The 113,342-nt window shown below is 58.7% G+C and carries 105 protein-coding genes, 1 tRNA gene and 3 pseudogenes (1 of these 109 only partly in view); 64 read left to right on the top strand and 45 right to left on the bottom strand.

From position 1 onward, the window contains the following. On the bottom strand, window positions 1–679 hold the 5' portion of the coding sequence (locus ACP7E0_RS01950; RefSeq protein WP_426122609.1) for an alpha/beta hydrolase. The gene continues 239 nt to the left of window position 1, outside the view; the window shows 679 of its 918 coding nt (coding positions 1–679); the start codon lies at window positions 677–679; the stop codon falls past the left edge of the window. 131 nt (window positions 680–810) lie between these two features. On the opposite strand from ACP7E0_RS01950, the gene ACP7E0_RS01945 reads away from it, so the two are divergent. From ACP7E0_RS01945 to ACP7E0_RS01900, 10 genes are all read left to right on the top strand, one after another. Beyond that, complete coding sequence (locus tag ACP7E0_RS01945; RefSeq protein WP_426122608.1) at window positions 811–1,065, top strand: type II toxin-antitoxin system ParD family antitoxin; 255 nt, start codon at window positions 811–813, stop codon at window positions 1,063–1,065. A 2-nt stretch (window positions 1,066–1,067) separates the two neighbouring features. Continuing rightward, a complete protein-coding gene (locus tag ACP7E0_RS01940) occupies window positions 1,068–1,373 on the top strand; it encodes a type II toxin-antitoxin system RelE/ParE family toxin (protein WP_426122606.1) in 306 nt (101 codons plus the stop codon). Window positions 1,374–1,439: 66 nt separating this feature from the next. Continuing rightward, complete coding sequence (locus ACP7E0_RS01935; protein ID WP_426122605.1) at window positions 1,440–2,351, top strand: LysR family transcriptional regulator; 912 nt, start codon at window positions 1,440–1,442, stop codon at window positions 2,349–2,351. A gap of 129 nt (window positions 2,352–2,480) precedes the next feature. Continuing rightward, on the top strand, window positions 2,481–3,641 hold the full coding sequence (locus ACP7E0_RS01930; protein WP_426122603.1) for an ABC transporter substrate-binding protein: 1,161 nt from the start codon (window positions 2,481–2,483) through the stop codon (window positions 3,639–3,641). Window positions 3,642–3,811: 170 nt separating this feature from the next. Beyond that, the gene (locus tag ACP7E0_RS01925) at window positions 3,812–4,810 is read left to right on the top strand and encodes an ABC transporter ATP-binding protein (protein ID WP_426122602.1); all 999 of its coding nucleotides are present in this window, start codon (window positions 3,812–3,814) and stop codon (window positions 4,808–4,810) included. Continuing rightward, window positions 4,807–5,760, top strand: a complete 954-nt coding sequence (locus ACP7E0_RS01920) for an ABC transporter permease (RefSeq protein ID WP_426122600.1) — start codon at window positions 4,807–4,809, stop codon at window positions 5,758–5,760. The genes ACP7E0_RS01925 and ACP7E0_RS01920 overlap by 4 nt, the downstream gene beginning before the upstream one ends. After that, entirely contained in the window at window positions 5,750–6,565 is an 816-nt protein-coding gene (locus ACP7E0_RS01915; RefSeq protein ID WP_426122598.1) for an ABC transporter permease, read from the top strand. Before ACP7E0_RS01920 ends, ACP7E0_RS01915 begins: the two co-directional genes overlap by 11 nt. Window positions 6,566–6,683: 118 nt before the next feature. Further along, the gene (locus tag ACP7E0_RS01910) at window positions 6,684–8,111 is read left to right on the top strand and encodes a gamma-aminobutyraldehyde dehydrogenase (RefSeq protein ID WP_426122596.1); all 1,428 of its coding nucleotides are present in this window, start codon (window positions 6,684–6,686) and stop codon (window positions 8,109–8,111) included. A gap of 374 nt (window positions 8,112–8,485) precedes the next feature. Further along, entirely contained in the window at window positions 8,486–9,169 is a 684-nt protein-coding gene (fhuF, locus tag ACP7E0_RS01905) for a siderophore-iron reductase FhuF (RefSeq protein ID WP_426123018.1), read from the top strand. Then, entirely contained in the window at window positions 9,151–10,278 is a 1,128-nt protein-coding gene (locus ACP7E0_RS01900) for an ABC transporter substrate-binding protein (RefSeq protein WP_426122595.1), read from the top strand. The genes fhuF and ACP7E0_RS01900 overlap by 19 nt, the downstream gene beginning before the upstream one ends. A gap of 43 nt (window positions 10,279–10,321) precedes the next feature. Here ACP7E0_RS01900 and ACP7E0_RS01895 read toward each other — a convergent pair whose 3' ends face one another. Then, the gene (locus ACP7E0_RS01895; protein ID WP_426122594.1) at window positions 10,322–10,822 is read right to left on the bottom strand and encodes a ferritin-like domain-containing protein; all 501 of its coding nucleotides are present in this window, start codon (window positions 10,820–10,822) and stop codon (window positions 10,322–10,324) included. A gap of 159 nt (window positions 10,823–10,981) precedes the next feature. Here ACP7E0_RS01895 and ACP7E0_RS01890 point away from each other — a divergent pair, with 159 nt between their 5' ends. Next, window positions 10,982–11,509, top strand: a complete 528-nt coding sequence (locus tag ACP7E0_RS01890) for a hypothetical protein (protein ID WP_426122592.1) — start codon at window positions 10,982–10,984, stop codon at window positions 11,507–11,509. A gap of 15 nt (window positions 11,510–11,524) precedes the next feature. Here ACP7E0_RS01890 and ACP7E0_RS01885 read toward each other — a convergent pair whose 3' ends face one another. The 3 genes from ACP7E0_RS01885 to ACP7E0_RS01875 form a co-directional block, all read right to left on the bottom strand. Further along, a complete protein-coding gene (locus tag ACP7E0_RS01885; RefSeq protein ID WP_426122591.1) occupies window positions 11,525–12,754 on the bottom strand; it encodes an aromatic ring-hydroxylating oxygenase subunit alpha in 1,230 nt (409 codons plus the stop codon). A 208-nt stretch (window positions 12,755–12,962) separates the two neighbouring features. Beyond that, a complete protein-coding gene (locus ACP7E0_RS01880) occupies window positions 12,963–15,410 on the bottom strand; it encodes a GcvT family protein (RefSeq protein ID WP_426122589.1) in 2,448 nt (815 codons plus the stop codon). Continuing rightward, complete coding sequence (locus ACP7E0_RS01875; protein WP_426122588.1) at window positions 15,407–17,854, bottom strand: GcvT family protein; 2,448 nt, start codon at window positions 17,852–17,854, stop codon at window positions 15,407–15,409. Before ACP7E0_RS01875 ends, ACP7E0_RS01880 begins: the two co-directional genes overlap by 4 nt. Window positions 17,855–18,137: 283 nt before the next feature. On the opposite strand from ACP7E0_RS01875, the gene ACP7E0_RS01870 reads away from it, so the two are divergent. Next, a complete protein-coding gene (locus ACP7E0_RS01870) occupies window positions 18,138–18,986 on the top strand; it encodes a LysR family transcriptional regulator (RefSeq protein WP_426122586.1) in 849 nt (282 codons plus the stop codon). Between the two features lie 22 nt (window positions 18,987–19,008). Here the strand turns inward: ACP7E0_RS01870 and ACP7E0_RS01865 are convergent, their stop codons facing one another. The 3 genes from ACP7E0_RS01865 to ACP7E0_RS01855 all read right to left on the bottom strand — a co-directional run bounded on the left by ACP7E0_RS01865 (window position 19,009) and on the right by ACP7E0_RS01855 (window position 22,414). Beyond that, window positions 19,009–20,775 carry a putative bifunctional diguanylate cyclase/phosphodiesterase gene (locus ACP7E0_RS01865; RefSeq protein ID WP_426122584.1) on the bottom strand — a complete coding sequence of 589 codons (1,767 nt, stop codon included), beginning with the start codon at window positions 20,773–20,775 and terminating at the stop codon, window positions 19,009–19,011. Window positions 20,776–20,871: 96 nt separating this feature from the next. Continuing rightward, the gene (locus tag ACP7E0_RS01860) at window positions 20,872–21,153 is read right to left on the bottom strand and encodes a hypothetical protein (RefSeq protein ID WP_426122583.1); all 282 of its coding nucleotides are present in this window, start codon (window positions 21,151–21,153) and stop codon (window positions 20,872–20,874) included. Further along, complete coding sequence (locus tag ACP7E0_RS01855; protein WP_426122582.1) at window positions 21,119–22,414, bottom strand: glucoamylase family protein; 1,296 nt, start codon at window positions 22,412–22,414, stop codon at window positions 21,119–21,121. Before ACP7E0_RS01855 ends, ACP7E0_RS01860 begins: the two co-directional genes overlap by 35 nt. Window positions 22,415–22,571: 157 nt before the next feature. Between ACP7E0_RS01855 and ACP7E0_RS01850 the strand changes: the two genes are divergently transcribed. After that, the gene (locus ACP7E0_RS01850; RefSeq protein ID WP_426122581.1) at window positions 22,572–23,369 is read left to right on the top strand and encodes a DUF1194 domain-containing protein; all 798 of its coding nucleotides are present in this window, start codon (window positions 22,572–22,574) and stop codon (window positions 23,367–23,369) included. Window positions 23,370–23,574: 205 nt separating this feature from the next. After that, window positions 23,575–24,777, top strand: a complete 1,203-nt coding sequence (locus tag ACP7E0_RS01845) for an aromatic ring-hydroxylating oxygenase subunit alpha (RefSeq protein WP_426122580.1) — start codon at window positions 23,575–23,577, stop codon at window positions 24,775–24,777. 89 nt (window positions 24,778–24,866) lie between these two features. On the opposite strand, the gene ACP7E0_RS01840 is transcribed toward ACP7E0_RS01845, so the two are convergent. Next, the gene (locus ACP7E0_RS01840; RefSeq protein ID WP_426122579.1) at window positions 24,867–26,279 is read right to left on the bottom strand and encodes an aminotransferase; all 1,413 of its coding nucleotides are present in this window, start codon (window positions 26,277–26,279) and stop codon (window positions 24,867–24,869) included. A 258-nt stretch (window positions 26,280–26,537) separates the two neighbouring features. On the opposite strand from ACP7E0_RS01840, the gene ACP7E0_RS01835 reads away from it, so the two are divergent. Genes ACP7E0_RS01835 through ACP7E0_RS01825 form a run of 3 tightly spaced genes read left to right on the top strand, consistent with a single transcriptional unit; the run spans window position 26,538 to window position 29,351 of the window. Beyond that, on the top strand, window positions 26,538–27,449 hold the full coding sequence (locus ACP7E0_RS01835) for an ABC transporter permease (protein ID WP_426123016.1): 912 nt from the start codon (window positions 26,538–26,540) through the stop codon (window positions 27,447–27,449). Then, window positions 27,446–28,270 carry an ABC transporter permease gene (locus ACP7E0_RS01830; protein ID WP_426122578.1) on the top strand — a complete coding sequence of 275 codons (825 nt, stop codon included), beginning with the start codon at window positions 27,446–27,448 and terminating at the stop codon, window positions 28,268–28,270. The genes ACP7E0_RS01835 and ACP7E0_RS01830 overlap by 4 nt, the downstream gene beginning before the upstream one ends. Window positions 28,271–28,277: 7 nt before the next feature. After that, window positions 28,278–29,351 carry an ABC transporter ATP-binding protein gene (locus tag ACP7E0_RS01825; RefSeq protein WP_426123014.1) on the top strand — a complete coding sequence of 358 codons (1,074 nt, stop codon included), beginning with the start codon at window positions 28,278–28,280 and terminating at the stop codon, window positions 29,349–29,351. On the opposite strand, the gene ACP7E0_RS01820 is transcribed toward ACP7E0_RS01825, so the two are convergent. The 3 genes from ACP7E0_RS01820 to betI are packed head-to-tail and all read right to left on the bottom strand — an operon-like array spanning window position 29,315 to window position 32,385. Further along, window positions 29,315–30,616, bottom strand: a complete 1,302-nt coding sequence (locus ACP7E0_RS01820; RefSeq protein WP_426122577.1) for a flavin monoamine oxidase family protein — start codon at window positions 30,614–30,616, stop codon at window positions 29,315–29,317. The genes ACP7E0_RS01825 and ACP7E0_RS01820 overlap by 37 nt on opposite strands. Then, the gene (locus ACP7E0_RS01815) at window positions 30,613–31,686 is read right to left on the bottom strand and encodes an extracellular solute-binding protein (protein ID WP_426123013.1); all 1,074 of its coding nucleotides are present in this window, start codon (window positions 31,684–31,686) and stop codon (window positions 30,613–30,615) included. The genes ACP7E0_RS01820 and ACP7E0_RS01815 overlap by 4 nt, the downstream gene beginning before the upstream one ends. A gap of 39 nt (window positions 31,687–31,725) precedes the next feature. Continuing rightward, entirely contained in the window at window positions 31,726–32,385 is a 660-nt protein-coding gene (gene betI, locus ACP7E0_RS01810; protein ID WP_426123012.1) for a transcriptional regulator BetI, read from the bottom strand. A 229-nt stretch (window positions 32,386–32,614) separates the two neighbouring features. Here betI and ACP7E0_RS01805 point away from each other — a divergent pair, with 229 nt between their 5' ends. The 13 genes from ACP7E0_RS01805 (at window position 32,615) to ACP7E0_RS01745 (ending at window position 44,597) form a co-directional block, all read left to right on the top strand. Then, window positions 32,615–34,234: a phytoene desaturase family protein gene (locus ACP7E0_RS01805; protein ID WP_426122576.1), complete on the top strand. Its 1,620-nt coding sequence runs from the start codon at window positions 32,615–32,617 to the stop codon at window positions 34,232–34,234. Continuing rightward, window positions 34,221–35,801 carry a phytoene desaturase family protein gene (locus tag ACP7E0_RS01800; protein ID WP_426122574.1) on the top strand — a complete coding sequence of 527 codons (1,581 nt, stop codon included), beginning with the start codon at window positions 34,221–34,223 and terminating at the stop codon, window positions 35,799–35,801. Before ACP7E0_RS01805 ends, ACP7E0_RS01800 begins: the two co-directional genes overlap by 14 nt. After that, on the top strand, window positions 35,798–37,018 hold the full coding sequence (locus tag ACP7E0_RS01795) for an aminomethyltransferase family protein (protein ID WP_426122572.1): 1,221 nt from the start codon (window positions 35,798–35,800) through the stop codon (window positions 37,016–37,018). Before ACP7E0_RS01800 ends, ACP7E0_RS01795 begins: the two co-directional genes overlap by 4 nt. 10 nt (window positions 37,019–37,028) lie before the next feature. Continuing rightward, the gene (locus ACP7E0_RS01790) at window positions 37,029–37,265 is read left to right on the top strand and encodes a hypothetical protein (RefSeq protein WP_426122571.1); all 237 of its coding nucleotides are present in this window, start codon (window positions 37,029–37,031) and stop codon (window positions 37,263–37,265) included. A 141-nt stretch (window positions 37,266–37,406) separates the two neighbouring features. Further along, the gene (locus ACP7E0_RS01785; RefSeq protein WP_426122570.1) at window positions 37,407–37,643 is read left to right on the top strand and encodes a DUF982 domain-containing protein; all 237 of its coding nucleotides are present in this window, start codon (window positions 37,407–37,409) and stop codon (window positions 37,641–37,643) included. Between the two features lie 277 nt (window positions 37,644–37,920). Beyond that, entirely contained in the window at window positions 37,921–39,054 is a 1,134-nt protein-coding gene (locus tag ACP7E0_RS01780) for an aminomethyltransferase family protein (RefSeq protein WP_426122569.1), read from the top strand. Window positions 39,055–39,064: 10 nt separating this feature from the next. Continuing rightward, a complete protein-coding gene (locus ACP7E0_RS01775) occupies window positions 39,065–39,670 on the top strand; it encodes a dimethylamine monooxygenase subunit DmmA family protein (RefSeq protein ID WP_426122568.1) in 606 nt (201 codons plus the stop codon). Beyond that, the gene (locus ACP7E0_RS01770; RefSeq protein WP_426122567.1) at window positions 39,667–40,632 is read left to right on the top strand and encodes a PDR/VanB family oxidoreductase; all 966 of its coding nucleotides are present in this window, start codon (window positions 39,667–39,669) and stop codon (window positions 40,630–40,632) included. The genes ACP7E0_RS01775 and ACP7E0_RS01770 overlap by 4 nt, the downstream gene beginning before the upstream one ends. Before the next feature lie 18 nt (window positions 40,633–40,650). Next, window positions 40,651–41,691: a heme-dependent oxidative N-demethylase family protein gene (locus ACP7E0_RS01765; protein WP_426122566.1), complete on the top strand. Its 1,041-nt coding sequence runs from the start codon at window positions 40,651–40,653 to the stop codon at window positions 41,689–41,691. 222 nt (window positions 41,692–41,913) lie between these two features. Then, window positions 41,914–43,251, top strand: coding sequence for an NAD(P)-binding domain-containing protein (locus tag ACP7E0_RS01760; protein WP_426122565.1), 1,338 nt, complete (start codon window positions 41,914–41,916; stop codon window positions 43,249–43,251). A 126-nt stretch (window positions 43,252–43,377) separates the two neighbouring features. Beyond that, window positions 43,378–43,977: a PAS domain-containing protein gene (locus ACP7E0_RS01755; protein ID WP_426122563.1), complete on the top strand. Its 600-nt coding sequence runs from the start codon at window positions 43,378–43,380 to the stop codon at window positions 43,975–43,977. Between the two features lie 76 nt (window positions 43,978–44,053). After that, window positions 44,054–44,320 carry a type II toxin-antitoxin system ParD family antitoxin gene (locus tag ACP7E0_RS01750; RefSeq protein WP_426122562.1) on the top strand — a complete coding sequence of 89 codons (267 nt, stop codon included), beginning with the start codon at window positions 44,054–44,056 and terminating at the stop codon, window positions 44,318–44,320. After that, on the top strand, window positions 44,313–44,597 hold the full coding sequence (locus ACP7E0_RS01745; RefSeq protein WP_426122560.1) for a type II toxin-antitoxin system RelE/ParE family toxin: 285 nt from the start codon (window positions 44,313–44,315) through the stop codon (window positions 44,595–44,597). Before ACP7E0_RS01750 ends, ACP7E0_RS01745 begins: the two co-directional genes overlap by 8 nt. A 27-nt stretch (window positions 44,598–44,624) precedes the next feature. On the opposite strand, the gene ACP7E0_RS01740 is transcribed toward ACP7E0_RS01745, so the two are convergent. Further along, a complete protein-coding gene (locus tag ACP7E0_RS01740; protein WP_426122558.1) occupies window positions 44,625–46,994 on the bottom strand; it encodes a DUF1989 domain-containing protein in 2,370 nt (789 codons plus the stop codon). A 292-nt stretch (window positions 46,995–47,286) separates the two neighbouring features. Here ACP7E0_RS01740 and ACP7E0_RS01735 point away from each other — a divergent pair, with 292 nt between their 5' ends. Next, window positions 47,287–49,074, top strand: coding sequence for an APC family permease (locus ACP7E0_RS01735; RefSeq protein ID WP_426122556.1), 1,788 nt, complete (start codon window positions 47,287–47,289; stop codon window positions 49,072–49,074). A 181-nt stretch (window positions 49,075–49,255) separates the two neighbouring features. Then, the gene (locus ACP7E0_RS01730; protein WP_426122555.1) at window positions 49,256–49,912 is read left to right on the top strand and encodes a sulfite oxidase-like oxidoreductase; all 657 of its coding nucleotides are present in this window, start codon (window positions 49,256–49,258) and stop codon (window positions 49,910–49,912) included. 3 nt (window positions 49,913–49,915) lie between these two features. Here ACP7E0_RS01730 and ACP7E0_RS01725 read toward each other — a convergent pair whose 3' ends face one another. Both ACP7E0_RS01725 and pcaQ read right to left on the bottom strand, forming a co-directional pair. Beyond that, window positions 49,916–51,892, bottom strand: coding sequence for an adenylate/guanylate cyclase domain-containing protein (locus tag ACP7E0_RS01725; RefSeq protein WP_426122554.1), 1,977 nt, complete (start codon window positions 51,890–51,892; stop codon window positions 49,916–49,918). Window positions 51,893–52,005: 113 nt separating this feature from the next. After that, on the bottom strand, window positions 52,006–52,959 hold the full coding sequence (gene pcaQ, locus ACP7E0_RS01720; RefSeq protein ID WP_426122552.1) for a pca operon transcription factor PcaQ: 954 nt from the start codon (window positions 52,957–52,959) through the stop codon (window positions 52,006–52,008). Between the two features lie 94 nt (window positions 52,960–53,053). Between pcaQ and pcaD the strand changes: the two genes are divergently transcribed. The 5 genes from pcaD (at window position 53,054) to ACP7E0_RS01695 (ending at window position 56,976) form a co-directional block, all read left to right on the top strand. Then, window positions 53,054–53,866 (top strand): 3-oxoadipate enol-lactonase, encoded by an 813-nt coding sequence (gene pcaD / locus ACP7E0_RS01715; protein ID WP_426122551.1) that lies wholly within the window; start codon window positions 53,054–53,056, stop codon window positions 53,864–53,866. After that, entirely contained in the window at window positions 53,859–54,263 is a 405-nt protein-coding gene (pcaC, locus tag ACP7E0_RS01710; RefSeq protein WP_113317429.1) for a 4-carboxymuconolactone decarboxylase, read from the top strand. Before pcaD ends, pcaC begins: the two co-directional genes overlap by 8 nt. Before the next feature lie 11 nt (window positions 54,264–54,274). Continuing rightward, window positions 54,275–55,024, top strand: a complete 750-nt coding sequence (gene pcaH, locus ACP7E0_RS01705; protein ID WP_426122550.1) for a protocatechuate 3,4-dioxygenase subunit beta — start codon at window positions 54,275–54,277, stop codon at window positions 55,022–55,024. After that, on the top strand, window positions 55,024–55,638 hold the full coding sequence (gene pcaG / locus ACP7E0_RS01700; protein WP_426122549.1) for a protocatechuate 3,4-dioxygenase subunit alpha: 615 nt from the start codon (window positions 55,024–55,026) through the stop codon (window positions 55,636–55,638). Before pcaH ends, pcaG begins: the two co-directional genes overlap by 1 nt. Window positions 55,639–55,923: 285 nt before the next feature. Next, window positions 55,924–56,976 (top strand): 3-carboxy-cis,cis-muconate cycloisomerase, encoded by a 1,053-nt coding sequence (locus tag ACP7E0_RS01695; RefSeq protein WP_426122548.1) that lies wholly within the window; start codon window positions 55,924–55,926, stop codon window positions 56,974–56,976. A gap of 156 nt (window positions 56,977–57,132) precedes the next feature. Here ACP7E0_RS01695 and ACP7E0_RS01690 read toward each other — a convergent pair whose 3' ends face one another. The 3 genes from ACP7E0_RS01690 to ACP7E0_RS01680 form a co-directional block, all read right to left on the bottom strand. After that, window positions 57,133–59,064, bottom strand: coding sequence for a DEAD/DEAH box helicase (locus ACP7E0_RS01690; protein ID WP_426122547.1), 1,932 nt, complete (start codon window positions 59,062–59,064; stop codon window positions 57,133–57,135). Between the two features lie 244 nt (window positions 59,065–59,308). Further along, complete coding sequence (locus ACP7E0_RS01685) at window positions 59,309–60,682, bottom strand: TadE/TadG family type IV pilus assembly protein (protein WP_426122546.1); 1,374 nt, start codon at window positions 60,680–60,682, stop codon at window positions 59,309–59,311. Between the two features lie 463 nt (window positions 60,683–61,145). Then, a tRNA-Ile gene (locus tag ACP7E0_RS01680) sits at window positions 61,146–61,221 on the bottom strand. Between the two features lie 158 nt (window positions 61,222–61,379). Between ACP7E0_RS01680 and ACP7E0_RS01675 the strand changes: the two genes are divergently transcribed. After that, entirely contained in the window at window positions 61,380–62,123 is a 744-nt protein-coding gene (locus ACP7E0_RS01675) for an SIMPL domain-containing protein (RefSeq protein WP_426122545.1), read from the top strand. 195 nt (window positions 62,124–62,318) lie between these two features. On the opposite strand, the gene ACP7E0_RS01670 is transcribed toward ACP7E0_RS01675, so the two are convergent. The 5 genes from ACP7E0_RS01670 to ACP7E0_RS01650 all read right to left on the bottom strand — a co-directional run bounded on the left by ACP7E0_RS01670 (window position 62,319) and on the right by ACP7E0_RS01650 (window position 64,834). Beyond that, window positions 62,319–62,711, bottom strand: a complete 393-nt coding sequence (locus ACP7E0_RS01670; protein WP_426122544.1) for a hypothetical protein — start codon at window positions 62,709–62,711, stop codon at window positions 62,319–62,321. 172 nt (window positions 62,712–62,883) lie between these two features. Further along, the gene (locus tag ACP7E0_RS01665) at window positions 62,884–63,288 is read right to left on the bottom strand and encodes a nuclear transport factor 2 family protein (protein WP_426122542.1); all 405 of its coding nucleotides are present in this window, start codon (window positions 63,286–63,288) and stop codon (window positions 62,884–62,886) included. A gap of 225 nt (window positions 63,289–63,513) precedes the next feature. Beyond that, a complete protein-coding gene (locus ACP7E0_RS01660) occupies window positions 63,514–63,936 on the bottom strand; it encodes a secondary thiamine-phosphate synthase enzyme YjbQ (RefSeq protein WP_426122541.1) in 423 nt (140 codons plus the stop codon). Window positions 63,937–63,984: 48 nt separating this feature from the next. Beyond that, on the bottom strand, window positions 63,985–64,338 hold the full coding sequence (locus ACP7E0_RS01655; RefSeq protein WP_426122540.1) for a DUF1428 domain-containing protein: 354 nt from the start codon (window positions 64,336–64,338) through the stop codon (window positions 63,985–63,987). A 1-nt stretch (window position 64,339) separates the two neighbouring features. Continuing rightward, complete coding sequence (locus tag ACP7E0_RS01650; protein ID WP_426122538.1) at window positions 64,340–64,834, bottom strand: hypothetical protein; 495 nt, start codon at window positions 64,832–64,834, stop codon at window positions 64,340–64,342. A 714-nt stretch (window positions 64,835–65,548) separates the two neighbouring features. Here ACP7E0_RS01650 and ACP7E0_RS01645 point away from each other — a divergent pair. Beyond that, a complete protein-coding gene (locus ACP7E0_RS01645; protein ID WP_426122537.1) occupies window positions 65,549–67,165 on the top strand; it encodes an arylsulfatase in 1,617 nt (538 codons plus the stop codon). A 231-nt stretch (window positions 67,166–67,396) separates the two neighbouring features. Here ACP7E0_RS01645 and ACP7E0_RS01640 read toward each other — a convergent pair whose 3' ends face one another. The 5 genes from ACP7E0_RS01640 to ACP7E0_RS01620 all read right to left on the bottom strand — a co-directional run bounded on the left by ACP7E0_RS01640 (window position 67,397) and on the right by ACP7E0_RS01620 (window position 72,341). Continuing rightward, window positions 67,397–67,582, bottom strand: a complete 186-nt coding sequence (locus tag ACP7E0_RS01640) for a hypothetical protein (protein WP_426122535.1) — start codon at window positions 67,580–67,582, stop codon at window positions 67,397–67,399. Further along, window positions 67,579–69,162 (bottom strand): methionine--tRNA ligase, encoded by a 1,584-nt coding sequence (metG, locus tag ACP7E0_RS01635; protein ID WP_426122534.1) that lies wholly within the window; start codon window positions 69,160–69,162, stop codon window positions 67,579–67,581. The genes ACP7E0_RS01640 and metG overlap by 4 nt, the downstream gene beginning before the upstream one ends. A gap of 240 nt (window positions 69,163–69,402) precedes the next feature. After that, window positions 69,403–70,650: a diguanylate cyclase gene (locus ACP7E0_RS01630; protein WP_426122533.1), complete on the bottom strand. Its 1,248-nt coding sequence runs from the start codon at window positions 70,648–70,650 to the stop codon at window positions 69,403–69,405. A 214-nt stretch (window positions 70,651–70,864) separates the two neighbouring features. Further along, window positions 70,865–71,677: a siderophore-interacting protein gene (locus ACP7E0_RS01625; protein WP_426122532.1), complete on the bottom strand. Its 813-nt coding sequence runs from the start codon at window positions 71,675–71,677 to the stop codon at window positions 70,865–70,867. 25 nt (window positions 71,678–71,702) lie between these two features. Next, window positions 71,703–72,341, bottom strand: coding sequence for a PadR family transcriptional regulator (locus ACP7E0_RS01620; protein ID WP_426122531.1), 639 nt, complete (start codon window positions 72,339–72,341; stop codon window positions 71,703–71,705). A 229-nt stretch (window positions 72,342–72,570) separates the two neighbouring features. On the opposite strand from ACP7E0_RS01620, the gene ACP7E0_RS01615 reads away from it, so the two are divergent. Beyond that, complete coding sequence (locus ACP7E0_RS01615) at window positions 72,571–73,023, top strand: VOC family protein (protein ID WP_426122530.1); 453 nt, start codon at window positions 72,571–72,573, stop codon at window positions 73,021–73,023. A 6-nt stretch (window positions 73,024–73,029) separates the two neighbouring features. On the opposite strand, the gene ACP7E0_RS01610 is transcribed toward ACP7E0_RS01615, so the two are convergent. After that, a complete protein-coding gene (locus ACP7E0_RS01610) occupies window positions 73,030–73,353 on the bottom strand; it encodes an ArsR/SmtB family transcription factor (RefSeq protein ID WP_426122528.1) in 324 nt (107 codons plus the stop codon). 59 nt (window positions 73,354–73,412) lie between these two features. Between ACP7E0_RS01610 and ACP7E0_RS01605 the strand changes: the two genes are divergently transcribed. Next, window positions 73,413–73,874: an SRPBCC family protein gene (locus ACP7E0_RS01605; protein ID WP_426122526.1), complete on the top strand. Its 462-nt coding sequence runs from the start codon at window positions 73,413–73,415 to the stop codon at window positions 73,872–73,874. Window positions 73,875–73,895: 21 nt separating this feature from the next. On the opposite strand, the gene ACP7E0_RS01600 is transcribed toward ACP7E0_RS01605, so the two are convergent. The 6 genes and pseudogenes from ACP7E0_RS01600 to ACP7E0_RS01575 all read right to left on the bottom strand — a co-directional run bounded on the left by ACP7E0_RS01600 (window position 73,896) and on the right by ACP7E0_RS01575 (window position 80,306). Next, window positions 73,896–75,188: a DUF930 domain-containing protein gene (locus ACP7E0_RS01600; RefSeq protein WP_426122525.1), complete on the bottom strand. Its 1,293-nt coding sequence runs from the start codon at window positions 75,186–75,188 to the stop codon at window positions 73,896–73,898. Window positions 75,189–75,555: 367 nt separating this feature from the next. Next, window positions 75,556–75,927, bottom strand: a complete 372-nt coding sequence (locus ACP7E0_RS01595) for a DUF427 domain-containing protein (protein ID WP_426122523.1) — start codon at window positions 75,925–75,927, stop codon at window positions 75,556–75,558. 137 nt (window positions 75,928–76,064) lie between these two features. Then, complete coding sequence (locus ACP7E0_RS01590; RefSeq protein WP_426122521.1) at window positions 76,065–76,358, bottom strand: GYD domain-containing protein; 294 nt, start codon at window positions 76,356–76,358, stop codon at window positions 76,065–76,067. Window positions 76,359–76,653: 295 nt separating this feature from the next. Further along, window positions 76,654–78,705, bottom strand: a complete 2,052-nt coding sequence (rpoD, locus tag ACP7E0_RS01585) for an RNA polymerase sigma factor RpoD (protein WP_426122520.1) — start codon at window positions 78,703–78,705, stop codon at window positions 76,654–76,656. Window positions 78,706–79,155: 450 nt separating this feature from the next. Then, window positions 79,156–79,499, bottom strand: a pseudogene (locus ACP7E0_RS01580) (GFA family protein). A gap of 108 nt (window positions 79,500–79,607) precedes the next feature. Next, window positions 79,608–80,306, bottom strand: coding sequence for a L,D-transpeptidase family protein (locus tag ACP7E0_RS01575; protein ID WP_426122518.1), 699 nt, complete (start codon window positions 80,304–80,306; stop codon window positions 79,608–79,610). A 282-nt stretch (window positions 80,307–80,588) separates the two neighbouring features. Between ACP7E0_RS01575 and ACP7E0_RS01570 the strand changes: the two genes are divergently transcribed. Together ACP7E0_RS01570 and ACP7E0_RS01565 are read left to right on the top strand one after the other, a co-directional pair. Then, entirely contained in the window at window positions 80,589–81,083 is a 495-nt protein-coding gene (locus ACP7E0_RS01570) for an invasion associated locus B family protein (protein WP_426122517.1), read from the top strand. A gap of 46 nt (window positions 81,084–81,129) precedes the next feature. Further along, the gene (locus ACP7E0_RS01565; protein ID WP_426122516.1) at window positions 81,130–81,669 is read left to right on the top strand and encodes an SH3 domain-containing protein; all 540 of its coding nucleotides are present in this window, start codon (window positions 81,130–81,132) and stop codon (window positions 81,667–81,669) included. Window positions 81,670–81,705: 36 nt separating this feature from the next. On the opposite strand, the gene tdh is transcribed toward ACP7E0_RS01565, so the two are convergent. Next, window positions 81,706–82,740 (bottom strand): L-threonine 3-dehydrogenase, encoded by a 1,035-nt coding sequence (tdh, locus tag ACP7E0_RS01560; protein WP_426122514.1) that lies wholly within the window; start codon window positions 82,738–82,740, stop codon window positions 81,706–81,708. 176 nt (window positions 82,741–82,916) lie between these two features. Next, window positions 82,917–84,104 (bottom strand): glycine C-acetyltransferase, encoded by a 1,188-nt coding sequence (locus tag ACP7E0_RS01555; protein WP_426122513.1) that lies wholly within the window; start codon window positions 84,102–84,104, stop codon window positions 82,917–82,919. A 279-nt stretch (window positions 84,105–84,383) separates the two neighbouring features. Between ACP7E0_RS01555 and ACP7E0_RS01550 the strand changes: the two genes are divergently transcribed. The 3 genes from ACP7E0_RS01550 (at window position 84,384) to ACP7E0_RS01540 (ending at window position 86,026) form a co-directional block, all read left to right on the top strand. Next, window positions 84,384–84,791: a lysozyme inhibitor LprI family protein gene (locus ACP7E0_RS01550; RefSeq protein ID WP_426122512.1), complete on the top strand. Its 408-nt coding sequence runs from the start codon at window positions 84,384–84,386 to the stop codon at window positions 84,789–84,791. A 114-nt stretch (window positions 84,792–84,905) separates the two neighbouring features. After that, window positions 84,906–85,676 carry an SDR family oxidoreductase gene (locus ACP7E0_RS01545; protein WP_426122511.1) on the top strand — a complete coding sequence of 257 codons (771 nt, stop codon included), beginning with the start codon at window positions 84,906–84,908 and terminating at the stop codon, window positions 85,674–85,676. A gap of 26 nt (window positions 85,677–85,702) precedes the next feature. Next, the gene (locus ACP7E0_RS01540) at window positions 85,703–86,026 is read left to right on the top strand and encodes a barstar family protein (RefSeq protein ID WP_426122510.1); all 324 of its coding nucleotides are present in this window, start codon (window positions 85,703–85,705) and stop codon (window positions 86,024–86,026) included. 49 nt (window positions 86,027–86,075) lie between these two features. On the opposite strand, the gene ACP7E0_RS01535 is transcribed toward ACP7E0_RS01540, so the two are convergent. Further along, a complete protein-coding gene (locus ACP7E0_RS01535) occupies window positions 86,076–86,783 on the bottom strand; it encodes an alpha/beta fold hydrolase (RefSeq protein WP_426122509.1) in 708 nt (235 codons plus the stop codon). A gap of 51 nt (window positions 86,784–86,834) precedes the next feature. Further along, window positions 86,835–88,238 (bottom strand): annotated as a pseudogene (locus ACP7E0_RS01530) (RecQ family ATP-dependent DNA helicase); the annotation flags it as partial. Window positions 88,239–88,350: 112 nt separating this feature from the next. Between ACP7E0_RS01530 and ACP7E0_RS01525 the strand changes: the two are divergent. Genes ACP7E0_RS01525 through ACP7E0_RS01510 form a run of 4 tightly spaced genes read left to right on the top strand, consistent with a single transcriptional unit; the run spans window position 88,351 to window position 94,822 of the window. Continuing rightward, window positions 88,351–90,237, top strand: coding sequence for a hypothetical protein (locus ACP7E0_RS01525; RefSeq protein WP_426122508.1), 1,887 nt, complete (start codon window positions 88,351–88,353; stop codon window positions 90,235–90,237). 1 nt (window position 90,238) lies between these two features. Then, on the top strand, window positions 90,239–92,626 hold the full coding sequence (locus ACP7E0_RS01520) for a hypothetical protein (RefSeq protein ID WP_426122506.1): 2,388 nt from the start codon (window positions 90,239–90,241) through the stop codon (window positions 92,624–92,626). Between the two features lie 5 nt (window positions 92,627–92,631). Next, window positions 92,632–93,225 carry a hypothetical protein gene (locus tag ACP7E0_RS01515; protein ID WP_426122504.1) on the top strand — a complete coding sequence of 198 codons (594 nt, stop codon included), beginning with the start codon at window positions 92,632–92,634 and terminating at the stop codon, window positions 93,223–93,225. Continuing rightward, the gene (locus ACP7E0_RS01510) at window positions 93,197–94,822 is read left to right on the top strand and encodes a hypothetical protein (RefSeq protein ID WP_426122503.1); all 1,626 of its coding nucleotides are present in this window, start codon (window positions 93,197–93,199) and stop codon (window positions 94,820–94,822) included. Before ACP7E0_RS01515 ends, ACP7E0_RS01510 begins: the two co-directional genes overlap by 29 nt. 207 nt (window positions 94,823–95,029) lie before the next feature. On the opposite strand, the gene ACP7E0_RS01505 is transcribed toward ACP7E0_RS01510, so the two are convergent. Then, window positions 95,030–95,500 carry a helix-turn-helix domain-containing protein gene (locus ACP7E0_RS01505; RefSeq protein WP_426122502.1) on the bottom strand — a complete coding sequence of 157 codons (471 nt, stop codon included), beginning with the start codon at window positions 95,498–95,500 and terminating at the stop codon, window positions 95,030–95,032. Between ACP7E0_RS01505 and ACP7E0_RS01500 the strand changes: the two genes are divergently transcribed. From ACP7E0_RS01500 to ACP7E0_RS01480, 5 genes are all read left to right on the top strand, one after another. Continuing rightward, complete coding sequence (locus ACP7E0_RS01500) at window positions 95,501–95,824, top strand: hypothetical protein (protein ID WP_426122501.1); 324 nt, start codon at window positions 95,501–95,503, stop codon at window positions 95,822–95,824. It begins immediately after the preceding gene. Next, complete coding sequence (locus tag ACP7E0_RS01495) at window positions 95,821–97,824, top strand: AAA family ATPase (RefSeq protein ID WP_426122500.1); 2,004 nt, start codon at window positions 95,821–95,823, stop codon at window positions 97,822–97,824. Before ACP7E0_RS01500 ends, ACP7E0_RS01495 begins: the two co-directional genes overlap by 4 nt. Window positions 97,825–97,914: 90 nt before the next feature. Beyond that, complete coding sequence (locus ACP7E0_RS01490; protein WP_426122499.1) at window positions 97,915–98,172, top strand: metallophosphoesterase; 258 nt, start codon at window positions 97,915–97,917, stop codon at window positions 98,170–98,172. Beyond that, a complete protein-coding gene (locus tag ACP7E0_RS01485; protein WP_426122498.1) occupies window positions 98,151–98,723 on the top strand; it encodes a metallophosphoesterase in 573 nt (190 codons plus the stop codon). The genes ACP7E0_RS01490 and ACP7E0_RS01485 overlap by 22 nt, the downstream gene beginning before the upstream one ends. Window positions 98,724–99,169: 446 nt before the next feature. Further along, window positions 99,170–99,508: a pantoate--beta-alanine ligase gene (locus ACP7E0_RS01480; protein WP_426122497.1), complete on the top strand. Its 339-nt coding sequence runs from the start codon at window positions 99,170–99,172 to the stop codon at window positions 99,506–99,508. Between the two features lie 109 nt (window positions 99,509–99,617). On the opposite strand, the gene ACP7E0_RS01475 is transcribed toward ACP7E0_RS01480, so the two are convergent. Next, window positions 99,618–100,151: a hypothetical protein gene (locus ACP7E0_RS01475; RefSeq protein ID WP_426122496.1), complete on the bottom strand. Its 534-nt coding sequence runs from the start codon at window positions 100,149–100,151 to the stop codon at window positions 99,618–99,620. Window positions 100,152–100,403: 252 nt separating this feature from the next. Here ACP7E0_RS01475 and ACP7E0_RS01470 point away from each other — a divergent pair, with 252 nt between their 5' ends. The 3 genes from ACP7E0_RS01470 (at window position 100,404) to ACP7E0_RS01460 (ending at window position 104,107) form a co-directional block, all read left to right on the top strand. Beyond that, window positions 100,404–102,098 (top strand): flagellin, encoded by a 1,695-nt coding sequence (locus tag ACP7E0_RS01470; RefSeq protein WP_426122495.1) that lies wholly within the window; start codon window positions 100,404–100,406, stop codon window positions 102,096–102,098. Between the two features lie 626 nt (window positions 102,099–102,724). Next, entirely contained in the window at window positions 102,725–102,883 is a 159-nt protein-coding gene (locus ACP7E0_RS01465; protein WP_426122493.1) for a hypothetical protein, read from the top strand. Window positions 102,884–103,045: 162 nt separating this feature from the next. Next, window positions 103,046–104,107, top strand: coding sequence for a PIN domain-containing protein (locus ACP7E0_RS01460; protein WP_426122491.1), 1,062 nt, complete (start codon window positions 103,046–103,048; stop codon window positions 104,105–104,107). A 21-nt stretch (window positions 104,108–104,128) separates the two neighbouring features. Here the strand turns inward: ACP7E0_RS01460 and ACP7E0_RS01455 are convergent, their stop codons facing one another. The 3 genes and pseudogenes from ACP7E0_RS01455 to ACP7E0_RS01445 all read right to left on the bottom strand — a co-directional run bounded on the left by ACP7E0_RS01455 (window position 104,129) and on the right by ACP7E0_RS01445 (window position 105,649). Next, entirely contained in the window at window positions 104,129–104,956 is an 828-nt protein-coding gene (locus tag ACP7E0_RS01455; protein WP_426122490.1) for a hypothetical protein, read from the bottom strand. 88 nt (window positions 104,957–105,044) lie between these two features. Continuing rightward, window positions 105,045–105,173, bottom strand: a pseudogene (locus ACP7E0_RS01450) (thermonuclease family protein); the annotation flags it as partial. Window positions 105,174–105,250: 77 nt separating this feature from the next. Continuing rightward, a complete protein-coding gene (locus ACP7E0_RS01445) occupies window positions 105,251–105,649 on the bottom strand; it encodes a hypothetical protein (RefSeq protein ID WP_426122488.1) in 399 nt (132 codons plus the stop codon). Between the two features lie 91 nt (window positions 105,650–105,740). Between ACP7E0_RS01445 and ACP7E0_RS01440 the strand changes: the two genes are divergently transcribed. Continuing rightward, window positions 105,741–106,049 carry a hypothetical protein gene (locus ACP7E0_RS01440; protein WP_426122487.1) on the top strand — a complete coding sequence of 103 codons (309 nt, stop codon included), beginning with the start codon at window positions 105,741–105,743 and terminating at the stop codon, window positions 106,047–106,049. Window positions 106,050–106,118: 69 nt separating this feature from the next. On the opposite strand, the gene ACP7E0_RS01435 is transcribed toward ACP7E0_RS01440, so the two are convergent. Continuing rightward, window positions 106,119–106,811: an SH3 domain-containing protein gene (locus ACP7E0_RS01435; protein ID WP_426122486.1), complete on the bottom strand. Its 693-nt coding sequence runs from the start codon at window positions 106,809–106,811 to the stop codon at window positions 106,119–106,121. Between the two features lie 453 nt (window positions 106,812–107,264). On the opposite strand from ACP7E0_RS01435, the gene ACP7E0_RS01430 reads away from it, so the two are divergent. From ACP7E0_RS01430 to ACP7E0_RS01410, 5 genes are all read left to right on the top strand, one after another. Next, window positions 107,265–109,082 carry an endonuclease/exonuclease/phosphatase family protein gene (locus tag ACP7E0_RS01430; RefSeq protein ID WP_426122485.1) on the top strand — a complete coding sequence of 606 codons (1,818 nt, stop codon included), beginning with the start codon at window positions 107,265–107,267 and terminating at the stop codon, window positions 109,080–109,082. Between the two features lie 36 nt (window positions 109,083–109,118). Beyond that, entirely contained in the window at window positions 109,119–110,717 is a 1,599-nt protein-coding gene (locus ACP7E0_RS01425) for a right-handed parallel beta-helix repeat-containing protein (RefSeq protein WP_426122484.1), read from the top strand. After that, a complete protein-coding gene (locus ACP7E0_RS01420; RefSeq protein ID WP_426122482.1) occupies window positions 110,714–111,931 on the top strand; it encodes a serine hydrolase in 1,218 nt (405 codons plus the stop codon). Before ACP7E0_RS01425 ends, ACP7E0_RS01420 begins: the two co-directional genes overlap by 4 nt. Window position 111,932: 1 nt before the next feature. Continuing rightward, complete coding sequence (locus ACP7E0_RS01415; protein WP_426122481.1) at window positions 111,933–112,589, top strand: hypothetical protein; 657 nt, start codon at window positions 111,933–111,935, stop codon at window positions 112,587–112,589. A 90-nt stretch (window positions 112,590–112,679) separates the two neighbouring features. Continuing rightward, the gene (locus ACP7E0_RS01410; protein ID WP_426122479.1) at window positions 112,680–112,871 is read left to right on the top strand and encodes a hypothetical protein; all 192 of its coding nucleotides are present in this window, start codon (window positions 112,680–112,682) and stop codon (window positions 112,869–112,871) included. Window positions 112,872–113,342: the final 471 nt, after the last annotated feature.

Raw genomic sequence — 113,342 nt, 5'->3', positions numbered from 1 at the left:
TCAAGGGATGGGCAAAGACATTGTCTGCCGATGCTTTCAGTACATCCCGGTAATAGGCGACATCGGCGCTCGTCAGGCCCGGCGCCTCAGCCATCTCTTCATATGAACCCGAGACAAGATCACCACCGAGCCCCGGATAGATCAGCACCTGCCCAACGATACCATTGATTGCCTCGGCCTTGGCCTTCAGCACCATTCCCGCCGCCAGATTGCCGCCGGCACTGTCACCCGCCACGACCAGCGGCCGCCCATCGGCCAACAGCCATCGCAGCACCTCGAAACAATCGTCAAACGCGGCCGGCCAGACATGCTCCGGTGCCAGCCGGTAATCGATGGACACCAGTTCCGCCTTTGCCGCACGCGCAATCTCGGCACAGATGGCATCATGGCTGTCCAGCGATCCGACGACGAAACCGCCGCCGTGAATGTAGAAGATACGGGTCTGCGTCGCGATTTCTGCTGGCTGATACCGGCGAACCGGAATACGCCCGCCAACCGCCTCGTCCTGCCGCGTCAGCCCTTCCGGCGACGGTGCATCGAACTCGGCGCACAGCGCGTCATACCATGCGCGCTGTTGCTGGATGGAGGCATCGACGGCATCGGCCGGATAGAAATCCTGGCAGCGCTTGTGGAAGGCAAGAATGCCGGGTTCGGTGGGGATTGGGCGATCTTTGGTCATGAAGAAACGATCCTGATTTGGTACCCGAACATACCCGGATTTTTGGACCGTTCTGTCCTCAATCCGACATCCTGCAAATTCCCCAGCCGTCTGGGTATGACAATGTCATGCACCCATGTTAATATCTGCGCATGCGAACCAGCAAACCCATCACCGTCACGCTTGGAAAACAGCAGGCTCTCCTGGAGGATCGCCTGCAGTCAGGCGCCTACGAATCCGCCAGCGAAGTTATCCGCGCCGGTTTGCGTGCGCTTGACCGAGAAGAGGCTGCTTTGAGCCAGATCATGCGCGCGAAAATCCGGGAAGCAATCGACGATCCCCGGCCTGATGTAACGGCCGCCGATGTCTTTGCGCGCCTTCGCGCCCGTCATGCCGAAGGGCAGTGAGCATGGCCTACAAGATTGTCTTCCGTCCCTTTGCGGAAAACGATCTTGTCGCACTCTATGAGTACATCGCCGAAAACAGCAGCCATGATCGGGCCGGAGCCTATATTGCCCGTATCGAACATGCATGCATCTCCCTTGCTGAATTTCCCTTTCGTGGCGCAAAGCGCGACGACCTTTATCCGGGTCTGCGGATCATTGGCTTCGAACGGCGCGCATCGATCGCGTTCGTCGTGGAAAGCGAGACTGTTCGCATCCTGCGCATTTTCTACGGAGGCCGGGATTTTCCCGAGGACTGGGACGACAGTTGATCGAGAGGGTTACGCCAAACCTTTGTGAGCCTTGCCATCTCCCCCCGCAACCGTGTTAGCTAGGCCATGGCCTTCACGCTCCGTCAGCTCCAGTATTTCATCGCCGTCGCCGAACAGGGCTCCGTCACCCGTGCGGCGCAGAACATGTCGATCTCGCAATCGTCGATCACCGAAGCGGTCAAGGAGCTGGAGACCGATCTGGGTGTCGAACTGTTCGAGCGCCATCCGCGCGGGCTGCACATCACCCATAATGGCCATCAGTTCCTGCGCCATGCGACGAAAATCCTTGCTGGAGTTTCCGATGCCCGCCGGTCATTTTCGCAGGAGCGGGAGGAGCGTACCGGCGGCAAGCTCAATCTCGGCGTCACCTCGCTGGTCGCCGGTTATGTGCTTTCCGATCTGCTCGCCCGCTACCGCCGCGCCTGCCCCGGCGTCGAAGTCAGCGCCATCGAGGACAACGGTTCCTATCTCGAACATCTGTTGGTCGGTGGCGAACTCGATGTCGCCGTCATGGTGATCTCCAACCTGCGCGACCGCATGGCACTGCAGGCAGAGATCATCGAGACCTCGCCCTACCGGCTCTGGCTGCCGCTCGGCCATCCGCTGGTCTCCGCCGATATCATCTCGGTTGCCGATATCGCCAAGGAGCCGTTGATCATGCTGACGGTCGATGAAATCGAGGAAAATACCGGCAAGCTTCTGACAGCACTTGGCGCCCGCCCGCATGTAGCGTTTCGCACACGCTCCGTCGAAGCGGTGCGCAGCCTCGTCGCCACCGGCGCCGGCATCGCGCTGCTGCCCGATCTGGTTTACCGCCCCTGGTCGCTGGAAGGCGACCGCATCGAAAGCCGCGACGTCTCCGGCGCCCTGCCCGTCGTCCAAGTCGGCATGGTCTGGCGCAAGGGATCGGGCCTGCCGCAATCGGCTAAGGATTTTATCGGGGTGGCGGAAGCGCTGAGGAGTGGACGGCCGCGATAAAATCGAGAGATATCGGAAAAACCGATAGCGCCATTCTGATTAATGAATTTGCGAAAGCGGCGAAATAGAGGCACCTTTCGTTTTGGGAACAAGACCGAAAAATTCGGACACCAAAACGGGAGACTGAAGATGAAGCAGATTCTGAAATCCTGCACCGCGCTCACCCTTTCGCTCGCTTTCGCCACCCATGCTTTCGCCACTGAGCCCTTGAAGGAACTCGGCAAGGGCGAAGGCGAACTGTCGATCGTTGCCTGGGCCGGCTATATCGAGCGCGGCGAGACCGACAAGGCCTATGACTGGGTCACCGGCTTCGAAAAGCAGACCGGTTGCAAGGTCAGCGTCAAGACGGCTGCGACCTCCGATGAAATGGTCGCGCTGATGAACGAAGGCGGCTTCGACCTCGTCACTGCATCGGGCGACGCCTCGCTGCGGCTGGTGGCCGGCAAGCGTGTCCAGCCGATCAACACTGCCCTCATTCCGAGCTGGTCGACCATCGACGAACGCTTGCAGAGCGCGCCTTGGAATACGGTCAATGGCACCCACTACGGTACCCCATATGTCTGGGGACCGAACGTTTTGATGTACAATACCGAAGCCTTCAAGGGCGAGGCGCCAAAGAGCTGGAAGGTTGTTTTCGAAGAAATGCCCCTGCCGGACGGCAAGTCCAACAAGGGCCGAATCCAGGCCTATGACGGCCCGATCCATGTGGCCGACGCTGCCAACTACCTGATGTTCCACAAGCCGGAACTCGGCATCAAGGATCCCTACGAACTCAACGAAGACCAGTACAAAGCCGCTCTCGACGTGCTACGCGTCCAGCGCACCCTGGCGAACCGCTACTGGCATGATGCGATGATCCAGATCGACGACTTCAAGAACGAAGGCGTCGTCGCCTCCGGCTCCTGGCCTTTCCAGGTCAACCTGCTGAAGGCCGAAAAGCAGCCGATCGCCTCGGTCTTCCCGGAAGAAGGCGCCACAGGCTGGGCCGACACCACCATGTTGCATGCCGAGAGCGAACACCCCAACTGCGCCTATATGTGGATGGAACATACGCTGTCGCCCAAGGTCCAGGGCGATGTCTCGGCCTGGTTCGGCACCGTTCCCTCAGTACCTGCCGCTTGTAAAGGCAATGAACTGCTAACCGACGAAGGCTGCGCTGCCAACGGCTACAACGACTTCGCGAAGATCAAGTTCTGGAAGACGCCCGTTTCCAAATGCGCCAGCCAGAGCGAGTGCGTGCCCTATCACCGCTGGGTCTCCGACTATATCGGCGTCATCGGCGGGCGTTGATTTTACCTCCCCCTTGAGGGGGGAGGTCGCGCGAATGCGCGGGTGGGGGTGACCCACCGCATCATCAAAAGATCACCCCACCCCGGAGCTACGCTCCGACCCTCCCCCTCAGGGGGAGGGTATTGAACCGTCATGCCCGGTTCGCAACACACCAATTTCCGGAGTACCCCATGACCGCCGCCGTCCTGTTCGAAAATGTCTCGCGCCATTTCGGTGCCGTCAAAGCCGTCGATGCGGTCGATCTTGAAATCGTAGCCGGCGAGTTCTTTGCCATGCTCGGCCCGTCCGGTTCCGGCAAGACCACCTGCCTGCGGCTGATGGCCGGCTTCGAGCAGCCAACCGGCGGCCATATCGAGATTTTTGGCGAGACCGCCGAAGGCGTGCCGCCCTATCGCCGCAGCGTCAACACGGTGTTTCAGGACTATGCCCTCTTCCCGCATCTCTCCATTCTCGACAATGTCGCCTATGGCCTGATGGTCAAGGGCGTTGGCAAGGAGGAGCGGCGCAAGGCCGCGGAAGACGCGCTCGCCATGGTCAAGCTGCCGGGCTACGGCCAGCGCCGCCCGGGACAGCTGTCCGGCGGCCAGCGCCAGCGTGTCGCTCTTGCCCGCGCCCTTGTCAACAAGCCCAAGGTGCTTTTGCTCGATGAACCGCTTGGCGCGCTTGATCTCAAGCTGCGCGAGCAGATGCAAGAAGAGCTGAAAACCCTGCAGAAGTCGCTCGGTATCACCTTCGTCTTCGTCACCCATGACCAGGGCGAGGCCCTGTCGATGGCCGACCGCATTGCCGTCTTCAACGACGGCAAGATCCAGCAGCTCGGCACGCCGGAAGATATCTACAAGCGGCCGCAAACCCGCTTCGTGGCCGATTTCGTCGGCTCCTCGAATGTGCTCTCCAGCGCCACCTGCGCCAGGCTCGGGGTTCCGGCGAAAGCCGCCAGCCTGCGCCCGGAAGCCATCGCCATCGGCACATCCTGGGCCGAACAGCTGAGCCTGCCCGGCACTGTCACCGCCCGCAGCTTTTTGGGCGCGACCAACCGTGTCAGCGTCGATTGCAGCGGCGAAAAGATCATCGTCGCCAGCCCCGCCGCCATGCCGGTGCCCGATATCGGTGCCGAGGTGCAGCTGGCGTTTTCGCGCAACGACCTTCACCTGATGGAGGAAGCATGAGCGCGCTTGTCACCCCCGTAACCATCCTTCCCAACAGGCCCGGCCTGACGGGACGGCTGTCGGACTTCCTCTGGAAGCACCCGCACGTTCTTTTGGCGATCCTGCTCGGCCCGCCCGTCCTCTGGCTCGGCATCATTTATCTCGGCTCGCTGTTTGCCCTGCTGCTGCAGAGCTTCTTTTCGATCGACGACTTCTCCGGCCTGATCAATTACGAGTTCACGTTCGCGACCTACAAACAGCTGTTGTCGGACGCCAATTTCGACATCATCGTCCGCACCGTGACGATGGCAGCCGTGGTGACGATCTTCTCCGCCCTGATCGCCTTCCCGATCGCCTATTACGCGGCGCGCTATGCCAAGGGAAAATGGAAGGCGGTGTTCTATCTCGGCATCATGCTGCCGCTCTGGTCGAGCTATCTCGTCAAGATCTACGCCTGGAAGCTGATCCTCGCCAAGGAAGGCATCCTCACCTGGATCTTCGCCGAGCTGCATCTGCTCTGGCTGCTCGATGCCTGGCTGTCGCTGCCCGTCATCGGCGGCAATTCGCTCTCGGTCAGCTATACGGGCACCTTTCTCGTTTTCGTCTATGTCTGGATGCCTTTCATGATCCTGCCGATCCAGGCGGCGCTGGAGCGCGTGCCCGGCAATCTGATCGAGGCCTCCTCCGATCTCGGCGGCCATCCGGGGCAGACCTTCCGCTACGTGCTCCTGCCGCTCGCCCTTCCCGGCATCGTCGCCGGCTCGATCTTCACGTTTTCGCTGACGCTCGGCGACTACATCATCCCGCAGATCGTCGGCTCTTCGCGGCTGTTCATCGGCCAGGCCGTCTATGCGCAGCAAGGCACCGCCGGCAATATCCCGCTCGCTGCCGCCTTCACCGTCGTGCCGATCGTCATCATGGGCCTCTATCTCTGGATGGCCAAACGTTTGGGAGCCTTCGATGCGCTCTGACCGCTCCACCTCCGCTCCGCTTGGCCTGAAGATCGCCGCCATCGGCGGTCTCGCCTTTCTGCATATCCCGATCCTTTTGATCTTTCTTTATGCCTTCACCACCGAGGAAAAGAGCTACCAGTTCCCACCGCCCGGCCTGACGCTGCAATGGTTCGCCGTCACCTGGAACCGGCCGGATGTTTGGGCAGCACTGACCTTGTCGGTCAAGGTCGCCACCATCGCCACGGCGATTGCGCTGGTGCTCGGCACGCTCTGCGCCGCCGCCGTCAGCCAGACGCGTTTCTTCGGCCGCGAAACCATCTCTCTACTGGTCATCCTGCCGATAGCCCTTCCCGGCATCATCACCGGCATCGCGCTACGCTCGGCCTTCTCGTTTGCCGACATTCCCTTCTCGTTCTGGACCATCGTGCTCGGCCACGCCACCTTCTGCATCGTCGTCGTCTACAACAATGCCGTCGCCCGCTTCCGCCGGGTCTCCGGCTCGCTGATCGAGGCCTCGATGGATCTCGGCGCCGACGGTTTCCAGACCTTCCGTCATATCATCCTGCCGAACATCGGCACCGCACTTCTGGCCGGCGGCATGCTTGCCTTCGCGCTGTCCTTCGATGAGGTGATCGTCACCACCTTCACCGGTGGCCAGCAATCGACACTGCCGATCTGGATGCTCGAAGAACTCATCCGCCCGCGCCAGCGGCCGGTCACCAATGTCGTCGCCATGGTGGTGATGCTGGTTACCTTCCTGCCGATCCTGGCCGCCTATTACCTCACGCGCGACGGCGACCAGATCGCCGGTGCGGGAAAATGAATTTGAGCGAATAGGGGGTAGCGAGTAGCGAATAGGGTGTTACGTCCACGAGCGGTTTAAGACCCTGTTCGCTACTCGCTACTCGCTATTCGCTCCGTCAAAACAACGGAGAACTTCTATGGACACGCAATTGCTGATCGGATCGACATTCGAAGCCGGAACCGAGGCAGAGGAACTGATCCTCAACCCGCGCACCGGCGCCAAGATCATCGACCTCGCCGAGGCCTCGCAATCCCAGATCGAGCGCGCCGTCGAGGCCGCCGAAAAGGCTTTCGTTACATGGTCGATGACCACGCCCGGCGAGCGCTCGGGCTATCTATTGAAAATCGCCGATGCCATCGAAAAGGACGCCGATGCCTTCGCAGCACTCGAGGCACTGAACTGCGGCAAGCCGATCAATGCCGTGCGCAATGACGAACTGCCGGCGATCATCGACTGCTGGCGCTTTTTCGCCGGTGCCATCCGCACGCTGCATGCGCCTGTTGGCGGCGAATATCTGCCCGGCCACACCTCTATGATCCGCCGCGATCCCGTTGGCATCATCGGCTCGATCGCACCATGGAACTACCCGTTGATGATGATGGCCTGGAAGCTGGCGCCGGCGATTGCCGGCGGCAATACCGTCGTCTTCAAGCCGTCGGAACAGACGCCGCTAACCGCGCTGAAGATGGCCCGCCTCTTGGCCAACATTCTGCCGGAAGGCGTCGTCAATGTCATTCTCGGCCGCGGAGACACGGTCGGCAATACGCTGATCAACCATCCGAAGATCGGCATGGTGTCGATCACCGGTGATATCGCAACCGGCAAGAAAGTGCTGCAGGCGGCCGCGAAAACCGTCAAGCGCACCCATCTCGAACTCGGCGGCAAGGCGCCGGTCATCGTCTACGACGACGCCGACCTCGAAGCCGTCGTCAACGGCATCCGCACCTTCGGTTATTACAATGCCGGTCAGGACTGCACCGCCGCCTGCCGCATCTACGCGCAGGACGGCATCTACGAAAAGCTGGTCGCCGACCTCACCTCCGCCGTCTCGACGATCAAGTACAATCTAGCCGACGATACTGAAAACGAGATCGGCCCGCTGATCTCAAAGCGCCAGCGCGACCGGGTCGCAAGCTTCGTCGAGCGCGCCACCGAGCAGAAACATATCGAGATCACCACCGGCGGCGCAATCGGCAGCAAGGACGGCTTCTTCTTCCAGCCGACCGTCGTTGCCGGCGCCACCCAGGAAGACGAGATCGTCCGCCGCGAAGTCTTCGGCCCCGTCGTCTCCATCACCCGCTTCACCGAAAACGACCAGGCCGTGAAATGGGCGAACGACAGCGACTACGGCCTTGCCTCCTCCGTATGGACCAAGGACATCTCCAAGGCGATGAAAGCCGCATCCCGCCTGCAATATGGCTGCACCTGGATCAACACCCACTTCATGCTGACCAACGAAATGCCCCATGGCGGTGTCAAGCAGTCCGGCTACGGCAAGGATATGTCGATCTATGCACTGGAGGACTACACCGCCGTCAGGCACGTGATGATCAATCACGGATAGGCTGCCAGGCCACCAGCATCACCGGCCACGGGCCTCGCTCTATCAATGCGCGAGGCCTTTCCTGTATCTCGTGCAGCAATACGAACTGGTTTCAAGCAGCTGAGCCCTCTGCCACAGGGATCGGGAAATTTTCACTCGGTTGAATAGTTTTGCTTTTCCGGCCGAATAAACTTGATAGAAGAAGTCACCTTACAAGCGATTTAAAGCCCTTGCCATGTCCCCGCTATTGGTGCCGGCAGGCATCAAAATCATTGAAGACGACTGGTGATCTTTTGACAAACGCGACTGCTTCCACTCACGACACAAACACCTCCTTCAGGCCATCCGGCCTGAAGGAGGTGTTTGCCGGCGAGCATGCCTGGTGCGGCGAAAAGATGATGTTGTCGTCGGAGCTGGAAGGTGGCGTTCCGCTTGCCGAATTTTTCGGCTCCGGCGGCTTTACCGCTGCCCTTGATACCTATGCCAGCACCCATGGCAACCCCGACCGGCGCGCCGTTGCGTCCATGTGGTCGCTCTACTATTTCTCGATGCTGACGATCCCCTATATCGTTGCCCGCCGCGCCGAGCATGTTCTGCCGGTCGCAGCCAGCGACACGACCATCGCGCTTGCCGAAGACGGGCTGCCGCGCGCGCTCGGTCTCGCCCGTGAAGGCGATTGGAGCGAAGGCAAGGACGCGAGCCTTTTGTCCTTCGTCATGCCACTGGTCAGCCAGCATCTCGCCGAAATTGTTGTGCAATTGAAGTCACTTGGCGGCATTGCGCCAAAACTCGCCTGGAACAATGCGGCTGTCTATATCGACTACGCCTTCAACGCCACCGAGCGGGAGCGCCCGGCCGATGGCGACGCCTGGGCGTCGCGCGCGCTGTTTTCGCAGCCGCACCTGCCGGACGGCAGCGCCAACCCGTTCCTCGGCTGCCTGCGCCACGAAGTGGAAGGCGAAGAAACCCTCTGCCGCCGCAAGGTCTGCTGCCTGCGCTACCTTCTGCCGGGCATACCAAGCTGCGGCGAACTCTGCGCCCTGCCCGCCCAGAGAAAGCAATGCCAAAGAAAGCAATGATCGTGAAACGCCTCCTTCTGTTGACCCTCGGCCTGTTTCTGGCCTGTGCCGCCATGTTGAATGCGCAGGAGCGCTGGCCGTTGACATTGACCGACGCGATTGGCCGGCAGGTGACGATCAAGGAAAAGCCCAAAGCCATCCTGCTCGGCAGCGGCTTCAATCTGGTGGCGCTGTCGCTGATCCATCCCGATCCCGTCAGCCTGCTGGCCGGCTGGTCGGGAGACCTAAAGGGCGACAACCCGGAAATCTACAAAGACTTCGTTGAAAAGTTTCCGGCCCTGGCCAGCGTCCCGATCATCGGCAATGGCACCGGCGACGGCCTGTCCTTCGAAACCATCCTGTCTTTGAAGGCCGATCTTGCCATCATGGCCAACTGGCAGGCCGATACCGATCTCGGCAAGCGGGCGATCGACTATCTCGAAAGCACCGGTGTTCCGGTCTTCGTCGTCGATTTCAACAGCGATCCCTTGGAGAACACACCCGACAACATGCGGCTGCTCGGCAAGATCCTGGAGCGCGAAGAGCAGGCAAACGCCTTTGCCGATTTCTACGAGGAACACTTGAAGCGCATCACCGACCGGGTCGCCGCCAATCCGGAGCCCGGCCCGACCGTGCTGATGGACGCATTCCCCAATCCCGATCGCTGCTGCTATGCCTATGGCACAGGCGGCCTCGGCGAGTTTATCGGCATTACCGGCAGCCGCAACATTGCGGACAAGAACCTGCCGCGCCAGGGCGGCATTGTCAGCAGCGAGTATCTGATCGAGGCCGACCCGGACGTCTATATCGCCACCGCTTCGCCGGGCGGCACCTACAGCGTCTTTTCTATTGGTCCCGGCATTCCCGCCGACGAGGCCCGCCGGACACTTGGCGAAGCCGTGAAAAATCCTGTTCTGGCCAACCTCTCGGGCGTCCAGACAGGCCGGGTGCATGGATTGTGGAATTTCTTCAACGCCGTGCCGTTGAACATTCTCGCAGCGGAAGCCTTTGCCCACTGGCTGCGGCCGGACATATTTGCCAATGTCGATCCGGATCAGTCGCTAAACGAAATCAACGAGCGCTTTGCCGCGGTTCCGTTCCGTGGCTCCTACTGGATCAGCCTGCAATAGAATTGGCCGGAGATCGGTCTCCGGCCATTGTGGTGCAGTCCCGTTAAGCGGCTTTTTTCATCGCCGTTGCGTTGACTGAAGCTTCCGCCAGTGCGGTCAGCGCGTGATCGGTAGCGCCTTCCTGCTGCAGGGTCTCGTCCAGCAGCTTGACCGCATCTGTGAGTCCGAGCATACCGGCCCAGGTCTTCAGGGTGCCGTAACGGGCCATTTCATAATGTTCGACGGCTTGGGCTGTTGCCAACAGGCCGGCATCAAGCGCTGGTGAACCCTTGAATTCTTCGAGGATTTCCTCGCCTTCCTCGACAATACCGTCGATCGCCGGGCAGGTCTTGCCGACAGCGCGCTTGCCGAAGATTTCAAACACCTGCTGCAGGCGCTCGATCTGGCCTTCGGTCTCATCACGATGCTTTTCAAACGCCGCCTTCAGCTTCGGGCTCTGCGCGCCCTTGGCCATTTTCGGCAAGGTTTTGAGGATCTTGCGCTCGGCGTAGTAGACATCCTTGAGCATATCATAGAACAGGTCTTCCAGGGCTTTCTCGGCCATTGTTCTCTTCCTTTTCCGCAATTGAAACATGTCGGGGGCGACGAGCAAGTAACGGTCGATCCCGTACTTTGTTCCGCTGGCGCCTACGATCGCCGGTTCGTGCCGCAGCCGCTTCCATCGCGGCGCCGCCCCGCCTATATAGGAGGCTGGAGGACTTTGATGATCTGGATTTTCCCTGCGATAGCAGGCCTTTTAATCGTATATTTCGCCATGCGCTCATCGCGCTTCCGGCGCTTTGCAGAACCGGTGCTGAGCATTCTTGTCGCTTTGGGGCTTGTGTCGGCTTTCGTTGTCTGGATGAGAGACAGTGCTGGCGAGAGCAACGACAGCGATCCGCCCCCCTTCACCCAGAACCGTCCGGTCATCCTGCCGGAAGAGATTGCGCTGGAAGGCCTGCAGTTCACCCGCAACCGGCCTGATACGAGCTACCGGGTCACCGGTACGGTCGTGAACAAAAGTGCCGCCAATCTGACCAATTTCAATCTGACCGTGACGCTTCAGGACTGCCCTGATGATGTCTGCAAAACGGTCGGCGAAGACACGGCCCTGATTCTTGCCCGCGTTCCCGCCGGCCGGGAACAGGCGTTCGAAACCTTCTTCACCTTTCCCTCCCGCTTCGGCGTCGAGCCTGCAGCGCCGAAATGGACGGCGCAGATTTCCAACATCCGCGGTGTGGCAGTGCAATAACGCACCCGCTCTTGGTCAGGGCCGGCTGATCTCGTCGAGATACCAGTTGATATAGCGCAGTTCGTTCTGCTCCATCGGCGCGATCGGGCCGGGCACGAAATAATGCGAACGCACGCCGCGCGAAGTGTGCTCGATGATCGATTTGTCCTCGTCGGTGGTCACGGTCCAGAGCCATTTCAGCTTTTCGAGGTCGTAATCGACACCCTCTTCCGCTTCGCCATTGACCAGCCAGATCAGCTCCATCTCGCAGGCTTCCGGTCCTTTGGGAATGAACCGGTAGATCATGCCGTGATCCGGATAGCAGACGAGGAACGATGTGCCGCCGAGATGGACGGAGGTGACGCCACCGTCGAATTCGGTAAAGCGGCCCATCAGGGTGCTGAGCGGCGAACCGTCCTGGCTGCCGGTCTTGACGCCATCATAGAGCGCATAACGGAAGGCATGGATAGTTTCCTTGCCGTTTTCCGAGGTCTGCCAGTGGTCACCGGACCCGACCTGGATGCCGAGGGCGCAGGTGCGCTCCTCCATCGCCGCATTCAGCGCCTCGATCATGTGCAGTGGCTGTTCCAGCGCATGGGTCTGCGAATATTCCGGATGGGCCGGACCGCAATGGTAGCACTCGACATAGTTCTCGACCGCCAGCTTCCAGTTGGCATCGACCGGATAGCGCTGCCGGTAGGCGACCTTGGCCTGCCCCCAGCCATATTGACCGCAAGTGGCATGCAAAAGGTTTTCGACCTCGGTGAAATCCAGCGGATTGTCGGCAAAGGAAATGAACACCAGACCTTCGACCACACGCACATGCAGGTTCTTCAGCCCGTGATCTTCCCGCCTGAAATCCTTCGGCATCAACCGGGCTGCCCGCAAGGATCCGTCATTGCCATAGGTCCAGGCATGATAGGGACAGACGAAGACACGGGCATTGCCCTTGTCCTTGGTGCAGACCTCGGCGCCGCGATGGCGGCAGACATTGAGAATGGCATGGACAGTCCCATCCGAATGCCGCGTCAGGATCACCTGCTCGGAGGCCATGCGAAAGACCTCGAAATCGTTCGGCTTGGGGATGACGCTCTCATGCGCGACGCAGTGCCAGTGGCGCCGGAAGACGCGCTCCAGATCGCGCTCGTAGATATCCACGTCCCGGTAGAACGGCCGGGCGAGACCATGGCCGGGCTTGTGGGCGGCGACAAGCTGATCGATGCGGTCCATCGGCTTTTCGGTCGTCTTTGTTTCTGGCGCGAGCATGGCTTTCATCTCCTTGAAAACATCCGGAAAAATCGCGTTCCGGCGCGCGCACTCAATTCTGGCGGACAAAAGCCCCTCACCCTAGCCCTCTCCCCGTAAACGGGGAGAGGGGACGACAGAGGCCGCCGCATATCCCTTCTCCCCGTTTACGGGGAGAAGGTGCCCGACAGGGCGGATGAGGGGCAATCTTCATCTGAAGCCGAAAGGCTTAAACCCTCACCCGCTCCGACTTCGGATCATACATCGGCGCAAGCGACGCCGCCGCCTTCACCCGCGTCCCGGCAATCTCGATCTCGTAAGCCGAGCCCAGCACATCCGCCTCGTTCTCGCCCTTGCACGGCACATAGCCAAGCCCGATCGCACCGCCGAGATGGTGGCCATAATTGCCTGACGTGATCGTGCCGACGATCCTGCCATCACGGACCACAGCCTCGTTGTGGAACAACAGGGGCTCCGGATCGGTCAGGCGAAACTGCACCAGCCGGCGCGACAGCCCTTTGCCCTGCTTTCTCAAAACGGCATCGCGGCCGATAAACTCGCCCTTGGCCGGCTTCACCGCAAAACCAAGACCGGCTTCCAGAACATGATCCTCATCGGTGATGTCATGGCCGAAATGGCGGAAGGCCTTTTCGATGCGGCACGAGTCGAGCGTATGGATACCGCAAAGCTTCAGGCCGATATCCACCCCCGCCGCTTCCAGCGTCTCGAAGACATGCGCCGTCTGGTCGGTCGAGACATACAGCTCCCAGCCGAGTTCGCCAACATAGGTGACGCGGTGGGCGCGGGCGAGGCCCATGCCGACCTCGATCTCGCGGGCAGTGCCAAACGGATGGGCTGCATTGGAAAAATCGTTGGGGCTGACCTTCTGCATCAGCTCGCGCGCCTTCGGCCCCATGACGCAGAGCACCGATTCCGCGGCGGTCACATCGGTGATGACAACAAATTCATCGGCAAGGTGCTTGCGCAGCCAGGCAAGGTCACGTTGAAGCGTCGCCCCGGGAACGACCAGCAGGAAGGCAGTTTCCGACAATCGCGTAACGGTCAGGTCGCTTTCGATACCGCCACGGGCATTGAGCATCTGGGTATAGACGATGCGGTTCGTGGCAACATCCAGCTGGTTGGCGCAGAGCTTCTGCAGGAAGGTAAGCGCATCGCGGCCCTCGACGCGGATCTTGCCGAACGACGTCATGTCGATCAGGCCGACACCGCTCCGGATCGCCATATGTTCGTCCCGCTGGTTGTCGAACCAGTTCTGCCGCTTCCAGCTGTATTTGTACTCGCGCTCCTGGCCTTCTCTGGCAAACCAGTTGGCCCGCTCCCAGCCCGCCACCTCGCCGAACACGGCACCGCGTGCCTTCAGATGTTCGTGCAGGGGGGTACGCCGCACCCCGCGTGCCGTGGCCATCTGGCGATAGGGGAAATGGTCGGCATAAAGCAATCCAAGCGTTTCGGTGACGCGTTCCCTAAGATAGGTGCGATTCCTCTGGAAGGGTTGTGCCCGGCGGATATCGACTTCCCAGAGGTCGAAAGGCGGCTCGCCATCGTTCATCCACTGCGCCAGCGCCATGCCGGCGCCGCCGGAGGAAACGATGCCGATCGAATTGTAACCGGCCGCCACCCAGTATCCCTTCAGCTCCGGCGCCTCACCCAGATAGTAGCGGTCGTCGGGCGTAAAGCTTTCCGGGCCGTTGAAGAACGTGTGGATCCCGGCCGTTTCCAGCATCGGCATGCGGCCAATGGCATTTTCGAGGATCGGCTGAAAGTGATCGAAATCCTCTGGCAGCTGGTCGAAGCAGAAATCCTCGCTGATCCCATCCATGCCCCAGGGCTTGGCCTTCAGTTCGAAGGCGCCGATCAGCATCTTGCCGGCATCCTCCTTGTAATAGGTGCATTCGTCCGGCACACGCAGCACCGGCAGTCGCTGCAGCCCGGCGACCGGCTCGGTGACGATATAGAAATGCTCGCAGGCATGTAGCGGGACAGTGACGCCGGACATGTTGCCGAGTTCCCTGCCCCACATGCCGGCCGCGTTGACGACGTTCTCCGTCTCGATCGTGAACGTCTCGCCGTTCTGCTCGCAGGTGACGCCGGACACCCGACCGTCCTTCTTGTGGACCGCCGTCACCTTGACGCCTTCAAGAATGGTCGCGCCGTTCTGCCGCGCACCCTTGGCCAGCGCCATGGCGATATTGGCGGGATCGCACTGTCCATCAAGCGGCAGGTGCACAGCGGCGACCACATCCGAGACATTCAAATGCGGATACATCGCCTTGACTTCATCGGGCGAAATTTCCCGCACATCAACATCGAAGGCCCGGGCAAGCGAGGCCTGCCGGTAGATTTCCTGTCTGCGTTCTTCCGTCAGCGCTACCGTGATCGAGCCGCACTGCCGCATGCCGGTGCCGATGCCGGTCTCGGCCTCGAGCTTGGTGTAGAGATCGGCCGAATATTTGGCGAGCCGGGTCATGTTCTGCGAGGCGCGCAATTGGCCAATCAGACCGGCCGCATGCCAGGTCGTGCCCGATGTCAGCTGCTTGCGCTCAAGCAGGACCACGTCCGTCCAGCCGAGTTTCGCCAGATGATAGGCGACCGAACAGCCCGATACGCCGCCGCCGATAATGACCGCGCGGGCCTTTTTGGGGATGGGCTTGCTCATGCGCGCAGTCTTTCATTCTTGGGATCGAACAGCGGCTCGTCCGCATGCACGACAGCCTTGAAGCGGTCGCCGTAGATTTCGACTTCAATTTCAGTACCGGGCTCGGCCAGATCGGCGCGCAGCATGCCGAGCGCCACCGATTTGCCGATCCGGTAACCCCAGTTGCCGGATGTCGTTTCGCCGACCACCTTTCCGCCATGCCAGAGCGTCGACATATAGGGCGCATCGCAATCGCCTGCGTCCACCACCAGCGTCACAAAGCGCTTGGTCACGCCCTGCTGTTTCTCGCGTTCCAGCGCCGCCTTGCCCTTGAAGTCGGGCTTCGCCCAATCGACAAAGCGCTCAAGCCCGCCCTGCAGAATGGTGTAGTCGGTGGAAAGATCACCCTTCCAGGCACGGTATCCCTTCTCGATCCGAAGCGAATCCAGCGCTTCCATGCCAAAAGGCTTGAGCCCGTGCTTTTGCCCGGCAGCCCAGACGGCATCGAAGATTGAAGCGGTATCATCGATCTTGGAATGGATTTCCCAGCCGAGTTCACCGGCAAAGGACACGCGCACCAGCTGGCACCACAGCCCGGCGATCTGCACCGACTGATGCGTCAGCCAGCCTTTCGCCAGATCGGCATTCGAAACCTCTGCCAAAATGTCACGTGATTTCGGACCGGAAAGAATCTGGCAGGTGAAGCTTTCGGTGACATCGTCCAGCGTAAACGCCGCGTCCTTCGGCAGGTGCTTTTGCAACCACTCGAAATCGTGCCACTGCGCGGTCGCCGCCGTGATCAAGAAGAAGAAATCCTCCTCCAGCGCCATGACCGACATTTCGGTGACGATGCGGCCCTTATCGTCGGAGAAATAGGCAAGACCGATGCGCCCCTGCTTCGGCACCTTGCCGGTGGTGAGGCCCAGCAGCCAGTCGCGTGCGCCTTCGCCCTTCAGGCGGAACCGGGAAAAGCCCGGCAGATCGAGAATGCCGGCGGTATCGCGCACCGCAAGGCACTCTTCCTCGATGCGCTTTTGCCAAGGACCGGCCCGATTCCAGGTCTGCGTCGATTCCTCCGACAGATCGTCGCCCGGCTTGGCATACCAGTTGGCGCGCTCCCAGCCGTTGTAGGGCTTGAACTGCGCGCCGAGGGCAGCGATCCGGTCATGGATCGGCGACAGCTTCTTGTTGCGGCCGGCAGGCCAGGCGTGTTTCGGGAAATGCATCGCATATTCATGGCCATAGATTTCCATGCCCTTGGCGATGCAATAGTCCTGATCGGTAAAGTTGGTAAAGCGGCGCGGATCGCAGGACCACATGTCCCACTCCGTCTGCCCCTCCGTCACCCATTCGGCCAAAACCTTGCCCGCACCGCCCGCCTGGCAGATGCCGAAGGTGAAGACGCAGGCCTCAAACGCGTTCGGCACACCCGGCATCGGACCGATCAGCGGATTGCCATCGGGCGCATAGGGGATCGGCCCATTGATCATCCGCGACAGGCCGGCGGTGCCGAGGATCGGCACGCGCTCGACGGCATCGTTCAGATACCATTCCAACCGCTCCAGATCGTCGGGGAAAAGCTGGAACGAAAAGTCTTCCGGCATCGGGTCGTCGGGCGTGATCCAGTGGGCCTTGCAGTTCTTCTCATACGGGCCGAGATTCATCCCGGTCTTTTCCTGACGCAGGTAATAGGAGCTGTCGACGTCGCGCAACAGCGGCAGCTTGTGGCCGGCTTCCTTCGACCATACGGCCAGCTCCGGAATTTCCTCGAACAGCATGTACTGGTGGCTCATCACCATCATCGGCACATCACGGCCGAACCATTTGCCGACTTCGCGGGCATAATATCCGGCGGCGTTGACAACCTTTTCACAGCGAATCTCGCCCTGTGGCGTCGAGATCACCCACTCGTCATTTTCCCGGCGCGCGCCGGTGGCGGGACAGAAGCGGAAGATTTTCGCACCCATATCGCGGGCGCCCTTGGCCAGCGCCTGTGTCAGCTGGGCCGGGTCGATGTCGCCGTCATAGGGATCATAGAGCGCGCCGGTCAGGTCATGGGTTTCGAGAAAAGGATATTTCGACTTAATCTGATCTGGCGACAGGATGTCCAGATCCATGCCCTGGTAACGGCCCATGCCGACGACGCGCTTGAACTCCTGCAGCCGTTCCTTCGAATGGCCAAGCCGTATCGAGCCGGTGACATGGTAGTTCATCGGATAATCGACCAGATCGCCGAGCTCGCGGTAGAGCGAAGCCGAATAGCGCTGCATGTTCATGATCGACCAAGACGACGAAAATGTCGGCACATTGCCCGCAGCATGCCATGTCGACCCGGCCGTCAGCTCGTTCCTTTCCAGAAGCACGCAATCGGTCCAGCCGGCCTTGGCCAGATGGTAGAGACAGGACGCCCCGACAGCACCTCCCCCGATGATCACGACGCGCGCATAAGACGGCAAATTCGACATGTCTGTTCCCTTGTTTGGGACAAGTTTTCGCAACGAAGCAGGCCGGCATCAAGCGGTCAGAATTCGCTTTATTGATCGAAGAATTCGATTAGATTGGAGATGAATGAAGACCCCTCCCCAACCCTCCCCACAAGGGGGAGGGAGCGACAGTGCTCCGTCTCGCCTTCTGTACTTCTTGCAAAAAGCGGAGGTTGCAAAGAGCGGACGGCATTCTCGGTAAACTCCCTCCCCCTTGTGGGGAGGGTTGGGGAGGGGTCTGAACCACAACGCCCCGGACACACCCATGCAGATCGACCTCATCGAAACCTTCCTCGACCTGATGGAAACCCGCAGCTTCAACCGCACCGCGGACCGGTTGAACATCACGCAATCCACCGTCTCCCACCGCATCAAGGCTTTGGAAGCGCAGTTCAATCGCAAGCTTTTTACCCGCAACAAAGGGGGCACGGCGCCGACCGCGTCCGGCCTGCGTTTCCTCGATCATGCCAAGGCATTGCAGCATCAATGGCACGAGGCAACGCGGGCGGTGGAGAACGCCGGCACCTACGAGCGCTCCATGCGGCTTGGCATCCAGCATGATCTGGCCGAAGCCTTCGCCGGCCAATGGCTATCGGCCGTTCGCGCCGACTTGCCGACGACGTCGATCTATATGGAAGCTGATTACTCCAACCAGATGAACCGCGATCTGGCGGCCGGCGATCTCGATCTCGCCATTCTCTATACGCCGCACTATCTGCCTGACCTTCACTATGAGCGGATCGGTGAAATGACCTACACGCTGGTCGGCACGACGGCACGGACAGTCAGTGAGTTACAGCCCGAAAAATACATCCAGGCCGTCTATTCACCGGCATTCGACCGGGCACATCGGCTGGCCCTGCCGCAGCTGTCCGCTGCCCCGTTAGCCTCGGGACAGAACATCGCCATTACAGGGCTCCTGAAAGCACTTGGGGGGGCTGCCTATGTGACAAGCAGTACCGCTCTGCGGCTTGCAGACGAAGGCACGGCTTTGCCGATCGAAAATGCGCCGCCTATCCAACAGACAGTCTACGCCGCCACCAGCATCCGTACCCGCCACGCCCACCAGCATCGCCGCATCATCAGCGTCATGCAGGACCTGTTGGCGCAATAGCGAGTAAAGAAATGCGGCGCGGTCAGCACTGGGCGACCAGACCCGACCGTTGATCTTCCCTCAGCCGTGCAAGCATGTCGGCGGCAGGTGCCGGATAGGCGATGGCATATCCCTGTAGGATATCGCAACCGAGACGCGTCAAGAGCTTTGCGTGCTCCAGCGTCTCGACCCCCTCGGCAACAACTTCGATATTGAGCGCCTTGGCGATGTCGATGATTGAGCGCAACAGCCGCTTCTGTTCGCGAGACGTGGTGGTCGGTAAAACCAGCTGCCGGTCGATCTTCATCCGCCGCGGTTTGAGCTTTACCAACCCGATGATCGAGGCATGGCCGGACCCAAAATCATCAATCTCGATGTCAATGCCCATGGCCTTCAACCCGGCGACATTGGAAAACACGTCATCTTCGGTATCATCAAGAAAGATGGTTTCCAGCAATTCGAACGACAGCGTATTGGGTTCGATACCCAGGTGCTGCAGTTCGTCGATTAAAAGCGGATCCGAAAGCCTGGCGGCCGAGACGTTTACCGAAACGCGCGGAACATGCACGCCCTGCCCCATCCAGGTCTGCCGATCAATCAGCGCCGCCTTCAAGATTGCCGCATCCAGATCGTCCAACCGGCCGAGACTGCCCGCAACCTTGATGAACTCGCCTGGCAGAAGCAAACCGCGCTTCGGATGACGCCAGCGTGCCAGAACCTCCATGCCGACGATACGCCGCGTCCGGGCATCGACCTGGGCCTGATAGTAGGGAATGAACTCCCCCTTTTCCAGGCCGCGGGCAAACTGTTTTCCAACCCGCCGTTCGTTGTTGAGCTCCGCCTTCAGTTGCGCCGAAAAGATCTCTACGCGCCCACGCCCGATCCTTTTTGCGCGGTGCAGGGCAATGTCAGAATCCGCCAGAAGGTTGGCGACGTTGCGGCCACTGGCGGCGGCAACACCGATCGACGCGCCGGTGCGCAGCACCTCGTCATTGTGCCAGATGGATTGTTTCAGCTGCTGCGCCAGCCGCTCGGCACGATTTTTTAAGTCCTCCAACGACCCAAAATTCGTGATCAAAACCGCGAATTCATCACCGCTAACGCGGGCGATAAAGGAGTTGCTCGGCACCGCCGAGGCAATGCGCTGGGCACATGATTTCAAGACGTCGTCACCAACTGCATGACCGGCCGTGTCGTTCACCTGCTTGAACCGGTCAAGACCGATATGAAGGATCGCCAGTTTTTCAAGTTCCGGATGCCCGGCCAGTTCCGCCAAGCGCCGGTCGAAGAAACGGCGATTGGGAAGCCCCGTCAGGTAATCGTGTTCCGCGGCATATTCGATCCGTCGCGTGCTTGCCTCCAGGGCAACGGCGCGTGCCTCGGCAATCGCCTTTTGCTGCAGAAGCTCGCGATTGAGCAGGACATCGGCAGTCACGTCCCATTCGGCGCCGATGAAGGTCAGATTGCCGTCTTCCTCGAAGGAATCGGCGCGCGAGCGCAGATAGCGGATGTCGCCATTAGGCAGAACGATTCGGTATTCCGAGGAATAAGCCCCCTTTCGCGCCGTCGCCGCGTCGAAATCCGCCAGGGCCCGGGCACGGTCATCGGGGTGGATGGCATTGAGCCAGACGCCCGCTGCTACACGCCGTTGCTTTCTGCCGGTATGGTAGAGACGGTGCATCTGCAAATCCCAGATGACTTCGTCTGTTTTCGTGTCATGCTCCCACACGCCGATCTGGGAAGCGTCAAGCGCAAGTCCCAGGCGGCGAAGAATATTCTGGAATTCCTGTTCGGACCTCGCCGATTTCATTCTTTTCTCTATGAAAGATTCTTCGCGCTTCAGCGCACCGGCTATTCTACATCAAGTTTCCTAAAGAACTGTTTTCCGTTAGGCGCGACGAGTAGCTCACAATACAAGCAACCATTCAGTGTTATTTAAGGCGGCCAGTTGCATTAGCAACCTTTCACGCAAAATTTGTAGAAAAATAGGATCGGCGCGCGTAGCGTCATCATCCGCTCCAGCGCAAATGCGGTTCTGATGTTCCGTAAAAACATCAAACACTTTATTGCCGTTCAGCATGCAGCCGCCACAGATTGGAACAATCTGCTGTGCCGCAGGCACGCCGAAACCATGCGTTCCATGGCCGCATGCCTCAGCCCGGAAGCCAACCACCTGAAAAGCCTGCACGCCACAGGCCGCGCCGGATAACCGGCGCCTCGCGCAACAGATCCCAGATCATGCCGCTGCGGTGGTTTTCGACCATCATCACCAGCAATCCCTGGTCAAGCCCGACGCTGCGATTGTTGAGCCACCCCTCCGGCGTCTTTCCTGGAACGCTCGGATTGAAGCTTCCGGCAAATCGGCCGTCTTCAATGACGCCCGGATAGCTGGAAAGCATCTGACGCGTGGCGGCCATCGCAAGATCCGGCTCAAACGGCAGACAGGCAAGCGGCGCCCATGGTGCAATCGTACCATCATCCGGACCGAGAGGTGCGCCACGGGCAGCATAGCCGGCAAAGGCCTGGCGGCGCCCATCCTGCAGGCGGCGGGGGCGCTGTGGACCATCGCAGGATGTCAGTCCCCAGATGTCGGCGCCGTAACCGGTAAAGCCGCCTGGATTTTTGATCGCATAATCCCGCTGGACAGCGATGGCGCGGCGGGTGTTTTCGAAATAATCGGTGTCGTGGGCCGCCACGGCTTCATCACGGATACCGCGAAAATCGATCCAGGCATGCGAAAACAGGTGGATGAAGAGTGGCCCTGCATAGAGAAACGGCTCGCCCTTTACCGTCATCCAGTCGAATTTGCTGGTAAAGGCGTCATAGCTCTCCTTGCAGATCGGATAGGAGGGCGACGAAAGCGCCAAAACATAGAGAATGATTGCTTCGCTGTAGGACGTCCAATGATAGGGCAAAAAGCCCGTTCGCGGTTTCCAGCCCAGCCACAATGCGCCGTTCCCGTCGAGAGCCCAGGCCCAATTGGCCCGCGCATAAAGCATGGCCGCAGATGATCTAATCTCAGCCTCGGTGTCGTTGTCCTCAGTAAAATAGGCAGCGGCAGTCAACATGCCGGCAATAAGGAGCGCGCTGTCGATCAGCGACAGCTCGCTGCGCCATGTCCGCAAACCCGTCTTCATGTCGAGAAAATGGTAATAGAGCCCTTTGTAACCCGTTGCGTCCTTGTCACGGCTCTGCGGGCTCCCGGCAAAGAAACGCAACGTGGTGAGTGTTCTTGCAGCAGCATCCTGCCTGCTGATCCAGCCGCGTTCTACACCGATCGGATAGCTGGACAGTCCAAACCCGGTCGCGGCTATACTCGATGGAGCATTGGGAAGAGATGTATCGGCAATCAGGCCGTTTTCAGGATTGACGAACTCAAGGAAATATCCGAACGCCGATTTCTGCAATCGGTCAAGAACGACCGCGTCGGTATCGTTTTTCATAAGCATCGTACGCCTACTCCGGTCGATCGAAAAGGTTACTAAAAATGGCCTCCGTTACCCATCACCGATTGTTGAAGGCCTTCGCATGCAGGACGGTCACCTAACCAACGATCTGTGTTACATTTTTGTTTCATACGATCCGGTGCAGCGATTGGATGACCTGATGTTCACAACACTTGCGATGTTTCTCACGATTTCCAGCACCCCGATTGCGACACCGGCCGCAGATGCCGCTCAGATCGATGTGGCACTGGTGCTCGCCGTCGATATGTCGGGGTCGATGGATCTTGAAGAAGCGCAGGTGCAGCGCATGGGATATGTCGAAGCACTGCGGCACCCGGATTTCATCAATGCGGTCACGGCCGGCCTCAACGGCCGTATCGCCATCAGCTATTTCGAATGGGCAGGCAGCGTCAACGAAACCTCCGTCATCAAGTGGCAATTGATTGACGACGCAAGGGATGCGGCGGAGCTGGCCGAACATCTTGCCTCCCGGCCGGTCTTCACCCGTCGTGGCACCTCCATTTCCAATGCCATCACCTTCGCATCGAAACTGATATCGGTGAGCCCTTACGATGCGATGCGCCGGGTGGTCGACATCTCTGGCGACGGGCCGAACAATCTTGGCCCCCCGGTTGATCCGGCACGCAACGCAGCCGTTGCCAGCGGCATCGTCATCAACGGCCTTGCCATTCTCATCCGCCCCTCCGGCGGTGCGGTTTCGCTTGATCGGTACTATGCCGACTGCGTCATCGGCGGTCCCGGCTCGTTCGTGCTGCCGGTTCACCAGCCGGAAGATTTCGCTGTGGCCATCCGGCAGAAACTGGTCATGGAGGTCAGCGGCTCGGGGACGGCGGCGCGGATGATCCCCGTACAGGTCACACCGCGCACCGACTGCATGATCGGCGAGAAGCTGCGTCCCGGCTTTCTCGACCGGGTTTATCCGGAACTGGATAAGTAGGTTTTATAGCGAGCGCGCTCATCTTGAGAGCATGGCAATATCGGGCATTGGTACACGCCCGTCGCAAAACTGCGCGAACCTATAACTTTCCCGATGTCACCAGAATTTGCGAAATTTCATGGAGTAGATGATGCCTCAACCTATTCCTATTTATAGGAAAATGTGATTATATTGAATGAACGTTCAGCAAGATATGGGGAAATTCATGAACGAAATGACCCGAAACATCAGCGTTCCCAATGACTGGGACCGGAGCGGCCTACCCGGCTGGTGCTATCACAGCGACGCCCTTCTGGAGCTTGAAAAACAACATGTCTTCCGCGAGCACTGGCAGATCGCCTGCCATGTCTCCGACATTCCAGACCCAGGCAATTACATCACCATGGACGTCGTCGGCGAGCGCGCGCTGATCCTGCGCGACCAGGACGGCACCGTGCGCGGCTTCCACAACATCTGCCGCCATCGCGGCTCGCGCGTCGTCGCCGACAACAAGGGGACCTGCCGCAACGCGCTCGTCTGTCCGTTCCACGGCTGGGTCTACAACCTCGATGGCACGCTCCGGGGCGCCGCCCGCCCCCGCTCCTTCCCGCCACTCGACAAGCAGGAATTCGGGCTGATCGGGCTCGATCTCGAAGTCTGGATGGGCTTCGTCTTCATCCGCTTTGCCCCGGGGCCTCAAGCTTCCGTTGCGGAATTGATGCAGCCTTTCGCCGCCGAACTCAGCGAATACAAGACACAAGACATGGTGCCCGCCGCCGATATCTGGACCCAGGCCTCGCCGGTCAACTGGAAATCCGTCCGCGATGTCGACAACGAAGGCTACCACGTGGCGATGGCGCATCCGGCGCTGCAGGATCTCTACGGCTCGACCTATTACGACGAACCGTTCGTCAATGGCCTCTGCCGCTCCTTCGCCACATACAACCCGCATGCCGGCCGGCGTTGGAGTGTGCGCAACTACGTCAAGATCGCCCCGGAGGCGGCACACCTGCCGGAGCATCTGCGCAAGGCCTGGATCTATTACGGCATCTTCCCCAATGCGGTGATTGCCGTGACGCCGGAAGCGGTCCAGTTCTATCAGGAGTTTCCGCTCTCGACCGGCGAAACGATCCTGCGTGGCGGCGTTTACCGGCACCGGGACGAGACACGGCATCAACGTGCCGCCCGCTATCTCGCCCACCGCATCGACCGCGACACCCAGGCCGAGGACGTGCAACTGACGATCTGGTCGAATGAATCCATGAACTCGAAGGCCTTCAGCGGGTTCTACCTGTCCGATCTCGAATACGGCGTGCGCACCCATCACGACCACCTGCGGGCCATCCTGCCAGTGATGAACCTTCCCGCAGCCCCGGACGAACGGGAAATGGCCGGCATGAACAGCCGGTTGCAGTCTGCAACTTTCTAATAAGCCAAAAGAAAGGGCCGGAAAAACCGGCCCTTTAAAATTGAGCATGGCAGGGAATGGGGTGCCATGCTCAAGAGAATGTCTGTCTCTCAGCCGTGCCAAAGCCCTTCTCGCACCAGCTCATCCATGGTCCGGCGGATGCTTGAGCGCAGGATCGCCGTCATCTCGTCGATCTGCGGCACGGTGATCGTCAGCGGCGGCGACATTACGCACATGTTGATCAGCGGCCGCACCAGAAGACCGAGTTCATGGCAATGCTTGTCGATGCGTTTGCCGACTTCGAGATCGAGCGTCAGCGGATTGTTATGCACCCGGTCGGCGACACATTCGACGCAGGCCATCAATCCGACACCGCGCACTTCACCGACCAGCGGCAAATCTTCGAGCGTCTTCAGGCTGGCCTGGAAGTGGCCGGAAATGACGCGAGCATGTTCGAGCAGCCCCTCCTCGAGGATATCGAGGTTCTTCAGCGCCACGGCGCAGCCGATCGGGTGGCTGGAATAGGTTAGCCCATGCGCGAACATCGCATCCGGATGGTTGGACCGGCGCAGCTCTTCGAACAGACGCGACGCGATCATCACCCCGCCGAGCGGGAAATAACCGGAGGTCACACCCTTGGCGAACGTGATCATGTCGGGTTCGATGCCGAAAACATCCTTGGACGCAAAGACATGCCCCAATCGCCCGAAGGCAGTCACCACTTCGTCAGCGATAAACAGAATGTCATTGTCCGTGCAAAGCTGCCGCATCCGCCGCAAATAGCCATCTGGCGGCACGATCACACCGCCGGATGCCATCACCGGCTCGGCAATGAACGCTCCGATCCGATCTGCCCCCCTTGCCTCGATGACCGACTGGAACTCTTCGACAAGCACATCGCAGAATTCAGCCTCGCTCATGCCCTCCGGTCGGCGGAAAGGATTGGGGCAAGTTAGCTTGACGACCTGCTCGCTGGCGCTGTCCATCCAGTCGTGATCGCGCGGACGGCCGTTCAGCGATGCCGACAGATAGGTCGAGCCATGGTAGCCGCCTTGGCGCGAAACTATCAGCTTCTTTTCCGGACGGCCTTTCACATTGTTGGCGAACTGCATGAAGCGCAGCGCCGTCTCGACGGCGGAAGAACCGCCGGTCGTGTAGAAGACATGATTGAGATCGCCGGGCGCATGACCGGCAAGCCGCGCCGACAGCGTCACCGACGGCTCGTTCATCGTGTACCAGGGCGAATTGTAGGAAAGATCCATGGCCTGCTGGTAAAGCACATCGGCAAGCTCCTTGCGCCGGTGCCCGGCATTGACGCACCACATGCCGGCAGGACCGTCGATCAGCTTTCGCCCCTCGCCGTCGATGACATAGATGCCATCGCCGCTGACGATGCCGCCGCGTGCCTCAGCGCCGATTTCGCCTGCCGTCGGCCAGGGCTGAACGAGATGGTCCTTGGCCAGTGCCACCATGCTTTCCGACGCCTCGAAGGAACCGGTCACACCTTCACATTTCGCCGCCATCTGCCATCTCCACAGGTAGTTTTACGGTTATATTTTACAGCAAGCATCTGAATTAGATTTATAATTAATATTATTTTGAATGTTCGTTCAATCAATATTGGCAGAAAAAATACTTGCGTTCAATCCTGTTTTGCGCTCATTCTGCATCCGGGAACCAAAGAACGGCGGAAAACCGCCCGGGACGGACAACATGATACGATCCCTGTATTTTCACTGTTGTACCGGCATGCCGCCGGAAAGGCGGCGCTGATGGTGGCGCTGCCGGGCTCCGTTGAAACGGAGAGCAGACGGCCCCTTGCCGGTGGCCGCCGATGGACATCCAGCGACGAGGCAAAAGGCCTGACGCTGATCTCGCCAACCTTGCTCTATGCGCTGGCATTGCTGTTCCTGCCGGTCCTCATCGTCATCGCCTACAGCTTCTGGTCCCAGGATTACCTAACCATCGACCGCAGCTTCACGCTTGAGAATTATCGCGTCGCCCTGACGGAACCGATCTACCGCGACCTGCTCTGGCGCTCGCTGACCATCTCGCTTGCCGTCAGCCTCATTACCGTCGCTTTTTCCTATCCCGTCGCCTGGTTCATTTCCTTTCATGGCGGTGTCCATAAGAACCTCTGGCTGTTCCTCATCACCGTGCCCTGCTGGACCAGCTACCTGTTGCGCGTCATGTCCTGGAAGGTCATCCTCGGCTATCAGGGCGTGCTGAATACCGGGCTGATGTCGGCCGGACTGATCGATCAGCCGGTGACCACCCTGCTCTACAATTCCAACGCCGTGATCATCACACTCGTCCACAGCTGGGCCGCCTTCGCCATTCTGCCGATCTATGTGTCGCTGGAAAAAATCGACCGGTCGCTGATCGAAGCGGCGCATGATCTCGGCGACAACAAGTTCTGGAGCTTTTTGCGCGTCACGCTACCGCTGTCACTGCCGGGCGTCATTTCCGCCTTCCTGATCGTGATGATCCCGACGGTCGGCGATTACGTCACGCCAAAGCTGGTCGGCGGCAAGGATGGCGTGATGATCGCCACCGCCATCCAGGCGCAGTTCGGCAAGGGCGCCAACTGGCCGCTGGGTGCAGCCCTCTCCGTCACCACCATGGTGATCGTTTCCGCCATGGCAGGCCTTATGGTTCTGGCGCTGAAACTCTTTGTGAGGCGGATCAAATGAGCGGGCGGCACGGCATTCGAAAATCCCGTTGGCTGCCTGTCTACGTGACGGCTTACCTTGCCTTTCTCTACCTGCCGATCCTGCTCCTGCCAATCTTCTCGTTCAACAACGCCGCCTCGACCACCTTCCCGCTCGCCGGCTTCACCACCAAATGGTATACCGCCCTCTGGGGCAACACGGTGATGCTGGAGGCGGCGCGCAACAGCCTGATCGTCGGCATCTGCGTTTCCATCCTCTCCACCGGCCTTGCCATCTGTGCCGCCCGTGCCGTCACCCGCTACAAGTTTCGTGGACAGCGCGCCGCGACCGGATTGCTGATGGCACCGCTGTTTCTGCCCGAAATCATCGTTGCGGTGTCACTGCTGATGATCGTGCTGCAACTCGGCATCGAGCTGTCGCTGGCGACCGTTATTCTCGGCCAGACCGTCTTCTGCCTGCCATATGCGCTGTCGGTGCTGATCTCCGGCTTTGATGGTTTCGACCGCTCACTGGAAGAGGCCTCGCTCGATCTCGGCGAAACCGCCATCGGCACCTTCCGCCGGGTAACGTTGCCGGTGGTGGCGCCGGCGATCATCTCCAGCCTTTTGGTCTCCTTCACCATTTCGCTCGACGAATTCATCCTCGCCTTCTTCCTGTCGGGAACCGAACCGACGCTGCCGGTCTATATCTGGGGGCAGTTGCGCTTTGCCGCCAAGCTGCCGAGCGTTCTGGCGCTTGGAACCTTGATGATCGCGCTGTCGATCATCCTGGTCACCACGGCAGAAATCCTGCGCCGCCGCGCCGAAAACCGCCTCAAAGCTGGAGCCGCTGCCCATGGCTGACACCCCGATGATCGAAATCGATGCCGTCAGCCGCTACTACGGCATCTACCGGGCGCTCGACGATGTCAGCCTCGATATTGCCGCTGGCGAATTCTTCTCGCTGCTGGGCCCATCCGGCTGCGGCAAGACCACCCTTTTGCGTTCGATCGCCGGCTTCGATACGCCCACATCCGGCGACATCCGCATCGATGGCCAATCGGCCATCGACCTGCCGCCCAACAAGCGGCCGACCAACATGGTCTTCCAGAACTACGCGATCTTCCCGCATCTGAATGTCGAGGAAAACGTCGCCTATGGCCTGAAGCGGCTCAAACTGAACGCAGGTGACGAACGCCAGCGCGTCGGCAATGCGCTGGAACAGGTGCGGCTCTCGCATCTTGGCAAGCGCAATGCCCATGAACTTTCCGGTGGCCAGCGCCAGCGCGTCGCGCTTGCCCGGGCGCTGGTGATGCGGCCGAAGGTGCTTTTGCTCGATGAGCCGCTGTCTGCGCTGGACAAAAAGCTGCGCGAGGAAATGCAGGTGGAACTGCGCACCCTACAGAAGGCCGTGGGCATCACCTTCGTGCTGGTCACGCATGATCAGTACGAGGCTCTGGCCATGTCGGACCGTATCGCCGTGATGTTCGGCGGCCGGATCGCCCAGGTCGCGACGCCGAAGGAAATCTACCAGCACCCCCTCACCCGACAGGTCGCCGATTTTTTGGGCGGCATGAATTTCATGCAGGCGAAGATCACCAGCGAAAGCGCCGTCAATCTCTCCGTCGAAACCACCCGCTTCGGCAATGTCACCATCGCCAAGCCCAAGGGTTTTACCGCAAACAACGGCCAGGCCACCATCGGCATCCGGCCCGAACGCCTGCGGGTCTTGTGGGACAATGCCAAGGCCGATTGCGAAGTGACCGGCCATGTGGTCGACCGGCATTATTTCGGCGAGATCACCCACCTGATCGTCGATGTGCCCGGTCTCGAAAAACCATTGTCGGTGTCGGAAACCAACAATTTCGGCGCCGACGATATACCGGTCGGCGCACCGATCCGGCTTGCCTATGATCCGGATGCGTTGGTGGCAATGGCCGATTGATGCGCCATGATCACCCGCGCCGCTGCCTCGCGGCCAGCTACGATCGCGCCTTCGATATAGGCGGGAAATGACGAGGAAAGCTCCGACGAGGCAAAATGGACCGGAGGCGCACCGGCGCGAAGAATGTCTTCGGCATCGTAGGCCTGCAGATCAGTGATCACATCGCTGTAGCCGCCGCCGCTCCACGCGTCGCCAACCCAGTCGCGGATCAGCAGCCCGGTGACGTCAGCCGCAGCTTCTCCCAGGGCCTCGACCAGCCGACGGCGGATTTCCGCCTCGACAAACGCCCGCCCCCGCGCACTCCAGTCGGCGGCAAGCGGGCCACCTACAAAGATGACCAGCGCCGTCGCCTGCGCACTGCTGACATCGCAGGCAAAAAGCCCGAGCGTGTCGCGCCACATCACCATACCGCTCAAACCGCGATCGCGCCAGAATGGCCGATCAAAGCGCACCAGCGCCTTGATCACCGTGCCACTCTTCCAGGCGGCCAGAGCGCCGGCCAGCGGCACCGGCAGATCAGGCGCATGCACGATACGCGACGCCATCACCGGCGGCACGGCAATGATCACCTGCCGCGCCGTCAACACCGCGCCTGTGCCGGTCGTCACTAATACCGAATCTTCTGCGCGGGATATCCGGACAACGGGCTCGCCCAGCCGCAAGCTCGGACCAAGCGTTGACGCCCAAGCCTCGGCAGCCGCCTGGATGGTGCCTTCGGCGAAATATTGCAGCTCGTTGCCGTTGCTGATCGTGCGCCGGTCGTTGTCGATCAGATACCAGAGCGGGATTTCCCCGACCGACCGGCACCAGAGCCCCTCGACCATCGCCTGATAGCTGGCCTTGTCACCGGGCGGATCGCTCTGGCGGCCAAGCCATTCCCCTGCCGTCAACCCGGCAATGCTGGCATCGCGCGGGTCAATCCGGTTGGCCCGGGCGCGGATCCGGCCGGATTCCGCAAAGGACGAACCGGTCCCGGCAAAAGCTGGCGGCTGAACCAGGAAGGTGCCCTCCAGCGGCGTTTCCGCCAGCGGAAAATTGAACCGCCGCGTCAGCGCCATGACATTCCGCATCTCGTCGCAGATAAACTGCCCGCCGGTATCCATAGCCACGCCATCGGCAAAAGCCATGCGCTCGACCCGCCCGCCAACCCGGTCGCGCGCTTCGAGAACGACCACATCGAGACCAGCCGAGACCAGCACATCAGCCGCCGAAAGGCCGGCAAAACCGGCCCCGGCGACGATCACATCTGCATCCTGTCCGCTCAATAGCCCGCCTTGATCTTCTCGAATTCGGCAATCATCTTCTGGCGTAACTCGGTCGGCATCGGCGATTGGAACAGCGTCGTGTCGATAAACTTATCGACATCGGCATACCCCTTTTCGGCGAGGATCTTCGGATCTGCCGCAGCCATCCCTTTGCCGTTGGAATGGCCGTACCCCCAGTCGTTGACCAGATAGGTGGTGATGGCCGGATCGCTGATCGAATTCAGGAAATCATACTGCTTTGCCGCGTCGCCCTCGGCGCCCTTCAGCCGGACATAGCCGCAGACCCAGGTGGAAAGGCCTTCCGTCGTATCCCGCTTGACGTCGGCCGGCACGCCGTCCTTCTGCAGCGTCGTCACAGTCTCGTTCCAGGCCCAGGCGAGATCGACCTCGCCGCTCGCCATCGCCTGACTGACTTCGGTATTGTCGGTCCAGTAGAGGCGAACATTCTTGTGCACCTCGCGCAGGAAGGCGGACGCTTGCGCAAATTGCGCATCGGTCATTTTCGTCCAGTCCTTCACACCGATGACAAGGCTGGCCAGCGCATAGGCATCGTCGACATTGTCGCCGATCGAGACACGGTCCTTGAATTTCGGATCAGCAAACGCCTTCAGCGACTGAACCTCTTCCGGCTTCACCGTGTCGGTGCGATAGGTCAGCACCGTGTTGCCCCATTCGAACGGCAGGAACCAGGCCGTGCCATCATCGGATGTCATCAGCCCCTTCATCGCCTTGATACCCGGCAAGATGTCATTCCAGCCGGTGAGCTTGGAAGTATCGAGCGGCTCCAGCAGGCCAGCCTCGCGCCACTTGTTGACGCTCTGCGAACAGGGGTGGGCAAGATCCGCCTTGAAGCCGGAACGCAGCTTTTGGAACGCCTCTTCCTCATCGCCAAAGAAGCTGAAATCCGGCTCGGTTCCATATTTCGCAGTATAGGCCGGATGAAAGGCAGGGTCCTCATAGCCGGACCAGTCAAAGACGGTAATAATATCGGCGGCGCGAGCCGTAAAACCCGCGCCGGAAAGCAGCAAGGCCAGCAACGCGGCCTTGCTCGAATGTCTGAGCATTCCCATTATCCGCATTCCGGTCTCCTTCGCTGTTTCAGCTTTTCCCTATTTCGGACCCTTGTGGGTCATATGGCCCGGAAAAACCGAGACCAGATATTCGATCGCGGCCGCATGGGCCTTTTCGCGCGTCAGCCCGTCGCCCATCATCAGCCGGAACCACAGACCTTCCATCATGGCGCTCAGCGCCAGCGCGATGGTTTCGGCGTCATAGGTATAGGATGCTTCGGCCTTCATCTGGGCGCAGAGTGCCACGAACAGCTCTTGATATTTGACATCGCGGGCGCCGCACAGCGCCTGATAGGTCGGCCGTGATTTCGCCTCGCCCCAAAAGGCACACCAGGCGGCCAGCTTGCGCTTGGTGCAGATCTTGCGGTCGAAATCGGCCGCCACCAGCGCCCAGAGTTGCGACGATGCCGCCTCGCCTGCCTTGTCCAGCGCCACGCCCCAATGGGCGGCATATTCGTCGGCCATGAACTGCAGCGTGGCGATCAGCAGCTTTTCCTTGCTCTCGAAATGAAAATTGACGATGCCGCGCGACAGGCCGGCACCGTCGGCGACATCGGCAAGCGTCGTTTCGGAATAACCACGCTTGGCGAGCGAATCGATGGTCGCCTCGACCAACTGCTGGCGCCGTGTTTCCTTCGATGCCTTGCGGCCCCGCTTGTCGCTTTCGCCAGCTTGCACCGCCGCAGACACTGCCTTCATTCTCACCGCTACCTTCTTGCCCTTCAGGCTGAGAGCAACGTTCATGACACGCTCCCACCCGGTTTTTCACCGGGCCGATGAGCGGGACAATGCCGCCCCGTGTCAAGAACCTTCTGCATGGCCACCTTCCTGCCGTCTGACCTCTGACTTCTGACTTCTGACCTCTGACCTCTGACCTCTGACCTCTGACCTCTGACCTCTGACCTCTGACAATGAGGGAGACAGAGGCATGAAGAAATACGACGTGGTGATGATCGGAGGCGGCCATAACGGCCTTGTCGCGGCCTGCTATCTGCAGCGCGCCGGTCTCGATGTCCTCGTGCTCGAAAAGAACGATTGGGTCGGCGGCGCCGCCACCAGCCGAGAGCTGACACCGGGCTTCCTCTATTCCAATTGTTCCTATGTCTGCTCGCTGTTCCGGACGGAAATCATGCGCGACCTCGAACTGCCGAAACACGGCTTGCAGGTCATCGCCTATGAAGGCGGCGCGGTCCTCACCCGCGACGGCGACTACATCGCCTCCTACCGCGACCATGACAGCCACCGCCGCGAATTCGCCCGATATTCCAAGCGCGATGCCGAGGCCTATGACCGCTACGCCCGCGACGTCACCCGCCAGTGCCGCTTCATCCAACCACTTTTGATGCGGACCGCGCCGGACCCGTTCTCGTTCAAGCCGCGCGACATTTCCGAACTGCTTTACCTCGGCAAAAAATTCGGCGAGTTCTCCGCCCACGACATGGCGCAGACGTTACGCTTCTGGACCATGTCGATCTCCGATTTTCTCGACGAGTATTTCGAAACCGACGTCATCAAGGCCTACTTAGCGCTGTCCGGTATCATCGGCACAGCCCTTGGACCGATGTCGCCCGGCACGGCTTACGTTCTGCTGCATCACTACATGGGCGAGGTCGACGGCTCCGTCGGCGCCTGGGGTTACGCGCGCGGCGGCATGGGAGCCGTCACGCAGGCGCTCGCCTCGTCCTTCAAGGCATCGGGCGGCACGATCCGCACCGGCGCCGATGTGGCAAGGGTGATGACCCGCAGCGGCCGTGCCACTGGCGTCGTACTTGCCGATGGCGAAGAGGTGCGCGGCAACCTCGTGGTCTCCAATGCCGACGTCAAGCGCACCTTTCTCAAGCTCGTCGAAGAAGACGCCCTGCCCGAAACCTTTGTTCATCGGGTCAAGCATTTCAAGATGCGCGGCTCATCGGGCAAGCTCAATATAGCACTCGACAGCCTGCCGGAATTCCCCGCGCTGCCGAAGGGTTCCTCCTGCATCCGCGGTGACCTGCATTTCACCGATTCGATGGAGCGCATGGAGCGCGCCTATGACGACTGGAAGGCCGGGCGCTATTCCGCCGATCCCTTCGTCGACATGGTCATTCCCACCACGCTCGATCCGGCCATGGCGCCACCCGGCAAACATTTCATGAGCTGTTTCGTGCAGTATTGTCCGCCGCAACTGGAAGGCCGAGACTGGACGGATGCCGACCGCGACGCCTTTGCCGATACCGTCGTCAGCCAGATCGCAGATTATTCGCCCGGCTTCCGTGATCGCATCCTGCATATGGAAGTGCGCACGCCGCGCGAAATCGAGGCGGAAGTGGGCCTGACCGAAGGCAATATTTTTCAAGGCGAGCTCACCTTCGACCAGCTGCTGTTCAACCGCCCGGTGCCCGGTTACGCGCAATACCGCACGCCGGTGCCCGGCCTCTACCTCTGCGGCTCCTCCACTCATCCAGGCGGCGGCGTCATGGGCGCGCCCGGCCGCAACGCTGCCGCCGAAATTCTGCGCGACCTGAAACGCAAACCCGCTGAAATGAGCCCGGCCCATGACGTCATCTGATCTCGCCCGGACAACAGACTTCGACGCCATCGTCATCGGTGGCGGCCATAACGGCCTGACGGCCGCTACGCTGCTCGCCCAGAACGGCCGCAAGGTGATTGTGATCGAGGCAGCTGAAAGCACCGGCGGCTCTATCCGCGGCTTCGAATTCCACCCCGGATATCGCTCCGCCGGTCTCGCCCATATCGTCAACCGGCTCGACCCGGAGGTCGCCAATCTGCTGAAGCTGGATGCCAGCACCGCATCCGGCGCGTCCCTGCCAACTGTCGCACTCTCCCCGAATGGCAAGCACGCCGTCTTGCGCGGCGCCTATGGCGAGACCATCGACGGCATCAGCCCGGCCGAAGCCAAGGCCTTTGCCGCCATGCGCAAGAAGCTGATGTTCCAGGCGAGTATTCTCAAACGCTTCCTCAAACGCCGCCCGCCCGAGATCGGCAAGGTCGGGATGCGCGATCTCGGCGCCTTTGCCGGTGCGGGGCTGAGCCTCATCACCAAAGGCCGGGAAGAAGGCCGGGATTTCCTGCGCATGCTGTTGATGAACGTCGCGGATGTCGCGGACGAATATCTGGACAACGATCGCCTCAAGGGCCTCGTCGCCTTCGATGCCACGCTTGGCACCCATCTCGGGCCGAGATCACCGACATCTCTTCTCGGCCTCTACTATCGCCTGACCGGCCAAACCGATGGCAAAACCGGTGCGCAATACGTGCCGCAAGGCGGCATGAACACCCTTGCCCCGGCCTTCGAAAAGGCCGCAACGGCCGCGGGAGTTTCCATCCGTACCGGCACCCCCGTCGCCCGTATCCTCGCCGATCGCGGCACGGCAACCGGCGTCATCCTCGGCACCGGCGAGCAACTGAACGCCCCCATCATTGTCTCCGCCATTCATCCGCAGGCAACATTCCTCACCCTTTGCGCCACCGCCGAACTCGGCACCGGCTTCGTCCGCGCCATCAGCAATGTCCGTTCGAAAGGCAATGTCGCCAAGCTCGATCTGGCGCTCGACAAGCCGCCAACGTTCACCGGCGTTTCGGCAGACGATCATCGTGGCCGGTTGGTCATTGCCCGCTCCATCGCGCATGTCGAAAATGCCTTCAACCCGGCAAAATATGGCGAATTCTCCCCCGATCCGGTGATGGAGATCACTTTGCCAAGCCTCGCCAATCCGGCGCTTACGCCCTCCGGTGGCGCAACACTTTCGGCTCTGGTCGAGTTCGCGCCCTACGACCTCAAGGGCGGCTGGGCGAGCGGCAAGGCGGTCTTCGAAAAGATCATTCTCGAAACGCTGGAACGCTATGCTCCGGGTTTGAGCAAAAGCATTATTGCCAGTAACCTGATGACACCAGCCGACATGGAAACCCACCACCATCTGCCCGGCGGCCACTGGCATCATGGCGAGTTGCAGGCTGATCAGCTGCTGGTCAACCGCCCGGTCAACGCGGCCGCCGGCTATGCGACGCCGCTTTCCGGACTCTACCTCGCCAGCGCCGGCTCGCATCCGGGCGGCGGCATTTCCGGCCTGCCGGGGCTTCTCGCCGCGCGCCACATTCTTTCGGGAGACAGATGATGCTGGAGATCAACACCCGCCGCGCCCTGCAAAGCCATATCGCCACCCCGCGCTTCGAAACCCCGTTTCATCCGCGTATCGCCGCACTCAGCGAAACCAGCGACTGGTACACCTGGGCCGGCTACAAGGCGCCGCATTCGGTCTTTGACGAGGAACTCGAATATTTCGCCATCCGCTCGACGGCGGCGCTGTTCGATATCTCGCCGATGGTCAAATACCGCATCGCCGGGCCGGATGCGGAGCGCTATCTCAACCGCCTGACCGTGCGCAATGTCGCCAAGCTCGGCACCGGCCGTGTCCACTACACCGCATGGTGCGACGACCACGGTCATGTGCTCGACGATGGCACGCTGTTCCGGCTTGCGCCCGACACGTTTCGCCTCTGCTGCCAGGAACGCCACCTGCCCTGGCTCATCGACAGCGCCATCGGCTTCGATGTCGCCATCGAGGAAGAGACGATGCAGATTGCCGGGCTCGCCCTGCAGGGACCCACATCATTCGCCGTCCTCTCCAAGGCCGGTTTCGAGGGCATCGAACGCCTGAAACCGTTCCAGCTTGCGGATTTTGCCCATGAGGGCGGCTCGGTCACGATCTCGCGCACCGGCTTCACCGGCGATCTCGGCTATGAACTTTTCGTCCCGGCCGAAGCCGCGCTCAGCCTCTGGGATCGTCTCTGGGCGGCGGGGCAGCTTCATAGCATCCGCGCCATCGGCTACGCCGCACTCAACCGCGCCCGCATCGAAGCCGGCTTCATCGTCGCCAATGCCGATTTCATGACGGCGGAGACGACGCTACGCGCCGACCGTGCCCGTATGCCGGATGAGATCGGGCTCGATTGGCTGGTCGATACCGAAAAAGTGAACTTCAACGGACGTAAAGCGATACTTGAAGCAAGGCGGAATCAAACTCTGAAGCACGTGCTCGTCGGCCTTGAAATTGAAGGCAATATTCCGGCTGACGGCGCCATCATTTACCACCGGAAGAAGCATGAGGCCGGCCTCGTTAGCGCCGCGATCTGGTCGCCGCTCGCCAAGCGCAACATCGCCATCGCCAGCCTGACGCGGCCTTACGGCACGCGTCTCACCGAAGATCTCTGGGTGGAGATCTACGCGCTGCGCGAGCTGCAATACCAGAAGATGATGAAACGCGCCCGCATCGTGCCACGCCCCTTCATCAAGCTCGACCGCCGCGCCGCCTCGCCGCCCGGCCTGTTCTGACGGTATCGGGATGGACGACGAAACACGCCAAAACTGGGAGCTGATCCAAACACCGCCAGGCATCGAATGGTCCGGCCGCACCCGCTATGCCGCCGCCACCTTCCTTTACCATCGAGGAGAGATGAGCGCAGACGTCCTGGAGGTCTACCGCATCTGTTCGCGGCTTGATGCGGAAGACCCGGTGGATGTCCTGCGACGATGGCAGATCGGCGCGGAGTGGGTGGAGCGGATGTCGGTTACCGGTTGATCTCACGCCCACGAAAGATCCTATTGGCTGTTGTTCAGAACATCGTTTCACAAGCAGATTCCGAAATGAATCCCGTGCCGGAACCTTCTGGAATCTCGGACGTTCCAGTGCTGCAATTTCAAGAAGAAGCATGAGGACGACGTGAGCTACAAACGCTTTCCAACCCCCGTCAGAGTGATCATCCAGCAGAGCCAGGAAAACATCATCGCGACCGCCTGGGATGCCGTCGAGTTCCTGCGCCGCTGGCCCGGAAAACGTGGCCTTGCCTATCGCCGCGCACTGCAGCATTGCCTTGATGCCCTCGATGGCATCCGCAGCCCGCAGAAAGCCTGGGCCTCGTTTACCGCCGCCATGAAGGAAGAAGGCGTGCTCGCCTGATTCTCGCTCCCTTGCGCCTTCCCGATGCCCGGACCGTCTGTCCGGGCATTTTCGTTTCTGCCGACTCGCAGGATTGCGCCACTTGAAAAGTGCGGCTTTCCAGCTTTGAATACCCTCACCAAACGCCCCTGAATACGCAAAAGCGGCACGACTTTTACCGTCCGCGACACCGCACTTTCCGGCGAGAAATCCACATCGCGGGCTTGCCGTTCCCAAAAACGCGAATATACTCAGGAATAATTATTTCCACAGAGTGAAATAAATAAGGGAACAAATCATGGCACTTAGCTGGCGTTTCTCCGCCTTGGGCGATCGGCATCGGGCATTGGGATCCAACCTTGAAGACTGGAGCGGCATGGGAACCGCCTGGACCTATGACAAGGATATCTACGAAGAACACATCGCCGTGCGCACCAAGGCCGGCATCATGGATGTCTCCGGCCTGAAGAAGGTCCACCTTGTCGGCCCGCATGCGATTGCCATCCTGGAATATATCACCACCCGCGACATGACCAAGGTCTATCCCGGCAAGTCGGTCTATGCCTGCATGCTCAACGATCGCGGCCATTTCACTGACGATTGCATCGTCTACCGCACCGGCCCGAACTCTTGGATGCTGGTGCACGGATCGGGCTCCGGCTTCGAGGAAATCGTCAAGCAGGCACAGGGCCGCAATTGCGCCGTGCTGTTCGACGACGACCTGCACGACCTGTCACTGCAGGGTCCGCTCGCCGTTGACTATCTCGAAAAATACGTGCCGGGCATCCGCGATCTCAAATATTTCCATCACATGCAGACGACCCTGTTCGGCGCCCCGGTGATGATATCGCGCACCGGCTATACCGGTGAGCGCGGCTACGAAATCTTCGTACGCGGCCAGGATGCCGGTATGGTCTGGGACCGCATTGTCGATGAAGGCAAGGCGATGGGCATCATCCCCGTCTGCTTCAGCGTTCTCGACATGCTGCGCGTCGAAAGCTACCTGCTGTTCTACCCTTACGACAATTCGCAGATGTACCCCTTCGCCAACGAGCAGCCCGGCGACAGTCTGTGGGAACTCGGCCTCGATTTCACCGTCAGCCCCGGCAAGACCGGTTTTCGCGGCGCCGAGGAACATGCCCGCCTCAAGGGCAAGGAGCGCTTCAAGATCTTCGGTCTCCTCGTCGAGGCCGATGGTCCGACCGACCTCGGCGACGAGGTCTGGGCCGGCGACAAGAAGGTGGGCGTCATCACCTGCCCCTCCTATTCCAAGCTCACCAACCGCTCGATGGCGATCATGCGCGTCGAGGTTCCCTATGCCGCCCAAGGCACCAAGCTCGAAGTGAAGGGCAAGACCGTCAACGCACCGGCCATCGCCCATACGATCACCTTCGACGATCCGAAGAAGACCAAACGGACGGCGCAAGGCTGAGGATATCGGCATGCTCGTACAAGGGATCAAAAGCAGGCCGGAATATAAGGGGCTCGACATCGATCCCCACGCAAAGCGCCACCTCTTCGTCCTCGAGGGCGAAGGGGCGGTTGCCCTCACCGATCAGGTGGACACCAAGGGCAAGGAGTTCCTCGCAAGATCGGAAATCCTCTATCTCGCCGCCGGTGCTGCGCCGAAAGCTTACGACAGCGTGATTTCCGCGCTGTCTCCGGACGTCTTTTGGCAGGCGCCGACGTTTCAGCCGCTGTTGTTTCGCCTGCGCGCCTGTCTTGAGCAGGCCCGGATGGGAACGCGGCTCTACATCGCCGGCACGGAAGGCTTCATCGGCCAGATCATGCAGGTGGCGCTCGAATTAGGCATCGATTTCAACTCGATCCACACCGAACATCGCGGCTCGACGGCGCGCCGGGTGCAATGCGTGCACTGCAAGGGCATCACCGACAATGTGACCACCAGCCCCTTTGCCTGCACCCATTGCGGCTTGCCGCTGTTGGTGCGCGATCATTACTCCAGACGCCTCGGCGCCTTCCAGGGCGTCAACATCGATGCGGAAGAACCGGGTACTGCCCCTGCCCCTGAGGAGATGTTCCCGTGAGCCTCAATACCGACATGCCCGTCCGTGTCGCTGATGTGACGCAGGTGACCGATCTGGTCAAACGCTTCCGCTTCGAGCGGCTCGACGGCCATCCCATGCCGTTCTTTTCCGGTGGCGCCCATGTTGTCGTTTCGATGAACGACAATGGTCTTTTGCGCCGCAATCCCTATTCGCTGATGTCCAATCCCGACGACAACCGCGCCTATGAAATCAGCGTGCTCAGGGTTCCCAACTCCCGTGGCGGCTCGATCTTCATGCATGAACAGGTGAAGCCCGGCGATCAACTGACTGTCAGCCAGCCGGTCAATCTGTTTGCGCCGGACCATCGCGGCCGCAAACATATCCTGATTGCCGGCGGCATCGGCATCACGCCGTTCATCGCCATGATGGAACAGTTCAGCCGCGACAACATCGCGTTTGAACTGCACTATGCCATCCGCTCGCGCTCGCACGGTGCCTACTGGCAGCAACTGCTGGACCGCTACGGCCCGCGCCGCATCAAGATCTATGTCGACGAGGAAAAGAGCTATATCCCCGTTGCCGGAATCGCCGACAACCAGCCGCTCGGCACGCATCTCTATGTCTGCGGCCCGGCCGGCATGATCGATGGCGTGCTGATGACGGCGCTGAAAGCCGGCTGGCCGAAGGAAAACCTGCATTCGGAACGCTTCCTTGCGCCGCCTGCCGGTCTGCCGTTCCAGGTCTTCCTCGAAAAATCCAACATCCACATGACCGTTGGCGAACATCAGAGCATCCTGGAAGCGGCCGAAGCTCATGGCTGCGACGCGCCCTACATGTGCCGCGGCGGCGCCTGCGGCCAGTGCGAGACCGAAGTCTCGTCCTGCGACGGCACCCTTCAGCACAACGATATTTACCTGTCGGACGAGGAAAAGGCGTCCGGCAAGAAGGTCATGATCTGCGTTTCGCGGTTCAAGGGCCAGCAACTCGTTCTTCAACTCTAGCTTAAGGGGACCGGACAGATGACCATCACGTTCAGGAGCGAAACGTTCCGCGACGACTTCACCTTCCGCAACAGCCTCACCAATATCAGGCGCTTTCCCTTCCCCTTCGACCGCGACGAATACATGTATTCGGTCAACATGGAGCCGCATATCCGTGGCAAGCCCGACAGCGTCTTTGAAAACCTGATCGATGTCGACGAGCACTATGTCGCCGAGATGCAGGACCGGGCGATGGTGCTGAAGGAGGATCCGCTGCGCTGCCAGGCCCTGCCGCATATGATGGCGGCGCAATGGGATGTGCTGGAACTGCTGATGGAGCATCAGGCGCAGGACTATCCCGAGCACTTCACCGTGGAAAAGAATGGCGACCGCTGGCGCTGGATCAACCGGCCGATGGGCATCGACGACACCTTCACCTTCGGCGATCCCTCAACCCTTCCCTATCCGCCGATGGAATACATTACCCGCCAGGCTCAAGGCGATTTCTGCATCGTTGACCAGCGCGACAACAATCTCTGGATGGATGCCGGCATGGTCACCACCCAGGCCGACTGGTCGCTCGATTTCGATATCGGCATGAATTTCATGGAATGGCACGGCCCGGTGCCGCTCGCCCACCAGATCGGCGTTTTCGACCGGGCGCTGAAATTCCTGCTCAACCTGCAGCAGGGCAAGCCGACCCGCCGCCTGAACTGGACGATGACCGTCAATCCGCGGCTCGACACGTCACCGGAAAACTACCACAAATGGGGTCCGGACCGCATGACGGTGACGCCGGAGAATGTCGGCGAAAAGATGCACCTGCGCGTCGAGTTGCAGAGCCTGTGGCGCCTGCCGCGCTCGAACGCCATTCTGTTCGTGATCCGCTGCTACCTGATCAGCCTCGATGAACTGGTGACCGTCCCCAAATGGGCCCGCCGCCTGCCACGCGTCCTGCAAACCCTGCCGCCGGAAATCATCGACTACAAGGGCCTCACCCGCAACCGGCCGATCATGATCGACTGGCTGGCGAAATATGACGACGGGGCACCGACAAGTGCGGGGATCTATCCGGATTAAGGGGGTTTAAGGCCCCTCCCCAACCCTCCCCACAAGGGGGAGGGAGCGACCTCTTTCTGGGCTCCGCCGATGTTCTTTTCGGCAGTCACAAGGAATAGCGGCGCTGGAATACGCTGGCGAGAGGGTCCGGCAGGTTAAACCCTCCCCCTTGTGGGGAGGGTTGGGAGGGGTCTTCTCCACAGACAATGCACGTACGAACAAAAACAAAGGGAACAGACAGACATGACCAGAGTAGCCGTGATCGGCGCAGGGCCATCGGGCCTTGCTCAATTGAGAGCCTTCCAGTCCGCCGCCCAGAAGGGCGCCGATATTCCCGAAGTCGTCTGCTTTGAAAAACAGGCCGACTGGGGTGGCCTGTGGAACTACACTTGGCGCACCGGGCTAGACGAATATGGCGAGCCGGTCCATGGCAGCATGTACCGCTATCTCTGGTCGAATGGCCCCAAGGAATGCCTGGAATTCGCCGACTACTCCTTCGAGGAGCATTTCGGCAAGCCGATCGGCTCCTACCCGCCCCGCGCTGTACTCTGGGACTATATCAAGGGCCGGGTCGAAAAGGCCGATGTGCGCAAATGGGTGCGCTTCTCGACGCCGGTGCGCATGGTGCGCTTCGACGAGGAATCCAAGACCTTCACGGTCACGGCACACGACCGCGTCAACGACGTCATGTATGATGAAATCTTCGACTATCTCGTCGTCGCCTCCGGCCACTTCTCGACACCGAACGTTCCCTATTTCGACGGCGTCAAAACCTTCGGCGGCCGTGTCCTGCATGCCCATGATTTCCGCGATGCGCTGGAGTTCAAGGACAAGGATGTGCTGATCGTCGGCCGCAGCTATTCGGCCGAGGACATCGGTTCGCAATGCTGGAAATACGGCGCAAAATCGGTAACCACCACCTACCGCTCCAAGCCGATGGGCTTCAAATGGCCGGAGCGTTTTGAGGAACGCCCGCTCTTGCAGAAACTCGTCAACAAGACGGCGCATTTCGCCGATGGATCGACCAAGGAAGTCGATGCGCTGATCCTGTGCACCGGCTATCTCCACCACTTCCCGTTCCTGCCCGACGATCTGCGCCTGAAGACCGCGAACCGCCTGTGGTCCGACAATCTCTACAAGGGCGTCGTCTACGAGGACAATCCGCAACTGATGTATATCGGCATGCAGGATCAGTTCTACACGTTCAACATGTTCGACGCCCAGGCCTGGTTCGCCCGCGACGTGATCATGGACCGCATCAAGCTGCCCTCGAAGGAGGAGATGAAGGCGCATTTCGATACGTGGCGCGCCCGCGAGGAAACGCTTGAGGATGCCGAGCAGATGATCTGGTTCCAGGGCGATTACGTCATCGAACTGCTTGCAGACACCGATTATCCAAAGTTCGACGTCGAGGGCACCAACCAGACCTTCATGGAATGGGAGCACCACAAAGGCGAAAACATCATGGGCTTCCGCGACAATGCCTACAAATCGCTGATGACCGGTACGATGGCGCCCAAGCACCATACGCCCTGGCTGGAAGCGATGGACGATACGCTGGAAGTCTATCTGAAGAACTGATCGCGTTTTACCGATGAAATCGCCGAAGGCCAATTTCGCGGCCTTCGGCGCTAGTTTTTAGAGTGCCTACATATTCCAAGATAAATTCAATCGTCCTTTTGCCCTCCAGCCGTGACCGGATTAGCCATGGATTTTCTGAGCAGTGTTCTCGGCCGCATGAACGGGTTTCTCTACCGGTGCCGGGCCGACGAGCACTATACGATGCTCGACATGACAGACGGCATTCAACGGATCTTCGGCTATCCCACCGACGAAATCGTCGGCAACCGTGTGCGCACCTTCACCTCGATCATGTGCGAGGAGGACGTACCCGCCATGGACGCAGTGGTCGGCACGGCGCTCGAAAGCCGCACCGACTGGACGCTGGAATACCGTATCCGCCACAACAGCGGTCACTTCATCTGGGTCACGGAAACCGGTGGCGGCGTCTGGGACGCGAATGGCGATTTGCTCTACCTCGAAGGCAGCATCGTCAACATCGAATCCCTCTACCAGCGCATCGACGAACAGACCGCTGACATGCGCGCGACCGCCTCGCGAACGGCCGAAATCCTACATTCGCTGCGCTACCTGAAACTGCTTGCCGTCAACGCCGGCATCGAAGCAGCCCGGGCCGGAACAGCCGGCGCCGGCTTCGCCGTTCTCGCCTCGGAAATGCGCACGCTGGCCAATGATTCTGAAGCGGTCGCGCGGCAGATTGCGACGGCGCAGGGCAAATCGAGCTGACGGCCGTATAATTCACAATAAGCATTTTTGTGAATTATTCTTATCCATGGTAGAATGCTCGAAAGGAGTATTCCCCATGGCAACAATGACCATATCACTTCCCGACCCTATGAAAGAATGGATCGAGGCCCAGATCAGCAAGGGCGAATACGCCAGCACCAGCGACTATGTGCGCGATCTCGTGCGTCGTGACCGGTCCCGTCGGGATCAGGAACTGACGATCGAAGAGTTACGCCAGATCGTAACGGAATCCCGCTCCAGCGGCACCGGCAAACAAAGCATCGACGAGATTTTTGAGAATGCTGAGCGCCTTGCCAGGGCAAGGGGCGTTGTGCGTGATTAGTTACACGCTGACAGAGCGCGCCGAAGATGACCTGCTTGCTCTGTTTCTCGATGGCATAGAAATGTTCGGCCTGTCCCAAGCCCGGCGCTATAAGGATGAACTGGAGCATTGTTTTCAGTTGATAGCATCGCGGCCACAAATGGGACGGCTTGCCCCATCCATTGGCGAAGGGGTGCGGCGGCATGTGCATCAGAGCCACATCACCCTCTACGAGGAAGCCCCCGTCGTCATCCTTGCAGTGGTGCCTGCAAGAAGCATCCGCCTTCTGAAACTCTGAAAACCTATCGGCGACAAACCGCCAAACTCACGACCGCGGTTTCAGCTTCTGCGGATCGTAGTGCGCGAATGGCACAATCCGCGCCGGTAGCCGCTTTTGCTGGCCGTCCAGCTTGCCGATCTCGACTTCCGTACCAATCTCCGAATGCAGCACATCCATCCGCGCCAGCGCGATCGTCTTTTTCAGGAGCGGCGAGCGGGTTGCGCTGGTGACGACGCCGACCTGTGCGCGGCCGATATGCACGGTGTCGCCATGGCCGACGGCATCATTGGCATGGATATCGAGCCCGACCAGCTTGTAGCGCGGGTTTTCCTTGCGCTTGATCAGCGCATCGCGGCCGATGAAATCCTCGGTCTTTGATTTCAGCGGCACGGTGAAACCGATGCCGGCCTCGAAAGGGTCGGTCTGGTCGGAAAAGTCATAATGGGCGAACACCAGACCCGCCTCGATACGCACCATGTCGAGCGCTTCCAGCCCCATCGGCTTCAATCCATGCTTCTGGCCGGCCTCCCAGACCGCATCGAACACGGCAAGCGCATCCTTCGGATGACAGAAGATTTCATAGCCGAGTTCACCGGTATAGCCGGTGCGCGAGACGACGACCGGCGCGCCCTCGAAATGACCGATGCGGCCGACGGCAAAGCGGAACCATTCGAGCTCACCGATCGACGGCTGCGACGGTGCGGTCCAGATAATCTCCTTGATGATCTCGCGGCTCATCGGCCCCTGGACGGCGAGGTTATGCATCTGGTCGGTCGAGGAGCGCACCCAGGCCTTGTAGCCCATCTTTTCCGCCTGCTCGCGCAGCCAGATGCCGCTGACATCATCACCGCCGATCCAGCGGAAATTGTTCTCACCCAGCCGGAACACCGTGCCGTCATCGATCATGCCGCCGTTCTCGTAGCACATCGCCGTATAGACCACCTGCCCCGGCGAGAGCTTGCGGATATCGCGGGTAACACAATATTGCAGCAGCGCCTCCGCGTCCGGCCCGGTCACCTCGAATTTGCGCAATGGCGACAGGTCCATAACCACCGCCTTTTCACGGCAGGCCCAATACTCCTCGATCGGCCCTTCATTGTTGAAGCGGTTCGGCAGCCAGTAACCGCGATATTCGGTGTGATTGCGCGTCAGTGCCGACAAGCGCGGATGAAAGGCGGTTTCCTGGGTCATTTCGGGCTCTGCATCAGGGGTCATTCGGATGGCGACGGCGCGCGAGAATTTTTCCTTGTCCGAATAGGTGCGGACATGAATGTCGGTCGGGTTCCAGGCATTGGCCGCATCGATATCGTCGGGGCAGGACGAAGAGACGCAGACGAGATCGGTCAGCGCCCGCATCAGCACATAATCGCCCGGCCGCGACCAGGGCTCATCGAGATAGAGCTGGTTCTGGTGATCGACATTGGTGTTGTAGAAATAGTTGAGCGCTTCCCAGCCCTTGCGCGGCGCAATGCCGTAAGGCGCCAGCGCATGATTGAAGTTGTCGGTGCAATTGGCATGCCCCGGATAACCCATGTCGTCGTAATAACGCGAATTGCAGGCCGTCGCGAATGCATCGTGCCGCCCGACCGTATCCTGCACGATCTCCACCAGCGGCTCGAAATCCCGATCAAACGCTTTCGACGGCAGTCCCGGCATCGGGTAGCTGCGCCCGAGTAAGGTGCGCGTCACCGTCGCATCGAGCGCCAGATCCATGCCCTTATCGACCTTTCGAGCGGAAAAAGCCTGGAAATCGGTGCATTGCCGGCCCGAAACGTCGATGACCTGAATGAACTCGCCGGCCCGCACGAAATAGGCCGAAGCCCTTGCTGCCTGAATGCGCAGATCTTGCACCGGATCGGCCATCGGCTCCGGCAGCATCTCTTCATAGGTGCGTTCTATTCTGGAGCGGGTCACGCGCAGTTCGAGCGCGGTCGCAGTATTCTGCGCCTCCGCATCCATCGGCGGCGCCGGTGCCGCGACGATCAGCAAACCGTCGAGCGCAATCGTCAGTTCGGCCGCAGCCCCCGGCGACGAGCTTTCACCAAACAGCACCAGTGCCTGCGCACCTGCGGCATCGACGTTTCGCCGTTTCAAAGCGCTGAGCGTGCGCCGCGCGCTGTCTTCATCGCGGGCAAGAATCTCCTGAAGTCCGGAGGCAGTTCGCGAAAACCCGACGCCAAGACCGGCCGCATTGAACCCGCCCCCGGCATCGACGAAGCCGACCTCGCAAAGCTGGCCGCCCTCGATATCCTTGATGCTGATCCGGTCACCGGCCATCACCTTGACGACCGTCGTGCCGCGTCCCTTCACGCGGTAGCGCTCGACGCCGGGGGCGAGCGCCGGAATGCCCGGCCGCAGAATCGTGCTGGGCCGTGGCGGCATCAAGGTGCCGGCAAATCGTCCGGAATCGGTCATCTCAGCTCCCACCCGAAGGCACAGTCGGCTCAGTGGTCTATAAGCACCACTTTATGCACCGGCAATATGGCCAAACTATCCTATGGGAGCCCCTGGAAAGTAAAGAGAGACTTGACCGAGAAGAAAAAAAATTCACTATGAAGATAAGTTGCGGTCGCGAAATTCAAACGGGAACAGGTGGTGACACTGCGAAAACGCAGGCACCATCCAGCGAAGAAGCCGCAGCGAAAACCATCCTAAAGGGGACGCGCGGCAACGCGCTTCAAGACAAAACTGGTCGAGGAGACTGTTTATGGCATCTATCGTTGAGACCGACGGGTCGACCGCTGCGCCCAGCACCGGCCTGATCCGCGCGCTGGACTGGAAAGGGGCATTCTGGGTTGCTGCCGGCGTCCCGCCGCTGGTGCTCTTCTCCATCGGCGGCATTGCCGGCACGACAGGCAAGCTCGCCTTCGTGGTCTGGATCATTTCCATGGTGATGGGCTTCCTGCAATCCTTCACCTATGCCGAAATCGCCGGCATGTTCGGCAACAAATCCGGCGGCGCATCGATCTATGGCGCCACCGCCTGGCTACGATATTCGAAATTCATTGCGCCGCTGTCGGTGTGGTGCAACTGGTTCGCCTGGTCGCCGGTACTGTCGCTCGGTTGCGCCATCGCGGCGGGTTATATTCTGAACGCCCTGTTCCCCATTCCCGGTGCCGATAGCCCGGCCGTGATGGAATGGATCAACGCCAATATGGCCACACTGACGGCCGAAAGCCCGCGCGTCGCGGAATGGCTTGCGGCCAATGCCGGCAAGGCGCCGCAGGATGCGATTTCCGCCCTCCTGTCGACCGATGCGATCGCCGCCCTCACCCCGGCGATCCGCAGCTGGTCGCTGATCACCTTCGACATTCCCTTCCTCGCCAAGGCCAACCTCAACGCCACCTTCGTCATCGGCGGCATCCTGATGCTGGTGATCTTCGCGATCCAGCATCGCGGCATCCAGGGAACGGCCAGCGTCCAGAAATGGCTCGCCATCATCGTTCTCCTGCCGCTGCTGATCATCGGCCTCTACCCGATTTTTTCCGGCCAGATCGACAGCGCCAACATCACCAACCTCGTTCCGCCGACCGCCGGCTATTCCGGCATTGACGGCGTCTGGAGCAATGGCGGCTGGACGCTGTTCCTCGGCGGCCTCTATATCGCCGCCTGGTCGACCTACGGCTTTGAAACCGCGGTCTGCTACACTCGCGAGCTGAAGAACCCGAAAACCGATACCTTCAAGGCGATCTTCTATTCCGGCCTGCTCTGCTGCCTGTTCTTCTTCCTCATCCCCTTCACCTTCCAGGGCGTTCTCGGCCATGCCGGCATGCTCGCACCCGGCATCGTCGATGGAACGGGTGTTGCGGAAGCACTGGCAAGCCTCGTCCATGGCGGCCGCATCGTTACCCAGTTGCTCGTGATCCTGATGATCATGGCACTGTTCCTCGCCATCATGACCGCAATGGCCGGTTCGTCGCGCACCCTTTACCAGGGTGCCAAGGATGGCTGGCTGCCAAAATATCTCGACCACGTCAACGAACACGGCGCGCCGACCCGCGCCATGTGGACAGACTTCGCCTTCAACCTCATCCTGCTTGCCATCGCCTCCGACGTGGCAGGTTACTTCTTCGTGCTGGCCGTCTCCAATGTTGGCTATATCATCTTCAACTTCCTCAACCTCAATGCCGGCTGGATCCACCGGATGGACTCCAGCCACATCCAGCGGCCCTGGAAGGCACCGACCTGGCTGATCGGCCTCAACACCGTTCTTGCCTTCGTCAACGCATTGTTCCTCGGCGCCGGCGCCAAGGTCTGGGGCTATTCCAATGCGCTCTGGGTCGGCTTCATCTTCGCCGCCCTCATCCTGCCGGTCTTTGCCTATCGCCACTATGTGCGCGACGGCGGAAAATTCCCGGCAGGCGCAATGGAAGACCTTGGCCTCGTCGGCCAAGACCTCGGCGTCAAGAAAGCCGGTATCCTGCCCTACGTGGCGCTCGCCGGCGGCCTCGCCGTCGTTCTCGCCGCAAACGCATACTTCCAGCTGCCGGTCTGAGCGGATCACGCTCTGATCGGAACTCAATGCAAGACAAGGCCCGCGCATTTGGAAATGCGCGGGCCTTGTCCGTTTCGGAATACCGCTACCTTTACCGTATCGCTTGACACGTTGCCGGATTGAAACTGTACTTCCGCTTCATCATGCCGGCCCGGCAAGTTACAAGCAGTGAGTTCCCATCATGACCGACGAAAGCCCGGAAACGAAACTGACGCTGTCCAAACGCCGCTGGGCCGAACAAGGCAAGTTCCTGACGGGAAAAATCTCACGCGCAGAGACCGACCGCCTGCCGCCGGGGCAGCATCTGGTCACCAACTGGCCGGTGCTCGATCTCGGCCAGCAGCCGCTTATCCAGCAATCGGAGTGGACGCTGCAGATCGTCGGCGGTGTCGAAAATCCTGTCAAACTCGACTGGGATGCGTTCCACCGGCTGCCGCAGAGCAAGAAACTGTCCGACATCCATTGCGTGACGACATGGTCGCGCTACGACAATCGCTGGCAGGGCGTTTCGACCCATGATCTGCTCGATCTTGTCATGCCGAGACCAGAGGCCAATTTCGTCATGCTGACCAGCTATGACGGCTACACCACCAACCTGCCGCTGGCCGATTTCGCCTCCGAAGACGGCATTCTGGCAACCGCTTGGGAGGGCGAACCATTGACGCGCGACCATGGCGGCCCGATGCGCCTCGTCATCCCGCATCTCTATTTCTGGAAAAGCGCCAAATGGCTGCGCCGCATCGAATTTCTGATCGGCGACCAGGCTGGTTTCTGGGAAAAGAACGGCTATCACATGCTCGGCGATCCCTGGCGCGAGCAGCGTTACTCGGATGATTGAGCGTCAGGCCCGCTTCGTAGAAATCGCAGCTTCGGGACAGTCCGCTGTAGTCTTCTCGCCGATAACCTCGTAGAGGTCCAGCGCAGTCGCCCGGCCCTTGACCTGCGCCTCACCAAGTGGACGAAAGGCGATTGCGTCACCACACAATGCGACCACCGCGCTGCTGGCGAGTATCGCCGTGCCATAAACCTTGTTCATGCCTTCGAGGCGGGAGGCAACGTTCACGGTATCGCCCATCGCCGTGTATTGCAGCCGCTCCTTGGCCCCGACACTGCCGACAACCGCCGTGCCCGTATGAATGCCGAAGCGGGTACGCAGTTCCGGTAACCCCCGCGCTTTCAGATCGGCATTGAACACTTTGAGTTTTCTCTCGACCGCCAGAGCGCAACGGCAGGCATTTTCCGCATGGTGCTCATCGGCAACCGGCGCGTTCCACATGGCAAAGACCGAATCTCCGAGAAACTGGATGATCTCGCCGCCATGGGCGCTGACGGTCTCGTTGAAGATATCGAAATAGTCCGACAGCAGCGCCACCACCTCTTCCGGCGTCCGCTGCTCGCTCAGCGTGGTGAAGTCGTAGATATCGGTAAACCAGGCCGTCACCTCCTGCCGCCGCGCGCCCCTGCCCGCAAACTGCCCGGATTCGATGCCCTTGCGCACAAGTTCTTTCGGCACATACAGCGCGAAGGTGAAGATCGCATCGCGCGCCCGGTTCATCGCGCGCCCGAGAGTCGATATCTCGGTGACGTGCGAGGTGACTTGGCTCGGCCCGGTAAAATCGAGATCCTGCAGCCGGTTTGCATTGGCGGTCAGCTGGCTCAGCGATTGCGTGATCAGCCGCGCCATGAAGAGCGCTGCAAGCAGTCCGAGAATGACGATGACGGCCGCAATGGCAAGGCCCTGATAAAGGTTGCGATTGGCCGCCGCTGTCAGTTCGTCCAGGGGGGCCGCCACCACCGTCCGGTGCCCCGCAAGCAAAAGCACGGATTTCACCGAGGTCACCATGATGATGTAGGTGCGGCCGTCGATATCGGCGAAACTCACCCCATTGCCGGTCGGAAGGTTGGCCTTTATGCCGGTCAGCAGCGGATCGATCGGCTTTGAAACATCCAGCTCCCCCTTTTCCTTCACCGTTGTCATACGGGCCATAAGCCCGCGATCGGAATGCATGATCGGCTTGCCGGCCGCATCCATCACGAAGGCGACGGTATCCGCGGTCAGGCGTTCACGCGCCATGAATTCGGTGATTGTGCCAAGATCTATATCCGCGCCGATGACGATACCGCCATTGCCGTGATGCGCCTGTGAAATAGTCATGCCCAGAGCCCCGGTCGTCACCATCGTATAGGGTCCGATCGCCGCCGGCATCGTGCCGTTGACCGCAGCCTGATACCAGGGACGTTTCCTCGGATCGAAACCGGTGGAGAGGAGACGCCGCTCCAATATCTGATTGCCATCCTTGTCGAGGAAAATCAGCCGGTTGCTGCGGTCGCCCGTCTGCTCCGTTTGCATCAACCGAACAGCAATCGCCGCCAGGTCCGGCGCATCGAGAGCCGTGCGCCACGCCGGGGCGCTGAGGTCGACAGCCTGGATGAATTCTCCGTCCGGGTAGCCTGCATAAATTCCGTCCAGATTGGATGATTGGGCGATGATCTCGCGCAGCAGCTTGATCTTGTCGCTCATACGTTCTGGTGGCGGCACGAGAAAAGAATTGGCGATTGACGCGGTGAACCCCACCAGCGCGGTCGTTCGTCCGGAAAGAATGCCCAGCCGGTCGATCAGACGCTCGGAAAAGGCCCGCATGTCGGCCTCGGCATTGACCAGCGCCGCGTCGCGAGCCCGCACATAGCCCAGACTGATCAGCGTCCCCGAAACGGCGATCAGCAGAGCCGCCATGGCAAGCCCCAGAAGCGATCTCAGCGGCTTGGTCCAGACCGTCGGCCGGCCTTTTGCGGCAGGCTCTACCGTTACTTCCGACATGCTTTTCCTATGACCCCGAATACGCCAATGAAATCCAAAACTTGGAGTTGAATGCAGATTATCAGCCGGTGGTAATGTCGTACAGGAAAACCATCAAGCCAGTCAGGCGCAGCTCAGTGCTGCCGACGCTCTGCATGGACGACCGAAACAGCCGAAACCTCGGCCGCAGCCTCGCGGATCGTCTGCATCAGGATCGCAAGCGGCATCGAGGGGATGGCATTGGCCCGCATCGTCAGCCCGACCGGTCCCTTGGTCTCGCTGGTATCGATCGGCAAGGGCGCAAGCACTCCGTCCTCGATATCGCCGGCCACCACCCCCGTCGAAATGATCCAGATGGCATCGCTCGCCCGCACGAAAGCCCGACCGAAGGAATCCGAGACGGTTTCGATCTGGTTGGGCAGGCTGGCAATCCCGTTGGTGATCAGGAAGCGTTCGACGAAGGGCCGGATAATCGAGGCGCGCGTCGGCATCAGCACCGGGTAGACACCGAGATTATCAAAGACCGACTGTTGTGCCGACAGCAGCGGGTGGCCGCTGCGCACCACGAAGACGACCTGCTCGGAATAGAGATGTTCGAAGGAAAAACCAGTCATCTGCTCGGGCGCCGCAAGCCGCCCGACCACCAGATCGAGATCGCCGACGCGCAACTGCTCCAGCAGCGCGGCATTTTCACCGGTGACGATCTTGATGCGGCTACCGGTTTCCTCCTTGAGGAAATTCGCCATGGCCCGCGGCATTATCCGGGTTGAAACAGTCGGAAGCGCGCCGATCCGGACCGGCGGACCATCGCCGGAACGCTCCTGCGATACGCAATCAAGCCCTTGCCGCAGCGCCGTCAGCGCCGCCCCCGCATGCCGCAGGAAGGCTTCGCCGTAACGGCTGATCTTGATGCCGCGGCCATCACGTTCGAAGACGGCAACGCCCAGAACCTCTTCCAGCTCGCGGATGGTCTTGGTCACCGCCGGCTGACTGACATGCAGGAGGCTCGCCGCCTTCATCACGCTCTTCTGGCGGGCGACCTCGACAAAGGTCTGCAAATGGCGGAATTTCACACGAGCGTCGATCATGGCAACTCATAACTCAGGAGTTAATGATAGGCAATAAAATGTCATTTTACCGAACCAGATTAAAGTTCCAATCTGGCAACGGAGGAGAATTCCCGTGCAGTTTGCCCGCATCAACGACATCACGCTTCACTATCAGGTCATCGGTGCATCCAATGACAAGCCGGTGCTGGTCTTTGTCAATTCGCTCGGCACGGATTTCCGCATCTGGCGCGATGTGATCGTGCGGTTCGCCGGCGACTTTGCCATGGTTCTTTATGACAAGCGCGGCCATGGCCTCTCCGATGTCGGCGACATGCCCTATTCGATGGACCTGCACGTCGCCGATCTCGCCGGCCTGCTCGATCTCCTAGCCGTCAAGCAGGCGATTGTCTGCGGCCTGTCGGTCGGCGGCCTGATCGCGCAGGGCCTCTATGCCGCCCGTCCGGATCTGGTGCGGGCGCTGGCACTCTGCGATACCGCCCACAAGATCGGCACGGCCGACCTCTGGAACACCCGCATCGCCGCCATCGAGCAAAACGGCATAGCCAGCATTACCGACAGCATTCTCGAACGCTGGTTCACGCCCGCCTTCCGCCGGCCGGAAAACAATGCCTTGCACGGCTATCGCAATATGCTGATCCGCCAACCGGTGACAGGCTATACAGGCACCTGCGCTGCGATCCGCGATGCCGATTTCACCGAAGCGGCCAAACGTGTCGCGGTTCCGACCATCTGCATCGTCGGCGATCAGGATGGCTCGACGCCGCCCGATCTCGTTCTATCGACCGCAAAGCTGATCCCAGGCGCCCGTTACGAAGTCATCCACGATGCCGGCCATATCCCTTGCGTCGAGCAACCGGAGATGCTGACGGCCGTGCTGCGCGCCTTCATCGATACCGTCCTGTCTGGAGAAAAAGCCCATGAGTGACGCCACCGCGCCTACCGAACGTTACCGTCAGGGCCTGGTCACCCGCCGTGCCGTGCTGGGCGACCGTCATGTCGATAGGGCACAATCCGCGACCACCGATTTCGACCAGCCTTTTCAGGAGTTGATTACCGAGGCTGCGTGGGGAAACCTCTGGTCGCGGCCGACCTGGACGAAACGCGAGCGCTCGATCGTCACCATCGCCCTGCTTGCAGCCCTTGGGCATGACGAAGAAGTGGCGATGCATGTGCGCGCGACTGCCAATACCGGCGCCAGCCGCGAGGATATCGGCGAAGCGCTCTTGCATGTGGCGATCTACGCCGGCGTTCCCGCCGCCAATCGTGCGATCAAGATCGCCAAGCAGGTTTTCGAGCAAATGGACGCCGAACAGGCGGCATGAGGCAGAATGAGATGTCCGATCTTTCCAACAACAAGCCTGAGACCGGCGCTTTCTTCCAGCGCGACCGCGCCTGGCATGCCCCTGCCCTGACGCCCGCCTACAAAACCTCGGTGCTGCGCTCGCCGCAAAAGGCGTTGCTATCGCTTGACGGTACGATTTCCGAGATCACCGGCCCGGTCTTTGGCCATTCCCTGCTCGGCGAACTCGACAATGACCTCATCCACAATTTCGCCAAGCCCGGCGAAAGCGCAATCGGTGAGCGCATCATCGTCCATGGCCGCGTGCTCGACGAACGCTGCAAGCCGGTTCCCGGCGCATTGCTCGAGTTCTGGCAGGCCAACGCCGGCGGCCGTTACCGCCACAAGAAGGAAAGCTATCTCGCCGCGCTCGACCCGAATTTCGGCGGTTGCGGCCGCACCATCACCGACGAGGACGGCAGCTACCGCTTTCGCACCATCCGGCCCGGCGCCTATCCCTGGCCGAACGGCGTCAACGACTGGCGCCCGGCCCATATCCATTTCTCGATCTTCGGCCACGGCTTTGCCCAGCGGCTGATCACCCAGATGTATTTCGAAGGCGACCCGATGATCTGGAAGTGTCCGATCGTCACCACCATCCCGGACAAAGGCGCTATCGAACAGCTGATCGCACCGCTGGACTGGGCCAATACCATCCCGATGGATGCACGCGCCTACAAGTTCGACATCGTCCTGCGCGGCCGCCGCTCGACGCTGTTTGAAAACCGGATGGAGGGCAACTGATGGTCCAGGATCTCGGCTACCTGAAGGAATCGCCGTCGCAGACCGCCGGCCCCTATGTCCATATCGGATGCACCCCGAATTTCGCCGGCGTTACCGGCGTTTACGAAGCTGACCTCGGCGCCGCCATGGTCAACGACAGGACGCTGGGAGAACGCATCACCGTGCGCGGACGGGTGATGGACGGCGCGGGTGCCCCGCTGAAGGACGCGCTCGTCGAAATCTGGCAGGCCGACGCAGCCGGTTTCTACAACAGCCCCTCGGAACTGCGCGGCACCGCCGACCCCAACTTCACCGGCTGGGGCCGCTGCCCGACCGGTGCCGACGATGGCATCTTCACGTTCGAAACCATCAAGCCCGGACGCGCGCCCTACAAGGACGGGCGCAGGATGGCGCCGCACATCACCGTCTGGATCGTCGCCCGCGGCATCAATATCGGCCTGCACACCCGCATGTATTTTGGCGACGAGGCAGAGGCCAACGCGGAAGACCCGCTGCTTGCCCGCATTGAACACCGCCACCGTGTCGCGACACTGGTCGCGCCGCGCGAGGGATCGGTCTATACGTTCGATATCCATCTGCAGGGTGAAAAGGAAACCGTATTCCTCGACATCTAGCAGGCTGCTGATAAAGTCATTCTCTCGGCATTTGGTAGATCATTTTGGAAATTGTGCGATTGCCAGATCCTGCGTCATTCCTGTGCTCGTAACAGATCCAGCCAGCTCAAGTCCTTGAGCGGAAAGAGTCTTTTGACCCGAAAGACGTCGGGTCGCTGGATCCCCGCCACTAGCCCTCGAGTTTAACCCGAGGGGAGGATGACGGAGAGTGGGGTACTGCTTCGTCAAATCATCATCTTCAGGGTTTTTCAGCAGCCTGCTAGAGCCCCTGGACTAAGGACAGACATGACCGCTTCGCCCTTCGACCATCCCTATCTCTCGGGCCTTCTCGGCGACGAGGAAATTTCTGCTTTCTTCTCGGCGGAAGCGGATATCCGCGCCATGTTGTCCTTCGAAGCGGCCTTGGCACAGGCGCAAGCGGATCACGGTGTCGTTTCAAAGGAAGCGGCTGTTCGTATCGCCGAAATCTGCGGCACGTTTCAGCCCGACGTCCTTGCTTTGCGCCACGCCGTCGCGACGGATGGCGTGGTGATCCCCGAGCTCGTCCGGCAATTGCGCAAGGCAATTAGTGGTGAAGCGGCGGAAAAAATCCATTTCGGCGCCACCAGCCAGGATGTCATCGATACCAGCCTGATGCTGCGGCTAAAGGCGGCCTGCGCCATCCTTTCCGATCGATTGTCGCAGCTGCTCGGTTCGTTCTACGGTCTTGGACATGATTGGGGCGGAAACCCGCTGATGGGCCACACGCGCATGCAGGCGGCCATCCCGATCACCGTCGCCGATCGCCTCGCCGCATGGTCATCGCCTTTTGCCCATTATCGCGACAGGCTGCAGAAAACGTCATTTCCGGTGCAGTTCGGCGGGGCCGCAGGAACACTCCAGAAACTGGGCGATAAGGCAGGCGCCGTTCGGGCAACGCTGGCCGGAAACCTCGGCCTTTCCGACCGCCCGCAATGGCAAAGCCAGCGCACAACCATCGCCGATATCGCCCATCTCCTGTCGCTGATCTCAGGCAGCCTTGGAAAATTCGGCCAGGATATCGCCCTACTCGCTCAATCGGGAACCGAAATTACGCTTTTGGGCGGCGGCAGCTCCTCGGCCATGCCGCACAAGCAAAACCCGGTCGCTGCCGAAGCGCTGGTATCGCTCGCCCGTTTCAACGCCGTCCAGCTTTCCGGCATTCACCAGTCGATGGTGCATGAACAGGAACGGTCGGGGGCCGCCTGGACCCTGGAATGGATGATCCTGCCACAAATGGTCATCGCCTGCGGCGCGAGTTTGCGATTGGCTGGAGAATTGGCCGGGAAGATCGCGACGCTTGGTAGCGCGATAAAATAGTCCGGAACCGGGCCAAGCGGCGGAACCTGACGTCTAGGGTTTCGCTCGCGCCCCTCACCCTAACCCTCTCCCCGTTTACGGGGAGAGGGTTAGGGTGAGGGGCAACACCGGATCAGGGTCTTTGACCTGACCCGGCGCATTTCCCAGCAACCAGCCTCAGTTCGTCTTGTTCTTGAACGGCTTGCGCTTAACGCCCTCTGTCGCAGGCTTGTCAAACTTCGGCTTGTCGAATTTCGGTTTATCGAATTTCGGCTTGTCGAAAGCCGGCTTGCCAGCCTTCTTCGTCCAGGGCTTGCTGTCGGTCTTTTCAGCCGGGCGGTTGTCGGCCTTCGCAAAATCGGGCTTGCCCTCGAACTTGCGCTTGGGCTTCTCGCCGTTCCAGTCGGCCTGCTTTGCCGGATAAGGCTTCTTGCCCGCAAACGGCGCACCACGCGAACCGCCGGACAGATCAGGCATGCCGTCGAGCTGCGTCACGGTGATGCCCTTTTCGAGCGCCCGCTTCGGACCGATCGCCTCGACGAAACGGTCCACCCACTCGCGAGCGATCTCGATATAGGTTTCCTCGGTCTGCATCTTGATGGCGCCGATTTCCTGCTTGGTGATCTTGCCGATGCGGCACAGCATCGGGATCAGCCAGCGCGGCTCGACACTCTGCTTGCGGCCAGCCGACAGCGAGAACCAGACGCTATCGCCGAAATCGCCACGCGGAGCACGCGGTTCGCTGCGTTCCGGGCGGTCGCCACGGTCGGGACGATCGCCGGATGGGGTATAGGATGGCGTATCCATCAGGTCTTCCGGTGCCGAACGGCCCGCACGCGCCTGTCGCAGGAAAGCTGCAGCCACCTGGTCGGCACCATGCTTTTCGAGCAATTCGCGGATGAAATCCGCCTCGTCGGGCGTGATCGCTTCGGTGAGCGCCGGATCGGCCAGAACCCGCTCGTCATCGCGGCGGCTGACTTCGTCGGCCGATGGCGGACGCCCCCATTCGGCATTGATATTGGCATCGCGAAGCAGGCGTTCAGCCTTGCGGCGGGCGCTGTTCGGAACGATCAGCGCGCTGACGCCCTTGCGTCCGGCGCGGCCCGTGCGCCCACTCCGGTGCAGCAGCGTATCAGGATTGGTCGGCAGATCGGCATGAACCACCAGCTCGAGGCCCGGCAGATCGATACCGCGGGCAGCAACGTCGGTCGCAATACAGACGCGGGCGCGTCCGTCGCGCATCGCCTGCAGCGCATGGGTGCGCTCGTTCTGGCTGAGTTCGCCGGACATGGCAACAACCGCGAAACCGCGATTGTTGAAGCGCGCGGTCAGATGGTTGACGGCAGCACGGGTCGAGCAGAACACCAGCGCATTCTTCGCCTCATAGAAACGCAGCACATTGATGATCGCATTTTCGCGATCGGACGGTGCGACGGTCAGCGCCCGGTATTCGATATCGAGATGCTGCTTCTGCTCGGCCTGGGTCGAGATACGAATGGCATCTTTCTGGTAACTCTTCGCCAGATTGGCAATCGAGCGCGGCACAGTCGCGGAAAACATCAGCGTGCGGCGGTCGGCCGGCGCTGCCTCAAGGATGAATTCGAGGTCTTCACGGAAACCGAGATCGAGCATCTCGTCGGCTTCGTCGAGAACGACGGCCTTCAGGCCCGACATGTCGAGGCCGTTGCGGCGGATATGGTCACAGAGACGGCCGGGCGTGCCGACAACGATATGGGCGCCGCGATCGAGCGCGCGCCGTTCACTGCGCATGTCCATGCCGCCGACGCAGGAGACGACGGTTGCGCCGGTCAGTTCATAGAGCCATTCCAGCTCGCGCTTGACCTGAAGCGCGAGTTCGCGGGTCGGTGCGACGGCGAGCGCCAGCGGCGCGCCGGCCTGGCCGAACCGGTCCTTGCCGCCGAGCAGCGTCGAGGCGAGCGCCAGGCCGAAGGCGACGGTCTTTCCCGAACCGGTCTGCGCCGAGACCAGCGCGTCCCTGCCTTCGAGTTCAGAGCCCAAAACAGCCTTCTGAACCGGCGTCAACTCTGAATAACCGCGCTTGCTCAATGCCTGAGCGATCGCCGGAGCGATGCCGTCTAACTCTACCATATGCTTATCTTTCGGAATTCGGATGTCATGCGCTCCTCGGTCGATGAGGGTAAGCGCAGTCCCCGCAGCCGGCACGTCGCCAGCCAATACATGCGCGCCCTCTTACTGCGCTTGAGGGCAATTGTACAGAGCGTCACGATGCTGCGCTGCAAAAACGCGAGAGAATACCATCAAACAGACGGCGCAATAGACCGGAAAACGGCCATGCCTCCACATTGGACGCATGGCCGTTCAGTTTCGCGGCTCAACTCGTCAGGCGCGGCGTCCTGATCACCTTGTTGAACAACGCCTTCATGGCGGTTTCGATGCCTTGTGTCGGACTGACCTCGAAATAGAAGCCCGGGGATGCGCAGGCTTCCATGCGCGTGCCGATTTCAGATTGGAACGGTTTGATCCAGCTATTGTACCAGCCGTTGTTCGGCAACGGCAGGTAAGTCGTGTAGAGGACAGCGATCTTGATCCCGCGATCCTTCAAGGCCTGGCAATAGGTCGTGTCGATCGGTTCCTGACAGCGGGTGCCCGTGAGCTTTTTCGTGCAGCCTTTCGGCTTATTGCTGTCGCCAACCCCGTCGGACACGAAAAATACCACCTTTTCCGGATTGGCAGAGGTGGTGCCGGTGCCCGGCGCGCTGATTTCCATATTGATCTTGGTCAACGCACTGTCGAAGCTCGTCTGCTGGTCGTTGTTGTATCCCTGGTAGGGAATGCTCATCAGCTTGATGTCCTGCGTACCGGTCTTCACCTTCGACAGGTCGGCGGTGAGTTCGGCCACCTTGAGCAGCTTCACATCTTGTGCCGTCTCGCCAAAGGTATAGGCAGCCATACGAAACTGATTGGCATAACTTTGCTGGCGCTCGGCTTCATCGGTCAGTGCCTTGACGGCCTTTGCAACGACATCGATTCGAATGGCGATACCGTTCGTCTTGGCGACGAAATAATTGCTGTTGGTGTTGATCACGCCGTTTTCAGCAACGATATGACAGGCAAAAGCGCAATTTCTGGAGCCGGAATCCGAGACATTCTTCGTCGCGGTGATCATCTTGTCGACGTCGGCCGGGGTGGCGGCCACCCCCATGGATGGGGTATTGTCGAGCAGCATGTAGAAATCCATGAAGGACTGCGTTTGGTAGACGGCGTTGGCACTGCCCGAAACCGTAATGCTGTTTTTTCCGAGGATGCGCAAAAAGGATGTCTGCAACGTCGCCTCATAGGTCAGATGCGCATTGATGTCCTTGCCATTTTTGGTGACCTTTGCTTTGACCAGGTCAAGCTTCAGGTCCTGATCCTTACTTTTCTCGCCCAAAGTGCTGGAGTTGGTCTGGGCGCTGAACAGCGCTTCTGCCTCCTGCTCGCTCAGCGGCACAGGACCATCCTGCGTCATGCCAACGGCCTGCGCGACGCCGGCCGATTTCTCGGCGATCGACCCGAGCACCGCGGCATCGGCCGCGTCCTGCAGCCGGCTCTTGAGTTCCATCGCACGGCTGAAATCGATCGCCATGCCGGCACAACCAAGAACAGGAACAATGGCAATTGCCGCCAGGATGCCAAAATTGCCAGCCCTATCCGTCAGAAGCCGCTTCAATATCCGCACTGTCCACACCCCGTTAGTTCGCGCCATAGAAGCTGGCAGCACAAATGACCTTTGGGTAAAGACAATACGGGCGAAACTCTAAATGCCGGTAAAGCGCAACAGTTAACCCAAAGCTAATACAATAATATCTATCTCAGGAAACAACACTGAGCATCTTATAAAGCCAAACAAACAAAGCCGCGTCGATTCCACTTGGCCGTTTCCTCAAGAGCAAGACGGAAACACGCGATAATACACATAACGACAAACGTACAATCATAGATAAGATAAAATACAGCCAATACAACTTGAAATAAACAATTGGATATACAACAGAACGATCTCCCATTTTCCCATACCTGCCCATCAAAACCGGTAGTTCGGAGCAAGAAAGGCTCACATATAGGGATGCGCCCCCCACCGTCGCGGCATCAGACGAAAACCAGCGAGGCTAACGGCTGGCTAACCCTGCCGATTAAAAATCGCACAAGTAATTGTTTTATAGGATTTTTGGTGGGCCCGGAGGGACTCGAACCCCCAACCAAGCGGTTATGAGCCGCCGGCTCTAACCATTGAGCTACAGGCCCTGCCGGAGGTATCCGGTGCACCGCGGGTCAATGGCAGACCGCGGGTGGGACTGGCTCTAGCGGAAAACTGGTTTTCCCACAAGACGTTGCCGCAATCCCTACACAATCAATCATCAATAAGGTTGCAGGGACGAAACACAACTGGAGAGAACCCATCCATGACATCCACCTATTTCCCCCGCCGCCTCAAGACCGTCGTTCTGGCGGCTGCTTTTGCGGGTATTGCCGGCACGTCGGCCTTTGCGCAGGACACCGCGCCGCGTGAAGCCGTGATCACTGTTTCCGGCGAAGGCCGTGCAAGCATTGCACCCGATCTCGCCATCCTGTCGTTCAGCGTCGTCAAGGATGCCAAGACCGCCAAGGAAGCGCTCGACGCCAACAACAAGGCGATGGCCGACGTGCTCAACGCGCTGAAGGCCGCCGGCATTGCCGACCGTGATCTGCAGACCTCCGGCTTCGCCGTCAATCCGCAGTACCAGTATCCGGACAACAGCGACGGCGGCAATCGCCAGCCGGTGCTGACCGGTTACCAGGTGGCCAATTCGCTGACCATCAAGGTGCGCGACCTGGCCAAGCTCGGCGAGATCATCGATCAGTCTGTGACGCTCGGCGTCAACCAGGGCGGCTCGATCCAGTTTTCCAACGACAAGCCGGAAGCAACGGTCACCGAAGCCCGCAAGTCGGCGGTGACGGATGCCGTTGCCAAGGCCAAGGTGCTGTCGGAGGCCGCCGGCGTTTCGATTGGCCGTATCGTTGAAATTTCAGAGAACTCATCCCGGCCCGAACCGATGCCGATGATGCGCACCATGGCAAAAGAGTATGCCGGTGATGCCGTACCGATCGCCACGGGAGAAAACAGCTATAACGTCACCGTCAACGTCACCTTCGCGATCAAGCAATAATAGCGCATCGCCAAGCACCGTGGACAATCGAACCCCGCTCCAGCGGGGTTTTTTTTATGCAAACAGTTTTGGAAAGTGACAGACGCGGCATCCAGCGCCCCAAAACAAAACACCCCCCGCGGAAAACCACGAGGGGTGAAACTTTCCGCCGGCCGGGGGAGACAAGGCGGAAAGAATTGGAATGACAAGCCTTGATTAACGGCCAATCACCGGGCAACCGCGGGCATTGGCAAATACGATGCTGCGATAGTCGCCACGGCGCACGCCTTCGACGACGACCCGGCGGGGCGAGACATCAACCACGCGGGCGCGGCGGATGCCAAAATCGCGGGCCTTTTCCTCGGCGAGCCAAGGATCGCAGCGGCCGCGGCGATTCTCGCCCCAGCCCGGGCGATGGCGGCGATCACGATCCCAGTCGCGTTCATCGCCGTAGCCATCGCGGTCACGATCGCGGTACTGGACATCGACGACACCGCCGGAATGTATGCCGAGGGTCAGCGTATCGGCGGCTGCCGGTGCGAGCGTGGCACCAAGGCCGGTCAGACCGATCATGCCGGCAAGAGCGAGCTTTGCAAAAATCTGTTTCATGACTTTTTCTCCTTATGGGTCCAAAACTGTGAGACGTCCGCCCGCCTTTGTTCCGGGGCATTGACAAGACCCTAATCCGGCGTGGCTGAACGGAACCCGAATCTGCCGTTCATCCGGGGTTCAGCCGAAGCAAGAACGTGCTGGAATGGCAGGAAGAAGGCGGAGAGCGTGCTCAGCGGGCAAGCATCTGTTCAAAAACACGAATATTGCGATAGTGACTAAGGCGGGTGACTGCGCCGTTTTCGAACTCGAAGACGAAGACGCTCGGTATCGAATAGGACTGGCCGCTGGCCTCAGAGAACCCCGGCATGGTTTCGCGGTAATGGCCGCGCGCGGTGGTATCGACGGCAACACGCTGGCCGAAAGCGTCGTGCATCAGCACCATGTCGCTGAAGCTTTCGTCGAAATGACGGAAATAGCTCATCACCCCCATCCGCAATGGACCTGAACCGATGGTGCGCTGGCCGGTCAGGGTATCGAGCGCCACGTCCTCATCGAGGAGTGTGCCGATCGTATCGAAATCCCGTTCGTTGAGCGCCTGCATGAAGCGGCTGGCAATGGTTTGCGCGTCGGTCAATGTTTCTTTCCTTGCCTGTCTGGCCGGTGCGGTTGGCACCGGCGTTATTTTGTCGTGTGATTGGACCGGTTCCGCGTTCTCCCGTCATTCCTGTGCCTGTCACAGGTTGCCAGCCACACGACGTCCGTCGCGTGGAAGAGTCTTTCGCTCACGGACCAACCCAAACGAAACTCGAGAACGCCCAAACAACTGTTTTTGTTCCTGTAATTCAACGCCATCACCACCTCATCCACCCAGATGCAACACCACCTCGCGGCGGTGCGGGCGGTCGCGGTGTTCGAAGAGGTAGAGACCTTGCCAGGTGCCGAGCATCAGGCGGCCCTGCCCGACGGGAATGCCGATCGAGACCTGCGTCAGCGCCGCCTTGATATGGGCGGGCATGTCGTCCGGGCCTTCGGCGGTGTGGATGACCCACCCCATCGACGGGTCGCTGGACGGTGGCACAAGGCGCTTGAAGAACTGGTCGAGATCGCGCCTGACGTCGGGATCGGCATTTTCCTGGATCAGCAGCGAGCAGGAGGTGTGGCGCACGAACACGGTCAAAAGCCCCTCCTCCACGCCGGCCGCGCGCACGAACGCCTGCGCCTCGCCGGTAAACTCGTAAAGACCGGCGCCGCGCGTCGGCAGGCTGATGATCGTCTGGGGCATAAAATCCTTTCAGACCGGCTTGGCCCATCGGCTTGGCAGGGCTCAGCGCTACAATTCCAGAAAACTCTGGAAGCCGCCATAGATCATCCGCTTGCCGTCGAACGGCATGGCCCAGTTGTCCATGCTGAGGCGCGGATCGGCCATGACCTTCTTGTTGATCTCATCCCGCGCCTCGCGCGACGGATAGGTGATCCAGGAAAAAATCACCAGTTCGTCATCGGTCGCCTGCACGGCGCGGGGAAAGGAGGTGTGCTCGCCATAGGGCACATCGTCGCCGATGCACTCGACATAGGAGAGCGCGCCATATTCCTTCCAGACCTTGCCAGCGGTGCGCGCCAGATCCTTGTAGGCTTCAAGACTGTCCTTAGGGACAGCAACGATAAATCCATCGACATAGGGCATGTCAGTCTCCTCCTTGAGATGCGCCTCTTTCATCGATCCGGGCACGCTTCCCCTCCAGGGAGGCCTGCAGCGTCTCGAGCAAATCCCGTGTCACGGTGCCTGAGCGTGCGACCGCCGACGTTTCGTCCTGCTCATCGACATAGATGGAAACCGGCCACTGCTCGTCAAGGGCAAGCAGGCTGCGAACCGCTTCGGGCGGGCGGACGCGACCGAAATAATCTTCCCGGCACAGTATCCATTCAAGCACGAATGCGCGGAACCAGGCATCGTCGGCACCAGCGATGCACGCCGGCAACAGCGCATCAACATCGACATGGCCGCGAAAGCAGGGCGGGATTTCGCGCAGCTTCAGCTTGCCCGTACATTCCTCCTGGCGGCCGCAGCGCCGCACCCGGCAGAAGGAGGGAATATCCATCCTCTTTGCGGTGGCGCGGCATAGCGCTTCGAACAGTTCGGGACGGAGCGGCAGGTCTTCAGGTCCGCAGATCGCAGGCATGGTGTTTTCCTTTTCAAGGTGGTGGGATCAAAAACGATGGACGCGGGTTGGCGGTCACGCGGCGGCTTTTTCGCCCGTGGTTTGAAGCATCTGCAATGTCTGCCGCTTTGGCGCGGCAGGATCGGCCGGGGCACATCGGGTGCCTCAGATAAGTAATAGTAGGTGACACGCGATGTGCCCCGTTTCAGTGTCTTTTGCCGCGCTTCTCAGGTTCTTCTGCGCTTTCCTCTCTGACAGGAAAGCCTCCAATGCCCCGGCCCGGCCGCTTATCCGCCAGGCCTTTCAATGCGGCGGGGCTTGGCCCTGGACCGTCCAAAGACGGCGTGGCCACCCGGCACGCCCGATCCGCTTTCACGAACCGGAGGAGAACCACCTTTCACGCAGCCCCGGGGATTTTGCGCGCGTTTCGCCAAACCGTCCGGGCACCGGCCCCACCTCGCCGGCAACGCAAACCGGTGTATCCGTGGTGGGACGGGAAGAAGTATGGCACGGGTTTTGAGAGCGGGGATTTGCGGGGATGATTTTTTGTGCCGAGGGTGGCAGGTTTTGGGGCGGAAGCGGACATCATGTTTGAGCTAATGCTTTGGCTTAAATACGGATCGTTAGCAGCACAACTCTCCGGAATGTGAATCCAGACTTCGGTTGTAGAGACATTGAGATCGGTCTACCATCTCGCCGACGGTTTCAGCCGTCTGCTTTGTGGAGGACGCTAAAATGGCAGATGAAAAGGAAAACGTATCTCCAATCAAAATGAATCGTGGCCTTAGTCGACGCGATCTACTGGTAGCAAGCACGGCGCTCGCGGCGACTGCTGTTGCCATGTCCGGACCGACCCCTGCCAAAGCGCAGCAGGCTTCGCCTGCTGGAGGCTCCGGCCGGAAACCGAATATACTGATGATCATGGGTGACGATATCGGGTGGTTTAATCCGAGTATCTATCACCGTGGCATGATGGGCTACCGTACGCCAAATATCGACCGCATCGGCAACGAGGGGGCGATGTTCACCGACTGGTACGGTGAGCAGAGTTGCACTGCTGGGCGAGCAGCGTTTATTACCGGCCAGTCGCCCATCCGAACAGGATTGACCAAGGTCGGTCTCCCAGGTGCTGACATTGGCATACAGCCCGAGGACGCAACCGTGGCCGAGCTTCTCAAATCGCTCGGGTACGCGACCGGGCAGTTCGGTAAAAACCACTTGGGCGATAAGGACGAGTTCCTTCCGACGGCGCACGGCTTCGACGAGTTCTTTGGCAATCTCTACCACCTCAATGCCGAGGAGGAGCCTGAGAACCCGGACTATCCAAAAGACCCGGAATTCCGCAAACGCTTCGGGCCGCGAGGCGTCATCAAAGCCACAGCCGACGGCAAAATAGAAGACACTGGGCCATTGTCTGTGAAGAGAATGGAGACCGTCGACCAGGAGTTCTTGGGAGCCGCGCTCGATTTTATTGATCGAAAAGCCAAAGGCGACGCGCCCTGGTTCTGCTATTTCAATTCGACGCGCATGCATGTGAATACTCACTTAAAACCCGAATCAGCCGGCAAGACAGGTCTCGGGGTCTATCCGGACGGAATGGTCGAACACGATGGCCAAATTGGCGAACTCCTGAAGAAACTGGACGATCTTGGGCTCGCCGAGGACACGATCGTTGTCTACACCAGCGACAACGGAGCGGAGGTCATGACTTGGCCTGATGGCGGCAGTACCCCGTTTCGAGGAGAGAAGGCAACGAATTGGGAGGGTGGCTACCGCGTTCCTACGTGCATCAGATGGCCGGGCGTCATCAAACCAGGGACGATCCATAATGAACCATTTTCGCATTATGACCTAATCCCAACGTTCTGCGCGGCAGCAGGCGAACCCGACATCGTTGCCAAATGCCTGACGGGATATGCGGCCGGGGTGAAGAATTTTAAAGTCCACCTCGACGGCTACAATCTCATGCCATTCCTGTCAGGAAGTTCCAATGACGCGCCTCGCCGAGACTTCCTGTATTGGAACGACGACGGGGAGATGGTGGCCGTGCGCGTGCAAAACTGGAAGGTAGTCTTCAAGTCGCAGGACCACGACGGCATTGGCGTATGGCGTCAACCTTTCACCGAACTGAGAGCACCGTTGCTGTTCAACCTGCGGGCCGACCCATTCGAGCGTGGAGACACCTCAATAGAGTACGAGAAGTGGTTTTTCGACCGCGCCTTCGTCGTCGTCCCGTCTCAAGCCGTGGTGGGAAAATGGCTGGAGAGCTTTAAGGAATTTCCAATCAGGCAAAAGCCCGCCAGCTTTAATCTGGACCAAGTGATGGAGAAGTTGTCGGCTACGAAAAACTAATTCAATATACCCCGGTGCCAATGGCATTTTTGCAGTTTTGGCACCGGGTATCGCTAGATAAATCTACGTAGTTGTGATCTCTTCTAACTAGAGGTCGTTGACATTACTATAAACGCCCCACGGTTCCAGCCGTATTCCCGGTACAGTACATTATGAGGTTTTCCGGCCTTCCGCTTTACTGCTCCGATTATATTTGTCCGATTTTGGTGCAAAACTGCCGTTGGTGGTTCATCAGAAGTGCTTGACCTCATTACCATCAGCCAACACTTTCGGTTTATTTCTTTCGCGACCTGTCGCGCCTTTGCCTCGTCCTCTGAATACTGGAGCACGACAGAGATTTTTATGGCTGCCGGCATCGGGACTTCCCAAAAGAAGACCGATTTTATCAAAACCAATCCTGTTCAGTTTCCCCGTCACGAATCCACCGGATCTGTCGGAAACAACGGAGCCCCGGCGGCGATCGTCGCTCCGGCCAAACCCGGACGCTGGCCGTCATCCCCCTCTTCCAATCCGAGCTTTTGCAGCAACTGCGCGCAAACCGACGGCATGAACGGGGTGAGCGCCGTAGCGATGATCCGAAGGGTCCATGCGACACTGTACAGGCTGTCGTTCAGGCGGGTGGCAGAGTCCTGTCTTTCGTCCGCCGTCTGCGCTGCCGCCACCGCTTTTGCATGCGCCCACGGCTGCTGGTCGGCGACATATTTGTTAGCCTCAGCGACCAATTTCCAGATCGCATCCAGCGCCCGGTCGAAGGCATAGGCGTTGAGATGGGCGGTGACGATTTCCTGCAGGCCAATGGCTTGGCGGATGAGCGTATCGTGTTCGGTGAGCCCCTTCGAAGGTTCGCACAGAGTGCTGCCGCAAGAGCGTTCGATCATGCTCAGCGTGCGGTGAACGAGGTTTCCGAGATGTCCGGCCAGTTCGGATTTATAGGCGGCCTCAAAGCGGACAAGCGAGATATCGCCGTCTTCCGTCGTGCGGATATGGCGCAGGAGAAAATAGCGCAGGGCATCCGCGCCGAAACGTTCGGCATAGGCGGTGGGGTCGATGGCATTTCCGAGCGATTTGCTGATCTTGCGGCCTTCCGTCGTCAGATAGCCATGGACGAGGATGCGGGTTGGCAAAGGCAGGCCGGCAGAGAGCAGTATGGCCGGCCAATAGACCGCGTGAAACCGGGTGATGCCCTTGCCGATGACATGGTCGCGTGCGCTGGTTCCCGCCCAATAGTGAGAAAGAAGCGTTTCGTCGGTGCCGTAGCCGAGCGCGGTGATGTAATTGGCCAGAGCATCGAACCAGACATAGATCACCTGGCCGGGATCGCCGGGAACCGGGATGCCCCAGCCCTGCGCCCGCTCGGCACTGCGCGAAATGCTAAAGTCCTCCAGCCCACGCTCGATCAGGGCGGAAATCTCGTTCTGGCGGGCGTGCGGTACGACCCGGATCTTCCCCTGCCGATATAGATCACGCAGCCGGCCGGTATAGTTCGACAGCCGGAAGAACCAGTTTTCCTCCTCGATCTCCTCCAGCGGCGCATCATGTTCGGGGCACCGGCCGCCCTCCAGTTCATCCGGCTTGTAAAACTGCTCGCAGCCGACGCAGTAAAGGCCCTTGTAGGACCGCTTGTAGATGTCGCCCTGTTCGCAGCAGGTCTGCCAGAGTTTTGTGACGCCTGGCTGGTGGCGGGGGTCGACGCTGGTGCGGATGAAGTCGTCATAGGAGAGGTTGAGGCTTTCGGGCAGAGCCTGGAAACGCGTGGCGTTGCGCGCGACGAAATCAGCGACGCAGTCTCCCGCAGCCTCCGCTGCCCGAACATTCTTGATGCTGTTCTCGTCGGTTCCGGCCAAAAAGCGGACGTCGTCCCCCCGCTGCCGGTAGAAACGGGCGAGCGTATCCGCCTGAATGACTTCGAGCGCAAAGCCCAGATGCGGGGCGGCATTGACGAAGGGGATGGCGGTGGTGATGTAGCGGACCGGTGCAGGATCGGATATTTTGGTCAATGGCGGAACTCCTCAAGATGGTATGGGGAGGCGGTTCCACAAAAAAAGCCGCCTCGGATGAAGCGGCTTCGGCGTCTGGCGAAATTATCTCAGATCACGCAAAAGGGTCCGCTTCTCGGATGGAGAGCGGCATCATCATGCGCGAAAGAGTGTTGAGCGGCAGACGGGTCATGTGGTCAGATAAAACAGGCGAGGGCTGCCTGTCAACGGGGCGGGCATACGGTGACGTTCGGCGTTGGCTTACCGGAACGCCACTTCCAGATTTTGCCGGTCCTGCGCGATCACCTGGCAGCGGGTTTCAAACCCCTCGCCCTTGATCGACAGGAGAAACTCGGCGGGAATGCCGGCGGAATTGGAAACGGACAGGCCGGCACTGTCGCTGCCGAGCGACTTGACGGTGCAGTCGATGCTTGAGCGCCGGTCGTTGAAGACGATCGAGCCCGCCTTCAGCACCCGCCGCCGGGCCCCCGCTGTCTGATCGGTCGGCAAGGAACTCCACGCAACGCAGCGATTGCGGCCGGTGTTCTTGGCCCTGTACATCGCGGCATCGGCCTGGGCGAGCAGGGTCTCGATATCCTTGCCGACGATCGACAGCGCCGAGATGCCGAAACTTGCCGTGACCTTCAACTGGCGCTCGCCAACGGTATGAGAGGCAATCAGGCTTCTGACCTTTTCGGCGACCGCAACAGCCCCATCCCTTTCCACATGCGGCAATAGGATGGCAAACTCCTCGCCGCCGAGGCGGCCGAACAGGTCACCTGCACGCAACGCCGCCTGGCAGGTCGCAGCGACGCTCTTCAGCACCGCATCGCCGGCGGCATGGCCATGGGTATCGTTGACCGTCTTGAAATGATCGACATCGAGAACGATGCAGGAGACATCGTGCCGGTGACGCAAGGCCAGCGAAATCAGCTGGTCCGCCTCCTGCTTGAAGGCGCGACGGGTCAGCGCATCGGTCAGGCCGTCGGTCGCGGCCGATTGCAGCAGGGAAATCCGGTCCATCGCGACGCCGGCGAGTTCCGTGAGAATTTTTAGATCTCGGCGGCCGAACGAGCGCGGCTGGCGATCGATGGCGCAGACCGTTCCGATCGTATGGCCCTCCTTGGTTTTCAGCGGCACGCCCGCATAAAACCAGATATGGCTTTCACCCGTCACGGCCGGATGCTGCGCAAACCGCGGATCCTTGGTGGCATCCTGGACGACAAGCGGTTCTTCGATATCGACGACATAGCGGCAGAACGTGTCTTCGCGCGGAACCTCTTCGGCTGAAAGACCAGAGCATGACTTGTACCATTGCCGGTGGGCGTCGATCAGCGAGACGATGCCGATCTCGACGGTGAAGATTTCCTTGATCAGTCCGACCACGCGGTCCAGCCCCTCGTCGCGGGGCGTATCGAGCAGATCGAAGGCGTCCAGCGCCGCCAGGCGGTCGATTTCCCGCTGGATCATGCCGGTAGATGATTTTCCGAATGCGCGTACGACCGCCATTGGCACATGTCTCCTTGCGTCGGCCCATCATGATCCATTCCACAATCCGCCAAGCACCTGACTATATCGCTGATGATACGGCTGCAAATGGCGAAAAGTTGCCATTGAAATCTGCGGGATTTTCGCAAGCGCCGTACCATGCCGCAGAATGCGGGACGGCGGCCGCAGACCTCGCACATGTCCGCAGGCCGCCGCAGCGTTGCTGTCGAGTTCGTCAGCCCTCGTTGTGGTTCTCGTGGAACCCGGCGCTGCCCTTGCGCCAATAGCCGGCGGCCTTGATCCATGAGCGGTTGTGGCCGCGCTCCTCGACTAGGTGCTTGCGCAGGATCTTGACCGTGTCGTTTTCGCCGGCGATCCAGATATAGCCATCGCCGTCCGGCAGCAGCAGCGACTTGACGGCATCGAGCAGGAACGCCGGATCGCTGGCAGTGTCGAGCGGCCGGTGGATCCAGCGGGTGTCGAGGCGGGTTGCCGTTTCGAAGGCCTGCTGTTCCTCAACGCCTGCCACCGTGGCGATGACGATTGTGGGCACATCCGCACGCAGCTCTTCCAGCCGGCGGCCGATGGCCGGAAGCGCGGTTTCGTCGCCGATCAGCAGATACCAGTCGAAATCATCGGTGACGACGAAGGAGCCGCGCGGTCCGCCGACGCCGAGCCTGGTGCCGGGCCTCGCGACTGAGGCCCATTCGGTGGCGGGACCGGCCGCATGGATGGCGAAATCGACCACGAGTTCGCCCTTTGCCGGATCGTGACGGCGCGGCGTGAAATCCCGCATCGGCGAAGCGACTGTGCCTTCCGGCAAAGCGGGCGCATCCGGCCCTACCGGCCAGACGGGGGCGTCCTGACCTGCGAGCGGCAGGCACAGCTTGACGTGATCGTCATAGCCGGTGCTGACGAAGCCCTTGAGGTCGTCGCCGGTCAGCGTGACGCGAACCATCTGCGGGGTGAGCCGCTCGGCCGTCTTCACCGTGAGGAGACGGCGGCGCAACTCGTGGCGGACGCGCGCGACGGCGTGTCTTTCGGTCATGAAAAATCCTTTAGCTTGGGCGGGGCTAGCCGCGATTGATCTCGTCGACGGCGCGGCGGAGGATATCCGCAAGCCGTGTCGCCTCCTCGGAGGAACAGCCGCGTTTGTGGAACAGCGAGGCCTTGATCGCCTGGCGGGCAATTTCCAGCGCGTGATGGCCATGGGCTTCCGGATCTTCGCCCGGCACCTGCCCCCGGCCCTCCATGACATCGCGCACCGCATCCATCTTCGAGCCGATACGGCCAAGGCCTTCGATGATGCGATCGGCTCCTGCCCGGTCGGTCTCCAGGGCGGCGCGGCCGGCATCGGTGATGGTGAACAGCTTCTTGTTGCCATCGGCTTCCGCCACCGCATGGCCGATTTCATCAAGATAGGTCAAAGCCGGATAGATCATGCCGGGGCTCGGCACATAAAAACCGCCGGAAATTTCCTCGATGGTGCGGATCAGTTCGTAGCCATGCGCGGGCTGGCGGGCGAGCAGCGCCAGGATCAGCAATTGCAGATCGATCGACGACAGCTTGCGCCCGGCGCGAAAACCGTCGCGCGACGCAAAGCCGCCTTCGAAACGGCCAGGACCGTGGCGGCCATGGCCACCATGGGCATGCCGCTCGCGGCAGGATTCATCGTGATTGCGGTGCTCGTAACCGCGGTGACGTCCAAACATCGGGTTTTCCTTCGTAAGATATAACACTAGATATATCTTACGATATATTTTTCGATAAGCAAGCGGCTCTGTCCGCATTCCGGAGGACTTTGCTAGATGGCGCACAGACGGCAGAAAAGCGCTGCAGACCCAAAGGCTTCGGGCGGGAAAAAAATCACAGGCCTTGTCGAATTGGCGCCAGGCCGTTCGTCGGTAGAAGGAAATGTCCAAGCAAACAGGAGGAACGTTCATGCAGAAGATCACGCCCTTTCTCTGGTTCGACAACACGCTCGATGAGGCATTGGCCTTCTATCTGTCGATTTTCCGGCAGGCGAAGGTGACCTATCAGCAGAAGGGGCCGGACGGCAAAACCTTCACCGCCGCTTTTGAGTTGGAGGGACGGGGGTTCATGGGGCTGAACGGCGGACCGCATTACAAGCTGACGCCCGCCGTCTCCTTCTTCGTCGCCTGCGCCGATCAGGCGGAGGTCGATCATTATTCGGACAGACTGCTGGATGGCGGACAGGCGCAGCAATGCGGCTGGTTGACCGACCGCTTCGGCGTCACCTGGCAGATCATTCCGGATGCGCTGATGCGGCTGATGAGCGACCCCGACCCCGCCAAGACTGGCAGGGTGCGCGACGCGATGATGCAGATGGTCAAGATCGACATCGCCGGGCTAGAAAAAGCTGCTGCCGGGTAAAAGCCCCTACCCTTCGAGATCGTCCTTCAACCGGCTGAGCAAATTGACGGCCTGGGCAGCATAGGGGCCGATCCAGCGGTCGTGGATATGCTTGATCGGCAGCGGGTTGAGATAGTTCCAGCGCTCGCGGCCCTCGCGCTTGACGATGACCAGATCCGCCGCCTCCAGAACCTTCAGGTGCTGCATAACCGTGCAGCGATCAAGGGTAGGAAACCATGCGCACAAATCCCCCGTCGTCTGCGGCTGATCCTTCAGCACATCGAGCATGGCCCGGCGGCTTGGCGCGGCCAAGGCCTTGAAGATTCGGTCATTTGCATCATCACTTGACATGTTATATTTTTATAACATAATGAGTGCCAGAACAAGCAGAAAAACAAGGAGGAAAGAACATGGAACTGAAATTCAGGGTCGCCGGCCGCATCGCCAAGCCGGTTTCGGAGGTTTTCGAGGCAGTGGTCAATCCGGAGCAACTGTCGCGCTATTTCACCACCGGCGGCGCCAAAGGCAGGCTTGAGACGGGCGCCACCGTCACCTGGGATTTTCACGATTTCCCCGGCGCCTTCCCGGTCAAGGTGATCGAGGTGATCAAGGACGAAAAGATCGTTTTCCAATGGGCAACGGATGAAGGCAAAGGCTCGGATGCGCCGAAATACGACACCACGGTGACCATGGCCTTCCAACCCGTCGAACCCGGCCGCACGCTGGTGACAATATCAGAAGAAGGCTGGCGCCAGACGCAAACCGGGCTCAAAAGCTCCTACGGCAATTGCGAGGGCTGGACGGGTGCGCTTTGCGCCATGAAGGCCTGGCTTGAGCACGGCATCAACCTGCGCGAAGGGTTCTACAAGTAGGATGTGAGGAGGCGCGGCTGGTCAATTGTCAGGCAGGCCGCGCGCCTTCCGTTCGCTTTCTGGAACAGTCTTGCCGACCGCGAAACGGAATGACGTCACACGAGAGAATTCTTCATCGACGGTGCATTCGAACTCGACATCATGCCAAACTCTTCGGCTGACAAAGGCTCCGCCCGTAGCACGTAATACCCGACCAGCAATTTTACCACCCTCGTCAGAAAAGGCGACAAGGCCTTCCGGCAGAGTTTGCGGCCGCGCGCGGCGTATCTGTTCCAAGGTCTCGAAATTGCAGAGTTGAACGATACGCCGGTTAGGCGGCAGCTTGCCGAGTGCCTGACGGACGCGCGGGTTTGAGAGTGCATCAGCGGAATAGAGTTCGCTTGCCTGCTTCAAGTTCGATGGCGGGCGGCTGGGCTTGGCATCGGAGCCGTCCGCAGACGCAACCTTTTGCGGATCGGACACCGCGACATCCACCGGCCGGTCCTGCGGTTTGGCCTGCGGGATCGGCACAGTCTCGATCAGCGCCTCGCCTTCGTTCAGCGCCGGGTTGGCATTGGCGGCCTGCGGCAGATTGATCTCAGGCAACTTGGCGGCAGCCGGCGTCTCGGCCGGTTTGTCCAGAGGCTTGTGCTGTTGTGGCTCGACTTCTTTCCGCGTTTGTTCGCTGGCAAGCGGGACAGCGCGTTCAGCGCGTGGCTCGGGCTCGGCTTTCTTTTCCGGTTCCGAAGGACGGTCGCCACCCGCCTCCTTACCGCCCTCCTTGGCTGCAGACTCGAAGGACTGCGGCTGAAGCGGCTGAGCGGTGGCTTTCTCGGTTTCGGCTTTGGCAGCCTCCGCCTTCTGGGCTTCAGCCTTCTTCATCTCTGCCCTTTGGGCTTCTGCTTTTTGGGCTTCTGCTTTTTGGGCTTCTGCCTTCTGGGCCGCCGCTTGCTCGGCCGCCTGTTTATCGGCAACTTGTTGCTCAGCCTTTTCCTCGGCCTTGTCTACCGGTTTTTCGACCGGTTTGACGTCTTCCTGGGGTTTCGGCTCCGGCTCCGGCTTCGGTTTTTCTTCCGGCTCGGGCTTCTTCTCGGGTTCCTGTTTCTTCTCGGGCTCGGGCTTTTTTTCTGATTCTGGCTTTTTTTCCGGTTCCGGCTTCTTCTCGGGCTCCGGTTTCTTCTCCGGTTCCGGCACCATCTCGACCTTGACCACCTCCTCCTCTGCAGGCTTCGGCGGCGTTACCGGCAGTTGGAAAAGCAGAAAAGCGGCAACGGCCACGTGCACGACCACGGACGCGAACAGTCCCGCTCCGAATGTACCCCGCCGTTTTTCCAAATTCTGCTGCATAGGATGGTGGATAGAGCCGGATACTGACCGGATCGTGACCGGCGGGAAATGGGACGATGAAAGTCGCCAGCCTAAGCGGTTGGCGGCTCTTCCTACTGCAGAATACCTTAAACCGGAATCGATTTGAGGTAAAATTATGCAGCAGCTATAAAGTGCTGCAGCAACCTTTGGGCGCCCGCACACGGCAATGGCCCCTCATCCGGCCTGTCGGCCACCTTCTCCCCGTAAACGGGGAGAAGGGACAAGCGGCAAACTCTATCGTCCCCTCTCCCCGCCTGCGGGGAGAGGGTTAGGGTGAGGGGCAACCCAGACCAAAAATGCGCCATTGTCTGCTACTGTGGCTGCAGACATCCGCTCAAGCGCCCGTGATCTCGAAGCGATCCGCGTAGAAAGCCAGATGGTCCCTGATCACGGCAACGGCATCATAGGGCGCCTCGTAAGACCAGATCGCATTGTCCAGCCGGACTCCTCCGCCGGGTACGCTGAAATAGGACGCATCACCCTTGTAGGGACAATAGGTGGCATGACCCGTCCGCCGCAGCAGCGCCATATCGACATCGGCGCGCGGGATATATTGCACCGCCGGATAGGACGCCTCGAGCAATGTCAGGGCATTGCGGCTGTCGGCGACGACAATATCTCCCAGCCGGGCAACAACACGGCCGGGATTGGGTGCGATGACGATCGGATGATCCGGACCGGGTAATCTGACAGGCTTGTCGAGCATGGGAAACTCCAAGCGTTTGAAGCGGCTTTGCCTCTTTCACATCGGGTCGCCACGATAAAGAATCAAGAGGATGCGCTCTCGCAGGACTATGCCTGCAAGCCTGACCGGTTTACCCCCGCTCAGCCTGATCGAACGCCCTATCCGAGCGAACTGATCAGCTCCCGGTAGGCGGCCTCCGGGAATGCCTTCAATGTTTTGGTGCGCACATTGCCGCCCATGCCGAGAGACAGTGAAAACCGCGCCATCACCGCATCATCCGGCGCTTCACACACCGCCACCATGTCGTGATCGCCCATGGTCAGGTAGAACTCTTTGAACGAGCCGCCCATATCCTTCAACAGCTTCTTCGCGGCGTCGAGACGCTTGGGTGAGTCGCGCACATTCTTGACGCCCTGCTCCGTCCAGTTGATCAGCACGATATACATGGTCATGGCACACCTCCCATGCGGCACGGCCTTGAAGGTCGCACCGCGATTGATGCCTCCACCCCCGCCTCATCGGACGCACCATCCGGCAAAAGCGGACGGCCGATCTCAGTCAACAGAAGGCGTACGATTGAAGTCCAGAGGTTTTAGCGAGAGCTAAAGTATAATCCCGTCGGCTCTGGCGGACAAGCAAAGGCTGTGACCGCAGAGGGGCGCACGCTGTAAACTCTATCCGCCCAACGAAAAACCCGGCCAGTTTTCACTGACCGGGTTGCAATTGTTCAATCGAAAGGCCCCCTTCTTAGCTGTCCAGGAACGAGCGCAGCTTGCGTGAGCGGCTCGGGTGCTTCAGCTTGCGCAGCGCCTTGGCTTCGATCTGACGGATACGTTCGCGGGTGACCGAGAACTGCTGGCCGACTTCTTCGAGCGTGTGGTCGGTGTTCATGCCGATGCCGAAGCGCATGCGCAGGACACGCTCTTCGCGCGGCGTCAGCGAAGCGAGCACGCGCGTCGTCGTTTCGCGCAGGTTCGCCTGGATGGCGGCGTCGATCGGCAGAAGTGCGTTCTTGTCCTCGATGAAGTCGCCGAGATGCGAATCCTCTTCGTCACCCACCGGGGTTTCGAGCGAAATCGGCTCCTTGGCGATCTTCAGGACCTTGCGGACCTTTTCGAGCGGCATGGCCAGCTTTTCGGCCAGTTCTTCCGGCGTCGGCTCGCGGCCGATCTCGTGCAGCATCTGGCGCGATGTGCGCACAATCTTGTTGATCGTCTCGATCATGTGTACCGGAATACGGATCGTACGGGCCTGGTCGGCGATCGAGCGGGTGATCGCCTGACGGATCCACCAGGTCGCATAGGTCGAGAACTTGTAACCACGGCGATATTCGAACTTGTCGACCGCCTTCATCAGGCCAATGTTGCCTTCCTGGATGAGATCGAGGAACTGCAGGCCGCGGTTGGTGTACTTCTTGGCGATCGAGATGACGAGGCGAAGGTTTGCCTCGACCATTTCCTTCTTGGCGATACGGGCTTCACGCTCGCCCTTCTGCACCATCGAGACGATGCGGCGGAATTCGAAGATCGAGATACCGGTTTCCGTGGCCAGATTCTGGATCTCGCCGCGAATGTTGCGGATCATCGTTCCTTCGTTCTTGGCAAATTCCTTCCAGCCCTTGGCGGCCAGATTGGCAATCGACTTCATCCAGTTCGGATCAAGCTCGGCACCGGAATACTGTTCCAGGAAACTATCGCGCTTGACCCCGTAGGATTCGGCAAGGCGCAGCAGACGGCCTTCGTTCTGCATCAGACGTTTGGAAATATCGTAGAGCTGCTCGACAAGGCTATCGACGCGGTTCTGATTGAGCGACAGCGATTTTACGGCCGTGATCAGCTCGTCCTTCAGTTCCTTGTAGCGGCGCTCCTGGGCGGGCGACAGCGTGCCGGTCGCCTGCAGGCGGGCTTCCACCTGCTGGTCCTGCAGCTTGCGCAGCTTCTTGTAGGTCTCGGCGATGATGTCGAGCGTTTCCATGACCTGCGGACGCAGTTCCGCTTCCATCGCGGCGAGCGAGAGGTTCGATTCGTCGTCGTCCTCTTCCTCTTCCTCGTGCGGCTGACCTTCGCCGCCGACATTGGTCACGTCGTCGTCGCCGGCACGCGGCTTGCGGTTCTTTTCCTTTTCCTCGGCAGCCTTGCGGTCAGCCTCGATCTTCTCAGGACTTTGGAACTGCGGTGCCGCCTTGGCTTCCGGACCGGAATAGGTGGTTTCGAGATCGATGATCTCGCGCAGAAGCGTGTTGCCTTCGTTGAGTTCGTCACGCCAGATGATGATGGCCTGGAACGTCAACGGGCTCTCACAGAGACCGGCGATCATCGTTTCGCGGCCAGCCTCGATGCGCTTGGCAATAGCGATTTCGCCCTCGCGCGACAGAAGCTCCACCGAGCCCATTTCGCGCAGGTACATGCGCACCGGGTCGTCGGTGCGGTCGGTCGGTTCTTTCTTCTTGGCGGTCGCAAGGGCCGTGCCGCTCGAAGGGGCGAGTTCGCCGCCTTCGCTCTCGCCGTCGGCATCGTTGTCCTCTTCCTCGGACGCGGCTGGGCCTTCGTCGGCCTCCTCGTCCTCGACGACATTGATGCCCATTTCGCTGAGCATCGCCATGATGTCTTCGATCCGGTCGGGGTCAACCTGATCGGACGGCAGAACCTCGTTCAGCTCGTCCATGGTCACATAGCCGCGCTTCTTGGCGGCCTTGATCATTTTTTTGACCGCGTCATCCGAGAGATCGAGAAGCGGGCCGTCGGGTGCGCCTTCGCGTTCGGCTTCTGCTTCTTCGTTCTCTTTGACTTTGGTTGCCATTTATATCGTCGCTTTCCTTGGACAGCACTCAACGCGTGCGCGGTGCAAAACTCTTTCGAGGCTCGGGTGCGTCAATCGCTCCCACCGCGAATCATTACCCCTGACGTAACGGGATGATATTTAATTCCTGATTAACCACGATAGTCACCGCGGTTAAACCGGCCAACTGCGACAGCAGCGCCGTTTTGACATCACTTGCATGATGGATCTGTCCGCCGTACCCATTTCACTCACTGTATCAGAAATGGTGATTCCCACAATTTTCGGTCCCGTCAAGCATTTCCGGTGAAAAACCGTTCAAATCGGCAAAAAAGACTGAATCCAGCTTGGGGCTTCAAAGATTCAGTTCCATGGCCGAAATGTAGGAAGTGTTCATAGAAAGACAAGGGCCAAAGGAATCTCCGCTTGCAGAGGAGGCCCGGCTTCAACCCTCGACACTTTCCCCTCGCCTCAAAAACTGCGCCCGTCGACCCTGGTGATCGTCAAGGTTTCGAGATCGACATCCGGGAGGCAGCGGACATTGACCGCCGCCATCGGCCCGGTCGTGCCCTCGCCGTCAGCATAGGGCGCAATTCCACAGTTGGCACAGAAATGATGCTGGATGACATGCTTGTTGAACTGATAGGTCGATAGGGCCGAGGCGGGTGTCTGAAGCTTGAAGTTTTCGCGGGGCACGAAGGCGAGAAGTCCGCCACGCCTGCGGCACATCGAACAATTGCAATCCATCGCCTGCGTGATCTCGGCCTCGACCTAAAGACGATGGCTCCGCAATGACAGCTTCCCGAATAGATCATCAAACCCTCCCAAGTCCGGTGGCTTGAGAGATGATGCGGCGGGTGGCGATGTCAAGGTCTTGCCTGAATCGCCCCCCAAAAAGACGCAAATTCCAACGCCACGGACGGCTAGGCCATCGTGGCGCCGATCACCAGGATTTCGGTTCGGTTGGGCACGCGGTCATGGAGATCGATTACATCCTGATTGAGCATGCGCACGCAGCCGGACGACACCGATTTGCCGATCGTCCACCATTCCGGCGAACCGTGGATGCGGTAGATCGTATCGACGCCGTCCTTGAAGATATAGAGCGCGCGGGCGCCGAGCGGGTTTTTCAGGCCCGGGTCCATGCCGCCGTTGGCAATGCTGTAGGGTTGGAGATCAGGGCGGCGGGCCACCATCTCGTCAGGCGAGGTGCAGCGCGGCCATTTGCGCTTGTACTGGATGACGCCGCGGCCTGCCCATTCGAAGCCCGCACGGCCCAGCCCGACGCCGTAGCGCATCGCCTTGCCGTTTTCATAGGTGAGGTACAGGAAATGATTGGCGGTATCGACGACCAGCGTGCCTGGGCGCTCGCCGGTGGTGTTATCGACCCATTGGCGGCGAAACCGTGCTGGAACCTTCTGGTGCGGGACGGCCGGCAGCGGGAACTGCTCGTCAGGCCGGGCGCCGTACATTTCGCTTTCGGCGGTGGGCAGCACGACGGGTTCGGCTTTAACCGGGGCGACGACGGGCTGAGTGGTGGTGGCGCAGCCGGCAAGACCGAGCGCTGCAAAGGCGCCGCCCGCCTGAAGGAAGGTTCGGCGGGACACATTCAAATCAATCAATCGGGGAAACCTCATCTGCTTGTCGAAGGCCCCTCGCTTGCCATGCGCGGGCGGGCGTGGGAAGCCGCTTAACGGAAACGTGAACGGTTGTGATGGGGATAACCTGTCGCCCGCCAGAGGCGCCTCAGGCGGTGCTGGGCAGCCGTGTACGTGCTGCGTTCACCTGCCGCACCCAAATTTTAGAGAGGACAATATTTACCTTCTGATAACCTTCGGACGGTTCATTACGGGCGTAATCCCCGCCTGCCATACAGGCAAAATCCCCTTAATGACGGAGATCAGATGTCCCTCAACCGGAATATCCTCGCCGCCCTGGCCCTTGCCAGCACCATCCTTCCAGCCCAGGCGCAGCCGGTGATGGTCAAGACTTTCGGCCACTGGGGTGTCTATTCCTACGACAACAACGGCACGACCGCCTGCTACGCGCTGACCATGCCGCGCGACGTGCAGCCGGCCGGGGTCAGCCATGGCAACAACTTCCTGCTGGTCGCGCCGAAAGGTGCCGGCGGCTACATGCCGCAAGCCCAGATGGGCTACGGTTTGAATGCCGGATCGGAGGTGGCTGCAACGGTCGGCGGCGAGACCTTTGCCATGACGCCGCGCGCAAACGTCGCATGGTCGAGCCGCGAAAATCGCGACAATGCGCTGGTCGCAGCCATGAAGTCGGGAAGCACACTGACGCTTCAGGCAACCTCCAGCCGCGGCACGAACACGCAATATGCGTTCTCGCTGAATGGCGTGACGGCGGCGCTGCAAAGGGCAAGTGCGTGCCAATGAGCGGACCACTGATGGCAGGCACGGCCTGCGACCGGAGACAGGACAGATGAAGGCAGCCATCGTGTTTCTGGCAGCCTGTGCGGCGACGGCACACCCGACCGCGCAGAGGACGGCGGGGGACACCATCTCGACCCCCAGCCGCAATACCGGACGTTTGACCGGGCTGAAACTGCCGCGTTTTGTATCGCTGAAGAGCGAGACGGCGCGGATGCGCGTCGGCCCCTCCACCGACTACCCTGTGCGGTTTGTCTACATGGTCGCAGGCCTGCCGATGGAGCTGATCGAGGAATGGGGCAATTGGCGGCTGGTGCGCGATCATGACGGATCATCCGGCTGGATGCACGCGGCTCTCCTGTCGGGCCAGCGCACCGCCATCATCGCGCCATGGCTGAAGGAGGGCGCCAGCCTCCGGCACAGCCCGGCCCAGAACGCCGGGATCACGGCGCTACTGCAGCCGGGCGTCATTGTGAAGATCAGCGACTGTAGCGGCTCGTGGTGTCACGCCGCCATCCAACGGCCACGGCTCAGCGGTTACGTCGCCCAGACAAAACTCTGGGGTGTCTATCCACGGGAAGTGATCGAATAGAGTGCCCCGCCCCCTGCCTGCACACCCTCACCTGCCCTACCAGTCCATGACGACCTTGCCGGAATTGCCCGAGCGCATGGCCTCGAACCCGTCGCGGAAATCGTCGATGCCGATGCGGTGGGTGATGATCGGCGACAGGTCGAGGCCGCCTTGCACGAAGGCGATCATCTTGTACCAGGTCTCGAACATCTCGCGGCCATAGATGCCCTTGAGGTTGAGCATCTTGAAGATCACCTTGTTCCAGTCGATTTCGAAGCCGGTTGGCGCGATGCCGAGAATGGCGATCTTGCCGCCATTGTTCATCTTGTCGATCATGTCGCGGAAGGCAGGGGCAGCTCCCGACATTTCCAGCCCGACATCGAACCCTTCGGTCATGCCGATACGCTTCATCACATCCGACAGGTTTTCCTTCGACGCATCGACGACGTAATCGATGCCCATCTTTTCGGCCAATGCCAGCCGCACCGGATTGATGTCGGTGATGACGACCTTGCGCGCGCCAGACCGCTTGGCGACCATGGCACCCATGATGCCGATCGGCCCGGCGCCGGTGACCAGCACATCCTCGCCGACGACGTCGAAGGAGAGTGCCGTGTGCACGGCATTGCCGAACGGATCGAAGATGGCGGCGACCTCGTCCGGCACCTCGTCGGGAATGGCGACGACATTGTATTCCGGGATGCAGACATATTCGCCGAAGGAGCCGGGGCGATGCACGCCGACGCCGAGCGTATTGCGGCACAGATGCCCGCGGCCGGCACGGCAATTGCGGCACTTTCCGCAGACGATATGGCCCTCGCCCGAGACGCGCTCCCCGACATGGTATTTGGTAACGGCCGAGCCGACCTCGGCAATCACGCCGACGAACTCATGGCCGACGACCATCGGCACCGGAATGGTCTTTTGCGCCCACTGGTCCCAGTTCCAGATATGCACGTCGGTGCCGCAGATGGCGGACTTCTTCACCTTGATCAGCACGTCATTGGGACCGGGCTCCGGCACCGGCACATGCTCCATCCACAGGCCGATTTCAGCTTTGGATTTGACGAGCGCCTTCATCATGTTTGTCATCGGTGGTTCCTCAGAATATTTTTATAGTCTGCAAGTGGCGGTCGTCTTCCACCCTCCCCTTGAGGGGGAGGGTCGGCGCGCAGCGACGGGGTGGGGTGATCTTCCGCGATATCCAACGGGTCACCCCCACCCGCAGCTTCGCTGCGACCTCCCCCCTCAAGGGGGAGGTAAGTATCTCAGATCACGCCAAGCTCCCGGCCAACCTCTTCGAACACCGCAATCGCCCGGCGCACATCCGCCTCGCTGTGGGCGGCCGACATCTGGGTGCGGATGCGGGCCTGGCCCTTCGGCACGACCGGGAAGGCAAAGCCGACGACATAGACGCCTTTTTCCAGCATCCTTGCCGCAAAAGCCTGCGCAAGCGACGCATCACCCAGCATCACCGGGATGATCGGATGACCTTCGCCGGCGAGCGTGAAGCCGAGCGTGCTCATCTCGGTACGGAACAAGGTGGCGTTGGCTTCAAGGCGGGCGCGCAGTGCGTCGCCATTGTCGATCAGGTCGAACACCTTCAGCGAGGCCGCCGCAATCACCGGGGCGAGCGTGTTGGAGAACAGATAGGGACGCGAACGCTGGCGCAGCCAGTCGACCACCTCGGCCTTTGCCGACGTGTAACCGCCGGACGCGCCGCCGAGCGCCTTGCCGAGCGTGCCGGTGATGATATCCACCCTACCCTCGACGCCGCAATATTCGGCCGAGCCACGGCCATGTTTGCCGACGAAACCGACCGCATGGCTGTCATCGACCATGACCATGGCGCCGTACTTGTCGGCGAGGTCACACACGCCCTGCAGGTTGGCGATGATACCGTCCATCGAGAAGACGCCGTCGGTGGCGATCAGCTTGAAGCGCGAGCCTTCGGCCTTCTTCAACTCTTCTTCGAGCGCCGCCATATCGTTGTTGGCATAGCGGAAGCGTTTGGCTTTGGAGAGGCGCACGCCATCAATGATCGAGGCGTGGTTGAGCGCATCGGAGATGATCGCGTCTTCCTCGTTGAGCAGCGTCTCGAACAGGCCGCCATTGGCATCGAAACAGGAGGAGTAGAGGATCGTGTCTTCAAGCCCAAGAAACGACGAGATGCGCGCCTCGAGCTGCTTGTGCTCCTCCTGCGTGCCGCAGATAAAGCGGACCGAGGCCATGCCGTAGCCGTAGCGATCCAGCGCCTGTTTGCCGGCCTCGATCAACTCGGCATTGTCGGCAAGGCCGAGATAGTTGTTGGCGCAGAAGTTCAACACTTTCGCGCCAGAAGCAACCTCGATTTCGCCAGCCTGCTTGGACACGATCACCCGCTCGGTCTTGTAAAGCCCTGCGGACTTCAGTCCCTCAAGTTCGGAGGAAAGGTGAGTGATGAAGGCTGACGTCATGAAGGCCGCTTTCTAGAATTTGAGATCGGTTTGCGATGGAGACCTATCATATTCCGATCCACATGACAGCGAAAGACAGCGTCAGGACTCGGCGTTGGCACGACAGGGTGGTCTGCCACTCTTGCCCATCCGCGACGCGCATTGTTTCGAACAGGGCCGGCTACAACAGTTCGGGACATCTCCCTGAAAGGTAGATCGATATTTTCTGTTGCCGCGCTCTGCGGCACATGCCTAGATTGCCGCGAGCGGCAAGGCCGCACCCATCAACGGAGGCTGCCGATGAAACGCACACTCTTGCTCGCGGCTCTGGCAATGCTTGCGACGGGCACCGCACATGCCGCCGACGATTGCGCCAATGCGCAGGATCAGACGACGATGGATGTCTGCGCCAGCGAGGCCTTCAAAAAATCAGACACGCAGTTGAACGATCTCTATAAACAGATCGCGACGCGGCTGAAGGACGATGCGGACAAGACCAAGCTTCTGGTGACGGCGCAACGCGCCTGGGTTGCCTTCCGCGATGCCGAATGCGCTTTCTCGTCCTCCGGCGTGGCAGGCGCAAGCGCCTATCCGATGATCCATTCCATGTGCCTCGACGGACTGACACAGACGCGGGCGAAGGATCTGCAGACCTATCTCGCCTGCGAGGAAGGCGATCTGAGCTGCCCCGTTCCATCGGCGCAATGATCGTATGAAGCCAGCCGCAAGCCTCGGCAAAAAGGTTCACGGGCAGAAAAAATAGTTGACCAAGTCAAGTATTTTGGTGTCGATGAGACATCTCTTTCCTATGGCGAGGAAGCCATGACAATCTTCGACAGATTTTCCCTGAACGGCCGGGTCGCGCTCGTCACCGGTGGCGGGCGCGGGCTTGGGCTGGAAATTGCCCGGGCGCTGGCCGAGGCCGGAGCGCATGCCGTCATCAATGGGCGCACTGTGGCGACGCTTGATGATGCCGTGACCGCGATCACAAAGGCTGGCGGCAGCGCCGAGGCGGCGGCCTTCGACATCACCGACCGCGAAGCGCAGCGTGACACGCTTGCCGGGATCGAAAAGCGGCATGGACGGCTCGATATCCTCGTCAACAATGTCGGCGCCCGCGACCGGCGGCCGCTGGCCGCATTCGACGACGATGCGGTGATCGACCTGATCCAGACCGACCTGATCGCCGCCCTCACCCTGTCGCGCGATGCGGCCGCGATCATGAAGAAGAACGCGCACGGACGGCTGATCTCGATCACCTCGATCAACGGCCAGGTGGCGATGCCGGGCGACGGCATCTATCCGGTCGCCACACAGGGACTGACCGGCCTGATGCGCTCGATGGCGGTCGAATTCGGCCCACATGGCATTACCAGCAATGCGATCGCGCCGGGCTGGTTTGCCACTGAGACCAATGCGGCGATGGCCGCCAATGAGGACCTGATGCCCTTCGTTCGCCAGCGCATCCCGGCGCAACGCTGGGGCCGGCCGGACGAGATCGCCGGTGCTGCCCTCTTCCTCGCCAGCGACGCCGCATCCTTCGTCAACGGCCATGTGCTGACGGTAGATGGCGGCATGACAGTCAGGATGTAGCAGAACACAACAGAGGGGATGGCAGCATGAGCACGGGTAAAGGCAACGCCTTCGGCGACGCCGTCAGAATCATCTCCATCGACTGCGCTGGAGTGACCGATGTTGGCGAATTCTGGCAACGCTATCTCGACGCCACTCAGCCGGCGGATGCCAACCTGTTCGGCCGCAATCTGGACGCCTTCTGGGATGCCGTCGAAGGTGGTGGCCCAGGCTGGCCCGGTCCTGTGAGGCTGGTCTTCACCAATACAGGCCAGATGAATTCGCTACGGATATTGACCGGCGGCTCGTTTCTCGAAAAGCTGCAGCAAATCGCAGACGAGGCAACCCAGATCGACATCGAACTGACTTAGCCAACCCGGCAGTCAAATCCGCGAATTCAAATCCGCGAACAATGTGGGGTTAAGAACGATACTGAGCGGATATGACATCTCTCAGGATTTCGTTCAAACGCTTAGGCTTTTCCAGCGGCACGTAATGGCCGCAATCAGGAATGGTTATCAAGGTTCCCTTGCGAGCAGAGCTTGCCTGTGCCGCACTCACTTTAAGACCAGGTGCGATATCCTCTTCACCGGACACAATGGTAACAGGTCCTGAAAACGTCGAAAGCGTTTGGCCGTAGCTTGGCCGTGTATGAAAGACCGCGATTCCGTTTGCTACGTCATGCGCAGATTGCCGGAGAAATATATCCCTCGCAGCATTTATCACTGACATACTTGCGCTCTTTGCAAACAAGGGTTCCCAAAAAGTTTTCCAGGCCGCCTCCAATCCCTGTTTCTCAATCGTTTCGAGGGCCGATGCATACATTTGCGGATCGGGCCGGCGATTAGCCTTCGTTCCGATCAACACCAAGACTGCAACCCTCTCTGGATGAGCGGCCGCTATTTCCAGCGCGCAGGAGCCACCGACCGAACAGCCCACGACGACAAGGCGCTCCTCCTTTGCATACGTCAAAGCTGCCGCCGCCCATGCTTCGATTGAATTGCCAAGGGGATAGAGTGTGGGCATGTAGGTTGAATTCGGCAGCAGGTTACTTTGCCCGGCCCACATCGAACCATCGAGTGGAAGTGCATGTAAAAATAGCAATCCCAGTTTCTGCTTTCGTGTCATCTCTCGATTCTATAAATTTCCGATTTTGGTCAGGTGCGAACAAACAGATCGTCAGTCAAATCCCCGGATGACATCGAGGAACGCGTCGCCATAGCGTTCCAGCTTGGACTGGCCGACGCCGGAAATGCCCAGAAGAGCGTCGTGATCGTGCGGGCGGGCGGTTGCGAAGGCGATGAGCGTCGTATCGGGGAAGACGACATAGGGCGGCACGCCCAGTTCCTTGGCGATGCCGGAACGCGCCCGGCGCAAGGCCTCGAACAGCTCCGCATCCGAGCCCGACAAAGCCGACTTGGCGCCGGATGCCGGCGATTGCCGGGCGTTCTTGCCCTTGCCCTTGCCGGTGACCGGCCGGTCCTTGCGGAACCGGACCTCGCGCTCTCGCTTGAAGACGGCACGGGCACCCTCCTCCAGCTTCAGCGCACCGAATGCCTCGTGATCGACGCTGATCAGGCCGGCGGCGAGCAGCTGGCGATAGACCGATTGCCAGGTTTTCGATGGAATATCCTTGCCGGCGCCGAAGACCGGCATCTTGCTATGGCCGAAGCGCTCGGTCTTTTCGTTCTCTGTGCCCAAGAGCACATCGATCAGGTGGCCGGTGCCGAACCGTTCGCCGGTACGGTAGATCGCCGCCAGCGCCTTGATCGCCGCATCTGTTCCATCCCAGGTTTCGACCGGATTGATGCAGGTATCGCAATTGCCGCACCCTCCGCCATGCGCCTCGCCGAAATGGGCAAGGATCGATTGCCGCCGGCAGCCAGGCGTCTCGCAGATGGCCAGCAGCGCGTTCAGCTTGGCACGCTCGACCCGCTTGATATCATCGCCCGACGTGCCGCCGTCGATCATCCGGCCGCGCTGGATGACATCGGCCATGCCATAGGCCATCCAGACATTCGACGGCAGCCCGTCGCGCCCGGCACGGCCGGTTTCCTGATAATAGGCCTCGACCGAGCCCGGCAAATCGAGATGGGCGACATAGCGCACGTTCGGCTTGTCGATGCCCATGCCGAAAGCGACGGTCGCCACCAGGCAAAGGTCTTCCTCCTTGAGGAAGGCATCCTGATTGGCATCACGCACCGCCCGGTCCATGCCGGCATGATAGGCAAGCGACCGTATCCCCTGCCCGTTCAGCCATTCGGCGGTGTCCTCGACCTTGGCGCGCGACAGGCAATAGACGATGCCGCTCGAACCCGTGTGGCGCGACAGGAAGCGCAGGAGCTGCTGGCGCGGCTGGTCGCGCTCGACGATTTCATAGGCGATGTTGGGCCGGTCGAACGAGGTGGTAAAGACTTCGGCAGACCGCAGGCCGAGCTTGTCGATAATGTCTTCGCGCGTGTGCGGATCGGCTGTTGCCGTCAGCGCCAAACGCGGCACGCCGGGATAATGCTCGGCAAGCTGCCCCAGCTCCCGGTATTCCGGGCGAAAATCATGGCCCCACTGCGAAACGAATTCATTTTCCCGTTTTACACAAACAGAAGGTATCAGACGCCTATAACTTTTTCGCAATAAATTCAATTTATTGCGAGAGAACATATAGCGTCTTTTATATACCTTCGCAATAGGAAGCAGAATGGCAGCCGCCCTTGAGCAGATACCAACGTGGACTGAAATACGAAAAGACTTACAATACCGGATCGTCGAGCAGATTAGCGACCTGGTCGGCTCCGGGACGAAAACAGCGGGAGCGCGGAGGTTCTTCGCTTGGGTCGCAGCAGCCGCCACCGAAGATGCCGAGTGGACGAAGAGCTACCTAGCAAATGACGACCGCGATGTGGATGACTTGGCCACCATAAGGCGGGTACACCGCTGCATTGCGAGCTGGACAACGGCTCTTTTGGAAACAAAAAAATGGAAGTCAACGAGCGTTCGCGCGCAGCGCAACCACCTTTTGACAGCAATCGACCGGCTTCGGGAAATCGACGAAAACAGTTTTCCACTGATCGATCCAAGGTTGATGCCTCTTGGCGCTCATAAAGACAGCACGGGCCGACGCTCACTCGGCGAACTGGACTGGAAAGAATTCGAGAATCTCGATCCATCCAGACGCGATGCGACTGGGATTGCCATCTTGCGGGCAGCAGCTTTGGAGATATTTAAGCGATACGAGAAAATCTATGCCTTTGGTCAGAGGATTCTTCATGAGCCCGCCCCTACTCAAAATACTGCCCGGCATGATATCCGCACGCTGATCGAGGATGAGATTGCCTCATGGTCGACCCACGGCTACTCACAGTTCTCGCAAAGCTGGGGTGAAGAAAAAAGCGCGGTTATCGTATCATTGGCAAATCCAGCCGTTTGGCAGGGCCTCGGCCTCGATATCGAATTCAAAACCGATCAGCTGCAATTTACGTTGGTAGCCGACCTGATTCTTTCATGCATCGCTCCCACCTACCGGCTGAATCAAGCGATCCACACAATCTTCTGTTGCGATACGGGTTGGAACAGACAGCCCATCCAATATCTGCCCGCGCAGCCGTTTGCGTATCGAACCGATAAAGAAATCTTTATTGGTTCAAACCGGGTTCTCGCATCACTGAAGAACCGTGCCGGGCACGTAGTCCATGCCGACCCTTCCAATGCCGAACTTATCAGAGGCCTGGCAGCAACAAACTTCTCTTCAGAATGGGATGATTTGTCGGCCAGCCTCAAGGTCGAAAAAGGTGACGAGCTGTTTCGCCTGGACCTTAAAAGCGAGTTGCTTGACCTTCTTCAAAGATACCAGGCGATGCAAACTCTGAGCCGTTCTTGGACGAACGAAAAGACGAAAGACCTATTCTTCTATGCCCTCAGTCAAAGGGCTATCGGAGTGCAGGTCGCGGATCGCGACATCGGTATTTTGATGCCAGCTGATAGTCCGTTTAAGAGGCCGGGGGTGAATTTCTCCGCTATACGCAAGTCCTTTCTAAACAGCATGTCTTCAGCAGGCTTAGAGCCTAGCTTCATTAGCGAGATAGCCGGGCATCGGTCGGGCAATATACTACAGCAGCACTACATTATCGGTGCGCAAGCTACCAGGACCTACGAAGAGCCTGCGCGGTTTTGGCAGGGCTGCATCCAGGAAATTCTTCTCAACGATAAAATTGCTTTCAAGCTCTCCATTCCAGACAAAAACCGAGAATGGTTTCGAATGTTCGGGGTGCTGACAGGCATCACGGCAGCTTGCGGGCTGGAGCAGATGGAGTTGGATGGCGAGGTCACGGACGATTACATCTTCGTGCCAAATCAGAAGAATTACATCGATCTATTCCTTGCGCACAAGGGAGTGAAACAACAGAGGTATCAGGTAAGTCAGCATCGTTGGGAGGTACAAGGCGAAGCGTTGCTGGGCATCATTAAAGGATACGGCAGACAACTTAGTGGGAAGCAGTTGGGCAGGGAATACCGAACCGCTGCTCGTATTGCCAATGCCAAAATTAAGTCGGGTGAACTGACCGTTCCCTTGATGTTGGAGATTTGACATGACTGACTCTTGGCTCATGAACCACGAGACCGACATCGAAAAGATGTTGAACCGCTTCACTCTGCCCGACGTCGTCCATGTCACAAAAGCGACTGAGGACGGGCCACTGTGTTACGGGAAGGACCGGAGCATCCACCATAGCCACTGGGGGGTTGAGTCGCACATTGGACGCCACAGAACGCGCCTTGCTTGGTTTAGCTTCGACAATGTAGTCGCGAGTGGTGGGGTTAGAATGGACGCCCCGCATTTGCGCTCCGATTATGTGGTTAAGAAGATTCTGATACTCGTCGGCCTTGGCGCGGGTGAATCACGAATGTTTTCTGTCAAGGCGCTGCAAATACGCGGCCAGTTTTATGACAGGTTGGTAAGATGGCGGCTCTCCCTGGGGATCGAAAGAAATGATTTGCTGCGAAAGGAGCATTACGATGCGTATCTCGAAACTCTCAAGGGTAATTCGCTTGGAGCGCTTCCGATACATGAACGGCTTGATCAGGTCCTTAGTGACCTATACTCCGGCAAACGTACGCTAGACGAATTTTATAGGCCCGCAGAAAAAAATAAAAAGCAGTTATTCGATTGGGAGCTTTTGGCTGACCTTCTCGGCACAACAAAGCTTGCGCTATCCTCCTCCAGGCCGTTTGTTATTGAGCTGGCTGACAGACTAAGTTCTCTTGAACATCCGCTGACAGAGAGATTAGTAAACTCAATCAGTCGCACCGACGATAAAAAGACGCGAGACGACTACTCCGAGGCAACCGTCACAAAGCTGCTAATTCTATGGAGGTTAATTCACAGGCTCACTGTTTCTGGTCTCTTGCCGGTTGGAGGGCTTTCTTTCAACCCGTTTGAGAAACTCACCCTGAAACAAACGGTTCGTAGCTTGAACCCGCGCCTTATTGAACGCACAGGAACGTTGGCACCAGAGGACTTTATCAGGCTTCTTCAAACCGCGTGCAAATGGGCCTTTGAATACGGCGAGTACATCTTGGAGGCCGCTGGGACCCGCCGGGGTTTCAAGCACAAATACTGGGCTGCCCATAAGAAGAATTTCACCTCTCATTTCGACAAAATCCGTCCCGAAGGAGCGCCGAAACTGCATCACGGGTGGACGATTTCCGTTTTCGACGCGGAAGGCAAATTTGATCGTATCTCCTTAGGCGATGCCATGAAGCACCTGATGACCGCCTGTGCGATCATCATCGCATGCTTTTCAGCCAGGCGAGGCGGCGAGATTTCGATGCTCATGTCCGACTGCATTTCTCAGGTTGGAGCACTGTATTACCTCAATGTTCATATATTGAAGACCCTCCAGAGGACCGACATTGTTCCAGTTCCGCAGATGGTCGTCGCCGCCGTGGATATTTTGAAGGCTGCTTCTAGCGAACCCGGAGCATCTAATAAGCCCTCGCCCCTGTTCCACGTAATGAAGCTGGACACCCCGGTGTTTTTTGAATTCACTGCAAATCTCAAGGCGTTTGCTGCGTACAACGAAATACCGCCGCCCGAGGGTGAATCGGAGTGGAATTTCTCAAGTCACCAACTCCGTCGCGGAGCAGCCATTTACTACTATTATGGTAACGACTGGGGCCAGCTGGACAACGTTGCACATCTTTTGAGGCACTTTGACCCGGAAATGACCCGTATCTATCTTACAGAGGCGATATCAGGCGCTATCGGGCAACTTGAAAATGAGCTTCGAGCGCGGTCCGAAGTTGTAAAGATCACCAAGAACAAAGAACTCAAAGCTTGGATCGCGAGTATAGAGGAAGAACTTGGTAACCTTAGAGGGATGAAGGCCGAATTCGATGAGGTACGTGTGGAAGCATATGCCTATCGAATGCTGGCAAAAGGCAAGCATGGTCTTGACGAAGCTATCGGCCACGGTGTGAAGCGGCTGATAATGGACCGGGAAGCCATGATCGAAGCAGCGGCCGCCGATATCCGCATAAGGTCTGGTGTGAATGATGAGGAGACGTTTCAAGAGGCTCTTTACATACGCGTGAAACGGCAGGCAGCCAATAGCTCCTTGGAACCGGTACCAGAGGGTGTCGCGCACTGCACTGCGAATCTCAACGGAGGCGACAACCTTTCTCTTGCGGAGTGCAACAAGCTTGCAGCGGCGGGTCGGTCTCCATGGAAGTCCGATCAGCCGGAAGGCCGGAACGCGAAGGTCAACTTGGCTTTCAGCGGCGCATACCCGTGCCTGACCTGCATCTATGGGGTGATATTCCGGTCGAACCAGCGTGCCATCCAAGAGAAGATGGCAGCGGTCAAGGCGACCATTGAGACAGCACCGCATGAGGTGGCAGCTAGTGCCAGACAAGCCCAGTATGATCAGATGATGGCGGCATACCAGGCGGCAGAACTGGCTGCGAGGAGAGCTTAGCTGCAATGGCAAAACAGAAATCGAAGAAGGCAAAAAAAGTCACGGTCAAAGTTCGCAAGAAGCAGCCGATTGGCCTGGAAAACTCGGAAATGCTTCGAAACAGATTGGGGATTTTCAACAAGGTATTTGGCGTCGACAGTTCCAAGCGCAACGAGACGTGGGACCGTGAGCTGACCAAGGAGGAGCTGTTCAGGACAGCGCCCCTTTTGAAGGGAAAGCGTACGCTCGTCTCCTTTGTCAGGAAGGTCACTCTGCTGGTCGACATGATGGATGACCAAGACCTGCGCGACGCGATTTTGCCTAAGGAATACAAGACCCCGACGGCCCTTAGGCGCTGGTCGGACCCTGATCGAGGTCTCTGGCCCTGGAGCGTCCCGGATATTGACAGTCCGGACGGGACCTATGGTGACCTGTTTCTCATCTACGAGTCGGCAGAGGCTGGCCTGGACATCATCAGAAAGGGAAAGAAATATTCCCTACAAAAACAGATCGATGACCAGAAGAGAGTTATCGAGAATCTGGAAGCACAAATTCTCGATTTGATGGATCAACTCTATAGAGCGATGAACAATGCCGGAAAAAGTATTAGAGCTAGCTAAAGTCGTTTCGACCAGCGATTTCAGAATGAGCTTTGGAACCGAAACGTTCCATTGGTTTGGTGAAGTGCAATCCGGCATGCCTATCATAAGGTGGCCGGATGGTAGGCTTTGCCAGCCCTTGATATTCTATTTTGGATATCTCTGCAGACTGAACCTGGAGCAAGCCAGTTCCATGGAGCCGCGTGCCTACATGTTACGCGAGTGGTTTTCGTTCCTGGCTGGCGAAGGAATACCCTGGTATCAAGCCGATGACTTTGTCATGCACCGCTGGCGGCAGCGGCAGGCGGACGAAGGCGTCAGTGAAGAGCAGCGCGAAAAAAAATTGCGTAGCGTGTATCATTTCTACCTTCATGTTGCGGATGCCATGCAGCGCCTTGAGGACGGGGCGGTCACGCCGGACTTCGTCGGCCGAAACAAAAGAAGCAATCTGCGCCGGTACCCGATCACCACCAAGCGCATTCGCACAAGAAGTGGAGAGCCAATAACTGTCTGGTCTGGCTCCAGGGCGATCAAACACTCGACGCCGGACCTCACGGTGCCGGACAACGACCAGTGCGACAGGGTCCTTCTTGAACTGCGTTCTCCATCGAAGCCGATCTCCAGCAGCCAAATCTCATACATCGACCCGGTGATTAAACGCGAACGCGATTGGGCGATGGGACGGTTGATGGTGGGTGCTGGTCTTAGGGCTGATGAGGTCCCAGAGCTGAAGTTGACAGACCTCACCAAGGCGCTGGCGAATGAAGGGATTTTCAAGGGATTGGGACGAGACCGTGCGCGAAGCATTGTGTCGCTAGCCGAGCTTACGAACGATATCGCCGCTCAGGACATCGTTCTCAAGGGACTAAAGCATTTTGAGGTGAAACGAAAAAGGCTCTACATCGGCGTCAAGATTAAGGGGAAAGGCCGGAAGGTCCGCCATGCCGGGTTTATGATCGACCTGATATATGACCTCCTTACTGTCGTGGTATGGGGCGGCCGGGCCGTTCTGATCAAGCAATGGCAGACTGTCGATCCCACCTACGAGCCGGAGGACACGCTGTTCCTCTCTTTCAAAACCAGTGATGCCCTCACGGCCGGGGCTGTCAGCGACATCATGCTGAAAGCCTTCAAGGCCGCCGATGTCGCCGGAAGCGGGCATGATCTCAGGAAAAATTATGCCACGAACCTTGCTGCGAAAATCCTTAATCGGAACCTTGATCGTTTTGGCTACTTCACGCACGCGGTTCTGAACACAGTTCTCGACGAAGTTGCAACGGGACTCGGACATTCGAAGGTTACGACCACGACCAAGCATTACACTAATCTGGCCGTGGTCCATTCAACAGGACTTGAAAGCTCACGGAAGCGGAGCAAGATCATGAAGATTTGGGAAATGCTTCTGCAGAGCAAGGATATGATGGATGACGAGCGTATCCAACTTTGCGGGACGGCGATGAAGGTTTTCGCAGAGGTGCCGAAGGAGAGCCAGATGTACGGCATGCTCTCCTGGGCTATGAACAACCCAGATTATAATCCTGGAGGCCTGATCGATCTGTCTCCCAAACCGGCGACGCACCTTCGCGTGGTCAGCGACAACGGTCGGTTGCCGAAGTGACAATTCGAAATAATACGAATCTACTGTGTCACGGCACGAGGTACTGCCTGCGCGCTCAGTCCAATTCCGTCGTCGATAGCTTGCGGGCAGCCCGAAATAATGAAGCATGCCCACCGCACGTGCTCGTTAACATCGTCGTCCAAAAGGGGTTCGCTAACGCGCCCCGCCCTCGGCCCTTCGGGCGCGCGCCCAAAGAAAATAGTCGGCCTATTTCTTTTTCTTGACGGATTCTTCTGAGGGGTCTTCTCCAGTTCTACCGTCCGGCGTCCGCCAACGAACACCAGACCCAGTCGATGACGTGGCCTCGATGAACTCTATTCCTTGAGCTTGGTAGGCCTGAACAAGTGCCTCCACAGATTCGAGCGTGGCATTGTCCCCAGTCTCGCGCGCATTTTCCCCCCGCATTACTCCACGAGTTTCTAATTTATGCACGGTGGGCCGAGCCACGCCTGCTGAAGCGGCTAGCTGACGCTGGTTCCATCCGAGCAAAGCCCTGGCAGCGCGCAAAATTTCTGCAGTCGGAATAATGGCCATGAAGGCGAAAAACGCGCGGGAGGAAAAAATGTCAACATTATTCAGATTGAATGCTATTGTTGACATTATGAACATTAAAGTATTCAAAATGAATGCGCCGACGAAGTCGGTATCGCCGTATTCAACAGAATCACCGGAGGTCACATGCTCTCACACACCCTCGATCTCGAAATTTCAGCTCCTAGAGAGATGATTGAAATTTACAGACGTCTGGCAAACGACCTCGAACAGATTGGCCGGGATGGACCCGAATCTGTCGCACCCGAAGTCTTAATTTCAGACTGGATGATTGCGAAACGTGCCGTCCCAATCCTGTTGGGGACCGTCCTCGGGCATCCTAGCGTGAACGATGGGAAGCCAGCGGCGACAACAGAAATTGTTTATTGGGACGAACACTGGCAACTCGCGCGTACGCTCACCCGTTGGTATCGACTAGGCCGCCCATTGATTGGAGGCAACAATCAGTGAAATCCGATCCCAACCAGGATTTGCTTGACGATGCGATCCAGCACCTTATGGACGCGACATCTAACCTCCGGGCCGTAATTTCCCGAACCCCGGCAAAGCTTAGCCGTCGGTCGGCCCCAACCGCTTTAGCGGCAAGCCCAAGGAAATTTTTAGCGTTCTGCGCCTTCGTCAGGCTCATGAGACAGCAGAGGGATTTTTTTACCGAAGCGACATCAGTCGTGGTGATAACTGTGCCGCGTAACTGGCCCATCGGCGATTTTGACTATGTTGCCGATCTTTGCTTGAAATCGGGTGAACGGGGCCTCTCCAGGTTGAAGACCTTTTGTCACCCGCCCCGGACAAAAAAGGGAAGCTGGGACTTTAGCCCAAGCGGCTATCTCGATGCTCAGAAGGTCATTATATTCCTCCCGCGCGGCGCGGAAATGCATCCGGAATTCGAAATCAGCGCCGATTCCATCGTCGATCTTGAAATCCTTGATGATCGACATCTCGACAGCCTCGCGAGGCAGCTGGATACAGGTTTACTTTCGAAGCAGGACAAGGAACAGATCAGACAACATGACCCTGCATTCATCGATTCCATTTTCCGTAGAGGGCGGTCGACAGCTGCTGCGCTGACCAGGCTCGAACGCCTTTCGACGAAACCGGCAAAGGGCCCAAGATTGATACCGCTGGCTTCGTACGGTGAAGCCGGGAAATGGGGCCTGAAGTTCAAAAGCGATCTCCGCCTGTGGCGAGCTGGTCAATTGGATTGGTCCGATCTGGATAGAGGTATCCTTTTGTACGGCCCGCCGGGAACGGGCAAGACTTCGTTTGCGGCATCACTCGCTTCTGAATGTGGTGCACATTTAGTGCCAACGTCGCTTTCCAAATGGCAGAGCACCGGTCACTTGGGTGACCTGCTCAAAGCCATGCGACTTGATTTCGCCGAGGCACGCGACAGAGCGCCTTCGATTTTGCTGATCGACGAGATCGACAGCGTCGGGGATCGTCGTTCGTTTTCCGGCGACAACAAAAACTACTGCATCGAAGTTGTAAACGGCCTTCTCGAATCGTTGGACGGCGTGGCCGGGCGCGAGGGTGTCGTCGTCGTCGCTGCAACGAATTTTCCTCAGGCCCTTGACCCAGCTCTCCTGCGATCAGGACGCCTGGAAACGCACGTCGAAATGAAGCGGCCAAGTACACATGAGCGCGCGCAAATACTTCAGTTTTACCTGCCCGCGCTCGATGCCCTCAAGGAACTCTATGAGGTCGCCCGGCAACTAAACGGTCAGACAGGAGCCGATCTGGAGCGCCTGGTTCGTAAAGCAAAACAGCGGGCGCGCACTGAGAACCGAAAGCTGATGATCGAGGACATCTGGGCTGTCGTACCAAGACAGCCATCGCTCAGCGACGAAGACCGGTGGCGCATTTGCATTCACGAAGCCGCACATGCGGTGGTGACCGAACTCTCTAATCTAGGAAGCGTGACCTCTGTCGAGGTGTTCGATGACACGCATGACTTTGTTGAGGCACACGATGCACTTGGTCGGACTTCGTCAGATTGCCCGATCCCTGCTCTGAGGACCGAGCAGTGGTTCCGTTGGGACATTGCAATCAGTTTAGCCGGGATGGCCGGTGAAGAGATTGTCTTTGCAAATCGCTCCACCACGGCCGGTGGCTCGCGGGGAAGCGACATTACAACTGCGACCGATGCCGCAGCTCTCATGGTTGCTCGGTTTGGGCTCGGGAAGCGGCTCTCGGTATTCCCTGACGATGTCGACCGTCCAGTTTACAAGGTTTTCGAAGGCTCACCCAAACTCCGAGCGGACGTCGACTTCGTCCTGGCTATCGAATATTCGCGCGCAAAGAGGCTGCTGGAGGCAAATCTCAACGCGTTGATCGCTGTCGCCCAAGCGCTTAAAAAGGAAAGACGCCTGGAAGGGGGACGTCTGAAAACCCTTTTAGCCGGTCTTTCCGCTCCCGACAGCTCAAAGGAACGTCTGGAAATTACCGGCTGACCCACTGCGATTAGTCGCGGAACTGTCGATGTCGATTGGATTTTCCGCCGAACCCTTTCCCTAGTCACCTTTTTACTTTGAGGCGAAACGATGAAGGCTTGGATCGTCAGCGATATGCATGTCAACAATTCCGAACTTGCTCGACACGACATCGAAATTCCCGAGGCAGATATTTGCATCTGCGCGGGAGATGTTTCCGGCATCGTAGAAATGTCGATGCAATTTGTTCTTCGTAACATCAGCCCACGAATGCCGGTCGTAATGGTCCTGGGTAACCACGAATTTACGGGGCAACGATTCAGGCAAGCCTTCAAACCGCACGACGGATGGCAAAACGCTCCAACGTAACCGTACTTGAGAATGAGATTCTCGTGCTTGGCAGAACCCGCATAATTGGCGCGACCCTGTGGACCGACTTTGAAATAGAGCACGGGGTCGAAAATGAGCTGCCGCTTCCTGAACGGAAATCCTACGCCATCAACATCTGCAAGCGGTACATGATGGACTTTCACGCGATATATCGTTCGGATTGGCCGGAAACGGGCATTCCTGGCCTTCTCACTGCCAAGGAGCTTATTGCGCGACATATTGAAAGCCGTGTCTTCGTCACCAGCGAGCTGGAAAATCAATTCGATGGCCGCACCGTAGTTCTGTCACATCACGCGCCACTGCCCCGATCTCTCCATCCTGCCTTCAAGGGGCATGCGAGTAATGCTGCGTTCGCTTCGGACCTCTCTAAGGTCATCGCTCAAGGCAAACCCGATCTTTGGGTGCACGGTCACATCCATCACTTCCGCGATTATCTTGACGGCACCACCCGCGTCATTTGTAATCCACGAGGGTATGAGCGTGAACGCGCTCAAACGGGATTTGTGTCTGGCTTAGTCGTCGACGTCTGATTTTTGGAAACCGGCGACGCAGTAGCGAGGAGATATTCCCGGAGGACCAAGGCGATTTCTCGGGCATCGTCCATCGTCATGCGCGAGAAGCCATACTCACCAGGTCCGACGGCTTTTAGAATTTGCATCGCGGCGGGTTCGACGCTGCCTGCCACATCCTGCGTCCACTCCTGCTTTTTGGGAGTTCGTTCACTCATCACGGTCGATACCATCACCTTATGCTCGTAACAGGATCGAAGCGATTTTTAACGGCGTCAAGGCACGAAGTGAGTTCGATGACGGCGGAACTCGCAGTAGCCAGAAATCGTGCCGCGTTGGCTTTGAGCAACCTCGGAAGCTGAGAGAGAGGTCTGCGGTCGTACCCTCGGCCAATGGAGGACGGTCGTCGATGTGCCTGAGATCAACAAACAGTTCATCGGAGAAGTTCGTCCAGGACACTTCATCGAGTGGCAAAGGCGGTTTGCAAGCTTCTGAACATCGTGCAGCCAAACGCGGCTTACTTCGGTGAGAAGGATTACCAGCAACTCATTGTCATCCAACAGATGGTCGATGATCTTGCCATTCCAACCACGGTCTGCCCGGTCCCTACCGTTCGCGACGAGGACGGGCTGGCCCTCTCATCGCGGAATGTCTTCCTGAGCACTGCCGAGAGAGAAGCAGCGCTGGTCAGTCCCATGGCGCTCGACGAGGCTGAACGCCTTGTTTCCAACGGCACTCGCCATCCCTACGTATTGGAAATTGTCTGCGGCATATCGGCAGGCAGCCGCTTGCCTCACCAGAAATAATCGCTGTTCGAGACGCGGCCACTCTACGTAAGGTCGAAACGATCACTTCGCCAGTATTGGTTTCCCATTCGTCCGGATAGGGACGGCGCGCCCTCGATAATCGTGTCGTTCACGCGAGAACGTAGGGATCAAGAGCCTGGCGGGAAGCCGAACTTTGCCAGGATTTCAGGTGCGCAAGGTTTGACGGCACTTGCTTCAGAGCCGAGTGCTTCCGTTCCTTGACCTCCAGTCCCTTTACCCCGTCGCAGAAGTAGCCTCGGTTATCGGCCAGGAAAACACTTTCTATGTAGTGGCCAGAGGCGTCAGCTTGAGCGCGAGCCACGCGGGGCAGTTCGATAAGGGAGCGGCGAACATCATCCAGAGCAATGAGTTGATCGTGTTCCGGCACGTCCACGCGAACGACATTGTTTTTGCCCACCAGCAGATGGGCCTGACCCAATGCGTTCTTTGATTGCGCTCTGGCGGCGATCTTGAAGAGCGGCGGCACCCCAATGGAAATGCCCCAGCCAGTTACACCGCCATTCAGGTGCTTCTCCCTCAGCTTCAGCGTCTCGTCACCGATACCAAGTGATGGAGATCGGTTGCTTGTCTGTCGCTGACCCAAAAATCGGGGAAAGAGCCGTTGATGGCGACGGCGAGGCATTACGGGCGCTCGTCCAAAAAGTCTGCTCGGCAGTCAAGGTGATTGGACGGTATATCCGGCATGTCAGCAACCTCAATTGACACAATAGAGCTACCTAAAACAGCCTACAATAATATGCGAGCAGCTTAGCTTGTCTACAACTTTGAGTGCCTCAATTAACCATTCGTTAAGAGGATTTGTGCTTGATTTCATTCGCAGAAAGCGCATTTTCGGTCATGACGACTATCCAATAATTTTAGACTCAGGATTGTCATGACAAGCATCATTTCCAACAACAGCGCCACCGTTGCGATCAGGACGCTGAGGTCGATCAACGATCAGCTGAACCAGGTGCAGAACCAGGTGTCGAGCGGATATCGGGTCGCCGATGCAAAGGACAATTCAGCCTACTGGTCCATCGCAACCACGATGCGATCAGACCAACTGGCAATGCATGCGGTCCAGGACGCGATTGGTCTCGGCGCAGCCAAGCTGGACACCGCCTATGCCGCTATGGATTCGACAATTGATGTCCTGACCAAGTTCCAGGCCAAACTGGTGGCTGCCAAGGAGCCGGGTGTCGACCGCGCGAAAATTCAGACGGAACTTGACCAACTGATGGACCAGACCGTTAGCATCGCGAAGTCGGCGAGCTTCAATGGCGTGAACTGGTTGAACACGTCCTTCACCAACATTTACGACGCTGTTGAAAGCAAAGACTCGCTGACGATGTCTTTCGTTCGGTCCAACGACGGCACTGTGAAAGTGGATAGCACCAAAGTCGATGTGTCACAGGTGTCGCTGTACAACAGCACTGGCGGCGGATTGCTTGAAGCAGATACTCGCAGTCCAGGCACCGTCGGCGGTATCCGCGACACGATCTATTACTTCGATCCTATTGGGCGAATGTCGTCGGAAGATTATATCTTTGATGGCCCCCTGACATTCGCCAACAACAGCACTGCAATAACCTTCACACTCACTCTCGACGCCGACGATCCCGCTACGACAACTGGCCCACAGCCGGGGATGACACAGACATATACGATTGATCGGGCCGCGATTGATGCTGTCAACGCTGGTTGGAACGGGGTCGTCTCGGACCGTAATCAATGGCGCGACGTGTTGGCCTCAGTTATTGGTGGATCGGTTCAAGTTTACCGCGACTCTTCGAACCCGGCACAATTTTCGATTAGGAGCGCCGAGACATCCGCAAGAGGCTCTTCCTACCAAATGAGTGGTGTCACTTCGACGCTTGCATCGGGGAAAACAGGCGGCCTACAGGACAGCTCAGCGACCATATATGGCTCGCGCGCCTACACCTATAGCATTTGGGACAAGCCATTCGAGCTTAAGCCGACCGTGGAGGCCTATATTGCAATCACCGAGAACCATGTGGACAAGACGCTTACGCTGACGCGGGATACCGTCATGGCGGCCCTTGGAACGACAACGGGGGAGGTCACATCCGTCAGCGATTACATCCAGGTGCTCAATTATGCATTCGCCGACCAGGGGATGGGGATCGAAGCAACATACCTCGGCTCCAATCTTATCCGGTACGATCTCATTGAAACCTTACTGCCAGAAGCCGGTCGAAAAACCTCCCTTGGCGTAACTGGCGTTACTGACAACATCGGGAACGCCCCGACATTCGGCTTACTCGATGTCGATGTGACCTCCAGTCATAGCCTGGACGCCTACATCAACGGTGTGGAGACTATGCTCTCACGGGTTATCGACGGAGCAGCCACGCTTGGCTCCGTCAAAAACCGTCTGGAAATGCAGGAGAGCTACAACAAGGCAGTCATCGACTCGGTGCAAAGGGGTGTCGGCCGACTGGTCGATGCGGACATGGATGAAGCTTCAACACGACTGAGGGCGCTTGAGGCACAACAGCAACTGTCCGTGCAGGCATTGAACATTGCCAATTCGTCGCCGCAGAATATTTTGCAGCTGTTCCGGTGATGAGGCCCAGGCCTGATCGAAAGAGAAAAGCGATGTAGCCGAATTCACGACACGCAGTTGGTGAGATGAGGCACCAGCTGGAAAGGCACAAAGTCGTATCTCCAGCCAATTTAAGGGCGTCACGAGATTTTGCCCGGAGTGTCCATGTTCGCGCCTTCGACGCCAATTGCATAGAACATGAAGGCTTTGCTATCCTCGCCTTTCCTGACTTCTTCGGCTGCCCGCTGCCAGCTATCGGTTGGCGCACTATCGGTTATCAGGAAGACCCATGGCCTTAGAAATTGATCCCGTTCTCCCTGTAGCGGTCTTTACGCTGCCGCAGCGGCTAAACCGGTTTCGATGGCTTCGCCTACGGCAACGAACAAAATCCGAGGGCTGCGTACAATAATACTACCGACCGGTTTGACGGTTGAATTCCTCGCCGCCGTCCAGGACCAGTTGGCCGACAGACGCGCCCAAGATTCCTTCCTGCGCAAATATTATCAGATGTCTCTGCCATCGCTGGCACGGTCGGCAAAGCTTCAGGTCTTCGGCCTTTAGGTCCGCTTAACTCACCCCAACAATTCGAAAAAGCAACTGACGCTGTACGGCAGTACCGTGGCGTCCTAACGCCGGAGTATGTCTATATGTCCAGTGGTACCAGGTTGAAGGAACTTGGCGCGAACGCGTGGAAGACGCCGGAGACCGAGGAACTTACCGGCCTTGTCTCGCGTGTTACGCGATTGTGGGTCGAGATTTCCGAGGCTGATCTAGCATTCGAGATAGGTGTCAGCGTGGAACTGTGAGCAAGGGGCATGGCGGCAATCGGATTGACTGTGAATTCGTTCCTATTATTTTCTCGTCGCCAAGCGAGTCAACCGAGAATCGGGTTGCCTCGGATTTGCTTTCTGTTGAAATTTTTGTGGCACATCCATGATTGTCGGCCGCACCAGTTGGGACGTCCGCTTATGCTCAAAGCAGATGGCAGAGGTAACATGACCTATCGGTTGATGATCGACACAAGCGTTTGGCTGGACATTCTCAAAGATCAGCGTCTTGATCCGGTACTGACAGCCGTTGAGGAGTTGATTGCGGCCGAGGCTATCACACTGATCGTTCCCGAACAGGTCGTGTTTGAGTTCGACAAAAACAAAGATCGTGTGAAAGATGGCTGCAAAACCACCCTCGTTTCCACGGTCAAACGTTTCCGCGATGCGCTTGTGCAAATCGAGACGGATGAGGATCGCGACAAGGCATATCAAGCGGTAAATGCTATTCAACATAAGCTGGCACTGTCCAACGATACCAGTGAGCATGTGATGCAGCGCATATTGACGCTCATGGCCCAAGCACCAATGATAGCGACTTCTGATGTGGTCAAGCTTCATGCTGCAGACCGGTCGCTGACACGCATTGCGCCCTGTCACCAGGCGAAGAATTCAATTGCCGACGCCATAATCTTGGAAACCTATCTGGAAGCACTAGCGACCGATAAAGATCCAGAAAATCAAATTGTTTTCATCACGTCCAACACGGCGGATTTCTCCGACCCGGCAGGTGACAAGAGGCGGCCTCATCCTCACCTTTCGGCCCACTTCAAAGAACCGAAATCGATCTACTCGATCCAAATTGCTGAAGTTCTGCGTGAGATCGATGGCGACATGCTTGACGAATTTACAGTCGGAGACGAACTAATCGAGGAGCCTCGAAGGCTTTCTGAGCTTTTGGAAGCAGAGCATCTGCTATATCGCCAAGTCTGGTACAACCGGCACCATAATCTTAGACACCAAGTGAATACAGATGAAATCAAACTTGTTGATGAGATCGACTTTGCGAAGCGACCGCTTCGGCAGAACTTAATGACCCGTGACACCCGGAAATCGGCATTGGCGGCGGCCACGCGAACTGAAGAGGAAGTCGGTTTCGAGAACTTAGGCCCATGGAACGATTTCGAGTGGGGTATGCTAAACGGGAAGCTGAGCGCAATTCGCTGGGTTCTTGGGTCCGAATGGGATTTCCTAGACACATAGGCTGGCGGGAACGTCCCGCCGTCATTCGGTCTTTGGAAGGAGCACGTCCACGTCGAGGTTCAAGTCGGCTGGCTGAAACATCGGCTTCGACATGCGTTCGTCGTATTTTGCTTGGGCCACTTTGACCTTCTTCAGAGCATCTTTTCCGCAGATCAGCTCAACCCGGTCATGAATGGCGAAGTCCGCCATAGCCCCTTTGAACGGCTCCTCTACAAAAAGCTCGCGGCACACTTTTTCCTGGGGGACACAGCCTTGGTCCACCAAGAGCTTGACCATTGAATGGTCTCGATAGTCGTCAACAGGCTCAATACGGTCCGATCCGCCGAAGAAGATAAATTTCGTAGCTCTCAGACCGGATTTGCAGGCCATTGCGACTGTTTTCGTGTCACCGTTCGAAAGAGCTTGACTGAAGCGTTCTTCGCTAATCGAATATCCTCGTAGCTCGTCAGTAGTCTCAACCAGAGTTTCCGTGTTTGCGGCAATCCTCTTTGTTTGGACGTGGATATCGCCGAGCTTGCCGAGCATTTGCTCCTGCAATTTGTTGACCACTTCGAATTTGCTGGCGAGGTATCCGTCTCTACCATCCTTCCCCTCAGGAGCCTGGTTTATGTAATAGAGGCTGGAACCAGCCATGATCACGCCGACCGACATAAGCCCCACCGTCACATCGCTGCGGAAACCGAGGGTTCCCAGTGACACCACGCCGATAACGAATGTGACGCCTCCAGCGATAACACCGTAGAAACCGGTTCCGGCCATCGGCGTTGCAATATCGTTGCATGTACCCAAGATACCGCCGAGCATTGTAAAGGAGAGGTACTTTTCAAATGGCTTAACCAAGGCGCGCATCGGGGTCCTTTCAAAATGATACAAAGGCTCATAGCAAGCGGCGGTTATCCGTTGCCTAAACACACGCTGTAAAGTTTTACCGATTTGATCAGCGGCACCATGGCCGTGGGGTTTTCGGGCAACTTGTTTTGCCGCAGATGAAAGGCACAACGAGCCCCTCAGAGATCAGGATTTTGCCGACATCCCTGCCGTTGTTCGTAAGGATGCCACAGGAGCGGTCAGAAGCCGAGGCTGTCGAGGGTGGAGAATTCGAAGACGAGATTGCGACGCTCGGGTAACTTATCTTCTGACAGTTCAGGGCTTCGAAATCAGTTCAAAGGGCAAATCCTTTGCAAAGCGGCCGAGGTCATCGAGCATCTTACCTATCATGTCTGGCATGTCTGCAATCGTCTCATTCGTGAGGTAGTAAATCCAAGGCTTGTCGCCTGAGGTTGAGCAAGTGAAGAACCGCTCCCAACCCTTTGCCTCAATGATTTCGGTGAATTTTTCCCTGCTATGGACAGTCCACTCAAAGCCGCCGTGAAACATGAAATTGCGATAGTTGAACATCGCCTCGAACCATTTCATGAAATCCTGCGATAGATATGGGGCTAAGCCACATGCATCCGCAAGCTGCGGGAAACCGAGTGGTATGTTGCTTGCCGCCTCGCCTTTCCGATTGAAATAGAGCTGGCAGTTCCATCGCTCTTCCATTTGCGTTTTCCCTTATCCGCCCGTGTCCAACGCTCATGCGTTGGAGGAACCATATTTTTTCCTGATACATTCTACCGAGCGCAGCCAGAGCTTGGCTGAGAATACTTTCCTGCGCCCAACAATAGGCGAGCCGGATACCGTCGCGGAGTTTTCGGAACTGGCCATTCCAACTGAACTGTTTCCTACACGCGGCGGCCTCGGTCCTCGGTTTGAAGCCTGCCTGTTCGTGGCACATGAGATCGTGCGGCCATTGAGCTGGCTTGGGCTCCTCGACGATGGCAATCTCAAGCAGAAGCCGCATGTTCGGCTCGAAGAGCGCCTGATCCGGAAGACCGCTTTGTTTGACCGGTTTGTCAGGTTGATCATTACCACTGCCGATGGCGGACAGCGTGTGCATTAGGTCTGAGCATACGGGTACTGTCCATTTTCGCCTTCGGGCCGTGGGAAAGGTCAGCCTGCTGCACGAACGCTATTGTCGCCGAACCGCATCGATCATCGCCTTCGTCACGTCCTGAGGATAGCAGATAGGCGCGTAACCGCCTGGCTTCGAATAGGCGCTCCGTTTCCCGCAGCGTCGGCCGCCACGGTCTGTATTGTATGGACACGCGCAAGAGCTTGGGTAGCTCGCGAGAGACTCAGCAATGATGCGCTCAATAATCGTCGAGTCCGGAATTGTTGGGACCAACTTCTCCCGCCCTTGCGGCTTCGATGCCTTCTCCGAGGGCTTTTCATCACGCGGCTTTTGCCTTTCAGCCAGAAACCGTGAAGCCATCCAACCGTCACGCTGGGTGAGTTGGTCTCTGACATGGGACCATTCGCCAGAATGCCGAATCAGAAGGACTTTTCGTCCGTTGTCCAAGCGATCAATGATTTCGCCTGCGGTGGAGGGCCCTTTTCGAAAAGCAACGCTCTTGCCACTGACAAACCGGACGGGAAGGCTCTCAGCCTCTTCCACTGTTTCCAGATTTCGCGAACCTGTATCGGTTGCTACGGGTAATGCGGTTTCGGTGGCAGATATTGAAGTTTCTGTGTTCACCGGCGGAAGGGATTTAAGTTGTTCAGTGATAGAGGGCACGCCCTGGACACGTGCATCTTCACCACCTGTCAAACGACTGATGGCATAGATAACAATCGCGCCGATGAACAAATACCGCTTCCGCATTACCGACTCCCCCGAGGTCGGAACTTGACGGAGAAGGGAAGCGCAAACAAGCCTGAGCTGCAGAAATAAGGCATTTCCCGCTTCCCAATTCACAGATCAAGCTCATAGTCCTCGACATCAAAACGCGTGATCAACGTTGAAGCACAATCCTCTCTCCAGGATTATTCGGTGGGACACCTTATCGATATAGGTGGCCTATCGCTGGGCAGCTGTCGTGAAAGGCGGTCGCGGGACAGTCCTCGTCTAGCCCACCGCCTGGGAGGCAAGGGTGAAAATTCCGACATCATCGGACCGTCTGCATCAGAACGCGATGAGCCACGAGCTATCTTAATCGATGCTGAGCGAGTTTAGCAGAGCCACTACCAGAGAAGGTAATCCACCTCCGATTGATCGATATTGCACTATAACACGCGTGTGATAGCTTTTCGTGGGCACGGCGTTTTGGGGGAAACAATGGCAAGAAGCTCTACGCTTGCGGCATTTGCCGCGTTTTTGATGGTCGGGACGGCTGGAAGCGCTCAAGCCGCTGATGCGAGCATCTCAGTCGTACAAGGCAAAGATCACAGAACTACCCTTCCTTCAGCTACTGAAGTGGCGGTCGAGGGTGTTGTGACCGGTGAATTCGGTAAAGGGTTTTTCATTCAGTCCACTCAGCCCGATGGCGACGCCGACACTTCAGAGGGGTTGTTCGTATTTCCTGGAAATTCGCCAACTTTCGCCCTCCCGAAGGTCGGCGATCTTGTTCGTGTCACCGGCAAACCGGATGAGTTTCAACCATTCAAGGAACCGCCCTTTACGCGAACCCGCAAGGTGGCGGTTTGCGGGACAACGCAGATCAATGAGATCGCGAGCGAAGACCGAAACTCCTATTTGCCAATTACACAGTTGAGTTCCGTCACCTCGGTCGAGATCAAAGGCACCGCAAGCTTGCCCAATGCAATCGACTTCAACCCGCCAGGGGCGAACGGTTCGATTGCATTTGCCGATAAACCGAACTCACCATTCAACCCTACCGACCACCCTCGCGACTATTTCGAGTCGCTGGAGGGCATGCGTGTAGTCATCAGCGACGCCATCGTTGTTTCACGCAAAGAACCAGGATGGGACAATTTCTGGGTGATGCCTGCGGGCTCGTTTGATTTGCCCGAACGCTCGGCCTACGGTTTGCCTTTGGGCATTCCCGGCCACATCTTCCCCGAGATAGTATCCGTCCATAAAGCCAAAGATCAAAAACCGTTCGCTCCCGCCGTGGGTGCGCACCTTGGTGATCTCACCGGTATCATGACCTATGAGAATGGTGGCTACATGGTCGTGCTCGACGCTGTCTTGGACCCTGACAAGCTACCAGTGCCAGATGCTGTTGAGGTACCGGCTCCTATGTTCGGAGACGGAATAAGGCTGGCAACATATAACGCGGAGAACATGTCATTAGCCTCAGATGGTGCTGCGGAGAAATTTAGGGCAATCGCCGCACAGATCGTCAACGATCTAAGATCGCCAGACCTGCTCGGAATTCAGGAGGTGCAGGATGACGATGGTCAAGGTGCAACTTCAACCACCACTGCTCGGCGCACTTTGGAGGCCCTGAGAGACGCAATATCAGTCGCAGGTGGGCCAAAATACAAGATTATCGCGCTTGACCCCGTTTTGCCGAACACCGATGGGGGAGCTGCGGGAGGCAACATCCGGACCGTGTTCCTCGTGCGGGATGAATCGGGAATCGAACTGTCAGCGCCTACCAGGCTGTTCGATACCGAAGACCGATGCGACGAGAACGCAAACCCATATGCTGGAGCAAGAAAACCACTGCTCGTGGAAGCGAAAATAAACGGGAAGCCTTTTGCCTTCGTAAACTTGCACCTTTCTTCAAAGCTAGGCGATCAGGGACTCTACAGCAACGCGGAAGACCCTAAGCCCGCCAGCATCGAAGGTCGAAAGAAGCAAGCCATCTGGCTCGTTGAGGAACTGGAAAGACGCTACTCCGGAACGGTTCGGACGATTGTACTTATGGGTGATTTCAACGACCACGCTGACTCTGAGGCGCTCGAACCGCTTCGCGACAGCAAGCTCGGCTTCCAATTCCGAAGGGATTATCGCGGCGAAACATTTACCGCGTCTTACGCATTTAACGGACTTAGGGAGTCCATTGACCATTTCGTAGTCGGCGGCACACAGGTCCAAACGCGCGCTTTATACATGAACCTAAACGCAGACGCACAAGACCAGGTGTCTGATCACAATCCAGTAGTCTTGGAACTGTTAGAAAACTGATTGAGCCGGTCGGCGACCAACGAAGAGCACGGACAAATGAGTGAAGCTCACAACGTCGGGCCAAATAAGGTGCACAAATGGGTGCGTCGTTTAGTTGCCGGGGACACGCTCCATTTGACGAAGGGCGACTACATAAAACCCATCGTTCTATCTTCTCTTTCGGGCACCGAAGACAGCCCAATCGTGTTTACCGGTACAGACGTAGTGCTAGGTTCGAAGCTGATATTTGACGATTATCAAATGCAAGGCAACGAGTTGTCAGCCGCCCAGGAAGCAGGAGGGGAATTCCCTGGCCTCTATTATCTGGCAGATAATGCCGTCCTCGTCCTCAGAAACTGTCAGTGGATCACGATTGAAAAGCTGAAGTTCGACGGGTGCTGGCCAACGGCTGTGTATCTCGAAAATTGTCAGCACATCACGCTTAGAGGACTGAAGATCAACGGCGGTACTTTCGCCATCGGGGCGACGGGGGTGACCACCCGCCACATTCTGGTGGAGGATTGCGATTGGGTTCAAGACCCAAGCGGAAATGGTTGGGAATTATGCGAGTCCCTTCGCGCGGGGAAGACAATCGAAAAGGAGTTAAGTAGGACCCCGTCGAAACTTTGGCGCGACGTCGACTGGGTGGAGGTACATGGCGATTGGCTTGAGAACAGCAAGCGCGTTGATATCGAACATGACGCGCGCGCGTACGACGGCGACTTCTTCCGGGCGTGGAGCATCGCGGGCTATGTCGTCATCCGAAACAACATTATTGCCGATGCCTTCAACGGTATTCACTTTTTCAACCAAGTCGCAGAGTCAAGGATCGACAGCTGTTCGCGCAACGTACTCATCGAAGGCAACTGGTTCATTCGTATCCGCGATAATGCCATCGAACCAGAACATTACGCGTGGAATTGGAGTGTTCGGCATAACGTCATCGTTGACTGCTACCAGCCCTTCTCGCTTCAAATGGCGCGGTCGGGCTACTTCTATGTCTATGGGAATGTCGGCTGGAACGTCGGAAAACCTGGCCCAGATCGGGATGAGCATACCCGGGGCCAGCTTTTCAAATTTCCGACCGAGCATTGTGCAGATGGTCCCCACTACGTCTTTAACAACAGCTGGGTATTACGCGCACCTCTCGTGAAAAAGATGCGTTTCTCGAATTTCGTCCACGTGAACAACGCGATTGACTACAGCGACAATGATCCCGTCGCCACTGCTCCCTTCGGAGGAAACTTCAGGGACGCCGCTCCAGCCGGGTATCGAATGGGAGCTGCCCGTCTTTTTGAAGCAAAGCATTTTACCAAGGCCTGGCAGGACCTCGGCATAAAGTTCGATGGCGACGTTATCCATCATCCGACCTTTCCAAAGGAGGTCAATGCAGCAGGCTTCCATCTTGGCGCAGCGTCGGCTGGGGTGCCCCCTGGCTTCGCAGATACGACACCGGGACGCCCGCAAGGACTGAAAACCCTCACCCATCACCCGGCTGTCGATTTGACGCTGCTGCTGCCCAACGGTGAAAATGTAACCGCCGTAACAGCATTCCAACAGGTTGGTGCCTGGCAAGGAGATCAGCTCATTGCCGTGGAAGACCCGATTTTCTGGACGTACTGGCCCGGCAAACAAGATGCTAGCGAGGTTGCGTGAACCATATCCAGCTCCTTGTCGGCACTGCGCTGCTCTTAATCGGATCGCTGTGTCAGGCAGCGGCTGAAGAGCCCAAAAAATCTCTCCGGATCGAGCCGTCCAGTTATCCCTCATCTCTGCAAGTTAATGGCCCGCGCCTCAAGAGCGTCAACGTGTGGTGCTCGTTGCGAGAGCGTTGCGATATAAATAGGTACGTCCAGGCAATGGGCGTTTGCGGACTTTACGTCATTGAGAGGCGGATCGTTCGTGTCGATCTTTATAACTCAGATGACATCTGCGACGAAGGTCGGAACGGTCCCGAGAAGGGCTACAGCGTCAAGTCCGTCGCAAAGTCCTTAACTTCGACCTTGCTTGGACGAAGGCTGGCGGAGAATTATAGCATTCACACCCGGTCAGAGTTTGAAGTCGTCATGCAGAGGACGGTGGGAAGCTTCCTGAAACTCACCGATAGGCTCGCTCTTGCCGAGGGCTATTCCCAGGTAAAGCTTGATGACCTGTTGCTGATGCGGTCAGCTATCCGCTGGCGTGAGGCAGACTGGCCTGCCCTCCTCTCGGACTCCGTAGCGTTTGATAATCAGGTTCGCATTCCTCCCCGAAGGAAGAGCCTTATCGAATTCGCATCCAAATACCGGTTAGCTCGCCATCATGCCGGGGATTTTAATTACTCGGCTCTGGACGCTGCAATGCCAGTCGCGGTGGCAAAAAGTTTGACGCCTGGACGTCCGCTTTTAAAGGAGTTTGAAAAGGGCGTCTGGGGGATGATAGGAGCGGCACACTTCGCGACCTGGAATGTTGATGTCAGGGGCGATCCAATTGGTCCCTGCTGTTTCAATGCCCGACTAGATGACCTTGCCCGTTTCGGAGATTTCGTCCTCAACAAAGGGCGTGGCAGCATCCCAGAAGCATGGTTCGATCTTGCCACCGCGCCTATCCCAGCACGGTTCAGAGGCCTTGAGCTGGAAAGCGACGAGCAGGATGCGAGTTGCGATCTTGGTTACGGCTATTTCTGGTGGCTCCGGAAGGGCCGTACTGATTATTTTGCGTACGGCCGATATGGGCAGTTCATTCATATCTACCCGGAGGATCACGTCGTCATTGTCCAGATGTCGGACTGGTACGCTGTACCCGTGGGCAGCGACGCGAGATGCATTGCACTCAAGACCCATGATGCCATCGTCAACAGGCTTAGACGAACCGGAATTGGCAAGGAGTGATATGACTGAAAGCGCAGACCTCGACCGGATGGCACAGGAAGTCCGCAAAGCTGCTGAAGAGTGCGGGGCGATGATCCTCCAATCAATCCTGGCAAGCGATCACGTTCCGGCCGTCGCTGTCGATGGCGACACCTTCCCTGCCCTCGTCAAGCACCTGAAACCGCGTTTGATTTATATGGTACGAACCACCTTCGACGCTGGCGAAGATGTCATGGCACATTTCGAAGAGGACGAGCTGGACAGCGGCCTCATGAAGTTGGCGGCGGAATGGACCAATCGCAATGGCCAATCGTCGCGCCTTATCCTTGGTTTGATGGCTGATGGCGTGATGCACGGGATTATAGAGACGGCAGACTGGTTTGACGATTTCGAAGAGGAGGCCGAGGAGCTATCCGGACCGCGCCAACAAGCGATCTCAGACGCTTTTGCCCGATTGCAGGAGGCTGATGCCAGAAAACGGGAAGTGGACGAGAAGAAGCGCTTTGCTCCAATCGTCAAAAAGCTCATCGCTGATCCGCGTTTTGACGCGCCAAAGATCAGCGCGGCCAAGCGGCTGAGACTCGCGGAAACTATATTTCCTGAGGAAGATCGGAGTACGCTGAAAAAGGCCGTGGATCGCGCCATCAGCGAGCTGTGGCTGGTTGGGTCCGCAAAATAGCTAGGCGACACAACAGCGCCACCAATCACATTTTTCTGGAAAAATGCGGGTTGCCGTGCAATTCCTGGCCGTGGGCAGGTGGGGTAAGACATGTTTTCGTTTTTCAAAAAGAAGGCTCAGGCTCCGAACAACATCGAGAGCGCCGAGAAGGTGGTCGACGATGTTCGAGATGAGTTCTCAGATGAAACGCTGGTGCGTAGCAGGGCGGCAATCTGGAGGCTCATTGGCTTCGGCCACTATATTGCTCCCTGGCAGCCGACTTGCTGCCCTTGTACCATTTAAACCAGTTGCTGCCGGTTCCCCTTTCCCGAGGGTCGAACCATTCCCCGCCAAACTGCATCATAAAGGCAGTAGCATCGTCGCGGATCGAAAAGCAGTGGACGATATAGCCGACGTCTTCAAAGCGAACGGTGTGACCCCGCACACACCGGGATAGGCCTCTGCAGAATTCGTCCTGCGCCACACTCTGCTTGCCAGTGCACAGGTGAGCAGCGAGGGCGACTTGATGAGGCCAACCTCGGTCTATCCCTGATGCAGTGAGTTCACCTTTACGGATCGACATAGGAATATCCTCCACAAACGAAAGGCATATGTTCCTATTTTGTTCACGTAAGTCAAGGTTTGATTTCACAAGAAAAGTGTATTTGCATGCGAACAAAAATTGAGTATGTTCCTATTTTGTTCCGAACGGCGACGGTTTCGCAATTATTTGAACGGCTGAGCGCTCGCGGGGGGGGGGAAGTGGCTGTGGGA

The sequence above is a fragment of the Pararhizobium sp. PWRC1-1 genome (assembly GCF_049897905.1).
In the GTDB taxonomy this organism is placed as follows: Bacteria; Pseudomonadota; Alphaproteobacteria; order Rhizobiales; family Rhizobiaceae; genus Pararhizobium.
The sequence above is the reverse complement of the archived record's forward strand: the minus strand, read 5'-3'. Positions and strand labels throughout refer to the sequence as shown.

What these genes read in the sequence shown, in the direction of transcription:
- pcaC (WP_113317429.1), top strand. Translation starts at nt 53,859, where the DNA reads ATGAGTGACGCCACCGCGCCTACCGAACGTTACCGTCAGGGCCTGGTC.
- ACP7E0_RS01825 (WP_426123014.1), top strand. Translation starts at nt 28,278, where the DNA reads ATGATCGAAATCGATGCCGTCAGCCGCTACTACGGCATCTACCGGGCG.
- ACP7E0_RS01465 (WP_426122493.1), top strand. Translation starts at nt 102,725, where the DNA reads ATGTCCAGTGGTACCAGGTTGAAGGAACTTGGCGCGAACGCGTGGAAG.
- ACP7E0_RS01735 (WP_426122556.1), top strand. Translation starts at nt 47,287, where the DNA reads ATGGCATCTATCGTTGAGACCGACGGGTCGACCGCTGCGCCCAGCACC.
- ACP7E0_RS01695 (WP_426122548.1), top strand. Translation starts at nt 55,924, where the DNA reads ATGACCGCTTCGCCCTTCGACCATCCCTATCTCTCGGGCCTTCTCGGC.
- ACP7E0_RS01500 (WP_426122501.1), top strand. Translation starts at nt 95,501, where the DNA reads ATGCTCTCACACACCCTCGATCTCGAAATTTCAGCTCCTAGAGAGATG.
- ACP7E0_RS01750 (WP_426122562.1), top strand. Translation starts at nt 44,054, where the DNA reads ATGGCAACAATGACCATATCACTTCCCGACCCTATGAAAGAATGGATC.
- ACP7E0_RS01410 (WP_426122479.1), top strand. Translation starts at nt 112,680, where the DNA reads ATGTTTTCGTTTTTCAAAAAGAAGGCTCAGGCTCCGAACAACATCGAG.
- ACP7E0_RS01925 (WP_426122602.1), top strand. Translation starts at nt 3,812, where the DNA reads ATGACCGCCGCCGTCCTGTTCGAAAATGTCTCGCGCCATTTCGGTGCC.
- ACP7E0_RS01555 (WP_426122513.1), bottom strand. Translation starts at nt 84,104, where the DNA reads ATGACGTCAGCCTTCATCACTCACCTTTCCTCCGAACTTGAGGGACTG.
- ACP7E0_RS01570 (WP_426122517.1), top strand. Translation starts at nt 80,589, where the DNA reads ATGTCCCTCAACCGGAATATCCTCGCCGCCCTGGCCCTTGCCAGCACC.
- ACP7E0_RS01445 (WP_426122488.1), bottom strand. Translation starts at nt 105,649, where the DNA reads ATGGAAGAGCGATGGAACTGCCAGCTCTATTTCAATCGGAAAGGCGAG.
- ACP7E0_RS01430 (WP_426122485.1), top strand. Translation starts at nt 107,265, where the DNA reads ATGGCAAGAAGCTCTACGCTTGCGGCATTTGCCGCGTTTTTGATGGTC.
- ACP7E0_RS01490 (WP_426122499.1), top strand. Translation starts at nt 97,915, where the DNA reads ATGAAGGCTTGGATCGTCAGCGATATGCATGTCAACAATTCCGAACTT.
- ACP7E0_RS01625 (WP_426122532.1), bottom strand. Translation starts at nt 71,677, where the DNA reads ATGACCGAAAGACACGCCGTCGCGCGCGTCCGCCACGAGTTGCGCCGC.
- ACP7E0_RS01870 (WP_426122586.1), top strand. Translation starts at nt 18,138, where the DNA reads ATGCAGATCGACCTCATCGAAACCTTCCTCGACCTGATGGAAACCCGC.
- ACP7E0_RS01875 (WP_426122588.1), bottom strand. Translation starts at nt 17,854, where the DNA reads ATGTCGAATTTGCCGTCTTATGCGCGCGTCGTGATCATCGGGGGAGGT.
- ACP7E0_RS01685 (WP_426122546.1), bottom strand. Translation starts at nt 60,682, where the DNA reads ATGGCGCGAACTAACGGGGTGTGGACAGTGCGGATATTGAAGCGGCTT.
- ACP7E0_RS01760 (WP_426122565.1), top strand. Translation starts at nt 41,914, where the DNA reads ATGACCAGAGTAGCCGTGATCGGCGCAGGGCCATCGGGCCTTGCTCAA.
- ACP7E0_RS01775 (WP_426122568.1), top strand. Translation starts at nt 39,065, where the DNA reads ATGCTCGTACAAGGGATCAAAAGCAGGCCGGAATATAAGGGGCTCGAC.
- ACP7E0_RS01540 (WP_426122510.1), top strand. Translation starts at nt 85,703, where the DNA reads ATGAGCACGGGTAAAGGCAACGCCTTCGGCGACGCCGTCAGAATCATC.
- ACP7E0_RS01605 (WP_426122526.1), top strand. Translation starts at nt 73,413, where the DNA reads ATGGAACTGAAATTCAGGGTCGCCGGCCGCATCGCCAAGCCGGTTTCG.
- ACP7E0_RS01535 (WP_426122509.1), bottom strand. Translation starts at nt 86,783, where the DNA reads ATGACACGAAAGCAGAAACTGGGATTGCTATTTTTACATGCACTTCCA.
- ACP7E0_RS01485 (WP_426122498.1), top strand. Translation starts at nt 98,151, where the DNA reads ATGGCAAAACGCTCCAACGTAACCGTACTTGAGAATGAGATTCTCGTG.
- ACP7E0_RS01645 (WP_426122537.1), top strand. Translation starts at nt 65,549, where the DNA reads ATGGCAGATGAAAAGGAAAACGTATCTCCAATCAAAATGAATCGTGGC.
- ACP7E0_RS01550 (WP_426122512.1), top strand. Translation starts at nt 84,384, where the DNA reads ATGAAACGCACACTCTTGCTCGCGGCTCTGGCAATGCTTGCGACGGGC.
- pcaH (WP_426122550.1), top strand. Translation starts at nt 54,275, where the DNA reads ATGTCCGATCTTTCCAACAACAAGCCTGAGACCGGCGCTTTCTTCCAG.
- ACP7E0_RS01795 (WP_426122572.1), top strand. Translation starts at nt 35,798, where the DNA reads ATGATGCTGGAGATCAACACCCGCCGCGCCCTGCAAAGCCATATCGCC.
- ACP7E0_RS01790 (WP_426122571.1), top strand. Translation starts at nt 37,029, where the DNA reads ATGGACGACGAAACACGCCAAAACTGGGAGCTGATCCAAACACCGCCA.
- pcaG (WP_426122549.1), top strand. Translation starts at nt 55,024, where the DNA reads ATGGTCCAGGATCTCGGCTACCTGAAGGAATCGCCGTCGCAGACCGCC.
- ACP7E0_RS01780 (WP_426122569.1), top strand. Translation starts at nt 37,921, where the DNA reads ATGGCACTTAGCTGGCGTTTCTCCGCCTTGGGCGATCGGCATCGGGCA.
- ACP7E0_RS01895 (WP_426122594.1), bottom strand. Translation starts at nt 10,822, where the DNA reads ATGGCCGAGAAAGCCCTGGAAGACCTGTTCTATGATATGCTCAAGGAT.
- ACP7E0_RS01510 (WP_426122503.1), top strand. Translation starts at nt 93,197, where the DNA reads ATGCCGGAAAAAGTATTAGAGCTAGCTAAAGTCGTTTCGACCAGCGAT.
- ACP7E0_RS01880 (WP_426122589.1), bottom strand. Translation starts at nt 15,410, where the DNA reads ATGAGCAAGCCCATCCCCAAAAAGGCCCGCGCGGTCATTATCGGCGGC.
- ACP7E0_RS01730 (WP_426122555.1), top strand. Translation starts at nt 49,256, where the DNA reads ATGACCGACGAAAGCCCGGAAACGAAACTGACGCTGTCCAAACGCCGC.
- ACP7E0_RS01940 (WP_426122606.1), top strand. Translation starts at nt 1,068, where the DNA reads ATGGCCTACAAGATTGTCTTCCGTCCCTTTGCGGAAAACGATCTTGTC.
- ACP7E0_RS01805 (WP_426122576.1), top strand. Translation starts at nt 32,615, where the DNA reads ATGAAGAAATACGACGTGGTGATGATCGGAGGCGGCCATAACGGCCTT.
- ACP7E0_RS01470 (WP_426122495.1), top strand. Translation starts at nt 100,404, where the DNA reads ATGACAAGCATCATTTCCAACAACAGCGCCACCGTTGCGATCAGGACG.
- betI (WP_426123012.1), bottom strand. Translation starts at nt 32,385, where the DNA reads ATGAAGGCAGTGTCTGCGGCGGTGCAAGCTGGCGAAAGCGACAAGCGG.
- ACP7E0_RS01855 (WP_426122582.1), bottom strand. Translation starts at nt 22,414, where the DNA reads ATGCTTATGAAAAACGATACCGACGCGGTCGTTCTTGACCGATTGCAG.
- ACP7E0_RS01920 (WP_426122600.1), top strand. Translation starts at nt 4,807, where the DNA reads ATGAGCGCGCTTGTCACCCCCGTAACCATCCTTCCCAACAGGCCCGGC.
- rpoD (WP_426122520.1), bottom strand. Translation starts at nt 78,705, where the DNA reads ATGGCAACCAAAGTCAAAGAGAACGAAGAAGCAGAAGCCGAACGCGAA.
- ACP7E0_RS01615 (WP_426122530.1), top strand. Translation starts at nt 72,571, where the DNA reads ATGCAGAAGATCACGCCCTTTCTCTGGTTCGACAACACGCTCGATGAG.
- ACP7E0_RS01815 (WP_426123013.1), bottom strand. Translation starts at nt 31,686, where the DNA reads ATGGGAATGCTCAGACATTCGAGCAAGGCCGCGTTGCTGGCCTTGCTG.
- ACP7E0_RS01620 (WP_426122531.1), bottom strand. Translation starts at nt 72,341, where the DNA reads ATGTTTGGACGTCACCGCGGTTACGAGCACCGCAATCACGATGAATCC.
- ACP7E0_RS01525 (WP_426122508.1), top strand. Translation starts at nt 88,351, where the DNA reads ATGGCAGCCGCCCTTGAGCAGATACCAACGTGGACTGAAATACGAAAA.
- ACP7E0_RS01435 (WP_426122486.1), bottom strand. Translation starts at nt 106,811, where the DNA reads ATGCGGAAGCGGTATTTGTTCATCGGCGCGATTGTTATCTATGCCATC.
- ACP7E0_RS01850 (WP_426122581.1), top strand. Translation starts at nt 22,572, where the DNA reads ATGTTCACAACACTTGCGATGTTTCTCACGATTTCCAGCACCCCGATT.
- tdh (WP_426122514.1), bottom strand. Translation starts at nt 82,740, where the DNA reads ATGACAAACATGATGAAGGCGCTCGTCAAATCCAAAGCTGAAATCGGC.
- ACP7E0_RS01930 (WP_426122603.1), top strand. Translation starts at nt 2,481, where the DNA reads ATGAAGCAGATTCTGAAATCCTGCACCGCGCTCACCCTTTCGCTCGCT.
- ACP7E0_RS01590 (WP_426122521.1), bottom strand. Translation starts at nt 76,358, where the DNA reads ATGACCATGTATATCGTGCTGATCAACTGGACGGAGCAGGGCGTCAAG.
- ACP7E0_RS01840 (WP_426122579.1), bottom strand. Translation starts at nt 26,279, where the DNA reads ATGGCGGCGAAATGTGAAGGTGTGACCGGTTCCTTCGAGGCGTCGGAA.
- ACP7E0_RS01650 (WP_426122538.1), bottom strand. Translation starts at nt 64,834, where the DNA reads ATGCCTGCGATCTGCGGACCTGAAGACCTGCCGCTCCGTCCCGAACTG.
- fhuF (WP_426123018.1), top strand. Translation starts at nt 8,486, where the DNA reads ATGATGTTGTCGTCGGAGCTGGAAGGTGGCGTTCCGCTTGCCGAATTT.
- ACP7E0_RS01800 (WP_426122574.1), top strand. Translation starts at nt 34,221, where the DNA reads ATGACGTCATCTGATCTCGCCCGGACAACAGACTTCGACGCCATCGTC.
- ACP7E0_RS01845 (WP_426122580.1), top strand. Translation starts at nt 23,575, where the DNA reads ATGAACGAAATGACCCGAAACATCAGCGTTCCCAATGACTGGGACCGG.
- ACP7E0_RS01900 (WP_426122595.1), top strand. Translation starts at nt 9,151, where the DNA reads ATGCCAAAGAAAGCAATGATCGTGAAACGCCTCCTTCTGTTGACCCTC.
- ACP7E0_RS01565 (WP_426122516.1), top strand. Translation starts at nt 81,130, where the DNA reads ATGAAGGCAGCCATCGTGTTTCTGGCAGCCTGTGCGGCGACGGCACAC.
- ACP7E0_RS01520 (WP_426122506.1), top strand. Translation starts at nt 90,239, where the DNA reads ATGACTGACTCTTGGCTCATGAACCACGAGACCGACATCGAAAAGATG.
- ACP7E0_RS01830 (WP_426122578.1), top strand. Translation starts at nt 27,446, where the DNA reads ATGAGCGGGCGGCACGGCATTCGAAAATCCCGTTGGCTGCCTGTCTAC.
- ACP7E0_RS01915 (WP_426122598.1), top strand. Translation starts at nt 5,750, where the DNA reads ATGCGCTCTGACCGCTCCACCTCCGCTCCGCTTGGCCTGAAGATCGCC.
- ACP7E0_RS01655 (WP_426122540.1), bottom strand. Translation starts at nt 64,338, where the DNA reads ATGCCCTATGTCGATGGATTTATCGTTGCTGTCCCTAAGGACAGTCTT.
- ACP7E0_RS01945 (WP_426122608.1), top strand. Translation starts at nt 811, where the DNA reads ATGCGAACCAGCAAACCCATCACCGTCACGCTTGGAAAACAGCAGGCT.
- ACP7E0_RS01765 (WP_426122566.1), top strand. Translation starts at nt 40,651, where the DNA reads ATGACCATCACGTTCAGGAGCGAAACGTTCCGCGACGACTTCACCTTC.
- ACP7E0_RS01595 (WP_426122523.1), bottom strand. Translation starts at nt 75,927, where the DNA reads ATGCTCGACAAGCCTGTCAGATTACCCGGTCCGGATCATCCGATCGTC.
- ACP7E0_RS01740 (WP_426122558.1), bottom strand. Translation starts at nt 46,994, where the DNA reads ATGACCGATTCCGGACGATTTGCCGGCACCTTGATGCCGCCACGGCCC.
- ACP7E0_RS01890 (WP_426122592.1), top strand. Translation starts at nt 10,982, where the DNA reads ATGATCTGGATTTTCCCTGCGATAGCAGGCCTTTTAATCGTATATTTC.
- pcaQ (WP_426122552.1), bottom strand. Translation starts at nt 52,959, where the DNA reads ATGATCGACGCTCGTGTGAAATTCCGCCATTTGCAGACCTTTGTCGAG.
- ACP7E0_RS01755 (WP_426122563.1), top strand. Translation starts at nt 43,378, where the DNA reads ATGGATTTTCTGAGCAGTGTTCTCGGCCGCATGAACGGGTTTCTCTAC.
- ACP7E0_RS01415 (WP_426122481.1), top strand. Translation starts at nt 111,933, where the DNA reads ATGACTGAAAGCGCAGACCTCGACCGGATGGCACAGGAAGTCCGCAAA.
- ACP7E0_RS01675 (WP_426122545.1), top strand. Translation starts at nt 61,380, where the DNA reads ATGACATCCACCTATTTCCCCCGCCGCCTCAAGACCGTCGTTCTGGCG.
- ACP7E0_RS01935 (WP_426122605.1), top strand. Translation starts at nt 1,440, where the DNA reads ATGGCCTTCACGCTCCGTCAGCTCCAGTATTTCATCGCCGTCGCCGAA.
- ACP7E0_RS01515 (WP_426122504.1), top strand. Translation starts at nt 92,632, where the DNA reads ATGGCAAAACAGAAATCGAAGAAGGCAAAAAAAGTCACGGTCAAAGTT.
- ACP7E0_RS01545 (WP_426122511.1), top strand. Translation starts at nt 84,906, where the DNA reads ATGACAATCTTCGACAGATTTTCCCTGAACGGCCGGGTCGCGCTCGTC.
- ACP7E0_RS01725 (WP_426122554.1), bottom strand. Translation starts at nt 51,892, where the DNA reads ATGTCGGAAGTAACGGTAGAGCCTGCCGCAAAAGGCCGGCCGACGGTC.
- ACP7E0_RS01630 (WP_426122533.1), bottom strand. Translation starts at nt 70,650, where the DNA reads ATGGCGGTCGTACGCGCATTCGGAAAATCATCTACCGGCATGATCCAG.
- ACP7E0_RS01460 (WP_426122491.1), top strand. Translation starts at nt 103,046, where the DNA reads ATGCTCAAAGCAGATGGCAGAGGTAACATGACCTATCGGTTGATGATC.
- ACP7E0_RS01455 (WP_426122490.1), bottom strand. Translation starts at nt 104,956, where the DNA reads ATGCGCGCCTTGGTTAAGCCATTTGAAAAGTACCTCTCCTTTACAATG.
- ACP7E0_RS01660 (WP_426122541.1), bottom strand. Translation starts at nt 63,936, where the DNA reads ATGCCCCAGACGATCATCAGCCTGCCGACGCGCGGCGCCGGTCTTTAC.
- ACP7E0_RS01610 (WP_426122528.1), bottom strand. Translation starts at nt 73,353, where the DNA reads ATGTCAAGTGATGATGCAAATGACCGAATCTTCAAGGCCTTGGCCGCG.
- ACP7E0_RS01690 (WP_426122547.1), bottom strand. Translation starts at nt 59,064, where the DNA reads ATGGTAGAGTTAGACGGCATCGCTCCGGCGATCGCTCAGGCATTGAGC.
- ACP7E0_RS01475 (WP_426122496.1), bottom strand. Translation starts at nt 100,151, where the DNA reads ATGCCTCGCCGTCGCCATCAACGGCTCTTTCCCCGATTTTTGGGTCAG.
- ACP7E0_RS01865 (WP_426122584.1), bottom strand. Translation starts at nt 20,775, where the DNA reads ATGAAATCGGCGAGGTCCGAACAGGAATTCCAGAATATTCTTCGCCGC.
- ACP7E0_RS01670 (WP_426122544.1), bottom strand. Translation starts at nt 62,711, where the DNA reads ATGAAACAGATTTTTGCAAAGCTCGCTCTTGCCGGCATGATCGGTCTG.
- ACP7E0_RS01885 (WP_426122591.1), bottom strand. Translation starts at nt 12,754, where the DNA reads ATGCTCGCGCCAGAAACAAAGACGACCGAAAAGCCGATGGACCGCATC.
- ACP7E0_RS01425 (WP_426122484.1), top strand. Translation starts at nt 109,119, where the DNA reads ATGAGTGAAGCTCACAACGTCGGGCCAAATAAGGTGCACAAATGGGTG.
- ACP7E0_RS01910 (WP_426122596.1), top strand. Translation starts at nt 6,684, where the DNA reads ATGGACACGCAATTGCTGATCGGATCGACATTCGAAGCCGGAACCGAG.